This is a genomic window from Amycolatopsis thailandensis, assembly GCF_002234405.1.
Taxonomy (GTDB): domain Bacteria; phylum Actinomycetota; class Actinomycetes; order Mycobacteriales; family Pseudonocardiaceae; genus Amycolatopsis; species Amycolatopsis thailandensis.
Window position 1 is genome coordinate 56321 of sequence record NZ_NMQT01000102.1, and the last position, 86890, is coordinate 143210.

At 67.3% G+C, this 86890-nt stretch carries 86 protein-coding genes (1 of these 86 only partly in view); 48 read left to right on the top strand and 38 right to left on the bottom strand.

Features of this window, described 5'->3' with window-relative positions:
• Nucleotides 1-445, top strand: the 3' portion of a protein-coding gene (locus CFP71_RS28065; protein WP_093936948.1) for a class I SAM-dependent methyltransferase. 209 nt of this gene lie to the left of the window's left edge; 445 of the gene's 654 nt are visible here — the last part of the coding sequence; its start codon lies off the left edge, out of view; its stop codon occupies nucleotides 443-445.
• A gap of 104 nt (nucleotides 446-549) precedes the next feature.
• Here the strand turns inward: CFP71_RS28065 and CFP71_RS28070 are convergent, their stop codons facing one another.
• Both CFP71_RS28070 and CFP71_RS28075 read right to left on the bottom strand, forming a co-directional pair.
• Nucleotides 550-1308, bottom strand: a complete 759-nt coding sequence (locus tag CFP71_RS28070; protein WP_093936949.1) for a hypothetical protein — start codon at nucleotides 1306-1308, stop codon at nucleotides 550-552.
• Nucleotides 1309-1721: 413 nt separating this feature from the next.
• The gene (locus tag CFP71_RS28075; protein WP_093936950.1) at nucleotides 1722-2240 is read right to left on the bottom strand and encodes an NUDIX domain-containing protein; all 519 of its coding nucleotides are present in this window, start codon (nucleotides 2238-2240) and stop codon (nucleotides 1722-1724) included.
• A gap of 149 nt (nucleotides 2241-2389) precedes the next feature.
• Between CFP71_RS28075 and CFP71_RS28080 the strand changes: the two genes are divergently transcribed.
• The 3 genes from CFP71_RS28080 (at nucleotide 2390) to CFP71_RS28090 (ending at nucleotide 7552) form a co-directional block, all read left to right on the top strand.
• Complete coding sequence (locus CFP71_RS28080) at nucleotides 2390-2629, top strand: DUF4259 domain-containing protein (RefSeq protein WP_279629249.1); 240 nt, start codon at nucleotides 2390-2392, stop codon at nucleotides 2627-2629.
• 232 nt (nucleotides 2630-2861) lie between these two features.
• Nucleotides 2862-3299, top strand: a complete 438-nt coding sequence (locus CFP71_RS28085) for a hypothetical protein (RefSeq protein ID WP_093936952.1) — start codon at nucleotides 2862-2864, stop codon at nucleotides 3297-3299.
• A 59-nt stretch (nucleotides 3300-3358) separates the two neighbouring features.
• Nucleotides 3359-7552, top strand: a complete 4194-nt coding sequence (locus CFP71_RS28090) for a tetratricopeptide repeat protein (RefSeq protein WP_143267184.1) — start codon at nucleotides 3359-3361, stop codon at nucleotides 7550-7552.
• 66 nt (nucleotides 7553-7618) lie between these two features.
• Here CFP71_RS28090 and CFP71_RS28095 read toward each other — a convergent pair whose 3' ends face one another.
• From CFP71_RS28095 to CFP71_RS28110, 4 genes are all read right to left on the bottom strand, one after another.
• Entirely contained in the window at nucleotides 7619-7894 is a 276-nt protein-coding gene (locus CFP71_RS28095; RefSeq protein ID WP_167406305.1) for a hypothetical protein, read from the bottom strand.
• A 113-nt stretch (nucleotides 7895-8007) separates the two neighbouring features.
• Nucleotides 8008-8916 (bottom strand): hypothetical protein, encoded by a 909-nt coding sequence (locus tag CFP71_RS28100; protein ID WP_143267186.1) that lies wholly within the window; start codon nucleotides 8914-8916, stop codon nucleotides 8008-8010.
• A 13-nt stretch (nucleotides 8917-8929) separates the two neighbouring features.
• Nucleotides 8930-9808, bottom strand: a complete 879-nt coding sequence (locus tag CFP71_RS28105; RefSeq protein WP_093936956.1) for a phosphotransferase — start codon at nucleotides 9806-9808, stop codon at nucleotides 8930-8932.
• Nucleotides 9801-11108: a hypothetical protein gene (locus CFP71_RS28110; protein WP_093936957.1), complete on the bottom strand. Its 1308-nt coding sequence runs from the start codon at nucleotides 11106-11108 to the stop codon at nucleotides 9801-9803. Before CFP71_RS28110 ends, CFP71_RS28105 begins: the two co-directional genes overlap by 8 nt.
• Nucleotides 11109-11343: 235 nt before the next feature.
• Here CFP71_RS28110 and CFP71_RS28115 point away from each other — a divergent pair, with 235 nt between their 5' ends.
• From CFP71_RS28115 to CFP71_RS28145, 7 genes are all read left to right on the top strand, one after another.
• On the top strand, nucleotides 11344-11784 hold the full coding sequence (locus CFP71_RS28115) for a hypothetical protein (protein ID WP_093936958.1): 441 nt from the start codon (nucleotides 11344-11346) through the stop codon (nucleotides 11782-11784).
• Nucleotides 11785-11974: 190 nt separating this feature from the next.
• The gene (locus CFP71_RS28120) at nucleotides 11975-12175 is read left to right on the top strand and encodes a hypothetical protein (protein WP_093936959.1); all 201 of its coding nucleotides are present in this window, start codon (nucleotides 11975-11977) and stop codon (nucleotides 12173-12175) included.
• 366 nt (nucleotides 12176-12541) lie between these two features.
• Nucleotides 12542-12802, top strand: a complete 261-nt coding sequence (locus tag CFP71_RS28125; protein ID WP_093936960.1) for a hypothetical protein — start codon at nucleotides 12542-12544, stop codon at nucleotides 12800-12802.
• Nucleotides 12799-13179 carry a hypothetical protein gene (locus CFP71_RS28130; RefSeq protein ID WP_093936961.1) on the top strand — a complete coding sequence of 127 codons (381 nt, stop codon included), beginning with the start codon at nucleotides 12799-12801 and terminating at the stop codon, nucleotides 13177-13179. The genes CFP71_RS28125 and CFP71_RS28130 overlap by 4 nt, the downstream gene beginning before the upstream one ends.
• On the top strand, nucleotides 13176-13493 hold the full coding sequence (locus CFP71_RS28135; protein ID WP_093936962.1) for a hypothetical protein: 318 nt from the start codon (nucleotides 13176-13178) through the stop codon (nucleotides 13491-13493). The genes CFP71_RS28130 and CFP71_RS28135 overlap by 4 nt, the downstream gene beginning before the upstream one ends.
• 50 nt (nucleotides 13494-13543) lie before the next feature.
• Entirely contained in the window at nucleotides 13544-14077 is a 534-nt protein-coding gene (locus tag CFP71_RS28140) for a hypothetical protein (RefSeq protein ID WP_093936963.1), read from the top strand.
• Nucleotides 14074-14379: a hypothetical protein gene (locus tag CFP71_RS28145; protein ID WP_143267187.1), complete on the top strand. Its 306-nt coding sequence runs from the start codon at nucleotides 14074-14076 to the stop codon at nucleotides 14377-14379. The genes CFP71_RS28140 and CFP71_RS28145 overlap by 4 nt, the downstream gene beginning before the upstream one ends.
• A gap of 140 nt (nucleotides 14380-14519) precedes the next feature.
• Here the strand turns inward: CFP71_RS28145 and CFP71_RS43760 are convergent, their stop codons facing one another.
• From CFP71_RS43760 to CFP71_RS28180, 7 genes are all read right to left on the bottom strand, one after another.
• Complete coding sequence (locus CFP71_RS43760) at nucleotides 14520-15149, bottom strand: Scr1 family TA system antitoxin-like transcriptional regulator (RefSeq protein WP_143267188.1); 630 nt, start codon at nucleotides 15147-15149, stop codon at nucleotides 14520-14522.
• Between the two features lie 114 nt (nucleotides 15150-15263).
• Entirely contained in the window at nucleotides 15264-15965 is a 702-nt protein-coding gene (locus CFP71_RS28155; protein WP_093936966.1) for a Scr1 family TA system antitoxin-like transcriptional regulator, read from the bottom strand.
• An 88-nt stretch (nucleotides 15966-16053) separates the two neighbouring features.
• Nucleotides 16054-16812, bottom strand: a complete 759-nt coding sequence (locus CFP71_RS28160; protein ID WP_143267189.1) for a hypothetical protein — start codon at nucleotides 16810-16812, stop codon at nucleotides 16054-16056.
• A 101-nt stretch (nucleotides 16813-16913) separates the two neighbouring features.
• The gene (locus CFP71_RS28165; RefSeq protein ID WP_143267190.1) at nucleotides 16914-17558 is read right to left on the bottom strand and encodes a DUF3558 family protein; all 645 of its coding nucleotides are present in this window, start codon (nucleotides 17556-17558) and stop codon (nucleotides 16914-16916) included.
• Nucleotides 17555-18469, bottom strand: a complete 915-nt coding sequence (locus CFP71_RS28170) for a hypothetical protein (protein ID WP_093936969.1) — start codon at nucleotides 18467-18469, stop codon at nucleotides 17555-17557. The genes CFP71_RS28165 and CFP71_RS28170 overlap by 4 nt, the downstream gene beginning before the upstream one ends.
• Nucleotides 18466-18828, bottom strand: a complete 363-nt coding sequence (locus CFP71_RS28175; protein ID WP_143267191.1) for a hypothetical protein — start codon at nucleotides 18826-18828, stop codon at nucleotides 18466-18468. Before CFP71_RS28175 ends, CFP71_RS28170 begins: the two co-directional genes overlap by 4 nt.
• 100 nt (nucleotides 18829-18928) lie before the next feature.
• Nucleotides 18929-19783 (bottom strand): hypothetical protein, encoded by an 855-nt coding sequence (locus CFP71_RS28180; RefSeq protein ID WP_093936971.1) that lies wholly within the window; start codon nucleotides 19781-19783, stop codon nucleotides 18929-18931.
• Nucleotides 19784-21500: 1717 nt separating this feature from the next.
• On the opposite strand from CFP71_RS28180, the gene CFP71_RS43770 reads away from it, so the two are divergent.
• Nucleotides 21501-21953, top strand: a complete 453-nt coding sequence (locus CFP71_RS43770) for a hypothetical protein (RefSeq protein WP_143267192.1) — start codon at nucleotides 21501-21503, stop codon at nucleotides 21951-21953.
• 169 nt (nucleotides 21954-22122) lie between these two features.
• Entirely contained in the window at nucleotides 22123-23439 is a 1317-nt protein-coding gene (locus tag CFP71_RS28190; protein ID WP_143267193.1) for a helix-turn-helix domain-containing protein, read from the top strand.
• Here CFP71_RS28190 and CFP71_RS28195 read toward each other — a convergent pair whose 3' ends face one another.
• Nucleotides 23440-24081, bottom strand: coding sequence for an HAD family hydrolase (locus CFP71_RS28195; protein ID WP_093937028.1), 642 nt, complete (start codon nucleotides 24079-24081; stop codon nucleotides 23440-23442).
• A 177-nt stretch (nucleotides 24082-24258) separates the two neighbouring features.
• Between CFP71_RS28195 and cutA the strand changes: the two genes are divergently transcribed.
• Nucleotides 24259-24729, top strand: a complete 471-nt coding sequence (gene cutA, locus CFP71_RS45070; protein ID WP_244199860.1) for a divalent cation tolerance protein CutA — start codon at nucleotides 24259-24261, stop codon at nucleotides 24727-24729.
• On the opposite strand, the gene CFP71_RS28205 is transcribed toward cutA, so the two are convergent.
• Complete coding sequence (locus CFP71_RS28205; RefSeq protein ID WP_093936974.1) at nucleotides 24719-25942, bottom strand: helix-turn-helix domain-containing protein; 1224 nt, start codon at nucleotides 25940-25942, stop codon at nucleotides 24719-24721. The two genes, cutA and CFP71_RS28205, sit on opposite strands and share 11 nt — an antisense overlap.
• Before the next feature lie 27 nt (nucleotides 25943-25969).
• Nucleotides 25970-26458, bottom strand: a complete 489-nt coding sequence (locus CFP71_RS28210; RefSeq protein WP_093936975.1) for an NUDIX domain-containing protein — start codon at nucleotides 26456-26458, stop codon at nucleotides 25970-25972.
• A 693-nt stretch (nucleotides 26459-27151) separates the two neighbouring features.
• Here CFP71_RS28210 and CFP71_RS28215 point away from each other — a divergent pair.
• From CFP71_RS28215 to CFP71_RS28310, 22 genes are all read left to right on the top strand, one after another.
• On the top strand, nucleotides 27152-28063 hold the full coding sequence (locus CFP71_RS28215; RefSeq protein ID WP_167406306.1) for an SAM-dependent methyltransferase: 912 nt from the start codon (nucleotides 27152-27154) through the stop codon (nucleotides 28061-28063).
• Between the two features lie 92 nt (nucleotides 28064-28155).
• Nucleotides 28156-28767 carry a hypothetical protein gene (locus CFP71_RS28220; RefSeq protein WP_093936977.1) on the top strand — a complete coding sequence of 204 codons (612 nt, stop codon included), beginning with the start codon at nucleotides 28156-28158 and terminating at the stop codon, nucleotides 28765-28767.
• Between the two features lie 84 nt (nucleotides 28768-28851).
• Entirely contained in the window at nucleotides 28852-29856 is a 1005-nt protein-coding gene (locus CFP71_RS28225) for an ABC transporter substrate-binding protein (protein ID WP_093936978.1), read from the top strand.
• 88 nt (nucleotides 29857-29944) lie between these two features.
• Entirely contained in the window at nucleotides 29945-30835 is an 891-nt protein-coding gene (locus CFP71_RS28230) for an SAM-dependent methyltransferase (protein ID WP_093936979.1), read from the top strand.
• Nucleotides 30832-31755, top strand: coding sequence for an SAM-dependent methyltransferase (locus CFP71_RS28235; protein WP_093936980.1), 924 nt, complete (start codon nucleotides 30832-30834; stop codon nucleotides 31753-31755). Before CFP71_RS28230 ends, CFP71_RS28235 begins: the two co-directional genes overlap by 4 nt.
• Nucleotides 31752-32147, top strand: coding sequence for a hypothetical protein (locus CFP71_RS44320; RefSeq protein WP_167406307.1), 396 nt, complete (start codon nucleotides 31752-31754; stop codon nucleotides 32145-32147). The genes CFP71_RS28235 and CFP71_RS44320 overlap by 4 nt, the downstream gene beginning before the upstream one ends.
• 212 nt (nucleotides 32148-32359) lie before the next feature.
• The gene (locus CFP71_RS28240) at nucleotides 32360-33427 is read left to right on the top strand and encodes a S1 family peptidase (protein WP_167406308.1); all 1068 of its coding nucleotides are present in this window, start codon (nucleotides 32360-32362) and stop codon (nucleotides 33425-33427) included.
• A 368-nt stretch (nucleotides 33428-33795) separates the two neighbouring features.
• Nucleotides 33796-34800: an SAM-dependent methyltransferase gene (locus CFP71_RS28245; protein WP_093936982.1), complete on the top strand. Its 1005-nt coding sequence runs from the start codon at nucleotides 33796-33798 to the stop codon at nucleotides 34798-34800.
• A 58-nt stretch (nucleotides 34801-34858) separates the two neighbouring features.
• Nucleotides 34859-35581 (top strand): hypothetical protein, encoded by a 723-nt coding sequence (locus tag CFP71_RS28250; protein ID WP_143267194.1) that lies wholly within the window; start codon nucleotides 34859-34861, stop codon nucleotides 35579-35581.
• 125 nt (nucleotides 35582-35706) lie between these two features.
• The gene (locus CFP71_RS28255) at nucleotides 35707-37629 is read left to right on the top strand and encodes a S9 family peptidase (protein WP_208636054.1); all 1923 of its coding nucleotides are present in this window, start codon (nucleotides 35707-35709) and stop codon (nucleotides 37627-37629) included.
• Nucleotides 37630-38072: 443 nt separating this feature from the next.
• Nucleotides 38073-38636 carry a hypothetical protein gene (locus CFP71_RS28260; protein WP_143267195.1) on the top strand — a complete coding sequence of 188 codons (564 nt, stop codon included), beginning with the start codon at nucleotides 38073-38075 and terminating at the stop codon, nucleotides 38634-38636.
• A 172-nt stretch (nucleotides 38637-38808) separates the two neighbouring features.
• On the top strand, nucleotides 38809-39813 hold the full coding sequence (locus CFP71_RS28265; protein WP_093936986.1) for an SAM-dependent methyltransferase: 1005 nt from the start codon (nucleotides 38809-38811) through the stop codon (nucleotides 39811-39813).
• Nucleotides 39810-39944: a hypothetical protein gene (locus CFP71_RS45415; RefSeq protein ID WP_279629246.1), complete on the top strand. Its 135-nt coding sequence runs from the start codon at nucleotides 39810-39812 to the stop codon at nucleotides 39942-39944. Before CFP71_RS28265 ends, CFP71_RS45415 begins: the two co-directional genes overlap by 4 nt.
• Nucleotides 39945-40195: 251 nt before the next feature.
• A complete protein-coding gene (locus CFP71_RS28270; RefSeq protein ID WP_093936987.1) occupies nucleotides 40196-40753 on the top strand; it encodes a hypothetical protein in 558 nt (185 codons plus the stop codon).
• On the top strand, nucleotides 40754-41347 hold the full coding sequence (locus CFP71_RS28275) for an LppA family lipoprotein (RefSeq protein WP_093936988.1): 594 nt from the start codon (nucleotides 40754-40756) through the stop codon (nucleotides 41345-41347). It abuts the gene before it with no gap.
• A 69-nt stretch (nucleotides 41348-41416) separates the two neighbouring features.
• Nucleotides 41417-42154: a hypothetical protein gene (locus tag CFP71_RS28280; protein ID WP_093936989.1), complete on the top strand. Its 738-nt coding sequence runs from the start codon at nucleotides 41417-41419 to the stop codon at nucleotides 42152-42154.
• Between the two features lie 132 nt (nucleotides 42155-42286).
• Complete coding sequence (locus CFP71_RS28285; RefSeq protein ID WP_093936990.1) at nucleotides 42287-43276, top strand: hypothetical protein; 990 nt, start codon at nucleotides 42287-42289, stop codon at nucleotides 43274-43276.
• Between the two features lie 67 nt (nucleotides 43277-43343).
• On the top strand, nucleotides 43344-43640 hold the full coding sequence (locus CFP71_RS28290; RefSeq protein ID WP_093936991.1) for a hypothetical protein: 297 nt from the start codon (nucleotides 43344-43346) through the stop codon (nucleotides 43638-43640).
• Between the two features lie 74 nt (nucleotides 43641-43714).
• Nucleotides 43715-44455 carry a (d)CMP kinase gene (cmk, locus tag CFP71_RS28295; RefSeq protein ID WP_167406309.1) on the top strand — a complete coding sequence of 247 codons (741 nt, stop codon included), beginning with the start codon at nucleotides 43715-43717 and terminating at the stop codon, nucleotides 44453-44455.
• 14 nt (nucleotides 44456-44469) lie between these two features.
• Nucleotides 44470-45012 (top strand): DUF3558 family protein, encoded by a 543-nt coding sequence (locus tag CFP71_RS28300; RefSeq protein WP_244199865.1) that lies wholly within the window; start codon nucleotides 44470-44472, stop codon nucleotides 45010-45012.
• A gap of 132 nt (nucleotides 45013-45144) precedes the next feature.
• Complete coding sequence (locus CFP71_RS28305) at nucleotides 45145-45687, top strand: (d)CMP kinase (protein ID WP_093936994.1); 543 nt, start codon at nucleotides 45145-45147, stop codon at nucleotides 45685-45687.
• 252 nt (nucleotides 45688-45939) lie between these two features.
• On the top strand, nucleotides 45940-46185 hold the full coding sequence (locus CFP71_RS28310) for an HIT family protein (protein ID WP_244199866.1): 246 nt from the start codon (nucleotides 45940-45942) through the stop codon (nucleotides 46183-46185).
• 1163 nt (nucleotides 46186-47348) lie between these two features.
• Here CFP71_RS28310 and cas2 read toward each other — a convergent pair.
• The 6 genes from cas2 to cas3 form a co-directional block, all read right to left on the bottom strand.
• Nucleotides 47349-47639, bottom strand: coding sequence for a CRISPR-associated endonuclease Cas2 (gene cas2 / locus CFP71_RS28320; RefSeq protein WP_093936997.1), 291 nt, complete (start codon nucleotides 47637-47639; stop codon nucleotides 47349-47351).
• Nucleotide 47640: 1 nt separating this feature from the next.
• The gene (cas1, locus tag CFP71_RS28325) at nucleotides 47641-48621 is read right to left on the bottom strand and encodes a CRISPR-associated endonuclease Cas1 (RefSeq protein WP_093936998.1); all 981 of its coding nucleotides are present in this window, start codon (nucleotides 48619-48621) and stop codon (nucleotides 47641-47643) included.
• A 5-nt stretch (nucleotides 48622-48626) separates the two neighbouring features.
• Complete coding sequence (gene cas7c, locus CFP71_RS28330; protein ID WP_093936999.1) at nucleotides 48627-49517, bottom strand: type I-C CRISPR-associated protein Cas7/Csd2; 891 nt, start codon at nucleotides 49515-49517, stop codon at nucleotides 48627-48629.
• Between the two features lie 49 nt (nucleotides 49518-49566).
• Nucleotides 49567-51348, bottom strand: coding sequence for a type I-C CRISPR-associated protein Cas8c/Csd1 (gene cas8c / locus CFP71_RS28335; RefSeq protein ID WP_093937000.1), 1782 nt, complete (start codon nucleotides 51346-51348; stop codon nucleotides 49567-49569).
• Entirely contained in the window at nucleotides 51349-51969 is a 621-nt protein-coding gene (gene cas5c / locus CFP71_RS28340; RefSeq protein ID WP_208636055.1) for a type I-C CRISPR-associated protein Cas5c, read from the bottom strand.
• A gap of 316 nt (nucleotides 51970-52285) precedes the next feature.
• On the bottom strand, nucleotides 52286-55321 hold the full coding sequence (gene cas3 / locus CFP71_RS28345) for a CRISPR-associated helicase Cas3' (protein WP_425266638.1): 3036 nt from the start codon (nucleotides 55319-55321) through the stop codon (nucleotides 52286-52288).
• Between the two features lie 132 nt (nucleotides 55322-55453).
• On the opposite strand from cas3, the gene CFP71_RS44325 reads away from it, so the two are divergent.
• The 3 genes from CFP71_RS44325 to CFP71_RS28350 all read left to right on the top strand — a co-directional run bounded on the left by CFP71_RS44325 (nucleotide 55454) and on the right by CFP71_RS28350 (nucleotide 57592).
• A complete protein-coding gene (locus tag CFP71_RS44325) occupies nucleotides 55454-55630 on the top strand; it encodes a hypothetical protein (protein ID WP_167406311.1) in 177 nt (58 codons plus the stop codon).
• A 375-nt stretch (nucleotides 55631-56005) separates the two neighbouring features.
• Entirely contained in the window at nucleotides 56006-56194 is a 189-nt protein-coding gene (locus CFP71_RS43775; RefSeq protein ID WP_143267196.1) for a hypothetical protein, read from the top strand.
• Between the two features lie 813 nt (nucleotides 56195-57007).
• Nucleotides 57008-57592 carry a hypothetical protein gene (locus CFP71_RS28350; RefSeq protein WP_208636057.1) on the top strand — a complete coding sequence of 195 codons (585 nt, stop codon included), beginning with the start codon at nucleotides 57008-57010 and terminating at the stop codon, nucleotides 57590-57592.
• A 426-nt stretch (nucleotides 57593-58018) separates the two neighbouring features.
• Here the strand turns inward: CFP71_RS28350 and CFP71_RS28355 are convergent, their stop codons facing one another.
• From CFP71_RS28355 to CFP71_RS28365, 3 genes are all read right to left on the bottom strand, one after another.
• Complete coding sequence (locus tag CFP71_RS28355) at nucleotides 58019-58933, bottom strand: NYN domain-containing protein (RefSeq protein ID WP_244199862.1); 915 nt, start codon at nucleotides 58931-58933, stop codon at nucleotides 58019-58021.
• 164 nt (nucleotides 58934-59097) lie between these two features.
• Complete coding sequence (locus tag CFP71_RS45420) at nucleotides 59098-59223, bottom strand: hypothetical protein (protein WP_279629247.1); 126 nt, start codon at nucleotides 59221-59223, stop codon at nucleotides 59098-59100.
• A gap of 265 nt (nucleotides 59224-59488) precedes the next feature.
• On the bottom strand, nucleotides 59489-62422 hold the full coding sequence (locus CFP71_RS28365) for an nSTAND1 domain-containing NTPase (RefSeq protein WP_093937005.1): 2934 nt from the start codon (nucleotides 62420-62422) through the stop codon (nucleotides 59489-59491).
• Between the two features lie 205 nt (nucleotides 62423-62627).
• On the opposite strand from CFP71_RS28365, the gene CFP71_RS28370 reads away from it, so the two are divergent.
• Complete coding sequence (locus CFP71_RS28370; RefSeq protein ID WP_167406312.1) at nucleotides 62628-63017, top strand: peptidase inhibitor family I36 protein; 390 nt, start codon at nucleotides 62628-62630, stop codon at nucleotides 63015-63017.
• Between the two features lie 173 nt (nucleotides 63018-63190).
• Nucleotides 63191-63394 carry a hypothetical protein gene (locus CFP71_RS28375; protein ID WP_093937007.1) on the top strand — a complete coding sequence of 68 codons (204 nt, stop codon included), beginning with the start codon at nucleotides 63191-63193 and terminating at the stop codon, nucleotides 63392-63394.
• Between the two features lie 80 nt (nucleotides 63395-63474).
• Here the strand turns inward: CFP71_RS28375 and CFP71_RS28380 are convergent, their stop codons facing one another.
• Nucleotides 63475-64071, bottom strand: coding sequence for a GNAT family N-acetyltransferase (locus CFP71_RS28380; RefSeq protein ID WP_093937008.1), 597 nt, complete (start codon nucleotides 64069-64071; stop codon nucleotides 63475-63477).
• Between the two features lie 416 nt (nucleotides 64072-64487).
• Here CFP71_RS28380 and CFP71_RS28385 point away from each other — a divergent pair, with 416 nt between their 5' ends.
• The 3 genes from CFP71_RS28385 (at nucleotide 64488) to CFP71_RS28395 (ending at nucleotide 67768) form a co-directional block, all read left to right on the top strand.
• Nucleotides 64488-65621: a hypothetical protein gene (locus tag CFP71_RS28385; protein ID WP_167406313.1), complete on the top strand. Its 1134-nt coding sequence runs from the start codon at nucleotides 64488-64490 to the stop codon at nucleotides 65619-65621.
• A gap of 459 nt (nucleotides 65622-66080) precedes the next feature.
• Nucleotides 66081-66299, top strand: coding sequence for a hypothetical protein (locus CFP71_RS28390; RefSeq protein WP_093937009.1), 219 nt, complete (start codon nucleotides 66081-66083; stop codon nucleotides 66297-66299).
• Nucleotides 66300-66505: 206 nt separating this feature from the next.
• Complete coding sequence (locus CFP71_RS28395) at nucleotides 66506-67768, top strand: AlbA family DNA-binding domain-containing protein (RefSeq protein WP_093937010.1); 1263 nt, start codon at nucleotides 66506-66508, stop codon at nucleotides 67766-67768.
• Nucleotides 67769-68008: 240 nt separating this feature from the next.
• On the opposite strand, the gene CFP71_RS28400 is transcribed toward CFP71_RS28395, so the two are convergent.
• Nucleotides 68009-68887: an RNA polymerase sigma factor gene (locus CFP71_RS28400; protein ID WP_143267198.1), complete on the bottom strand. Its 879-nt coding sequence runs from the start codon at nucleotides 68885-68887 to the stop codon at nucleotides 68009-68011.
• 157 nt (nucleotides 68888-69044) lie between these two features.
• Here CFP71_RS28400 and CFP71_RS28405 point away from each other — a divergent pair, with 157 nt between their 5' ends.
• On the top strand, nucleotides 69045-69815 hold the full coding sequence (locus CFP71_RS28405; protein ID WP_167406314.1) for a GntR family transcriptional regulator: 771 nt from the start codon (nucleotides 69045-69047) through the stop codon (nucleotides 69813-69815).
• Between the two features lie 85 nt (nucleotides 69816-69900).
• On the opposite strand, the gene CFP71_RS45425 is transcribed toward CFP71_RS28405, so the two are convergent.
• The 3 genes from CFP71_RS45425 to CFP71_RS28415 all read right to left on the bottom strand — a co-directional run bounded on the left by CFP71_RS45425 (nucleotide 69901) and on the right by CFP71_RS28415 (nucleotide 74804).
• The gene (locus CFP71_RS45425) at nucleotides 69901-70035 is read right to left on the bottom strand and encodes a hypothetical protein (protein WP_279629248.1); all 135 of its coding nucleotides are present in this window, start codon (nucleotides 70033-70035) and stop codon (nucleotides 69901-69903) included.
• A 183-nt stretch (nucleotides 70036-70218) separates the two neighbouring features.
• Entirely contained in the window at nucleotides 70219-70797 is a 579-nt protein-coding gene (locus CFP71_RS28410) for a hypothetical protein (RefSeq protein ID WP_093937013.1), read from the bottom strand.
• Nucleotides 70798-71483: 686 nt separating this feature from the next.
• On the bottom strand, nucleotides 71484-74804 hold the full coding sequence (locus CFP71_RS28415; RefSeq protein WP_093937014.1) for an error-prone DNA polymerase: 3321 nt from the start codon (nucleotides 74802-74804) through the stop codon (nucleotides 71484-71486).
• Between the two features lie 321 nt (nucleotides 74805-75125).
• On the opposite strand from CFP71_RS28415, the gene CFP71_RS28420 reads away from it, so the two are divergent.
• From CFP71_RS28420 to CFP71_RS43785, 3 genes are all read left to right on the top strand, one after another.
• Complete coding sequence (locus CFP71_RS28420; protein ID WP_208636058.1) at nucleotides 75126-76238, top strand: tyrosine-type recombinase/integrase; 1113 nt, start codon at nucleotides 75126-75128, stop codon at nucleotides 76236-76238.
• Entirely contained in the window at nucleotides 76235-76552 is a 318-nt protein-coding gene (locus CFP71_RS28425) for a helix-turn-helix domain-containing protein (RefSeq protein WP_093937031.1), read from the top strand. Before CFP71_RS28420 ends, CFP71_RS28425 begins: the two co-directional genes overlap by 4 nt.
• Nucleotides 76553-76626: 74 nt before the next feature.
• On the top strand, nucleotides 76627-78564 hold the full coding sequence (locus CFP71_RS43785; protein WP_143267199.1) for a site-specific integrase: 1938 nt from the start codon (nucleotides 76627-76629) through the stop codon (nucleotides 78562-78564).
• A gap of 82 nt (nucleotides 78565-78646) precedes the next feature.
• Here CFP71_RS43785 and CFP71_RS28435 read toward each other — a convergent pair whose 3' ends face one another.
• From CFP71_RS28435 to CFP71_RS28465, 8 genes are all read right to left on the bottom strand, one after another.
• Nucleotides 78647-79240, bottom strand: a complete 594-nt coding sequence (locus tag CFP71_RS28435) for a CAP family protein (RefSeq protein WP_093937017.1) — start codon at nucleotides 79238-79240, stop codon at nucleotides 78647-78649.
• A 128-nt stretch (nucleotides 79241-79368) separates the two neighbouring features.
• Entirely contained in the window at nucleotides 79369-80157 is a 789-nt protein-coding gene (locus tag CFP71_RS28440; RefSeq protein WP_167406315.1) for a bestrophin-like domain, read from the bottom strand.
• Nucleotides 80158-80355: 198 nt separating this feature from the next.
• Nucleotides 80356-80796 carry a hypothetical protein gene (locus CFP71_RS28445; RefSeq protein WP_093937019.1) on the bottom strand — a complete coding sequence of 147 codons (441 nt, stop codon included), beginning with the start codon at nucleotides 80794-80796 and terminating at the stop codon, nucleotides 80356-80358.
• A 53-nt stretch (nucleotides 80797-80849) separates the two neighbouring features.
• Nucleotides 80850-82307 carry an NAD(P)/FAD-dependent oxidoreductase gene (locus tag CFP71_RS28450; RefSeq protein WP_093937020.1) on the bottom strand — a complete coding sequence of 486 codons (1458 nt, stop codon included), beginning with the start codon at nucleotides 82305-82307 and terminating at the stop codon, nucleotides 80850-80852.
• 18 nt (nucleotides 82308-82325) lie between these two features.
• Entirely contained in the window at nucleotides 82326-83324 is a 999-nt protein-coding gene (locus CFP71_RS28455) for a hypothetical protein (protein WP_143267200.1), read from the bottom strand.
• 477 nt (nucleotides 83325-83801) lie between these two features.
• Nucleotides 83802-84212 (bottom strand): hypothetical protein, encoded by a 411-nt coding sequence (locus CFP71_RS28460; protein WP_093937022.1) that lies wholly within the window; start codon nucleotides 84210-84212, stop codon nucleotides 83802-83804.
• Between the two features lie 1206 nt (nucleotides 84213-85418).
• Nucleotides 85419-85643, bottom strand: coding sequence for a hypothetical protein (locus CFP71_RS43790; RefSeq protein ID WP_143267201.1), 225 nt, complete (start codon nucleotides 85641-85643; stop codon nucleotides 85419-85421).
• Nucleotides 85644-85780: 137 nt separating this feature from the next.
• The coding region (locus CFP71_RS28465; protein WP_143267202.1) for a tetratricopeptide repeat protein at nucleotides 85781-86890 on the bottom strand (1110 nt) is incomplete at its 5' end.

Below are 86890 nucleotides of genomic sequence, written 5' to 3' on the forward strand. Positions count from 1 at the left end.
CGTGGACGTCTCCGCCGTGCACTGCGAGCAAGCACGGCACCGCTACGGCACCATCGCGGGCGCGCGCTTCGAGCACACCGACGTACTGGAGTATCTGGCCGCGGCAGACCGGGCCTGGGACGCGATCTACTCGATCTGGGGCGCGCTCTGGTTTCTCGACCCCGCGGTGCTGCTACCGCTCATCCACGAACACCTGACGCCGGGCGGAAGGCTGGTGTTCTCCCACGCTCCCCCGGTTCCCAGCGCCTACGGACGGCAAGGAATGTACGGCGCCGCGTTCACCGCCGAACCCGTGTGGATCTATCGGTGGTCATACGAGCCCGACATGTGGGCGGAGTTGTTGCGCAGCAACGGCTTCGACCACATCCGTGCGCGGGTCGAGCCCGCTCCGGAACCGGGACACCTGGGAACCCTCATCGTGGAAGCTGGGCACGCACACGGATGAAGCGCTGCCAAGAACGGTGAATTCGCCAATATGGCCGCAGAATGTGGCCGCGACTCGGCAGCACTGCGAAGCCGAATCGGCTAAGCGATGCTTCGCGACCTGGTCTACCCCAGAGCGATCACCGCGACGGTAGCGTCGTCGGCCTGGCCATCCTGCGTGTACCGGGCCGCTGCGGCGACGAGCGCATCGGCGAGCGCAGCCGAATCATGGTGGCTGGCCCGGACGAGCGCGGTCATCTGGTCGTGGGTCAGTGCGTCGTGGACGCCGTCGGTGGTGAGCAGGACCAGCCGGTCGTCGGTGAGCACGGTCGGGGCGGTGCCGACGCTGGATCGGGCGAGGGTGACGCGCTGGAGATGGTCTTGGGCGGCGGCCTGGGCCTCGGTGTGTCCTTGGTGGCGCAGCTGCTGGCCGTGGGTGTGGTCCTCGGTCAGACGGTGTAGAACCGCGCCGTCCCACGTGTAGGCGCGGGCGCGGCCGACGTGCACGACGGTCGTCGGGGCTCCCGGCCGGACCACCGCCACCGCGGCGACACCGTCGACGTCGGCGAACCGTTGTCCCGGGTCGGCGATCATCCTGCCCGCGTCCAGCAAGCCTTGCAGCGCGCCGTACCTGGCGGCGTAGCGGGCGGCGGCCTGCGCGCACACCGCCATCGTGGCCGCGGTCTCCGCGCTGGTGCCCTTGCCGTCGACAACGGCGGCCGAGACGGTCCCGGCGGTGGCGTAGTGGGCGACGGCGGCCGCGTCACAATTCCGTGTCCGGCCACCACCGGCCCGGGTGGCCGTGGCGACCGTCGTGGTGCGGCCTCGCTCAACGCGAGGTGCTAGCAGTTCCCACGTTCGGACGGTCGAGGTCGTGCTCGTCATGGTCCTGTCCCTTCGGTTGGCGGCCCGGATATCTGTCCGGGCCGTTGTGCCACCCACTCTGGGGTCGCGGCGTTGCGGAAACCGTTGCGACAAGCGTGGCAGGACAGTGTGGGAACGCTGTTGGATCCGCGTTGGACTCCTGGACGGGGCAGGGCGACACCCGTTTCGGCGCACTGTCCGTGTCGGCGGGCGGGTCGGCGGGAGTTCAGCGATCGCGGGCAGGGCTGGCGCACGCGTCGCCCACGGCAGGTTTTGGACTGGCCCCTGGCAGCGAGGGGGAGGTACTGCCAGGGAACCAGGTTCTTGGAGATCGTCGACTGGACCGGGCCCGTTACCAATCCGCCGCCGGCGCCGTTCTGGCACGGGCTGCCGGACGCGCGTCCTGCGTGCGGCGAACCCGGCTCTGACCCAGATCAGCAGTGCCCGTCCGCGGCGAGCGGGTCGAAGCCGTCTTCCAGGTAGAACGCCGTTCCCGTGCGCTGGGCCTCGATGCAATATCGGAGGCGACGGGCCAGCGGCGGACGAAGCAGGTCCGTCGCCTCGACGGGAGTGCAGAACCTCAAGCTCTTCACCTCTCGGTCCGCTGGCCGCACAGTGGCGATCTGCTCGGAGGAGAGGACCCCGCCGTCAAACACGTGGTTCGCCAAAGGTGGGCGGCCATCTGGTCGTGGCGGTGCCCAGTCTTCGACGAGCAGCCGGCCGATCCGCAGCGTGATGCCGAGTTCTTCTTCGGCTTCGCGGCGAGCGCACGCCCTCGGTGACTCGCCTCTGTTTAATGCGCCGCCAGGGATTTCGTAGACGTCGTCGGTCTGGTAGTTGGTTTCGACGAGCAACACACGGCCGTGCGCGTCCCGGCACAGGACACCACCGCTGCCGATCAACGCCGGAAGTGTGGCGTAGTACTCCGCCGGCGGCAGCCATCCCTGGTTCATGCCTAGCAACGCTACCGAGCCCACCGCGGTGAGCACCTCGTCACGAGCCAGGGTCTTGTGGTGCCCTCAGCCGCTGGACAGTCACCCGGTCGAGGTCCGCGTGACCTCAAGCAGGCACTGATTAGTGTTCTCGAAGTGCTCCAGAAGCGATAATGCGGTCGGTTGTCGTGATGCGGGCGACTTCGTCGCTGTCGAGGGCGGATCAGGGTCATCAGCTCAGCCAGGACTGTCGGGTCGGCGTCGACGACGACACCGAAAGGGTCATCGAGCAGCGGGTGACCGCTGCCGAGGACCTGCACGCGCTCGCCGAGCAGTTCGTGGACCGCGCACTCGCCGACGACCCGGAACTCAAAAAGCTATGGTGCGACGCTGACGACCGGCAACTCTGACAGGACCAGGTCGGCCCACTACGCCACAAGGTTAACGTGGCCGGGCACGAGCTCTACGTCTAGTTCGTTCACCGAGGCTTTGTACGCCTGAGCTGCCCAGAGGCGAGTTCGCTGCGCAGACCGAGGCGTCGATCTCCAGAGGACCCTCGTGACGGATTGTCGAGTATCTGGAACTATCGGCAACGGGAACGCTGCCGGTCGAAGGCCGGTGCGAAGTGAGGGGAGTCAGTCCATGGGCCTGGAAGTCGCGGTGGGATTTTTGATCGCATGGGCGGCGGGGAAGGTACGCCGGGCGGGAAGCCAACTCGATGGTGTGGCCGACGCGGTTGTGGATGCGTCGGCCGTGCGACTGCGGGACGTGCTTCTACGAAAGCTGGGCGGTGACTCCGCGGTAAAGCGTCTGCAACTGGAGGCGGGCGAGACCGGTGACGTCAGTGACCTCACTCGGCAACGAGTCAACTTGGCGATCGAGGACGCTGTCGAGCAGGACCCGCAGTTCGCCACCGAGTTGAAAGCTGCGATTGCGGAAGCAGCGAAAGATGACGACTTCGTTGCCACATACGGCACCACGACGGTGACCGGCACTGCGCATGCCCACGCCACAGGCAGCATCGCCATCGGCGCGGTCGGACGCGATGCCAACCTGGGGCAGGCCCCGGACCCTCGCTAACCGGGGCCCGCGCGAGCCGACCCGCGCGCAGCCCCGCCGACAGTGCAGACGTCGACACCGTGGCGGTTGTCGACGGAGAAAGCTACGCCGTAGCCGGCGGAATTGCTGTCGGAATCGCCGGAAATGTAACCATCTATCAGACCGCCGCAGCGGCATCCACCGCCGTAGTCACCTCTCTAGGGTCCAACACCCGGGGACTGCGTGATCTCTTTGTCGGGCGCGTCGATCAAGTACAGCTGCTGCTCGAACTGCTCAACCCGGAGCCGGCCGTGACGACGGCGGCTTCAGCGGCAGCGGTGTCTGGCATGGGAGGGATCGGCAAGACCGCCCTGGTCACGCATGTCGCCATCGAGGCACAGGACCGAGACTGGTTCCCCGGCGGCGTGCTCATGGTCAACCTACACGGCTACGACCCCGACCTCGCGCCCATACCTCCGCCCCAGGTGTACGCGTCCATGCTACGCGCCCTGGGCGTTCCAGCCGACCAGGTTCCCGGCACGACAGACGAGCAAGCAATGGTCTACCACAACACACTCGACGAATTAGCGGAAGCTGGTCGCCGAGTACTGATCGTCCTCGACAACGTCGCCGAAGCCGCCCAGGTTAGCGACTTGATCCCCCGCCACAAAGCACACCGGGCACTCATCACCACACGCGATTTCCTGAATCTGCCCTCGGCCCGTCGCGTACCGCTGGATGCCCTCTCCGACGCCGACGCAGTCGCACTCTTGACCAGCCAGCTGCGGAACGCGAACCCTCAAGATCAACGACTGGATGCGGGCTTAGAAGACGTCACCAAGCTGGTCCGGCTCTGCGGGCTGCTGCCGTTGGCGCTAGAGATCGCGGCCGCGATCCTCAGCGACGAGCCCGCTTTGTCCATCACCAGGCTCGCCGGCGATCTCGCCGACGCAGAGACCCGGCTTGGCGGTCTGGCGTATGGAACCCCCGCCGTGGAAATGGTGATCGACTTTTCCTACCGGCGGCTCGCTGACCGCAACCCCGCAGCAGCAGAGCTCCTTCCCCTTCTGCTCGTCAATCCAGGGCCAGACATGGCGAATGAGGCCGCAGCCGCGATCGCCGACACCACCCCAGCAGCGACCGCGTCCCTCTTACGGATCCTGAGAGCCACTTCGCTGATCCAACAGTCCGCTCCGGGACGGTGGCAACTTCACGACCTCGTAGCGCTCTACCTTCGTCGACACCTCCGCCAGGACATCTTCGATCAGGCAGGAAATCGACTATTCACGTACTACATCGAGACCGCTTATGCCGCCAGCGAGCACCTCAACAGTTCGCCTCACACCCCGCCTTCCGCAACTTTCGCCAACCTGGAAAGCGCCTTAAAGTGGCTGGAGGATGAATGTGGCAACCTTGTTGGAGCATTAGTTGAATCCTCCAGAATGGAAAACCATCCATACGTTTTCTACCTCGCCAGCTTTCTTGAAAATTTCTTCTCCCTAAGACGCCACTGGCATGGGACCGATTGGCTTACCGCCACTGAACGTGCGGCGCACTCCGCAACCTTTCTCGAAGGTCCCGACATGCACGCCGAAGCCTTATTCAATTACAGTAGCGCGCTCATGATGGCAAATAGAGACGATGAGGCATTAGATACCTTATGGCAAGCACATGAAATCTGCGCCGAAAATCGGTTTCCACTGAATGCGGCATCCATACTGAACACGATCGGGATCATTCTTGACAAGCAGGAGAAATCGACTGATGCCGTCGTTGTACATAAGCGAGCGCTGACCATTGGTCGCAACAAACATTCTCGGTCCTTGGAGTCGAGAACACTCACTTACCTAAGCTTAAGCCTTGCGAAATTGCAATCGTTTGACGAAGCGATATCTTCGCTTGAGCGTGCGATTATTATTCAACTAGAAGACGGCGATCATTCGGGAGAACTAGAATCTTGGGAGAATCTTGGCCTAGTCCTCGAAGGCGCCGAGCGGCCCTCAGATGCGATCGATGTCTATCGCCATGCACTTGATTGCAGCAGCTTGCACGATGATCACATTGTCAGTAGTAGAATCCTGATACGCCTCGAACGCCTAGAAGATGCACACCGCTATGATGAATCCGCCAATGTCCACAGAGAGGCTATCAACCTTTGTGCACTACGGGGAGACATTGGCGGCGAGACGGTAGCGCGCATGAGTCTCGGCAACGCATTGGAGAAATCCGGCAAGATTGACGAGGCGATTGAGCTTTACCGAGAATCCGTCACCATATTTCATGGCCACACCTACCCGGAAGGCGAAGTATTAATTCTGCGAAGTCTTGGCGACTTACTCATGAGAGTGAACCGCATTGAGGAGTCGGAGGCGTCGTATCGACAGTGCCTGAATATCTTAACAGAAGCTAACGCGTCGTCAGCAATAGGTGACATATGGGACAGTATCGGGGCCCTGTTTCATTCTTGTTGTCGGTACGATGAGGCGATTGCCGCCTATCGTCACGCAGTCGAAGCATATCGAAGCGTCGGCAACGAGAAGGACGCCGCACGCGCGACATGGCGGATCGCTGTCAGCCTAGAAGGGGCGAGCCGATTCGAGGACGCCGTCGGCGTCTACAAGAAGGCTCTTGACATGATGGCAGTGACTTCCGATCGGAGGTATCAGATTTCCGTACGTGGCGGACTAGGTTACTCGCTGCGCAAGCTCGGACGCTACGAGGAAGCTATCGCCGTTCTGCAGGACGCTGTCACAGACCTACAGCAAATCGATGATACAGGCCTAGGCGTAATGATCTTGAACATTCAGGGGCGCACTTTACTGGAGGACAGGAAGGCGCACGAGGCAGTAATGGCACATTCACGCGCCCTTGACCTCAGTCGACAGGGGAATCTGCGTGCCGAGGAGGGCAAATCTATCGATGCTCTCGGACTCGCTCTGCGGGAAGCAGGCCACGTCGAGGACGCGATACGAGCCCATACGAGCGGTATTGCAATTCACCAGGAGGTCCACGACGTACAGGGCGAAGGCATAGCTCGCCTCAATTTGGGGCTCGCCCTACGTAAGGCTGGGAGGCTCGATGAAGCAGTCGCGGCATATCGCCAGGCATTGACGATACATCGAAGTATCGGCAATCGCGAAGATGAAGCATTGACGTGTACCAGTCTCGGCATCGCACTGATGAAAACAGGTCAGGCACTGGAGGCAGTTGAACTTCACCGTGAAGCTCTTGTGATCTATAACGAGCTTGGTGATCTGCGGGCAGAATGTCATTGCTGGAGGGACATCGCAGAGGCGCTACGCAGCATTGAAAGCTTCGATGAGATGGTCGCCGCCCGGGAAAATGAGCTTGCGGTTGCCCGGAGGATCGGCGACAGCCGCTGGGAACTTCCGGCGATCGGGAATCTCGGGAGAGCCCTAGAGAAGGCCGACCGTCTCGATGACGCCGTCCCGGTGCTTCGGCAAGCACTCGCGCTCGCGGAGGTCACTGGTGATGTCGATTCCCAGCAGAAGGCGCTGGATGATCTCGCGCTTGCACTGACTCGACTTGGACATACCGGCGAGGCGGCGGATTCATTACGGCAGGGCATCGTCCTGTGTCGAAAAAATCAAGATCTTCTTGCCGAGGCGCAAGGGTGGCACAACCTCGGCGTTACACTGGGTAAGGCGAAACGGTATGATGAGGCCGCGGACGCGACCCGAGAAGAGCTCGCCATCGCCACGAAGATCGGCGACCCGCACATCGCAGCAAGGGCCCACAATCGCCTTGGAGACCTCCTGCAGGACGCGGGGAAAGCGGTCGATGCGGTCGCGGAGCACCAACAGGCGATCGACCTGTATCAGACCCTCGACGACCGGCAAGGCGAATATTCAGCCCGATACAATCTCGCGCGAGCCCTAAACACAACACGTAAATTTCATCGAGCCGCCGCAGCTTTCAATGACCTCGCCGCGCTCTGCCGCGGCTACGGTGACCGACGGGCCGAAGGCAGAGCACTGGCAGCGTGCGCCCTGGCGCTCGCAACAGCTGCGGACCTCGACGATGCCAAACTGATCATGCAGACGGCCATCGATATCTTCCGGGAACTGAACGACAGCCATTCAGAGGGAGTCGCGTTGGCACACTTCGCCGAGCTCCTCGAGTTCGTCGGCGAACCCGCCGCGAAGACGTGGGAGACCGCTGCACACGCGTTCGAGAAATCAGGCGACCATGAAGCTGCCGCGACCATTCGGCAGAACCCAGATCTTGCCGTGCGGAGAGATCGTCCAGAACGCCCAGGACCAACTTCCAGCTAGCGCCAGCGGCGGCTGCACCGGGCCGGAAGGCAACGCTCCGGCCATCGTCAGCGGGGGCGAGGCACGTCACCTGTCGAGACGCTGTGCACGATTGACGAGGTTGGAGATCGCGTTCGCGACGGCGTGCGGGGCGTCGTGGTTCATGTGGTGCCCGGTGCCGTCGAGCACGGCATGGCGGGAACAGGTGGACATAGCCAGGAACGATCGGTGCAGGTCCACCCAGGCCGGGTAGGCCGGACCCCAAATGTTGCCGTCGCCGACGGTGAGGACCGTTGTCGGCAGGTCACCCAGCCGCCTGGCCCACTCCGGGGTAGTGCGTGGAGCGAGAGCAAGTCCCAGCATCTCTCCCACGACCGCGCGGCGGCGCGCGGTCCGCAGCGAGCGAGCAACCACCGCCGGCGCCAACCGTACCCCTACCTCGTCGGTGGCTTCCCGCAGCAATGCCCGCCGCCAAGTCAGGTCCTGCCACGCGCGATACACGCCGAGCGGTCGCGCCTGCCACCGTGCGGCCTGGCGCCACATTTCGCTCGCAGGGATCTTCGGGTCATACGCGGCAAGGTACCGGGCCTGATGTTCATGGGACGAGTCCACCAGCAGAAGACCAGCGACGCGATCTGGCTGACGAGCTGCGAGAACCCGCGCCGCGATCCCACCGCGTGGCACTGCTTCAGTATCCCGTCCAGGTCGGCGGCGGAGGCGGAGCTGATGGTGGGCCAGTCGGTGATTCCGAGATGCCGCATGGGTTTGTAGGCGCCGTCGGTGGCCAGGACCGCCCGGGGAACGTCGTCGGCGCGGATGCGGTGGACGATGGCGTGTTGTGTGGCGGTGGGGTCCGCCTCGGCGATCCAGTAGCCGCCGGGGCGGTTGCGCCGGGCGGCTTGCTGTGTCTGGAGCTCATGCAGGAAAGCGCGGTGCGTCTGGTCGAATCCGGTTCCCTGTGCGAGGCGGTGACGGTAGAGGCAGCTCGGTTCGAGGTCGAGGCGGCTCAGTCTCGGGTCGGTGATGGTCAGGCCCGGGAGGACGGCGAGGTTGTCGCCGAGCATGAGGATGTCGGTCCAGCCGTCGTGGGCCCGCAGGATCGTGACGGTGCTCGAGGGCGAGTGGCCGGGCCGGAGGTCGAGGTGGACGGCGACATCGTGGATTGTGTCGGCGAGAACTCCGGTCAGGTCCGCTGCGGGGTCGTTGTCCAGGTGCCGGCGGAGGCCTGTGCCGAGCGCGTCGGCGTAGACGCCGGGCGGGACGGGCCCAGGCACGAACGCCGAGGCCCCGTCCAGCATGATCACGCCGTTGCCGAGGGCGATGACCTTGTCGTCGCTGTCGTGGAACGGCGGGGCCTGGGCGACGCTGGTGTGGATGGCCTTCATCGCTTCAGCCAGGTCAGGCGGCACGCCAGGAGGAGCTGTCTCGTCTGCGCAAGGACGCGATCCGGGTGCCGAGTTCGTTCACGGCGTCGGTGTCGCCGTGCTGGGCGCGGCGGATGAAGGAGCCGAGGGTGTGCAAGTCCCGCAGGCCGGTCAGCGTGGCCATGCCGGGCCAGTCGCGGGGATCGTAGCCGTAGGCGGTGGTAAAGGCATCGAGTTCGGCGGTACTGCGCCCGAACCTGATCCCGCCCTGCAGGGTGGGCGCGAGGTCGAGTTCGCGGGGGCCGAAGGCCGGTTCATCCCAGTCGCCGAGTAGTGCGGTGCTCCCGTCCCAGAGGGTGTTGCCGGGGTAGGCGTCTCCGTGCAGCATCCCGACGCCGAGGGGGAAGTCGAGGTCGGCGTACTCGGCGAGCAGGCGACCACGCTCGGCCACCAACCACGCTTTGTCGTCGCTGGACAAGACGGCCGAGGAGGTCACGAGGTCCGCGAAGTGCCACAGCGGCGCGGCCGCGGGCAGGTCGACCGGTGGAACGGGCAGAGCGTGGAGCTGCCGCAGGATACGGCCGAGGTGCCGGGCGTCCGGCACTGCCTTCTGGCGCTGGTCGTAGTGGATCCAGAAGGTGACGACGAAGTCGCCGGCGTCGATCGGCTGCACGATCTCGGCCGGTTCCACGCAGGGGAAGTCGTGGGCGCGGAGCCAGCGGGTCAGGTGGACGGCGCGTTCCGCGCGGCCCTGTGCGGCGTGTGGGGCGACCTTCGCGATCAGGTCCCGGCCTGGGCTGGGGATGCGGTAGACGCTGGTGGCGTGCCGCCGCAGCGGGACCGCGTCGCCGGGGTCGAGGCCTGCTTCGCGGCAGGCGAGGACCAGGGCGGCGGTGTCCGGGAGTTCAGCCACTGGCTGATGGTAATGCTCGGGGCGCTGTCCGGGCCGCGGTCAGGTAGCCGGTGAGGCGGTCGGTGAGCTGGCCGGCGTCGGGGTGGCGGCGTCCCGCGAGGGCCACGGCGTCCGCGCGTACCAGGCTGATCGCGTTGTCGATCTGCCGGATCCGCAGTTGCGTGTCCAGGGTGAGGACCGGTTCGGCGGCCGTGAGAGCTCCGGTGACGTCGCCCTGGCCGAGCCGGGCGCGGGTCACGTCCAGCCGGGCGAGGGCCTCGTCGCCGTAGGAGCGGTCTTCGTCCGGGCCGGTCTCGTAGCGCTCGATCGCGCGCGACGAGTGGATCTCGGCCTGCGTGTGGTCACCGAGCAGGGTCAGGGTGCCGCCCTGGTAGTAGGTCAGCTTCGCCTCGGGGAAGCTCAGCAGCCCGCCGAAGCCGACCACTTCATCGCCGCGGGTGGCGTCGTGCGGGTTGAGGTCGGCGAGGCGGGCGAGCGCGTCGCGTGCCGCCGGGGCGTCCCCAGCGCGGGCGGCCGACCGGGCGATGATCGCGAGCAGCCGCTGGTGCGATTGCGTGCTCACCGGGTACTGGAGACCGTTCCGGGCGCGGTCGGCGGCCTCGCCGGGGCGGGCCGACCATTCGAGCATCAAGGCCGCCGAGCCCAGTGTCCAGGTCCGCAGGGCGTCGCTGTCGGCGACGTTCGCGAAGGTGGTCGCCGAGCGCAGCTGTTGCAGCGCTGACTTCTGATCGCCCGCGTTTTGGCTGGCGTGTGCGAACAGCAGGCATAGCACTCCGGACAGGACCGTGGCCTCCCGCGCGCTGCGGGGCCGGTGCCGGGTCTGGGCGATGGCCGCCAGGGTCTTCTGCGCGTCCCGGAGGTCGTCGATCACGTCGGACAGTGGCGTGTGGACATACGCGACAGCGATCCGGCACAGCTCGTCACGCAGATACGCCAGCTGTTCGTCGCTGGTGGCGAGCTGCGACGCCTCGTCGGCCATCGTCATCGACTGGGCCGCGCCGTCGCGGATCTGACCGCCGAGATCACGCGGGTCCCTGTCGGGGGCCGCAGTGCCAGTGCTGGCGCCGGCCGCCATCTCGGCCCAGAACCGGTTCTTCACCTCTCCCGAGGCTTTGTCCAGCGCCACAGTCAGCAACTCCTGCGCTTCCCTGCCCGGGGTGACTGAGGAACCGGGTGCGCTCCAGTGGTTGACCGTGCTGGGGCTCAGCCCCAGGTGCTCGGCGAACGGAACCAGGTTCAGGTTCAACGCGGATTTCAGTGCCATCGCCGAGTGCGCCGTCCAGCGGACATGCATCGTCATCGCCCTCCCCTCGTCGGGTCCACTGTGCCGGTCCCGCATCGGGAATGGCAACAGGGCTGCAACACGAATTGCAGTCCGCTGCAATCGGCTGCAACACGACAGGGTTCCCCAGCCACGGTTCGCGAGGCACGCTCAGACCACAGCAACACCACCACCCGCAACTCTTTTCCCACAGCACCAACGGTTCCGGCGCTTCCGCCGCCGTTTTCTTTTCTGCAGGACCCGAGGAAATGACGTGACCGCAGACAACCCTGACGCCTGCCTCATCCTGGCCATTGTTCACCAGGATGACGTCCTCCAATGCACGACGACACCGCCATTCCAGGAACCGGTGTGGCAATTGCCCTCCGTTCCTCACGTGCCCGCGGGGTCGATCGAGAACGCGGCTACCTGGCTGTTGTCGGACTGGGGTTTCACCCGCACACCGCTGCGGTGTCTCGGCGTCACCAGCCAGACAGCGAACCAGGGCCGGGTCCAGTCCGGGACGCTGGTGATGGCGGCCGTCACCAGCCGCACCGGCCTGCGCCTGCGGGCACCAGACGTGCGCGGAGTCCGCTGGCGTCACCTGCACGACCACACCCTCGATTCCCCCAGCCCCGTCGACCGTCTTCTCGCGGCGATCACACCGCACCACCCGGACAGACCGCGGCCGCCCGGCCTGGCAGTAAGCGGCTGAGCTCGACCACCGCGACCCTGTCGTGCCGTGCCCCTTTCCAGGTGCTCCGCGCCGCTCGCGCCGCGACCACGACGCTGACCGTGAGACCCCCGGCTCCGGGCAGCGCAGGCGGCCGCCACCGTCCGGCGCGTCCCGCCCCGGCGCGGAGCACCCACCCCATCGCCTACCTCTCCTTCAGGAGCTGATCGTGATGTCTCATCCCACCGCTGCCCTGCCCGCGCCTACCGTCCTCGTCGTCCAGCGGGGAATGCGTTTCGCCGTCGGTGGCCACAGCTGCGACACGTGGAACCCGGATGTCGGCGGATACCAGTGCGACCACGGCTTCGTCATGTGGCGGACCCAGGTCCACGAGTCGTTCCAGGCCGCGTCCGGCCAGGACGTTCCCCGATGACCACGGCACGCCCTCTCCGGCCTGTGCCCACGGCGGAGCGGAGTCCGGACTGGCCGGACCGTCCGCCGAATCCGGACCGGCCGGTGCGCGCCTTATGACCCGGTGTCCGCGCTAGGTCGCACGTGCCGTGGCCCTCGACCCCGCCCCGTGTGCCGACTGTGTCCGCGGCCGGCACACCTGGGGCCCCGCGACCACCGAACCCGAACGCGAACTCACCACCTGCGCATGACCCGACGGCCCTGCACATGTCCGCGCTGTTCGTGCCCCCGCGAGGAAGTCACCCTCACCGCGCGGGCCCGCCGTCCTGAACCGCCGACCGCGTACCTGCCGCACCTGGGGTCGCTGATCAGCAAGGAGACCCCCGCGATGACGCAGACCCCCACGATTCCCCGCCACCGGCTGCCCCAGACCGCGCTCCTTCCCGCCGACCGGTGCCGATACCCGGCCCGGCCGCTGCCGCTCGCGCGGCGCGTGGCCTCGTTCGCCGAGGCGCGAGCGACACAGGACCCGCTACCCATTCCCGACGACGTTGTCCTGGCGCGTGTGCTGCTGAAGCTTCGGCAGCTGCCCACGACCGGCCCCAAGGACGTGCCACCGGCCCCACAGGAACCGGAGACACCGTCGTGAACACCGGCTCGACACCGCCGGTCCTTCCCTGGATCGGCACGCTCGTCACCGCGGTCATCGACGGATACACCGTCGTCGGCGAGGTCATGGACTACCAGCACGCCAGGCTCTCCCAAAACACGTTCCCCGTCGCGTTCGGACCGCTGTGGCGCACCATGAGCCCGGCCACCATCACCGAGCTCCCCGAGCAGCCCCCGGGACGCCGCGAGCCCGAGCGTGTGGGCGAATGCGCCACCGCCTCGTCCGCTCTGCTCGACCTGGTCGCTACGACACCGGATCAACCGTGCGACGGGAACACCATTCCCGCGCAACGCTCCACCACAAACGTTCCGCGCCCGTTTGCCGGGGCATGCACTGGCTTTGAGGGGAATCCGTGAACCACGTCCTCGCGCAGGCCTTCATCGACACGGTGACCGCCCGCCTCGACCACTACGACCACACCGCCCAGCACGGCACCATCACCGCCCTGGAACAGACCGCCCGATCAGGGATACCGGTCCTGACCGCCGCGCTGCGCACCCTGCTGGCCCAGCACGAGATCGACAGCCACGGACAGTGCGACGCGTGTCCCCGCCCGTGGTGGCGCCGCCGGACCCCTTGCCGGATCCTGCACCATCTCCACCTTCTCCCCACCGACCCGACAGTCCTTGCACCAGCCACCGGCCGGCACGCGCTACGCCCGCGTACCTGAGCGCCGGACCGGCGGAGTCCGGTGCCGAACGCCCCTTCCGGAGGCACCACGTGTGCCCCGTCCTTCACCTGGCCCGCGCCGAGGCCACCCGGGTCGAAGACGACACCGACGACACGATCACCGCGGCGCCCGCACGCGCACAACGCCAGCGGGACAGGGCGATCACCGACCAGATCGTCCTGATCGACGACGTGCTGTTCGGGCGCCGGTGCCTGCCCCGGCACCAGCATCCGAATCCACCCGGGAAGGCCCGACCCATGAACGACAACGCCGACACACCCGCCACGCCGAGGCCACCGGCCGAGGTCGCGGTGTGGGTGTCCCGATCAAGCCAGGTCGGCCAGTCCGACGACCCGATCAGCACCGTCACACGGCATCTGCCGACCAGCGACGATCCGTTCCAGTGCTCGATCTGCCGGCAGTACCGCGACTGGCCCTGCACACCGACCGACACCGCGTTGCACCAGATCGACAACGCCGGTCTCCGTCGCGCCGATTTCGTCCCGGCCTACCTGCACAGCCGCCTCCCCCTGCCCTCACCCCAACCGCCCGCACCGTCCAGCCACCCGGGGGCGAACCCGTGAATCACGTGCTCGCAGGCGCCTTCACCGACGACCTGTTGACCCGCCTCGACGGCTACGACACCCTCGCACGAACAGGCTCCCCGATACCCGAGCGCGAAGCCCGGGACGCCATCCAGGCTCTCACCGGTCTCGTGCGGAACGCGCTCGCCGGACACTCGGTCGACCCGCACGGCCACTGCGCGAGATGCCCCCGCAGCCGGTGGCGGCGACCGCGCGGATGCCGCCTCCTGCGCGACCTCACCCGGGACCTCGACCGCCACACCGGAACCGGCACGTCCGGCCGTCACGCGTATCGGCCCTGACCCCACGCCGCGGGCGGCGTTGATCCCGTCTTCCGCGCGGGCCGCGCCTCCCCTGGATCTGAGCAGAGATCGGCAGGGGCAGTGCCCGGGGAGGGACCGTCGTGTCTTCTCGCGGGTGCGGGGGCACGGCCGCCCGATCGTCATCGGCGGGCCGGGGCCAGAAGTTCCTGGCACCGCCGGATCGCGCTCGTGATCCGGGCCCGGCTACGAGCCTGGTCGAAACAGTGGTCACACATTTCGGTGAACAGCCGGGCGGCGTCGCTGATCCGGTGGCTGTCGCGTACGGGCAGGAAATCGTTCGGGGACAACGAGTTCACGAACAGCGTCTCGCGCCCGCCGCGGTCGGTCACGATCGTGAACGCGGGTCCCGGCTCCGTCGGCAGCCGTGTTCCCCAATGCAGGATCCGCACACTGCAGGGCAGGTCGTCGATCAGGGCCAGCAGGTGCCGCAGTTGATCGATCGCGACGTCCAGGTCTCGTTCCTTGTTCTCCAGAGCCATGATCGCGCCTTCGCGGACCACAAAGGACCTGCGTGCCCGCGGCGTGCGGTGCAGCGCGGACTGGCGTCGTGGCAGCAGTTTCTCAGCCGCGTCGGCGGATGGCTGCCAGATACTGTGCTGCCTCGCCCACGCCCACCGTTGCCTGGCGTACCCGTCGGCCCGCAACACGTGGGGAATGTCGGTGCCGCCGTAACAACGGATCGCGACGGCCGCCTCCTCGGCCTCACACAACGCCAGCGCGTCAGCGCGAACCCTCTCGACAGTCCACAACAGACTCTTGATCCCCTCTTCTCCCGCCCTGGCTGTGAATTCAGCACGCCACCACCACTGTCATCGGCCACGAGGGCCGGCGGGGAGGGGCGCTGTCGTGCGGTGGCGAGCCGTCTACGGCTCCGATCGGCCGTCCGCTACGGCGGCCAGCTCTTCACAGCGCCGGATCGCGTCACCGATCCGCGCCCGGCTGCTGTCGTGGTCGAGGCTGGCGTCGCTCAAATCGCTGAAACGCCGCGTGTGGAAGCCGACCGCGCGGTCGTCACCGAGGTGGTCGCTGACGATCCGCAGACCGCTAGGTGTCGGCGCGTCCGCGAACACTGTCACCCGCCCGTCGGCACCGGTCACGATCGTGAACGCGGGCCCCGGCGTGACGTCGGGCACCATGACGAATCCGGGTTCCAAGGTGACCTCGGGATCCGGAGGCAGCACCAACCCCACGTCGATGGGCAGGACCCGCAGCGGGCGGGTGCGCTCGTCAGTGTGGTCAAGCAAATATTGCAGCTGAACGGCCGCGGTAGCGGGGTCGCCCCGCCCGTGCTCCAGCACCGTGAGCGCGTGTTCGTTGACCACGAACGACATCTCGATCGGCGAATCGCGTCGCAGCATGGCCACCCGCCGCGACTGCAGCATCGCTCCCGCGATAGCGTGCAACGGCCTGACGACCCTCCGCATCGACCACAGCTGATCGGCATAGACGCCGTCTAGCAACAGATCAGGAAGCTCCATCCCGCCGAAGCAGCGGATCGACACCGCGGTCTCCACGGCCCGGCACAGCGCGACCGCACCGGCACGAACCTCGTCGAGAATGTCCATCGTGGTCCAGGCACCTTTCCTCATGTACAGCGTGATTCCGGCTCCAGCGGGTCGCCGTCGCGCCTGCGCGTGCCCGCGAGGCAGGTACTCATGGCACGCGCCTGGTGTGCCAGGCGCCGGCGGCGAGGACCAGCGTGGTCCAGGCGGATCGTTCGATGCCGGTCATCGCCTGCCAGCGGGCACCGAAATGCTCCGCGCTCCGCGGCCAGGGGGTCGTGGGATCCAGCGCGTGAACGTGCTGCTTGACCAGGAAATCGCTGGTCGCGAGGGCACGGAAGTCGCCGGACAGGTCGGCGATCGCGGCGCCGCCGATCAGTGATCTGATCCTCGGAACATGCGCGAGGAGCGTGGCGAGCCCGTCCCACGGCACCGCCCGCCACCGGCTCTCCAGCTCCCGGGCGACCCATGCCACGGTGCGCAGCCGATCCCGGACCTGCCTCAGCCCGTCGACGTCGAACACCTCCGGCGGCAGCTCGAGAACCAGCGCGGGCCCGGGAAACACCCACTCCCGGCCGAGTGACGTGTCATGACCGGTCCCGAAGTTCACCGCGGTAGCCCGGTACACCGCGCGGGCCCGGTAACACGGCATGGCGTCCCGGAACACCGCGCCGACCAGCGCGTCCCACAAATCACCCGTCCGAACCCTGACCACCGGACCCGCCGCGAGCAGCACCTCCCCCAGCCGGGAACCGGTACCGGTGAGCACGGCCGGGTCGACCACATCGACCCGCGGTTCGGTGCCGGAACGCCCGGCGACCCGCTCCAGGCCGATCTCGTGCCCGCCGTCCGGCGACGGGGAGGCGACCACCAGCCACACCGCGTCCGGAGACCACACCAGCCTCCGCAACCGCCCATCGTCATCGAGCCGCCACCCGGGATGGTCGGCCATCACCCGCGGCAGCCACCCCGCCCCATCCCGCCAATCACCGGCCGATGTCGTCCAGGCGGTCACCGGCGGGCCCGCTTCACCAGCGTCGCGACAACCAGACCCGCCGCCCGCTCGGCCGCCAGACACACGTCCTGACTGTCCTCAGGCCACCCGACCCTCGACACCTCCACCGCGACGTCGTCGGCCAGGCCGACGATCACCGTGCACTGCCACGCGGGATCCCGCGTGGCCGCCACCGCCGGGAACCCCCCGACCTCCAACTCCCGCCACACCCACCCCCGGCCCGGGGCCGGTGACGGGTACGCCGCGCTCACGCCCCACCGGTCCTTGGTCCCGAACGCCACCCGGATCATCCGCGCGGTCACCGGGTTCCCCCACCAGCACGTCGGCCCCGGTGTCTCCTCGGGCCCGAGCCTCCCCCGGACCTCGACACCCAGCATCTGCCTGACCTGCCCCGGAGTGAGGGCCGTCGTACAGGGATCCCCGGCCACCACCGTGACCGGCAACGGGGCGCGCACCACGGGGGCGCCCGCGTACGGCGGCGCCTGGGTCGTCGCCCCGATCGTCCGGGTCACCGTCGGAGACGGCAGGATGTCCGTTGCGGAGGACTGGGCGTCTGTTGTGGATGGTCCGCATCCGGCCGCGGCGAGGGCCGCCAGCACTGCCGCGCTCGACCGTGCCGCCGGCGCGGAAAACCGGGTCATGCCGCCGCCCTCACAAGGACGCCCACGCTGACCATCCTGTGGTCGTTCCGCACACCGCCGACACTCAACGGCGGATCCTGATGCACCCGGTACAGCTCGGGGGCGAAGCAGGCCGGGGAGCGCCGAGACAGCATGATGCGGTCGATCCGCAACGCCGTCCTCGGATCGGTCGTGGTTTCTGTGAAGTCATTGGCGACTTGGCCCGCGTCCCACCAGCCATGCTCGAGGAACCGGTCGATCGACCCGGTGTTCGTGCCCCAGGTGCCGTCCGGGCGGCGTCTACCTTTCTGGCTGCGCATCCACGGCCGCCCGACCTCATCACACAGCGCACCCCAGTTCTCGTAGACGGTCTCGCCTGTCGCGGAACTGGTCGCGTTGAAATCACCGGCGTAGAGCGCGTTCTCCGACGCCATCTGACCGTCCTGATCGGCCTGCTGATCCAGGCCGGTCTCACCCCGGGAACCGTTCCAGTGCACACACTTGAGCCGCCACTTGTGACCGTTGATCGTGGCGGTGACCGTGTTCGCCAACTGTGCGCGACTGCCGACCAGCGGATACCGGCGGCGCGGCACGACGGTGCGGGGATCGATGAACAAACCGGGGACGTTCACCGAGCCCGGAACCTCGGAAATGTAGGCCCGGTACGGGACTTCACCGAACTTCCGGCCATCAGGACCCCGCCGCGCCCACAGCGAGCCGAGCAACCGCAAGACCTCTTCGAGCGGATCCGGCTCGTAGTGCGTGCCGCTGTAGTGGGTGCATTCAGAGAGGTACAGGGCATGCGGGTGTTCCGGGAGCGGGGACAGCATCGCCGCGAGCTTGTCGTGCTCATGCCGCCGCGTCGCGCGGTTGTAGCCCGCGCGCTTCTGATTCGCTGTCGCGACCCGCACCAGCAGATCCGTGTCCGTCACGTGTTCTCTCCCCTGTCCGCCGGTCGCCGCATCGCGGCCGTTTCCTGTTCTTTCCTTGCCTCGACGGTGTTTCTGCGCAGCCACGACCACACCCTCGCCTCCGGCACACCAACCAGAACCGCGGCATCCCCGACCGGGATCCCGTGCGCCCGCCACTCCAGCACCGTCCACAACCGATCCGGCGACCGCTCGAACCGGGGAACCCACCGCACGAACACCCCGCTGCCCTCCCCCGGCCCGGACCAGTCCGGATCCGCCGGACCGTCGCCGGCCGCCAGCAGGACCTGTTCACCGACCGTCAACCACAGCGCGGACCGGGCGCTCAAGCTGCTGCGCCGCCACGGCATCCGCTCTGGCACACCATCACCCCGCGATCGCGGCCCCCGGCCCGGCGGCTCGGGACCGGGCTGCGGCCCGACCGGAACCGGGGGCCGGGCACGTCGCACGTCCGCGGCACCGCTACCCACCGGCGCGCTCCCAGGCTCCTGTGGCGATCGCGGCCGGGGCATACCGAACCAGCACCGGCAGATGATCGGACGCTTTCCTCGTCAAATCAGTGGCGAGGACCTCGCACGACACCAGCGCGGACACCACCTCGACGATGGTGCGGACGATGTCGATCCGCCGCGGCCCGCACACCTGATCGCCGGGCCAGTGCCCGACCGTCGCCGCCCACGGCACATCCAACGCCGCGGCCGCGTCGACCAGACCACCATCACGCAGAATCCGGCCCGCCGTGCGGTCCGCCTCCCACCCCAGGGACCCGTCGGCGTTCATCCAGGTCCTGCACTGATAAATGAACTCCGGATGCCACTCCACCGTCGTGCACGGCTGGCCGTGCCGCAGGTGATACGGGTCATGGTCGTACTCCCGCCACGACCCCACCGGGCCCCGGGCACGGGGCGGCCAGCCAGGCAGATCTGCCGACACACCATTCCAGTCCCCGCCGATCAGCGTCGGCCGCAGGTGGGGCGGCCGGAACACCCGCTTCAGCACGACCTCGGCATCGTCCGCACGCTGACACAGGCCGTGCGGCCGGGCGTGATACGACGCGTGCCCCACCGGCCCCTTCGCACCGACATCGAGATCCAGCTGCAGGTAGGCATGCCACAGCGCATCCCCCGATACCACCGTGAACCCACCAGCGGGCTCGATCTCCTCCGACCACAACAGGCCCTGCTGATACCGCTGATCACCGACCGCGACAGCCGGCCGGTTCCTCTCGTACTCACACCGCAAACCGGTCGCCTCGCCCAGCTCACGCAACCGCCGCGCCGCCAAGCCAGCTTTACTCCGCAGCGTGCGCCCGGCCACCGCCTGGCGCCGTCCCTCGGGCCGTCCGCGATCAGCTCCTGCACCGCGACCACCAGAGCCTCACCCGCCGCAGCCGCGACCACGCGCTCCCGACTGATCACCTCGTGAACCAACTCAGCCCGCTCGGGGGCGTCGCCGTAGCCGAACGCGTTGAAAGTCAGGAACCGGACGTGACCGGACCGCACAACGGTTTTACTCAAGCTGGATCCCCCTACACGTGTCTAAGGCCTGCCATCACACGGCGGAGAACCGCGGTGACGTCTTCTCTCCCAGATCCGGACCCGAACAGGACTCCGCTGTGCGACAGCACATCGCCCCTGGCATCTATTACCGATGTGACCGGCGATCGAGCGATCGCAGCCTCCACACGCCTTGCCGCGGTCCGCTCGGAACGAGCCCGCTCGTACCCCTTCGGATCCCGCTGAAAATCCAACAACGGCCGGTCCCCTCGCACCGACGACCACCAGATCCGGGAGACGGGAAGCGTGGTGCTTTCCGGTGAGACCGTCGGAAACCACGTCGTAGCAGAGTCAGAAACCCTCTCCCAGCAACCCTGACAGTCCACAGGCGACGGTCGAGCGCGAAATCCTGGTACACCTCGACGTCCTTCGCTGACATGGTTGGCGCGCGACGAGGCCGATAGGCACAGCGGTACAAGGACCTTGCTCTGGCTCCACACATCGAGATCGAGCGCATGGACAATGTCCGAGTGAGCTGCCGACACGCCCGAGAAGCGGCAGGTCTCTCCCACTGACGAAGGCGGCACCCACCGCAACCATGCAAGGGCATTCAACGGTGGAGACCGCTGTTGCGGCATCAACGGTCATACGCCACGTGTTTTCTCCTCACTGGCGCGACAAGTGCAATGCGGCGGGCAACTCTCACGATTCTTCCTTCACAAGACGGCTTAGCCACGTTCGGCTGGAGGACGCTGAACCCGCAACGGTCAGGCTCGGCTGCGGTTCAACAGAATCCGGCTCCTTCGGGCACATGATCTTGCGCTGCATCAACTGCCCTGACCAGGGCGCCCGCCCACGCGTCACCGGGCGTGAACCGGGCGTTTGGCAGTCTTGACCAGCGACGATTCGCGCAGCGGGTTAGCTGAGGGGACTTTGAGAAGATTCCACGCCGCGGACTGGTCACTGATCGTAAGCAAGCAGGCCATACGCAGGAGAGCCTGGCCGCGGCGCTCGGCGTTGACCTGAAAACGGTGCGCAACTGGGAGAACGGCACCTACAAGCCCCGCACTCTCGATCTTCAGTGGCGTCTCGCCGAGGAACTCCGCATCACCCGTCGGCAACTCGCTCAACGCTTTCTCGCTACGGATGACGCGCTTGCCTGCTCGATCACCCCGAACAGGCACAGGTCGCACCCACTTCGTTTGGACACCGTCTTCGAGCAAGCACTGCAGAGTGAAGAGTCGGATCGCTTAACCTGGGCAATGCATTCGCCGAACTCCGTCGACCAGGCCACTCTTGGGTTCTTGTCTAGGGCGCTGACTTTTGTGCGACGACTCGAAGACGACACAAGTTCTGCAATGGTGGTCTCATCAGTTCGTGAGCTTCATAGTGTCGCTGACGCTTTTGCGAGAGAGGCTCGATTAAATGTGCGCCGCCAGGCCGCTGGACTATTGTCCGAGATGGAGCAGTATCGTGGATGGCTTGCGATACCTAGCCGGGATTGGGTAACAGCCAGGCGTCACCTCGATCGTGCGGCCGTGGTCGCTTTGGAGTCCGACGATCCGCTCCGGTTGTCTGCCGCCCTTTCCTTCGCGGCCTACTCGGCGATCCGACGATTCGATTTCAGTTCCGCGGACGCGCTATCGGAGGCCGCGCAGCGGGACGGTCGGGTAGATCCAGGACTGCGCACCTACGAAATATTCGAGCGCGCCGAAATTCTCGCACGGTTGGGCTTGAGAAATAAAAGTGTTCGACAGCTTCTCACCACTGATCATCTTGTCGAAAACCTGCCGGACGAAGAAGATCTTCCAGCATCAGGATACTGGTATACGCCACCGTTCTTCCTTGGCCAAAAAGCATTCGTGTTGCACGCGCTCGGGAACCCTTCGGGTTCTCGGCAGGCCGCACTCGACTGCCTTGCCGAAATGTCGCCCGGCTGGGCCGGGTCAGAGTGGGCGGCACGACGCCGCGAGTTGGCACACGCGGACTGACTCCCTCGGGGCGGTTTAGCCGGGCATTCGGCCCAGGCTGATCCCGCCAGCTAACCGGAAGGGAACCGGGCGTTTGGTAGCCTTGACCAGCGACGATGCTGGTCATGGGCTTGCCGAGAGGACTTTGGTGAAGATTCCACGTCTAGGGCTGGTTGCAGATCGTAAGAGAGTGGGTCACACGCAGGAGAGCCTGGCGGCGGCCCTCGGCCTCGATGTGAAGACGGTCCGCCAGTGGGAGAACGGTACCTACAGACCCAGCACACATTTCCTCGAGCAGCGCCTCGCCGAGGAACTCCGCATCACCCGTCGGCAACTCGCCTTACGGCTTGATCCGCCCGCCGAGAACACGCCTGCACCCTTCGCTGACCACGAGGTAGACTCAGAACCGACGGGCTGTGACGTCCCTTCTGTATCGGATCGATCCCGTCCCGTCCCTGAGTTGTGCAGCGCTGGCAGGAACGTCATCGACTGGCGAGAGGTGTCGTCGCGACCGGGAAGCCCGGCGCCCAGCGTGGTGCATTCGGACATACCGCAGCTTCGTCGTGTCCTGGACACTCGGGATTTGCCTGAGGACGGGCCTGTTCGCTCACTATCCGAGCTGATGGTGGCTGTTGACACGGTCGTGGCGCGGCGGCTGCAATCTGACTATGCGGTGCTGGCGGCCGACGTCAACGAACTGTTGCCTGAACTGCACCGAGCGGTCCTCTCCGCACCGTCGGCGCTGGAGCCTCAGTATGCCGGGCTGCTCGCTCGTACTTATCGGGCAGCTGATGCGATCGCGGACAAATTCGGGTACTACGACCTCTCGGCGCGGATCATCGACCTGATGCGAACCTCCGCGACGCAGTCCGGAGACGAGTTGCTCGTGGGCAGCGCCGCGTATGTCCGGGGCGAGATCTACTTCGCATCCCATGACCTGGAGGCCGGCTGCCGAATGCTGACCGCGGCGGCCGACAAGATTCGAGTCAGTGCGTCCGAGACCGCGGCGGCCACGTACGGCACCTTGCACATGCGGGCGGCCGTCATGGCCGCGCGAGCGGGGAGCGCACTACGAGCGCGGGACCACATCGAGGAAGCGAGACAGGCAGCGCGGCAGGTGAATGAGGGCGTCCACCTGGGAACGGTGTTCGGGTTGCCGTCCGCGCGTATCCATCAGCTGTCTCTTGACGTGGAACTCGGCGACGTCGGCGGCGCCTTGCGACTCGCCACCGGTTGGGCACCACCGATAACGATGCCCGCGGAGCGCCGCTCGCACTTCTACATCGACCTGGGGCGCGCGTTCCACCTCGCCGATCAGCCCGAACGTGTGCTGAGCGCGTTCTGGGAGGCCAAGCGCATCGCCCCCGAGCATGTGCGTGAACATTCGCAGGTCATCGACGTGGTCGACCACCTCGAGCTCACCACACGCGGACAATTGCGTGATGCCTTCGCAGGTTTCGCCGCCGGCCTGGTGAAGCCACAGGGCCGAAGCGCCTTTGGACCGTAGTCAGGAAGCGAGCAGACCAGGAAGTTCGACGAGCGAGTCGATCACCCAGTCAGCGTTCTCGCGGACGACCGGATCCTCGGCCCACAAGTATCCCCACGGGCCGCGGCGGATCAGGGCCGATCGCAAGCCGGCGGTGCGGGCAGGCACGACGTCGTTGTCTCGATGGTCGCCGACGTAGAGGATCTGGTGCGGCTCTCCCTGCGCGACCTTGATAACTTTCTGGAAGAACTCGCTGTCCGGTTTCGCGACTCCCCACTCGCCGGACGTGGCGATGGCGTCAACGGGCAAGGTGAGTCGCCGGAGCAGCTCGGCGGCACGGTCGGTTTGGTTGCCCGCGATCCCGATCCAGTAGCCGGCTGCCTTTAGGGCTTCGAGTGCCTGCCGTACGTCGGGATAGAGATCAGACTCCTCTATCCGCTCGCCAACACCGGCCTGTTCCCGTAGCTGGCGCTCGGCAGCAAGATCGAAGCCTGGCCGAATGAGCTGGAACGCCTCAGCGTTGTTACGGCCAGCCGCCGTAACCGCGCCGACCAAACCGGACAAGGTGTTCAGCGGCACGCCGAGCCAATCGGCCCACGCTCCCCACTCCCTGTCGTCTTTGATCAACGTTTCGCCGACGTCGAACACCACGGAGCGAATCACGCTGGCCATGCCCCTTCTCTGATCGTCGCTTGCAGGCGTCCTGACCCGGTTTCTGCCGCGACGCTCGGACCTGTACAAAGGCACGGTTGTCGACACGGCCGTTCCCGACCTTAGCGAACCTCGGCAGTGTGCGGCCGGTTCGGAAGGCTCTACCTCGTACGCACCCGATTCGGCACGATGGACGATGGGTGGCTTGCTAGCGGGCTTTCGGAGTTAAGTGTGGCCCTTCGCTGCCGGAATGACAGATCACCTTGTCGTGACCACAACTACCCCAGGCCGCGAGTCAGGCAGGTCGTCGGGCCGGTCTCGTCGCTCTTCTGGCACTTTGGCAAGTCTTGCCAGGGCGAAGACTTCAACGTGACGCTCAAGACGACCGATGGAAGGTACGCCGAGTTGGAAGCGCACATCATCGCGAATCAACCGTGGGACAAGCCTGAGGTGACCACCGTCGAGCTCGTCAGGGATCCACCGGCTATCTTGACTGGGTCGAGGACGCGCCCGCGCCCCGGCCCCGCTAGAGCCGCAGGCGCGCGAGCATGCGCCACTGGTTGTATTTCTCCGCGCGTTCGTGCGCGCAGGCTGCGGGAACTCGACTCACAGCCTGACCGTGCAGAAGGACGGCATCTGACCGCTACACCTAGGCGATGACGTCGTAGTGAGCGGCAAGCTCGGCGAACTCCGGGCCGCCGCGTCGCGTGGCCCGATCAACAATCGTCGTCATCGTGGCTTTGCCGAGTGGTTGGTAGCGCACCCAGTCGGCGGCGAGGTCTTTCGCTTCGGCGAGCCATGCCAGGGCCGCTCGATCGCGGCGCAGTTCCGCGGCGGCGGCCGCGAGGTACAGCCGATGGCCTGCCTCCCAAAACGCAGGAACGTCGCCACCGTCGACCTCGGGAACCGTGTCAGCTAGGCGGAGCGCTCGCTCTGGGTCTCCGGAGCGGACGGAGAGGTCGACGCGCTGGAGCGCTGCCACGCGGGGTCCGAAGATCGCGGCTTCCGTCGCGGTGTCGCCGCGTGAGCGGATCGCGGCCGCGTGCGCCGCTGCCAGGAGGTCTTCGGCTCGGTCCGCGCTGCCGGAGAAGAGCGCGGCGGTGGCGGCGTTGAACAGCAGATTGCCGAAGACACCGGCACGGACGGGGTCTCGGTCGAGCATCCGCGGCTCGATGACGGCGGCCGCTTCTGTGGCGACGCGCTCGGCTTCTTCGGCGCGGCCTTGGCGGAGGAGGGTCCAGGCGAGGTAGCGCAGCGAGATCGCGGCTTCGACTTCGGGGGAATCGGACTCGGTGGCGGCGTCGAGCGCGCGAGTCGCTGCGGTGAAGGCGAGGTCGTCGAGTCCGAGACGTCCGGCAATTCCAGCGCCGAGCCGGTAGGCGGTGGACAGGACTCGGTGCGCGCCCGCGCGCTCTTCGTCGTGGGCGTCGCGGACGATGCGGCGGGCGTCGGTGAGGACGGCGGGCAGTGCGTGGAGAAGCTCGGCGTGGTGACCGTCGACGTAGGCGCGCCAGGTGCTGTGTGCGCTGGTCGTCAGTTCAGAGAGCGGCAGAAGCTCGCGGGACTCGGCGAAGTCGTCCAGGCCAGGGATCCGGGCGTCGGCGGTGATCGCTCTCCGGAGGGGCATGAAGTCGACGTCGCGGGAGTGCTGTTCCGGGGCGGCGCCGAGTAGCGTGTCGACGGTTACGCCGAGGGCGTTCGCGAGGCTGCGCAAAGTCTTCGGGCGGCAGGTGGTGCGGGTGCCCTGCTCGATCCGTGCGACGGTGTCGATGCCGACGGCGGCTGCTTCGGCGAGTTGCTCCTGGGAGAGGTCTCGTCCTTTGCGGATTCGCGCGAGGTTCTCCGCGAACGGGGTCCGCGTGTCTCCGGTCATGGTGCCTCCGGTTTCCGGCCGTTCAGGTTAGCCCGCGACGGGGCGTCCGTCTTCGCAGGTCACGAGCTTGGCGGAACGAGCGGCATCCAGAGCAGCGGCGACCCTCCGGGCCAGGATCGGCTTCAGCTTCGGTGCGGCGTCGTCGAGCGTCATGAGGCGGGCCGAGACGATCTCGGGGTCGGTGATGTTGAGCTGTGCCACGTCCTCGTCGCTGATCAGGCCGCCGTCGAAGATGAATGCGAGACCTTCAGGCATCCGGTCGTCGGCGGGGATGTAGTCGATGATGATCAGCTGGCCGAGCGGCTGGTCGATGCCAAGTTCTTCCAGGACTTCGCGGACGGCGGTTTTCCACGGTGGCTCGTCCTTCTCACAGGCGCCGCCGGGGATGTCCCAGCGCTCTTTGTAGGACGGCTCAACAATCAGCACCCGGTCGTTCTGGTCGCGGTAGAGGACGCCGGCGGACATTCGTTTCCGGTTGAGCGAGCGCACGTAGTCGTCGAACGGCAAGAGATCCACGTCGCGGAGGCTAGCGTCTCGGCGCCGATCCGGCTGAACTATGCCTTTCAGGCCTAGTTCGCGTCGGTCTTACCACCCAACTGGTCGTCACGGGCTGTGTTGCAGTCGATCACTCTGCGACAAAGTCCTGGTATGGGATCTCGGTGGTGGCGACAAGTGCATCGCTTTCTCGTCGCCGCTACGCACGGCCAGGGGATCAAAGTGATCGCCGGACTCGTGCGCAGCAACCACAACGGCAGATGGCGATCCAGGATTGCGATCGGCAACGGACCAGGCACGGCGTTCACTGTCCGCGAGACAAGCGACCTGATCAAAGCCCGCGAGCAATCGCCAGGACCTACCTCGCGTCGAGGGCCGCCGGGTGACGACGGTAAATGCGATGGTCGACGAGGACCTCTATCGCTCTTCGCATCGAAACCATGCCTGACGGGAAACGGCACCTCGCGCAGAACGTAAGCGCGATAGGGCATGCCGCCAATGAACTGTGTCACGTCATTGCAACGAGGTGCCCGTCCGTCGCGGAGCGTCTGCCCACGTGAAGCCTCGAAGACTTTGCCGACCACAGAGAGTTGTTTCTGCTGGTCAAGCACCCCGACCGCCCGGTTGCTTCCGGCGACCGCCCGGTCGACCTTCCTGGTCGTTCGCCCATTGGCACCTGAAGATCACCCCAACAAAATCGAGAGGACGTTGAACGTGAGTTCCAGTGTCGCCGAACCGCGGTTGCTGCCATCAGAGCAGCTGGCGGGCCAGGAGCGGCGTAGTCGTGTGCGGGTGATCGACGCGCTGGTTGGCGGCAAGGACAACTACGCCGAGGACCGGAGGGTCGCCGACAAGATCGCTCAAGTGCTGCCAGGCGGCTTCGAGGGCGCGAAGCGCCTGTTCACCGAGGATTTCTGGTTCCGGGTTCGGGTATGCCGCATGTTGCTCGCCCGGACCGAGGTCTCTCAGTTTGTGCTGTTTGGCGTTGATCAGTGTGAAACAAGTGCCGCGCCGCTGCACAAGGTCGTTCACCGCGATGCCCCTGATGCGGTCGTCGTGTACGTGGAGCCGGAACTGGACAGCGCGACCCATGCGCTCGAGTTCGACACGAGGACGAATGAGCGTGGGCCAGTCGTTCATGTGGTCCACGACAACATGTACGACCCGGCCCTGCTGACCCGGCTGTTCGAAAGCTCGAGTGTTCCACTGGACGACTCCGAACCGGTCGCGTTGCTTCACTGCGCCACACTGCCGTTTCTCCCGTCCGACAGCGGCACGACCCCGGCGGAGATCACTGCGGGTCAGATCGACACGCTTCCCGAGGGATCATTCGTCGCCGTGAGCCACCTGTCTATCCCCGACGGCGCCGCCGACCGCGCGGCAGCCGTCAGGGCGGCGAATGTCCTCGACGAGACCGTCGGTACCCGGCTTTGCCGCCCGGAAACGGAGATCGCCACGTTCTTCGGGGGCCTCCCGCTTGTCGTTCCCAGCCCTCTGACAACTGCGCCAGCGCTGGTTCCGTGTTCGAAGTGGTACCCGGCCGGTCCGCTTCTGGAGCAGGCCGCCGTCGACAACTTCAACCTGGGAGCCGTGGCGCACAAAGGGAAACCCTGGCCTTCTGTCTAGCCACCCGTTATTTCTGAGAAGGCCGCCCCGACTCGGCCCTCTCGTCCCCATGGGAGGACGCATTGCTTGAATCACCGCATTCCACGAGGACCGTGGATGACCGGAGACCGACGTTCCTTCCGGCGCTGGTGCTCTCGGCGGCCGTGGAAGACCATCGCGATCACGTGGTCCCGCGTCAGTCCCATCGAGGCAGAGCCGCGGTGGCGCACGGTCTTGCCGCCGAGCTCGTCTTGGCCGGCGCGGTAAGCGTCCGTGACGGTCGTGTCGAGGTTCTCGACGGTAAGACGGTCGAGTCACTAGCTGCGCCGTGCGGCCGCGCGATCCTCGCGACCCTGTCCCGAAATCTCGATGTCGAGGACATGCTCGCCGCGATCGTGGGGCCCGCGTACACGGTCGCGTGGACGGCGGTGCAGCGGGGACGCGGCGCACGCAAGGGTCTGTTCGGTGGCTGGGTCCTGACGGATCCGCAGTTCACGTTCTTGTGGCATCGCGTGCTCACCCATGCTCATCAGACCGGTGTCCCGGAGGACGGCCGGGCCGAGGCGCTCTGGACGATCCTGGCCGAGGCGGGTCTGCATCGCGATCAGCTCAACATGCCGGCGTTGCAGCCGCGCGGCGCCTGCCCGGACTCGCTGACCGGCCTGCTCCTGCGCGGCGACGCGCCCCATTACCGGCCTTCGTCCCGACGGCGCCTGCGCCGCTGACACGACGCCGCATTCGTCATCCCCTGGTCCCCGCCTGGCCGTGTCCGGCCCGGCATTCCTTCGTCGATCCCGGAGAACTCCCCGATGAGATCTTCTCTCCTGCGTCACAGGCTCGTCCACATCGGCGGTCGCGTTACTGCCGGTGCCGCTCTGCTCGCCGTCACCGCGGGTTGCGGGCTCCTCGGCGGTGACGAGCCCGCTCCTGGCCCGGGTATTCCGGTCAAGGTCGCCGCGCTGGCGCTGGCGGACGTGGCGCCGCTGCACATCGCGATCGACCACGGCCTGTTCGCCCAGCGGGGCATCGCGGTCACGCTGATCCCGGCTTCCAGCGGCCAGGACGCGATCACCAAACTCGCCAGCGGTGACGCCGATATCGCCTACGCGGGCGACATCGCGGCCGTCAACGCCGTCGACGGCGGTCTCCCGCTGAAGATCGTCGCCGAGGCCGCCGTCGCGGGTGAGCGGACCATGCGGGTCCTCGCCCGCCAGGACGGGCCGGCGCAGTCGGTCCCGGACCTGGCAGGGAAGAAGCTCGGCCGCAACGCCCCAGGCGGCGTGAGTGACACGCTGACCAAGTCGCTGATGGCCGACCACGGCGCCGACCCGAATTCGGTGACCTGGGCGAACCTGGAATTCGGGGCCATGGCGGCCGCGGTGAAGGCCGGCGACATCGAGGCCGCGTTGTTCCCCGAGCCATTCGCGACCAAGGCAGAGAAAGAACACGGTCTGCGCCCCATCGCGGATCCGGCGACCGGTTCCGCGAAAAACTTCCCGATCGGGCTGTACGGCGCCACCGATGCCTTCGCCACCGCCAACCCCGGGGCGATCGCCGGTTTCCAGCGGGCCATGCGCGACGCGGCGGCAGCGGCGATGGCGAACCGGAAGCTGGTCGAGGACACCGCGGTCAAACACCTGAAAGGGATCGACGCCGACACCGCCGCCCTGATGGAACTCCCGGTGTACCGCAGCGACCCGATCATCACCGAGCTGCAGCGTGTCCCGGACCTGATGCGCCGCTACGGCGCGAAATTCCGCCGGCCCATCCAGATGTCCGAGCTGATCATCCCTCCCCCGCCACCCGGCACCTAGCCGCACTTGCTCCACGCCCCGCAATCGGCCACGCACCGAACGTCCGTCACGAATTCCCCGGATCCCGCAACCGCGAAAGCCCGTCACCATGCCTGACCACACCAGTCACCCCGACGCCCCCGCCATACCCGACAGCGGCCACGCCTGGCCGATCGTGTCGCTGGCCGAGCTCCGGGTGGCCTTGGCCGGGGTCTGTCAGCACGCCGAGCCTGCCGCCGTGGCGTCAGCGATCCGCGGGTGCCGGCCTGGGTTCGACAGGACGATCGAGGCTGAGTATCGCGCCCGTAACCGGGTCATCGACTGGGCAGCCGGGGCAGGCATCCGCCAGTTCGTCGCGCTCAGGCCCGATCTCCCGCCGCTGCGGATGGTGCACGAGGTCCTGCCCCCGGGACAGGGCTACCGCGTGTCCTATCTGCTCGACGACAACGAACCCGCGGTCCGCACCCGGATCGTCACCACCTACAGACTCACCTCCGGCGTCGACTGGCTCTCCTCCACCCCCGGGATCGAACAGTGCCTGCGCATGGCCCACGGCATCCGCGCGATCACCCTGACCAGGCCGGTCTGTGTGCTGGCCTCAACCGCGCTGCAACACACCCACGACCCCCACACCCTGCTGAACGGGCTGTGGAACGTCCTGCCTCCCGGAAGCTGGGTCGCGGTTAACCAGGTACTCCCACTCGCCTCGGACACGCCGCTGGAACCCGGCGATCCGCCCGCCTGCCCGGTGTTCGAGCGCCACACACGGACACCTCTGATCCTGCGCACCGCCACCGAACTCGACGCCCTCTTCGGGCATCCCCACCACTGGGACCTCACGACAGCCGGGCCCGCCCAGCTCCTCGACACGCGACATCACCCGCCTCCACTGTCCACAACGGACTCACCGTCGGCGCTGATCACGCGGATAGCCGTCCGCCCACCCCGCACCCGGTCACACGAACTGATGCCCGGCACCCAGGAGCACACCACCTCATGACCACATCGCCCGGCCCGCATTTCCTGACACCGCACGGGGCCCTGCCCGCCATGGCCATCGAACTGGCCCACCCGACCGTCACCCGGGTCAATGCCGTCGTCCTCGACAAGGCAGCACAGACCGTGACCGAGATGGGCATCTACGCGACCGATCGTGACCTGGCCAAGAAGATCGACAACGATGTTCCCGGCTACGGGAGGGCCCTGCTCGCACAGCAACAGTTCCTGGCGAAGGCCGTCAAAGACGCGGCCGGGAAGAAGATCACCCAGTTCGTGTTCCTGCGCGCGCCGCTGCCGCTCGGTCCGGACGAGACCACGCCACACACCCTGGCGACGGCCCACGTCGCGTCCCCGTCCACGGTGATGGTGTCCCGCGAAGAGATCCCCGCCGCGCATCTGCGGAACGCCCTGATGACCCGCCGGCACCTCCACGGGGACACCACACAGGCGGCGGCCGTCGCGGCAGCGGTCCACGACGTGCACCGACCGCTGCACGACCTGCATGAGCCCCAGGGCTGGTCTCTCGACCTCGGCGAGCCGGTGAGCCTCACGATGATCGGCGACCCGTCGCACTGGCCTGGCGACATGACCGCCCTGATCCGCGCCTACCACCGTGAGCTCGCCGTCGGCAGCGTGGTGGCGGTCAGTGCCCTCGGCCCCGCACCCGCGGGCACACAGGAAGCCTCCGCGCTTGAGCACCTGGCCCGGTACCTGAGGAAGACCACCGAGCCGCAGCTCACGCTCCGGGACCCAGCGGAGATCCAGAGCTGGTTCGACAACGACCACTGGAACCTCGAGTACCCCGGGGTCGCTCCGGCGTCGCACTGGGCCGAACAGCCAGCAGGCGTCCAGTCACCCGAGGAATTCGCGGGAGCGGAGCTGCCGGTGTGGTGCGCGATCGTGACCAAGGTGGCGGCGTGACGCCGTCGACCGCGGTCCCGCGAGCCGCCGCTCGCCACACGCCGGAAGACGACGCCCCGATCGCGGATCTCGTCGACCACGCCGCGATCGACGTGGCCACACGCGGTCTGATCAGGGTCACCGACGCCGGTGCCCTGGATCGCGAGGACGCCGGAACATGGTTCTCCGGTCTGCTCCGCCGCCGGATCGAGCATCACTGCTCCCGGTCGGAGCACCTGCTCGTCGACGTGACCACCCACCGCGCGGTCCGGCTCGTCCTTATCCGGCACGACACCCGCGAGCCGATGATCTACATGGCGCAATCCCCCGGCACCGGCACCGGCTCAAAGACGGACTTCTACCAGGAGCTCGTCGACGCCGCCCGGCCCGGCGCGGGCCCCGTCGACAGTTGACGTCCCCGCCCGGCACGGCAGTCCACCACCCGGTGAGCCGGGTGCCAGCGCGTCCCAACAGGACTGTCCAGCTGCACCGCGCCAGATTCGGCGAGCGCCGCGCCCGGCGGCCGACGTCGCCGCGGCCCCACCACCAGCAGTTCCGGTGGCCCCACAGTCGCGTTCACGTGCCCCGCGTGAACGTCAGGAAGCACGATCAGAGAAGGGAAACAGTGAAGAACACGACAAGACCCCGCCGCCGTGGCGGGTTGCGTGTCGCCGTAGCGGCCCTGGCGGCGTTGATCGCCGCCGGGTTCGGTGGCGCGCCGGTCGCTGCCGCCGACGGCGGGTACCACGGCGCGGCCCCGGCCGTAGCCGCCAGCACCACCAGCCCGGCCGCTGTCGAGGGCGGAGGCGACGATGTGTCGCCGATGATCGTCCGTGGCGAACGCGCGCCGGAGGCGTACGCCGGTGCCGGGTCGATCCAGCTGAAAAGGAACGGCGTCGATGATTGGCACACCTGCAACGGTGCGCTGATCCACCCGTCGTTCGTCGTCACGGCAGGTCATTGCCTGTCCGTGCAACCGCCCGCGCCGCAGCGCGCGGACCGGGCGGGCGAGCTGGCGTGGCGGGCGTTCAAGCAGGCCCCGCCTCCGCAACAGGCCGGAGTGGGTACGCAGGCGGTTCCGCAGGATCCGTCGCAGTACACGCTGCGGATCGGGTCGGTCAACCGGCACTACGGTGGCGCCGTCCGTAAGGTCACGTCGATCTCGCTTCCGCAGTACTGGGAGTGGGGCATGCCGGATGGCGACGGCTACATCTGGGACCTCACCGTGATCCAGCTGGACCACCCGGTCCCCGGTTGGCAGGTCAAGCCCGCGAAACTCGCCTACCCCAAGGCGGGCAAGCAAACCCGGATCATCGGGTGGGGTGTGACCGACCCGGATCCGGCTCACTGGGGTGCCCCGGCACCGGCGTGGCTGCGGCAGCTCGACGTCCCGATCTCCCCGAAGGACGACTGTTCCCAGGCGGGGATCGGGCGTGGCGAGGTCTGTCTCGGCACCGCCCCCAACGGTGGCGCCGCGTGCGCCGGGGACTCCGGCGGTGGGGCATTGCAGCGGCACGGGCGGGACTGGGTCCTGGTCGGACTCGGGTCGCGCTCGATGACGCAAGCGTGCGTCAGCTCGACGATCTACACGCAGGTCGCGGAACCGCGCTTCCTGTGGTGGATCATCCGCACCATGCACGAGCGTGATGCGCGGACACAGGTCACGCAGGCGGATCTGACGCTCGCGGGCTGACCGGTGGGCGGGTCGGTGACCGTCCACCTCGGACGGTCGCCGATCCGTCTTCTCCGCTCCCGGCACCGAGACCGCCCACAGCGGTCAGCTGAGACCGCACCCCTAGTCAGTGCTGTGGCGCACGGTATCCGTTCCTCGGCACGACTCCTACAGCCAATGTCGCTCGAACACCCGAGAAAGTGATCCACTGTGTCGCGCGCAGCACCCCGCCACACCGCAGGAAAACCCACAACTACCCCGGCGTTGACGGTCCCGGGCCAGCTCGCCCCGTACCGGCAGATGATCTCCCGGCTCGCGATCGCTGCCCTGTCCGCGATCGAGTCAGCGGACAGGGTTCCCGCCCCGGGAGTGTTCGGTGGTGAACCAGCATGCTGATCGTGCGCGCTGCCGACCAGGGCATGACTCACACGGCAGAGACGTGGCGGGACGGACGCGGGCCGTACTGGGGTGGCCCCTGCCCCGCGTCGCGCGGGTGCTGCCAGCACAACCATACCCTCGCCAAACGCGCCGAGTATCAGGCACTGTGGACGGCCCTGCCGACCCGCTGCAGCACGCGCCCGCACCCAGCGCTGGTCGACACCGTGCTCCGCAACGGTGACCACGCCACCCCGCATGACCGGCGCCTGGCCGACGAGCTCGCGCACATCTCGCTGGCCGCGCCGGCCGCGGTGCGCGAACGCGACCAGTTCACCGTTCGCGTCGTCGAGCATGCCCTCGACAGCGGCATCACCCAGTTTCTCGACCTCGGCTCCGGCCTCGTCCACACCAGCGCCGCCTACACCGCCCTCAGCCACGCGTCGTCCAACACCGATGCCGCGCCGAGCATCGTGTTCGTGGACAACGACATCCGGGTCGACGAGCTCAATCGGGCATGGCTGCGCCAGAACGCGCACCAAGGCCCGCGGGCCACCGCGATCCGCGGGAACTGCTTCGCCGTCCCCAGGATGCTCGGACGACTTCGCGAGAGAAAGCTCCTCGACCGCCGACGGCCCGTGGGCGTCTTGATGGTCGACATCCTGCCCTTCTTCGAACGCCGCGCGCCGCGTGCCGTCCTGCGGTCTCTCGTCAGATGGCTGCCACCGGGCAGCATCATCGCGGTCACGCACCTGACCGACGAACCGTTGGTGCGCCAGCTCCCGCTCTCCACGCGCCGAGCATTGCGTGAGGACACGGCCCGCTGGTGCCGCGCCTACCAGCGTTGTGTTCCCCCACATCCCAGGACATTCACACCGGCCCGGTTCGCCACGGTGACGTCCGACCTGGAACTGCTGCCGCCAGGGATCACCAGCACCTCCTGCTGGCCGGATCCCGACACCACCCGCAACCCTCGCCCACCGTTCACCCTTGCCGCCGTCGGACGGGTCCCAGCATGACCACACCCCGGGCCCGACCCGCCGCCGCTGACGAGCACGGACCCGAAGGAGATACCGCGTGAACGAGCCCAACCAGCCCAGCGCTACCCCGCCCCGAGCCCGGCGGCACCGCGGGTCCCGGCTGCGGCCTCCCGCGTCCGGGGCCAGACGCGCGCTGGCGCCTCGCCGAGCCATGCGCCTCGTCCGCCGCCGCGGTACACGAACGGTCGTGTACCGCTCCACCCTCGCCACACACCGGGATCTCTCCGGCGGCCAGAAGGGACCGAGTTTCATCGCGGACATGGCGTGGTGGGGTGGCACGATCGCCATCGGTACCGGCCTCGCGATCTGGAGCGGCAGGTCCTACCAGCCGATACCGGTGTTGGTCGGGATGGTCGCGTCAGCAGGAGTCGCCGGGGCCGTCCTGGGGCGGCTGGTGGGCTCGACGTTCCACCGCCGCCCGTGGATCCGAGGAAGCGCCCTCGTGATCCCGCTGGTAGTCGCAGTCGTGTTGTTCGATGTCGGCACGCCCGCGGACACCGGTTTCGTCCCGGACACCTCGGCCGGGATCCGCGACTACCGCGGCGGGTGCCTGTCCGGAACCGAATACACCGCCCCAGGTTCCGCGCTCAGCATCACCACCGACACCGTGACCCTTACCGGTGTCCAGGGCGGGCAGTTGCGGTTCACCAGGACCGAGCAGCGCTGGCCGTCCCTGGCCCGTGCGGAGATCTGGGGGCTCGGTGTCGTCCCGCGCGACCGTGCGACACGTGAAGCCCTGGCAGACGTCGGTTGTGACTAGCCGCCACGACGCTGCGGCCGGGGCCTGGCGTGCCCGGTCCGAGCCGATCACCACACCCGACACGCTCGCCGGGCCGGCCAGATCCCCTCCCGAGATGGCCTTGGCGGCCAACCGCAACCGCGAGCTTGTATCACCCGCCGACACAGACCCACGTTTCCAACCAAGATAGGAGAACTCGTAGCGTGACCAGTACAGCCCAGCACCCGAAGTTGAGTGCAGGAAGCGTCATTCCGCGTGCCGAGCTGTTCGGCAACCCAGAGCGCATGACGCCGTCGATCTCGCCGGATGGGCGGTGGCTGGCATGGATCGCCCCACACGAGGGCGTGCTCAACCTGTGGGTGAGGCCAGTCGACGCCGGCGATGATGCCCGGCCAGTTACCGCCGATCGCGACCGAGGCATCCTCGAGTACGTGTGGGCGCCGGACGGCGATCACCTCCTCTACCCCCAGGATCAGGGCGGCGACGAAAACTCGCACCTCTACGCGGTATCGGTGCGTAGCGGCGATGTCCGGGACCTGACACCGGTCGACGGTGTCAAAGCGGTACTGATTGCCCGCGACCTGCAGATCACCGACCGGGTGCTGGTCGGACTCAACAAGACCAATCCCCAGCTGCACGACGTCTACGACCTGAACGTGGCGACCGGCGAACTGGTCAAGGTCCTCGACAACCCGGGCTTGCTCGGGTTCGTGGCCGACAGCCAGCTGGACGTGCGGGCCGCCGTCCGGTCGAACGAGGACGGGGGCCGGACGATCATGGTGCGCGAGGCCGACGGCGAGTGGCGCCCCGTGCTGACGGTTGACCCGATCGACGCGCTGAGCACCATGGCGCTCGGGTTCGACCGAGACGGTCGCCGGCTGCTCGTGAAGACGTCAGCGGATGTCAACGCCACACGGTTGATCTGGATCGACGTCGACTCCGGCAAGCACGAGGTCGTCGTCGAAGACCCGATCTACGACGTGGCTTCGGTCCACACCGACGCCGCAACGAAACTGCCGGTCATGGTGTCGGTCCAGCGTGAACGCTTGCACACGCACGCCCTGGTCGACGAGATCAAACACGACCTGGACACGCTGGCCGCAGTCGATGACGGAGACCTGCACATCGTCTCCACCGACCGCGCGAACACCACCTGGGTCGTGTCCTACGTCCACGCCGACGGACCGACCGCCAGCTACGTGTACGACCGGGCCACCAGCCGAGCACGGTTTCTGTTCCATGACCGCCCCGGTCTCGCCACCAGGCTGAAGGAGGTCAAGCCATTCTCCTTCACCGCTCGCGATGGCCTGGAGATCCACGGATACCTGACGTTCCCGGCCGGGCCCAGCGAGAAGCTCCCGACCGTGCTCCTGGTGCACGGTGGGCCGAGTTGGCGGGACACGTGGCGGCTGAACCCGGAAGCCCAATGGCTGGCCAACCGAGGCTACCTCTGCATTCAGGTCAACTTCCGCGGCTCCACCGGCTACGGCAAGGCATTCAGCGCCGCCGGAAACCGCGAATGGGGCGGCAAAATGCACAACGACCTCCTGGACGCCATCACCTTCGCAGTCAAGGCCGGGTATGCGGACCCGGACAGGATCGGAATCTACGGCGCCTCCTACGGCGGATACGCGGCCCTGGCCGGCGCGGCGTTCACCCCCAACGTATTCCGGTGCGCCATCTCCCTGTGCGGGCCGAGCAACCTCGAGACGCTCCTGCGCTCGATACCGGCCTACTGGACCCTGATGATCGCCGAGATGTACAAGGCGGTGGGCAACCCGGACACCGAATCCGAACTCCTGCGGAAGCGATCGCCACACTTGCACGCCGGCAACATCACGATCCCGATGTTGATCGCGCAGGGAGCCAACGACCCCAGGGTTCCGAAAGCCGAGAGCGACCAGATCGTCGCCGCGCTGCGGGACAACGGCGTACCTTCCGAGTACCTGCTGTTCGACGACGAAGGCCATGGGCTGGTGAAACCCGAAAACAGGCTGAAGTTCTATGCCTGGGCGGAACGGTTCCTGGCCGAGCACCTCGACGGCCGGCACGAACCCGAAACCGCTTAGCCCCTGCGGGAACTCGAGCATCGTGTGCGGTCCCACGGACCGCCTGCGGCACCACGGCAGGTCCAGACCCTGCCGTGGTGCCGCGCGGTTGCCGGGAACCAGCCCCTGCCGGGCCCGGCAAGGACTGGTGCCCCGCCGCCCGGTAGTCGACCGCACCGAGAAGGCCGCCCACACGCGCTCTCTGATTCATTGGCCCCGTTGTCCCTGAGCACCGCAGAAAGTGATCCCCGTGTCCAACTCGCCCCGCCCCGCCAGAACCTTCAGCCCGGCCACAGGATCCTCGGCACAGAGCCGTGAACTCGGTGCCGGGCTGCGCGGCGTCCTGCTGCGATCGGGCCGCACGCGAACGATGATCGCGGACAGCATCGGCTGGAACGTCGGGAAACCAGGCCGGATGATCAACGGGCGCGAGCAGGCGCACCCATGCCCTGCCACCCCGCCGGATGCGTCGTTCCGGCGGCACCGTCCGCCGTCGCGGCACACGGTCCGTAAGCCGCGACGGCGGACGGCGGACGCCGCCGCCTGTCGTGGACGCGCTGTGGTGGGGCGGCACGATCGCCCTCGGCACGTGGCTGGCCATCCCGAGCATCAGAGTCCCTCTGCCGACACCGCTGTGGCTCGGGCTGGTCGTGACAGCCGGCGTCTCCGGAGCCGCCCTGGGATGCCTTGCCAGGTCGCTCTTCCTCCACCGCCCCTGGCTCCGGTTCAGCACCACCACACTCCCGGTAGCCGTGGCGGTCGTGCTGATCATCATCGGCACACCCTCCACACCGGACACCTGGCCCGGGGTGCCCGACAGCCGCCGCGCCTGCGTGGCCGGTACCGAATACGCCGACCCTGCCGTGGTCGCGATCACCGCCGACACCGTGACCATAACCGGGTCCCAGGGCAGACGGCTGCGATTCACCCGGACCGGCCACCCGTCACAGACTCCGGCCCACGCCGAACTCCTGCCCGCCGACCTCGAAACGCGCCTCGCGCTGGCCGCCTTCGGCTGCGACCAATAACGAACAGAACAACGCACGCCGCTCAACGATCTGCCCGTACCGCCTTGTCTGCCGACGACCCTCCTGGCCGGGAGCGCACCGACCTCGAACTCCACTGTGGACGCCACTTGGCGAGGACCCCCGACAACTGCCCGCTCGACACGATCGCCATCATCATGACGGGAACCCTCCGATGAACCCAGCACCCCGGAATCCTTCACCCGTCAAGGGACCTGACGTCGCCGACGTTCCCCCGTGCACCTGCGACTGCGCCGTGCTGCACACAGTGAGCGGGCGACTAGCGGCGCAACGGCGATGGACCCAGCAGCCGCAATCCTGTAACTGTCATCCGCGGACCGCGCAGATCGAGAACGCCCTCCGCGGTGGCCACTTCGCTGCGCCCGGTGCCCGGCGGATCGCCGACGAGCTGACCCGCATCGCCCCCTACACCGCCCAGGCGTTGCGGACCCGGGACGCCTTCACCACGCGGGTCGTCGACGAGGCGCTGGCGCACGGGATCGACCAGTTCCTCGACCTGGGCTCCGGCTACCTCGCCACCAACGCGGCCCACGCGGTGGTCACCAGCACGGACCACGTTCCCGCACCGAGGATCGTGCTGGTCGACAACGACGACCACGTCCACACCCAGAACAGCACCGACCTCCGGCACGCCACCAGCGACGTGCGGAACCGTACCCACCTGCTGCACCGGAACGCGTTCGCCGCCGGGCACCTGCTCCGCTACCTCGGCGCCAACGAGATCCTCGACCTGACACGACCGGTCTGCGTGCTGCTGGTCGACCTGCTGCACTACCTCGAACCCGACATCGACCCCAGCACCGTCGTCCGACGGTTCTCGAACCGTCTCGCGCCTGGAAGCTGGCTGGCGATCTCCGTGCTGTGCGGCTACCCCCTGTATTCCTACTTCGGCAACGCCGAAGCACACGCCGAACTGCGGGAGACCACGTACAACTGGTGCCGAGTGCAGAATCAGGTGCTTCCCCCGTGTCCTCGGCCGTTGCCCTTCGCCGCGCTCAAACGGATCTTCACACGCCTGGACCTGATCGCTCCTCGCTGTCTCACCACGCCGCGACGCTGGCCCCTACGCGAAGACCACTGGATACCGCAGGCACCTTTCTCCATCACCGCCGTGGGACGAGTTCCGGGCACCCTCAGCCCAGTACAGGAGGCGACGTGACACACCCCGGCATGACCTGGGCGCGCCGCCCCGGCCACATGCTGATCCTCGCCGGCGCCGCGCTCGCGGCCACCGTCTACGCCCTCGCGGGACGACCCCGCGTCAAGAAACGCGAGAGGCGCCATGTCTAGCAGGAAGGTCGCACCCGCGATCGCCATGCACATGGCAACAGACCGTGCAGAAAGCTCGATGAGCTACAGCCGCGCCGGCGGCCGGACACCGATGGCGCCGCTACCAAGGTCGGCGAACGGGCGGAGGCGGGCGCGGCGGAACACCCCCTTTCCGGTACGGCTACGAGAATCACCACATGCGTCGTCGAGAACTTCCGCGCCCGGCGCCCCGTTTCACACAGCAATCCCACTCCATCGCGAAGGCCGAATCCATGTTCCGCACCATGTTCACCCGGCTCCAGACCGCCACCAACACCGGTCTCGCCACCCGCCGCCTACCGCCCCCGGACGTGGGTGCCGTCGACCCTCTGGTCGCCTACCTCCTGCGGCGCGGCTGGCGGATCGTCGACCGCGATTCCCACACCACCGCGATTCTCGACTATCCCGCAAGCTTCCACAGTGGACTCAACGGCGACGATCGTCGCGTCCCGGCACTGGACAACGACTTGCAGGAACTCGAAGTGACACTCGCCCGCTGCCACGGATACTGGTTCGCCTGCTTCACCTCCTGCGGGACCGTCATCGGCTGCGACCGCCACCGCAGCGTCCCGCTCCACATCGGCGTGCACGCTCCGATCTTCACCACGGTGCTGCGCGATCTGGAAGTCCAGGCCCGCTTGGTCTCCCCGCACGAGGTCTCCCACTGCCTGCTCTTCGGCACGTGCGGCCACGAGAACACACCAAACCAGCCCTGCCAGCTTGCCCCGCTGGTCCCGGACGAACCGGCCAGCCTGCACGTGGTCCCCTGTCACAGCGAGGAAGCGGAATAGATGCGCAACCCATACCCGGCGCGTGTCGCGGCCGTGATCGCGGGCTGTCTGCTGCCCACGGCGGCGGCACTCGTCACGGCCTGCTCCTCACCGCACGTCGTCCCCGTGAATACGCCGGACACCGCCACAGTCGAGGAACGGGAACTGGCGATCCTGCGCCAGCGCCCGGACATCGCCACCGCCGTCGCCCGCTACGAACGCCTTCTCACCGCTCTGCGGGACACGCTGTCCGCGCGGCTGCACTGGGGCCAGTGGGACCGCGGCGCCGAGATGCGGGAGAACTCCCTACCCCGCAGCTGCGCCCCGGAATTCTCCGCCATCGACGGCAACCGCGTGCCCCTGCCGCTCTGGTACACAGCCTCCCCCGACATCACCAGTCCACAATGGACTGTGGCGCGTGACCTGGTCACGGACATCGCCGCCAGGCAAGGCTTCCGACGCGGGCGGGTGGCCTCGGACGAGCCAGGCAAATACACGATCAGCCTCATCGACGACGACGGCGCGCTCCTGAGCCTCAACGCCTTCCGCAACGCCGTGCTCGCCCTGACCACCGGATGCCATCTCAGCAACCAGCACGCCCCGTTCTCGCGCTGACAACCCACGACGACCCCAGTACGACACCCACCGCACCGACCATTCACCGGACGAAGGAGCACGATCCCCTTGCTGCGCGACGCATTCCGACCGGGCCAGCGATGGCCCGAGCACTACCGGCAACTCACCATCATCGCCACACCCCGCCTCGACCGCCCCGAGCTACGACAGCACGGCGACGCCTTGGCCGAGCTCGTCGACACGGTCCGCTGGACCGCGCAACCCTTCCTCTCACACAGCGTGCCCGTGCCCGACAAGTGGCTGCACCAGCCAATCCACGTGATCAACCCCAGGGACTCCGACTGCCCACCCCCGGATGACACCACCCTGGCCGAACTCGTCAGCGCACTGACGTTCCAGCTCGGCCGGTGGAGCGCCTTCCCGGTCCGGTCCGGTTCACCACTCGTCGGGGTCGACACGATCACGCTCGACAACGACTTCGACGAGCCCCTCGGCTACCTCACGCGCGACATCCGGCAGGTCGTCTCCAACGTATGCGGGCCGGCCTCGGTCCAGGACCCACCCCGGCCGGGACACCTGACCTTGTTCCATGCCTACGGGAACGAACCCCGCTTCACCCACGCCGACCACGCCCGGTTCCTCACCGACCTCGCCGCCATCCGCCCCAGCCATGCCACCTGGCCCCTGGACACTCTCCTGCTCGCCTGGGTCCGGCACAACCACCGCGAGAGCGTCTACGACTGGGAACTCGTCCACTCGTTCACCCTGCCCACACTCTTGCCCGGACATGGACACGGACACGGACATGGACCTCGGCTCGCATCCTCGACGACCGCCACGCACTAGCAGATACGAGTTCCCTTCACACACCTCCAGACGACCATCCACCGCATCAACACCCTCACCCTGCGCCCCTGCACTGGCTCGTTTCGCTGATGCGGCCGTATCCATGACCCGACAAGGACAACACCGGACCTCATGACGATTCTGGACTTCACCTACCTCAACTACGACCACGGCGGCGCCGCCCACGACCAGTCCACCGTCTACGACATGGACACCCTCGTGGAACTCCTGGGCGCCGACGACCGCACACCCGACGCGGGCATCATCGGCGAGGGCAACTTCTGGCGCTACTTCGGCGAGCGGGGAATCGGCGAAGCCGAAGTCGCGCTCAACACCACCTACCGGCACCGCAGCTACGTGATCCGCCCTGGCAGCCTGCCGGGCGACTGGGGCGAGATCGGCCCCGCGCTGATCTATGACGCCGGCAAGGTCCACAAACACGACTGGCACGGCGACCCGCGTAACGCCGGGTTCCTCGCACGCAACCGCAACCGTGCCCGTCTGTCCCCACGGGACAACCCAGACCAGAAACTGATCCTGTTCGGCTTTCACGGGCATCCCGACGGCGACCAGCGCCTGCACGACGTGAAACACTTCCGCCCCTACGGCACGCGGTCCGCGACGCCGACCGTCGTCCTCGGTGACTGGTTCGGCCATCCCTCCGGCCCAGAGTTCGAACCCGACAGCTACGCCGAGCACTTCGAGGAGCTCGCCCACTACGCGCCCCGCATGCTGTATCCGGACGGGATCCCCATGCCCGGCGACTATCCCTTCGAAACCCGCGCCCTGGACTACCTGTGCGGCCGCTGGCAGCACGGCCGCCGCGACTGGCGGACCGCGTGGCGCAGGAGAAAACCCGGCCGCCGCGGCGGGGGTGTCGGGTTCAGCCACCTCGGCGAACTCTGCGGCGACTACACGCCCACCAACTTCCCCGCCCCGAACGGACGCCCGGCCACCCAGATCGACTCCGCCGTGCTCAACCCCCGCGCCACGGCCATGCTCGTCCCGGGCAGCATGCTCGTCCACGAGCCCAAGACACGGGTCAACGACCACAAACGTGTCTCGTTCAAGCTCCAGTTCCCGGAACCGGCCGCCGAGCACCCATGGGTCCCTCCGACATGAACGAGTGCCACCTCCCCCGCCAGACCCGCAGGCCGTGGCCCAAGGCCCGCGACACCGGACGGCACCGATGGTCGCCCTCGGCGTGATCGTCACCGTCGCGGTGATCCTCCTGGCTACCGGCGTGACCGTGATCCTCGTCCTCGGCGGGATTCTCGCCTGGTACATCCGGGACGCCGAACGCCGGTCAGAGCGCACGTTCACCCGGATCCATGACCCGGTTCGGATACCCGGGTCGTGGCAACTCGTCACCGACCCTGATGGACCAGCCGGGCGGCCTTTCCGGCCGGTCGTACGACCTGCGCCCGCCAGAACCGCACCCTCCGTGTCCCGCCACAGCAATAACTCCGTATCCGCATCGATCTGACGTAGTCCACAGCCAACGTCGACACAAGAAATCCCCGCGACGCGCGTACTGGCAACCACCCGAAGGAGCACATGATGGCAGCAGGACACCCCACCACCACAGAGACGATCGTGGCCGTCGACGGACCGGCAGCGGCGGGAAAGACCACCACCAGCCGCGTCCTGATGGCGATCTTCGGCCTGCGCTACCTCGAGAGCGGCAGGATCTACCGGATCATCGCGGCCGAAGCCCTGCGCCGGAACCTTCCTCCCGACGACATCGCCGCGATCGAGGCGCTCTGCGAAGAACTCCTCTCCGAGACTGGACCCAACACTGCCCTGGCCTCGCCCCGTCACACACCCGACTCGCTACGGTCCCCCGCGGTGACAGGCCTCGTCCCGGGCGTGGCCCGGATCCCGGGCGTCCGCACCCACGCCACCGCACTGATCCGGCAGTGGGCCGCCGACCAGGCTGCGCCCTGCATCATCGAAGGCCGCGACATCGGCACAGCCGTGTTCCCCGCGGCACCGGTCAAGTTCTACCTCAACGCAACCCCAGAGGTCCGGGCGGAACGCCGCGTAGGGCAAGAATCCGGGCTGTCCTACCCCGCGGTCCTGCAAGACATCCTCCGCCGTGACTACCAGGACACGACCCGGGCGAGCGCGCCGCTCATCCCCGCCCGCGACGCCATCGAGATCGACACCACCGACCTCACCATCCAGCAGGTCATCCACCGCATGGCAACGGCCTACCGGGCCCGCCGAGGCAAGGACAAGCCGATCAGGCCGGCGCGGGCGTCCGACGCTGAGCTCGGCAACCGCGGGGCCGTCGGATGACCCGCCGTCTCGTCATGCCCCTCTGTGCGATCGTCGCGGCCACGGGCCTGGTGTCCGCGTGCGCGCGACAGGATCCCTGGAACGGGGGCACGCCTCCGCCGGGAGGTTCATCGACCCAGCCTTCGTCGCCAGCGTCAGGGTTGCCGTATGCCGGTGCGCCGAAGGTCGCCAACCCGCTGTCGGCGACTGTGCTGTCGGGTGATCCTTGCGTGGACGCGTTGACGCCTGAGCAGGTGCGCCCGATTCTCGGCGCGCCTCTGAAGCAAAGCCGGGATGACCTGGCAGCGGTGGGGCCTGCGTGCACCTGGGCCAACCTGGACAGGGGCTCTCAGCTCAACGTCGGATACGCCACTGTGGCGAAGACCGGTTTGAGCGGGGTGTACCAGAACACCAAACCGCAGTCGGGCGTGTGGAGGCCGATCGCCGACGTCCAAGGTTTTCCGGCGGTGGCACACGCGGGCAGTCCAGGTCAGACAACGAAGGATCTGTGTGTCGTGACGGTCGGACTCGCCGACGAGTTCGCCGTCGATGTCGCTGTAGTCCTCGGATCCGCGTAGCAGGGCATCGTGGATCCGTGCGGCATCGCCGCAGACGCCGCGGGTGCGGTGACCGCGACGCTGAAGGCCAAGGCGGGTGCGTGAGCATGTTTCCCTGTGATCAACTGGAGCGTACCCCGTGAACCCTGACGTATGAGGCGAAGTAGGGCTTCAGCGCGCTCGTACGCACCGCCGAAGAAGCTGCCGAGAAGGCGGGGTGATGTCCTGAGCGGGACCGAGACCGGGCCGAACAGCGCCCTAACCTCACCCCGCCACACACCGGAATCTCTACGTTCCCCCGCAGTGACGGGCCTCGTGCCGGCCGTGGCCCGGATCCCGGGCGCCCATACCCACGCCACCACCCTGATCCGGCAATGGACCGCCGACCACACGCCCCGGATCATCGAGGGCCGCGACATCGGCACAGCCGTCATCCCCACCGCGCGGGTGGAGCTCTACCGCACAACGACGCCCGAAATCCCGGCACAACGGCGCACGCTGCAGAACGGCACCGCCGGTGACGAACAGGGCCTCGCGAGCATCCACAGCCGACACGAGGCGGACACATCCCGATCGACGGCGCCTCTCAAGCCCGCCCACGACGCCGTCATCACCGACACCTCCACGCTGACCATCGATGAGGTCGTCCGCCGCGTGGTCGCGACCTGCCGCGAACGCGGCCATGCGGCCACCTGACCGCCGGCTACGGCACCCACACCAGAGCAGACATCGCAACCATCAGCGAGCAGGAGCACCCGCCATGCACCCCTCCCCGGAACCGGACAACACCGCCGCGACCACCGCCAGCAACTGCCCCTTCTGCCGGTACCAGGACCCCACGATCAGCACCGTGCTGATCGACGGACCGGCCGCCTACGTCCGCTGGGACAACTACCCCGCGGCCCCGGCCACCTCAACATCGTCCCGAAACGGCACGTCGAGTCCTACATCGACCTCACCACCCACGAGAACACCGAACTCCACACCTTGTCCATCCAGGCCAGCCGCGTCCTCGCCGACCGGTTCCACCCTGACGGCTACACCATCGGAATCAACGAAGGACGAGCAGCGGGCCGCACGATCGACCACCTCCACTTGCACCTCATCCCCCGCCACCAGGGCGACGTCCCCGACCCCCGCGGCGGGATCCGGCACGTCCTGCCCGGTCCCAGCCCCGACAAATGGCTCTCCTAGGGGGCCGGCCGGTCGATGCTGCAGTCCCATCCCTGCTGCCGAAATGATGATCTTGCGATCCTCATCGGCTGAGAGGGCCGATGCCACCAGCCGGTCGCCGGGTTCGGCGATATGCTCGCCGCGCTGTTGCACTCTTCATCGGCCCCGGAGGGCCGATGCCACCGGTAGCTCCTCGACTGGTGCCCCGAGGCCACCCAGTTGCGATCCTCATCTGCCCCGGAGGGCCGATGCCACACGTTGGCTGACGAGGCCAAGGGGCTGGAAAAGCGGTTGCGATCCTCATCGGCCCCGGAGGGCCGATGCCACGCTTGTCCGCTTCGGCGTAGCGGTCCATCGCTTCGTTGTTGCGATCCTCATCCGCCCCGGAGGCCCGATGCCACCTCGCCGCGGACGCCGTCGAGATCTGCCGCGACCTCGTTGCGATCCTCATCTGCCCCGAAGGGCCGATGCCACCGTCACCCGCGCGGTGATCTGGGACCAGAAGACCAAGTTGCGATCCTCATCCGCCCCGAAGGGCCGATGCCACACCTGAACCTGCTGTCGACCGGGATCAACAACCTCTCGTTGCGATCCTCATCGGCCCCGGAGAGCCGATGCCACCGCCGACCATCTCGGCCTGGGCGGGGGCGAGGCCGATGTTGCGACCCTCATCGGCCCTAGAGGGCCGATGCCACTCCTTGCCGAACTGCATACGCGCCGTGCAGCCGAGGTTGCGACCCTCATCGGCCCTGGAGGGCCGATGCCACCTGATCGCTACCATCATCGGCGGCACCCGCTGGTGGTTGCGATCCTCATCGGCCCCGGAGGGCCGATGCCACCGCGTCGAGCAGACCGAGACCGCGTTCGCGATCCTGTTGCGATCCTCATCGGCCCCGGAGGGCCGACGCCACCACCTTTAAGGAGGTCCATCGTGGCCAACACGTACCTGTTGCGATCCTCATCGGCCCCGGAGGGCCGATGCCACCGCGCGAATCTAGTGCGCGCTTTCTGGCAGTGCCGGAGTTGCGATCCTCATCGGCCCCGGAGGGCCGATGCCACCCCTGCCTATACAGGGGAAACTACTGTTTCAGAGGTTCATAGTGACCTTTCTGTAATCGACACGCGCGGGTTTCGCTTCGGAACCTGATGGCGTGTCTGTCTACGCTCCCGGCTCTCACCTTCCCTCAGAAGATGAGCGGGGTGCCGTGACCCGCTGGCGGTGAGTGCCCGATGTGCGAGGCATTGGCGAAGGATCCGGTAGTGAGGCGGTAGACACGGATGCTGTCGAGATCAGGGTGGATGATGTCGAGGAGGCGATGGCGCAGGAGCAGCAGCTCGGCCTCGCTCATCACGATCTCGAACACCGACTTCTGCACCCGGATTCCGTACGCTTCGCAGGATCGGGCAACTTGGCGGAGTCGCCCGCGGCCAGCGGGCGTGGTCGTGTCCACGTCGTAGGTGACCAGGAGTTCCATGTCAGCTCGCGATCCAGGGTTGATAGGCGGGTTGATCGGCTCGGAGATGCCTCGCGAGTAGCCGTGCTTGCACGTTGGGCAGCAGAGCGGCGGGTATGTCACGTTCAAGCACGGAGTGTCGCCAGACCCGTTCACGTGCTTTCGACCATCGGTCGAGCACGAATGCTCTGCCGTCATCGGTGAGTGTCACACCACCCGCGGGATCCTGAGTCGTGTGTTTGGCGGTGATCTCCTTGCGGTTGAACAGGGTCAGGACGAAACGGTCAACGAGCAGGGGCCGGAACTCCTCCATCACATCGAGTGCGAGCGACGGCTTTCCGGGGCGGACCGCGTGCAGGTAGCCGATGTAGGGATCCAGCCCGACCTGTTCAAGGGCTCCGACCACCGCCACACGAAGCATGCCGTAACAGAAGGACAGAAGGCAGTTGAACTGGTCTTCGGGCGGACGTCGGCTGCGGCCCCGCGGGACTCCTCTCGCCAGCAGTGGCATGCTCTGGAAGTACGGCCGGGCGGCCGCGCCTTCGACACCGAGCAGTTCGGTCATCGAGCCCGCGCGTGCTGCCGCCGCAAGCGAATCGGCGTGTGACGCGGCAACCGCCCGGATCTCACCCTGCCTCGCGGGTTCCGCGTCGCGTGCGATGCGCAGCAGTAGCTGACGGTAGTTGTGCAGCTTTCCCGCGACGAGGGACCTCGCGATGTCGAGCCGGCGGCCGGGATCGTCGTGCGCGCGGGCTTGCTGGAGCCGTAGGAGCGGGTTACCGATCAGGTTCCCGCCGACGCGTCCGAGGAACCGACCGTTGCGCGACAACCATGTCACCGCACGGTTGTCCGCGGCGCATCGCAGAAGCAGGTCGTTGGCATTGTCGGTGAAGTCGCGGTCCAGATGGATCAGCGCGGCCTGCCGGGGACAGTAGGCGTAGTGCTCGAGGGCCGAGATCGGGACACTGGCCCACGGCACCCCGGCAGGTCGTGCGTCGTCCATGCCTGTCAGGCCAGCAGCTTGGCGAGCGTCACACCGGCGGGCAGATCGTCGTCCGCGGCGTTGACCACATAGTCGCTGAAAGAGCGGGGCGGGCCGGTGACGTGGTCGGCGAGGCCGGCGGTGACGCGTTCGGTGAGTTTGTGCGCCGGGGCGTTGCCGAAGGCGTTGTCGTGGCTGAAGACGTACAGGCCGCGGGTGGTCATCGTTCCCCGGGCGGCGGAGCGGTCGTGGTCGAACATCATCTCCAGGGTGCGGTAGAGCAGTTCCAGGTCACGGCTGTCGACCGCGGTCTGCTTACCGCGGGAGGCGGAGTAGTAGATCTCGGCCTTGTAGAGCCCGTAGGGGACAGTCCACTTGGAACCCATCTCGGTGCTCTCACCCCTGTCGATGTGGTCCTGTTTGGTCTGGGTGACCCGGGTGATCGTGTGCTGCTGCGGCGCGACGGGGTGGTAGCTGCGGGCGTTGGTGACCTGAAGCGGCCCGTAGATCTGGCCCAAGGATTTGGTGTCGCCTGTGGACAGAACCGCGCCGAACAGCCGGATGTCGGCGTACTTCTCGGTCAGCCAGGCACGGGCCGTTTCCCGTTGCTCGGCCGTGGGTTTCTTCTTTTTGTCGGTGATGTTTCCGGCCTCGAGAGACTCGGCCAGGCGGGTGTTCAGGGCGTGGCCGGCTTCGACGAAGATCCCGTACCGCGGGTCACCGTCCGCGGCGAGGGACAGGGTGTTGCGGATCTTGCGTTTGATCGCGACATCGGTGATCAACCCGTGCCCGGTCTCCTCGTCCATGCGCGGCCGATTACCGAAATCCGGGTCGCCGTTGGGGTTGCCGTCGGCGACGTCGAACAGCAAGACCATGTCGTGACGGACGGCGGGGTCGAGGTGCGGTGCGATACTCACTGGTAAACCTTTCGCTGCTGTGATGGGAAGGTGGGTTGGCGGACGGAGGTCAGTCCACGCTTCCGCCAGTTTCGGCGTCAGTGTTCTGTTGGTGGGCGCGGGCTTGGCGGCTGTCGGCGGCGCGCTGCTGGTGGTAGCCGAGGACGAACTGTGCCTGGCGCTGCGGTGGCAGGAAGCCGGGAAGCGGCTCCGCTGAGTCGATCTTGTCCATCAGCGCGTCGAGTGTGGTGTGTAGCGCCTCGGCGGCGGCTCGGGTTTCCGGCTTGCGGCGGATTTTGGCGAGCCAGGCCTTGGCCAGTTTGGTGCCGGTCATCACCGCCGGGATGGGGTTGCTCTGCGCGGAGCCCCGGAACTTGTCGCCGAACGTCGCGTTGACGTCGGGTCCGTGGGCTTTGCGCTGGATCTTCTCCAGGTGCGCGAACACACGGCCGTAGAGGTAGGCGGTGTCAGTGTTGTTCTCGTCGAGACCGGCGGACACGCGGGACTCCTTCTCTTGGGGATCGCACAGCGCCAGCCGCAGCAGCGCCGCGCGTGGGGCGTCGATGCGGCCGTCGGCGGCGATGCGGTGCAGGACGTGGTGCAGGACCGAAGCGGGCAGCGGCAGGCCGCGCAGCGCGCGGGCGAGCAGGTCGCGCTGGACGTGGTCGCGCCGCCGTCCGCTCTTGCTGCCAAGCTCGGTGTAGCGGCCGGACTCTCCGGGTCGCGCTTCCCAGCGTCCGGTAGCCAGCACGAGCTGCCACAGTCCGAACGCGACAGGCTCATCGAGGCCATAGGTGACCATGAGCGTGTCGCGGTACCAGCGCGCCACGGACAGGAGCGCGGTCGGCAACGGCAGGTCGATCCAGTCCCGGACCATGATCCGGGAGGCGTTGCCGCCGACGGTCAGCGAGCAGAACCGCTCGTCGCTGCCGATCCGCTCCGCCGTGTCCTTCGCCCGCGCCAGGTCCCCGGACCACAGCCGCTTCAGCAGAGCGTTGACCTGGTCAGGGTCGGGGCCGGTCGCGAAACCGCTGAGCACATCGGGTTCCTCGGCGCCCAGGACCCACCACACCATGCGGCTGTCCTGTCCGGGCAGGTTGATCGCGTGCCGGGAGCCGAGCAGCTGAGTCATACCGCTCCCGACGGCGTTGCCGCAGGTGAAACAGATCGGCGTGTGGGTCAGGTCGTCGGTCAGGCCGTAGCCGAAGACCGAGGCGTTCACGCTCACCAGCGCCGCGTCGTTACCGGCTCCGGGGACCAGGCGCTTGGGAACCGTGCCTGGCATCGAGTTCACCAGCTGCCCGGTCTGGCCGCACACCAGGCACAGCCCCTGGCGAGGTGCCGTGCCGCCTTTCCGGCGGGTGACCTCCGCAGTCCAGAACCGCACCAGCGAGGGCCGGTGGATGGCAAGCTCGTCGTCCACCGCGATCAGGACGCCGTCCTTCGCCGCCACGCCCTCCGGGCGCGCCAGCATGGCTTCGTCCCGGTAGAACCCGGCCAGCCGCGCGGCGGCCGCGTCCCGCGGGTCGTTTTCGGCCCAGCGGCGAATCAGGTCGGCGAACCGCCTGTGGCATTCGGCGACACGTTCGGGTTTCGTGGTGTCGTCGCCCCAGCCGAAGACGTACTGGACATCGTCGGCGCCGAGCTGCGGTGCCACACCGACCGTCCGCGTGACCGCCGGAGCGACCCGGTACTGCCCGCGTCGTTTCCCGTCCGGCTCACGCAGCCCGGTCAGCCGGGTCTCGCGGCCGTCGGTGAACAGGTCCAGCCGCCACAGGAACTCCCGCTCCCGATGGAACGGCGGCGTGGTCACATGGTCCTCGGAGTAGCCGACCAGGCGTTGCAGCAGCATTCACGCCTCCGCCAGTGCAGCGGTTTGGCCGGTGCGCGGGATCATCATCCGCCCGGCGTGCAGCCAGGCGTCGAACCAGGAGAACCGCACGCCCGCCGGGTCGTGGTGGACGCTGTGCAGCATCGTCCCGAGAGCCATGGTCAGCGGAACCGGTTCCCGCTCGTCCACGGGACCGAAATAGGCGCTGAACTCCCGTGTCCCCAGATACGGCTGGTGGAAGCACTGCCCGCGCTCCACCCGCCGCCGGAACTGATCCCGGTACGCCGCGGCCGGCTTGGTCGCGTGCGCACGCAGCTCAACCTGGGCGTGGATGCGGTAGCAGACGTCCTTCAAGCACACCGCGTTCCGCTGTGTCCGGTGCTCGGCCGTGTCCACAGTGCGGCCCGCCAGCGCCGCGTCCACCGACGCGATGTCGGTGGTCTCGTTACGGCGCTGCGTGAACTGCGTGATCGGTGCGAGCACGTCGATCGCGACCGGAACCCAGCTGAACTCCGGCTTCCAGAAAATCGACTCCAGGACACCGATCGCCGCCGTCGGCGTCATGACCGGATACGACACCCGCTCCACTTTCAATTCCGGTCTCGTGAACAACGCGCCCGGACCCCACACCTGCACACCCACCGGAACAGCACCCTCCGGTGACAGCGGTAACCCCTCGCCCACAACGGTCCCTTCCCTCGCATCTGACTTGCCGAGGAGTAGCTACCAGGCCGGACCGACAGTTCTTGGAGGATTATTCGCGCCCCCACCTTGCGCCCTTGTCGAACAGGATCGAAATACGCAGGTACCAGAGCCATGAACACAGAAAACCTGATTCCTGTTCACATTCACGTGCGAATCGGATTCAATCGATCGAGTGAACCCGATCTCCCAGGGCCCACTGATCCGATGCCGTCGTTCACGCCTGATGCTGCCCGACCAGGGCGGCGCGGGCGGGTCACCACACTTCGCGTTCGGACCCACTGGTGGTGTCGATGCCGTAGTCGGTGTCGTAGGGGCCGGTCCACTCGTAGAGGTCACCGAACACCGGCTCGCACAGCGCCGCGATCGCCGGGTCCTGCAACAGCCGCTTCGGCAGCGCCACCAGATACGGCTGCAACTGCCGCAGCACCGTCCCTGCCTGCTCCGGTTCACGACGCAGGCGGGCGATCAGGGCGGCCGCCGGGGTCGGGCCGTCGTGGTCGGTGACCGCGACCGGCACGGTGTCGTCATCGAGCATCCGGAACGCCAGCGCCGGGTCGCGGCCATTGACCTCCCCCATCGCGCGTTCCGGCCCTTCGGCCACCGACTGGAAATCGAGCCGCTTCCGGTTGCGCTGGATCTCGGCCGCGCGGGTGCCGTACTCGGCGTTCGCCCGCCGATACAGCGTCCGGTAATAGCGGTCCAGCGCGTCCACATCATCAGGCCGGACCATGCCGTCACCCCGTGGCCCGAAGAACTCAGCCGTCACCGCGGACCCGAGGACGTATCCGGCGGGACTGGACATGTCCCGGGCGGCGAAGACCACCACCAGGCCGTCCGTGCCGAGCGTGCCTTCCCGGTTCGCGCGCCCCGCGGCCTGCTGCACCGCCTCGGCCGGAGCGAACGCCCGGAACACGACCGGGAAGTCGATATCCACTCCAGCCTCGACCAGCTGCGTGGACACCAGCCGGACCGGCCGCCCGTCGGACAGACGCTCACGCACCTCGTCGAGCACCGTCCGCCGGTGCGCGGGCATCATCCGCGTCGACAGATGGAAGATCCCTTCCGCGCCGGACTCCTTCCACCCCTGGAAGACCGATCGGGCGTCCGCGGTCGTGTTGACCACCATCAGGACCTGCTCGTGCGAGCACGCCCGCTCCCCCACCTCGGCCAGCGTCGGCCGGGGATTCAGCCACCACTCGTACCGCACCCGCCGCATCGCCGCGAACAACTCGCGCGGATTCTCGACGATGTCCCGCACCCGCAGACCCCGCCACACGTCGAACTCCGGAAACGAGGGCTGGGTCGCCGACGCCAGCAGCACCGTCACACCGAAGTATTCAGTCAGGACCCGCAGCGCGTCCAGGATCGGGGTCAGCACCCGCAACGGCAGCGCCTGCACCTCGTCCAGCACGATCACCGCGTTCGCCAGCCGGTGCAGCTTCCGCATCCGCGACGGCGTGCGCGCGAACAACGAATCGAACAGCTGCACCGTCGTGGTTACCACGAACGGGCTGTCCCAATTCTCCGCAGCCGCGCGCGCGGCCCACCGCGCCGCACCCGACTCGGGCACGTGCACCGCCGAGTGATGCTCCAGGACCGCGTCCGCGCCGAGCATCGCCCGGTACTCGGCGGCGTTCTGCTCGGTCACCGTGATGAACGGGACCGCGACGATCACCCGCCGCTTCCCATACCGGGCGGCATGATGCAACGCGAACCCCGCCGACGCCCACGTCTTGCCCGACCCGGTCGGCGCCGGCAACCGGAACACCCCAGGAGCATCCCCCGCGCACCGCACCGCCTGCCCGTACACACGCTCGCGGACCGCGTCGACCGGAGAACCGGTCCGGCCCGCGAGTCGGTCCCGGCGGGCAGCCTCGAAACGATCCCGCAACACCGCCATGTCCACGTCGTCCCGCACCCGCGGCCCCGACCGCCCCTTGGCATGCGCGGCGGTATCCAGATGATCGGCATCCACCAGCGCCGAAAACGCCAGCCGCACCCCCATCTCCGCGACCGTGTTCCCCCGCCGCCAGCCCGCCGGCAGCAACGACGTCGGCGCCCCTGTCAAAACCTTCTCCGCCTCCGGCAGCACACCGAGGAACGCCTCGACCTCGTCCCGGCCACGCACCGCGTCCCCAGGGTCCAGCGCACGCAACTCCCCCGGACTGGTCAGACCGCCATGATGACCGTGGACCGCCATCGCCGCCGCACCCGCCACCCCGCGAAGAAGATTCGCCCCCAGTTCCTTATGTGGGACACCGACACGCCCGCCGTGGACCTCGGCACGCAACAAACCCTCCTGCCACAACCTGCACGCCTTACCCGCGTCATGGAACAACCCCAACGCGAAACCCAGCTCGCCAGCGCCGAACTCCCCCGCGAAACGCGCCGCCAACACCGCCGTCGACCGCGCATGATCCGACAGCAACTGACGCCGCCCCAACACATTCGCACTATGCGCCCACATACATCCCCCGCCAGACCGGCCAGCTTGAAACGCCACACCATACGGGCACCACAACATTCCAGACCTGGCCGCCACACGCACAACGACAAGACCCCCGAACTTCTGTACCATCACTTCGGAGTGAGAAGCGTGGAGCGACACGCCACCAGGTTCTCCAGCGATTCCCGGGCGTGTCGGCAACAAACAGGCCACAATGGCCCCACGTCGAAGACAAAAGCCCAGCTCAAACAGAGTGGCATCGGCCCTCCGGGGCCGATGAGGATCGCAACGGTGCCTTGGGGTAGTCGGGCATGGTGTCGGCGGCGTGGCGTCGGCCCTCCGGGGCCGATGAGGATCGCAACGCGACCGAGGGCACCCATATGTTGTCGGGGTTCGGTGGCATCGGCCCTCCGGGGCCGATGAGGATCGCAACGGCGGCGGGTCCTCGCGTTTTCGGCTGACGGATGAGTGGCATCGGCCCTCCGGGGCCGATGAGGATCGCAACATCGACACGAAGCGGGCTTTGCCCTTGGGGGCAGTGTGGCATCGGCCCTCCGGGGCCGATGAGGATCGCAACTCGCTCACGCCCACGGTGAAGTCGCGCAGCTCGACCTGTGGCGTCGGCCCTCCGGGGCCGATGAGGATCGCAACCAGGACACCGGGACCTGGGCGCACCGTCGCGTCGCCGGTGGCGTCGGCCCTCCGGGGCCGATGAGGATCGCAACGACCAGCCAGCCGACCGCGTAGGACGCGGCGAGCGCGTGGCGTCGGCCCTCCGGGGCCGATGAGGATCGCAACCGCGTCCCCAGCGCCTTGGCCTCGTCGGCCAACATGTTGTGGCATCGGCCCTTCCGGGCCGATGAGGATCACGAACCCATGACAACACCTTGTGCGGGCCCCGCGGCAGGTCTGGCGTCCGGCATTGTGGTGCGTTCGCGATGACGCGGCGGTACCCCGGGTTGATACGTTGCGCTGATGCCTTCCCTACATCGACAACGCTGTACCGTCGATGTCAATCCAGGTCTGTTCTATCTCACCGCCGTCAACCCGGTCGGCGAGCACGATCCCAGCGACCTCGTTCCCGAACTCCTCGACACCGACGCTGTCTGCATGGCCGGCGACAACGGCATCACGTTCAACAGCCGGTTTTAGTCCCACACGACCGTTGTCACGATCGAGTTCCTGGACATCGCCCCCGACCGGGCAGAGGCGGCACCTGGCTCCGCTGTGGACATGTCCGGAAGGACCGGTGAAGGCACCCTCGTGCTGCGTGCGAGGGGCCTGGTGTTCTCCAACCCCGACCACGTCATGCCGGCTGCCACGGTGCAACCTCCCTACCTTGGGCTCTGCCACGCACGCGTAGCGCGGTGCCTGCTGGCAGATCGGGAAACCTACGTTTCTCCAGATGACGACGCGAACCCTCACGGCCTTGAGGAATGGTCCGTGGACTTCTGGCCCGCAACCCCCGGCATCGATAAGGACCAGAACCTAGGACCAGCAGCCGACCTCAGGTCATAGCGATCAGCGATGGTCCTCAACCTTGACGGTGGCAAGACGAGCCAGATCGAGCCGAATAGGTCCGGGCTCACCGTCGGGCAGGCGCCGGCGGCGGGTCCCGCGGATGCCTGCCCCTCCTGGCGACTCGGCGCTGCAAGCAGGCCGAGCAAACCGGAAGTCGCCAACGCCCAGGGCAGCCCGGAGGTCTCGCCGACATGACCCGGATCGACGCCACCGACCCCACCATCCAGTGTGTCATCGACCTCAGGGCACCGACATACCGCGACCGATGCCGCGAAGACTCTCCGCCACGCGGCCGCAGAGCTGAGACCGCGACTTTAGTCCACAGTAGACACGTGACAGCGGGGACCCGTTCGGCGGGTGTCAGCCGAGGAGCCGATCGAGGTCGGCATTGAGTCGATTCTCCCGATCGCGATCGCCGAGGGCCATGGGGAAGCGGTAGCACGCGAGACGAACGTGCCCTCGGCGTGCCGGGTGGGTACGCAGGCACCAGTTCGCTGAGGGGAGACCGAGGACGACCTCGAACGTCTGCTCCGGCACGCGCGGTGCCGGGTGACGACCTCACGGACGATGGTCGCCGTCGCGGGCCTGAAGCTCCGGGAACTCTGGCGCGGGCATCTCGACAACCGTCTCGGCGTACCGACCCGTCCTGGCGCGGCGTGTCACGGAAGCCACCGTCGAAGGTGACGAAAGGACCGCAGGCCTCGCAGCCGAGCGACCTCGGACGGCGAGTACGACAACGTCGTGCCGTCGGCGACTGCCGATTACGTAAGGTCGGCCAGGATCAGTGCCAGGCTGCCCAGGGGGATCACGGTGCCGTCCCGGCGGGTGATCGTCGCGGCCAGCCGGCGGATCTCGAGGGCCCTGCCCGCGTCGACTGGCTGTGTCGGGTGGGCGGCCGCACCGGGGGTGCCCGGTCCTCTCCGCGCAGGAAGCGTCAGCCAGCCGACGGCAGAGCGTGTCCCGTTCCCCGGCTAGCGTTGTCCTGCGTGCGCGTTTCGGTAGCCGTCAGTGAACAATCATGGCGTGTCCGACGCCGCCCTGACCGCTCCCGACGAGCACAGTCGGGCGCTGACCCGCCTGATGACCTCGCTGGCCGACATCAGCCCGTCGGCGCCGCTTCCGGTGCTGCGCGCAGCGTGGGACGGTCTTGGCCTGGCACGTGCGTGCGGGCTGGCCGCCGCGACCGCCGTCCCGGCAGAGTGGGACAGCAGGCAGCGCAACGCCGAGACCGTCGAATATCTCCTCGCGCGGGAGCTGACCCGCACCGACGCCGCCAACAGCCTGACGCTCGTGCTCCAGCCGGCCACCAGGCTCTCCGAGACCCGCGGCACCGTCTGGGCCGCGACGATGATCCAGTCGATTCTCGACTTCACACGCACGGCAGAGACCGTGGCGGGAGCCACCGCCGACGCCGCCACGGAGTGGGACGACCAGCGCAGCTTCCGCGCGTGCGCGAGCCTGTTCGACGAGCTCGGCGCCTGCTGGCGCGGTGAACGCCCGTCCTACCAGCTCCGCATCACCGGCACGTCCGCCTCGCCCTGGTGGGAAGTCCACCCATCGCGCGGTTCTGAGCAGCCGCGTCGTAGACGTTAGGGTCGAGCAGGATTCCCGCTCATCGCGGGCGTCACCGCCGTGTCGAATGTGGAGCTGAGATCCCTGCGTCCATTCCGGCCGCGATCACCCCTCGCCGCCGCGACCAACTGGTAGTAAGCCTTCTACAGCAAGGAAAAGGCGACTGCGTCGTGATCGGGTCCGTCCCCGGGGTGGCCGGGTCCGCGACATCGAACTCGGTGCCGCCAGCCCGATCCTCACGTTCGGCACCGCCGAATGGGCTGCCTTCGTCTGTGGTGTCAACGAAGGCGGGTTCGACGAGCTGCAGGCGCGAAGCCGCGAATTGGTTTACGCCTGACCATTGTTGCCGGCCAGGGACGCACCCTGTGCTGACTCCGGCCGTGCTCCCCCACCCGATCAAGCGCGCCCACCATCTCGCGGCACACCTCCCGCGGCAGCACCCACACCTCAACCGATGGCCGAGCTCTCCAGCGGTTGAGCGGCCGGGGCGACGAGGGCCAGGGTGATGTCGCCTCCGCGCCGGCCGACGATGTGGACGCGATGTCCCAGGCGGGCAAGGAACTCGCGGAAGCTCGCGCAGCCGTAGTCGGCCTCGTCGAACGCAGGGTCCAGCGTCACCATCTTCGACTTCACCGCCGACGCGGTCAGGACCGCGGAGTCATCCTTTCCCATGGCGGTCACCAGCAACTCTTCGGCATCGGCGAGCCGCTGCCCCGTCTGCCCGGCCAGGACGGGGCTGCCCGGCCGCGGGTCGGTGCGCGCCACGATCGAGCCCCACAGCTTGTATTCCGAGCACACCGACACCAGCCGGGCACTGGCCGAGGTCTCCGCGCCGACCCCGATCACGTGCTTGCCGAACTCCCGCAGCTTCGACACCAACGGCGAGAAGTCACTGTCACCGCTGGCCAGCACGAACGCGTCGACCGACGGATGCACGATCAACGTCTCCATCGCGTCCACGGTCATCCGGATATCGGCGCCGTTCTTGCGGGACGGGCCGTGCCCGAGCTGCACCAGGTCGATCCCGTTGCGCTCCAGCGCCTGTTGGTAGCGGCCGAAGCGCGGGTCGGCCCAGTCGGCGTAGGCACGGCGGATCGTGGTCGGCCCATACGCCCGGCATAGCCAGGTCACCGCGTTCGCCGGAACCGGCTCGTCCCGATCCGGCAGCGTCGCGCCCGCACCGAGCACCACGTTCTCGAAATCGAGCAGAAGGGCTAGTTGCTGCCCGCGCGGACGCAGCTCATGCGCGTCCCAGTCGCCGAAGATGTTCTCTCGGCGGCGCTCGGCCTCCCGGACCAGGCGCACCGCCTCCCGATGCTCGTGCGGCCCGGTGTCACCTGCGTCGTTCCCGCTGTGCGTCACAGTGACCGACTGTAGGTGCCCGTGCCCGCGCACCGGATGCCATCGCGGCTGTTTCACCTGGTCGAGCGGACCTCGACCTCGACACCGGCTCGGAGCGTCAGGTGGACCGATCCCGCCGCAAGGTAGGTCCCCGCTGCCGGTGGCCGGCGCATAGCCGTCACGGCTCAGAGGGGCGGGACCGGCATGATCTGGGCCTCGTAGTGCCGCATGATCGCGAACAGGTACCAGGAAGTGCTCCCCAAGTGCACCCGGTCGGCCCGCATGGCCATGGCCAGGGTCCTGAGGCTCACGGGGATGGCATCCGCTTCGGCGGCCCGCCCCGTGGGATCGCGCTCGGCTTGAGGGTCGCGCTCATCATCGTGACCGTGCTGCTCCAACCGGCTGCGGCCGGCTCTCTGCCGAGCACACTCTCGCGGTGCGCGTCCTCGTCCCGTCGGAACTCGACACCCTGCCGGCCCGGAGCGATCGCCTGCAAAACCGCGCGTTGCTGACGATCCTTCGCTCATTTGTCGGAGGGGGCGGGGAGCCCCTCGCCGAGGCTGATCGGATGCGAGTTCATGGACAAGGCTCTGTGTATCTGATGCCTGGAAAATACGTGTTCCACCGAGCCGCAGCGATGGGCGGATGAGGACGAGCGCAGACCGCCTTAGCCGCTGCTTCCGGGTCGAGGGTCCAGCGCCACGCGACTGTGACGTCACCGATGCTGGAGCCTATCAGGGTTTTCCCGTCCGGTTCGAATGCGAGAGAGTGCACGAAGCCGATCCGGCCTGGAAGCGCAATCGCATGTAGCACAGCGCCGAGTTCTCGTAAGTCTCTGATAGTTATACTTCCGTCGTCGTCCGCTATGGCGACGAGATTTGCGTTGGACGAGATCGCGCCCGCATTCAAGGACTCCTTCAGCGCGATCGGCGTCGGCTCTTCCTGCGGTTGACTGAGATTCTCTATATTCCACAGAGTCAGGCCGCGTGCTTCCCTGGTCAGGCCGACTCTGTCGTCGACGATCACAGCGCTGCCCCATGGGTCGGCCCGGGTGACTCCCAGCTGTCCTGTTCGCGTGGGCTTGCCCAGTTCATTGATATCCCATAAAGGCACCGATCTCGCTGGAGGTGTGGCGTTGCCCGAATCTATGAGGCAGTGGAGCAGGATCGCCTCATTTCCCAGGAATCTGGTGCCGAAGATGAAGCTCTGCCCCAGGTCCGGTCGCTCGTCGCAGGAGAGCGGACCCAGCAAGCGGGGCCGGCGCGGCTCGTCCAGATTCCAGAGTTTGGCCGACGCGGTTCGCCCCACGCCATCAGGACCCGAGGGGACGTCGAGCGTGACGAGGAGCCGCCCGTCGGCACTGAGTGCGCCAACCCGGGCTGGGATCGGGATAGCAGCGGATTCCTCCGGCATCTGAGGCCGTTCAACGTTCCAGACCCTGACTTTGGGCGCTCTGGTCGGCTCGTTGTCGCTGGTGGCCGCTACGTTGCCGCCCGCGCTTGCGCTCCAACCACCGCGAAGAGTTCCGTGCTGTGTCCATTGATTGTTCGAGACACGGTAGAGGCGCGTCGTGTTGTCGTCGGTGGAGGGTTTCAGGACGGTTTGCCCGTCGGCGGCCGCCTGCGCTGTCAGTGGGCTGCCGTCGTCGTTGTCCACAACTGCTTGGTCGGCCGCAGCGGCGATGAGGCTGTCTCGGGTCGGCGCCGACGGTGCCAATCGGTATGCAGCGAGGCTCAGGAGCGCAGCCTCTCCGGGTGCACTCCTGGCCAAACTATTGATGTCATCAAGTGCTTTGAGCGCTATCGCGGTGTTGCGTTCGTGCGCGACTTGCTGCTGGGCGTGCAGCGCGTACACGGTGATGGAGATCGCGAGCACAAGCAGCACGGTGAGCAGCGCGAGAAGTCTGTGCTGCCGTCGAGTTGCTCGCCTTTTCCCGTCGCGCTCACGGGCGTCCGCAGCGATGCTCGCGTCGAAGAATTCTTGTTCTTTTGCGCTGGGCCGTCCCCCATGGCCAACCCAGTCACCCACCACGGCGAGGCGGGTACCGCGGAGCAGCACACTGGGATCGCGGCCGTGCCGGCGCCACGCCGCGGCTGCATCGGTGAGTTCGCGGTGCACGCGCTGCCCCTCGCGATCATCGGCCAGCCACGCGGCCAGGCGCGGCCAAGCCTTGATCAACGCTTCGTGAGCGAGCTCGACAGTGTCCTCGCCCCGGGTAAGCAGGCGGCTCTGGGTGAACCGGTCCACGACCTGCACCAGGGTGGGATCCTCGTCGAGTTCACCGGTGCTGATTCTGCGTCTGGTGTGCTCGGTTCCTGCGCCGAGAGCGGTCAGCCGCCGGAACAGATCCCGGGCCTGGTCCTGCTGGGGTTCGTCGAGGGTGGCGAAGACGGCCTCAGCGGTCTTCGCCAGCGCACCGTCGAATTCTCCGGAAGCCTGAAACCCGGCCAGGGTGAGCGTGTTGCCTTTGCGACGTCGCCACGTCTCGAGCAGCGCGTGGGACAGCAGCGGCAACACCCCGGTCCGGCCATGCGTCTGCGCGACAAGAGTGGTCAGCAGAGCGCTCTCCACGGCGCAGTGAGCTCGTCGTGCCGGTTCAGTGATCGCCAGCCGCAGCTCGTCGACGCTCATCGGGCCCACGGTGACCTGGGCGTCCTGAAGCGCTGCGGCCAACTCCGAGTGCAGGGCGCACTGCGGGTAGAAGTCGGCGCGCACACCGATCACGATGCGACAACGACTGTCCGCAGCGGACGCGGCGGTGAGCAGCATCGTGATGAACGCAGACCGTTCACGGTCGTCCTGGCACACCGTGAACAGCTCTTCGAACTGGTCCACGACGATCACGATCTCCGCCTCGGACGGCTCGGACACGAGCGCCTGGCGGACCAGCCTGTGCAAGCCGCGGGGCTCGCTCGTCAGCTCATCATGCACAGCACCCGGCCTGCCGCCGATCGCCGCCGCGATCTGGATCGCGCACTCCTCCATCGGATGGCCGCCCGGGGTGAACACAACGACGACCGTGGACGCCAGCCGTGGCACCAGGCCAGCCCGAAGAACGGACGACTTCCCGGATCCCGAAGGACCGAACACAGCGACAAACCGCTGACCCGCGACCCGGCGGAGCACATCCTCGGTGAGCCTCTCCCGCCCGAAGAAGCGGTCGGCGTCGCCGCCGCCGTAGGGACGCAGACCCACATACGGAGCCGACCCGTCATCCGCTGCCGGTGGCCTGGTCGTCGGCGCCGTCAACTCCGTGGCGACCAACCGCCAACGCCGCTCCCACTGCTCGACGTCGCCGCCACAGGCCCGCACATATGCCAGCGTGACCTCGAGACTCGGCAGCCGACGACCACCGGCCGCGTCCGACAGCGTGGTCGACGAGTAGTGCGCCCGCCGGGCCAGCTCCCGATACGACGGACCACCGGCATTGTCCCGCACTGTCCGCAGGTCAGCGGCGAACTCAGTAAGAGCTGACCCATCCGCTTCCAGTGGCCGTTCCGCACGCGGCATAGTCCGGCACCCCCTCCCCAGGCCGATGACCGATTGTCCGGGCGTTGATGTCCGGCGTCCAGGCCCCCGGCGCCGGACAACCCATCCGACCTACACAGAGGTCGCGACCCGCTCTCGACGGGACCGGGCCGCCGCCGGACATCCCGGCGCCGACCACATCAGAAGGGACGACATCGACATGCGTAAGTATCAGAGGACAGGAGTCGTGCTGGGGCTCGCGGCGCTCGTCGCCGCCGGCGGTACCAGCACGGTCCAGGCAGCACCGGCAACGGGTAACGGCGGCGCGTCGATCACCAACTACGACGACTGCCCGGTCGGCGCATTCTGCGGCTGGGACTACCTCAACGGCAACGGCTCCATCAAAATCTGGACCGGCCCCGACTCCGACCTGCGCTCCCCCGCGCCCAGCTGGAACGACAGGATCCGCTCCGTCTGGAACCGCACCGGCGCCGTCTGGTGCACCTTCCCCGACATCAACTACGCCGACGTCACCACCGGCCCGCCCAACCCCTGGCCAGTCGGGAACTGGCGAGGCAACACAGCCCTCTACAACATGGATATGAACATCAGCTCCCTCCGCCCCGGACGCTGCTGAACACACCACAACTCTCCCTGAGCGGTCGGCGAGTGCCGAGAACACCCCGCACTCGCCGACCGGCAGTCCACAAGCGTTCGGAGCCGTGCCGCACCGTGTGCTTCGACGGACACCGCCTCCACAACATTCGACACTGATGTTGCGTTTCGCGGCATTCCAGCGATACATCCGGTATGACCAGGCCCGCAGAACACAACGCCACACCGGACACGGTGTGGTCGATGCTGCACGCCTGGGCCGAGGAGATCACCAGCACCGACTACTCCAACACGGTGACTCTGGAAACGCTGACCACGGCGTGGCGGCACCGTCGACGCTCGCTGGAAGCGGCGATCGTCGACTGGCACGGTGGGTCGCCTCCGTCCAGCGCCGCCTGACTTCGCCGATGCGCGCCACCGTCTCCGCGTAGCGGAGCGGTGCCACGAAAGGCTGCCTGCTTCGGCACGCAGTGGAGCTGTCAGATGGCGTACTCGTCGGCACCGAGCATGTCCGGGCACCGTTGCGGTTCGCCGAGGACCGTGTCCGGGGGAAGGTGCTGGGTGGCCCAGAAAGCCCTCGCGGGCACGGTGTCGGCGATCGTGGTGGTCGACCACCAGTAGCCGCGGCCGCGGGCCAGCGCCGCGTCCAGCAGAACGGTGCCGATCCCCCTCCGCAGGTAGGCCGCGTCGACCCGGACCTGCTCAAGGACGCCGACGCGGCATGTGTCGCACGTCTGGACGTCGAGATCCGCGATAGCGGTGCCCCACAGCTGCAGGATGATCTGCTCGACGCCGCCGTACACGACCGGCGGCCGTCGGGACAGCAGCAACGCGGCTGACGACGCGGGTGTTTCGCCCCGGAACCGGAGATCGACTTCCAGCCACTGCGCCCGAGGGAGCCGCATCTCGACGCACAGCTCGCAGTGTCCGGTCGGTAGATCCAGGATCTGGTTCCAGCCGCCGCCGCGTCCGGCGATGTCGAGGTCGTGTCCGTTCAAGCATCGCTTGTGCCGCACGCCGGACCGCACGACGTAGTCGCCGCCCGCGAACGGGTCCTGTGATGGCGCAGCGGACATGACCGGAGTATGCGCTCCGCTCCCACCACGATCCGACCGGGGGCAGCCTATGTTCTGTCCGGTACCGGACACTTGGTGACCATAGCTGGCCCGCCTTCTGTCACCTCTGAAGCTCGCGTGCGGTGGCCGACCGGTCGGGGGGCGTGCCGCCCGGCCACCGCAACAACCATCGAGAGGCCGAACTCCCGCCGGCATGACGTTCCAGGTTCGAGTTCACCGGGTTAGGTGACAGCAGTGTCTCCCCAGGAGGCTGATCGACGGAGGCGGCCGGATCGCCGCTCTGGGGCTCGGTCGGTGTGCGGCGATGGCGAAGGTGGCGTGTGGTTGCCCAGGGTGTCGGACCGGCGTGATAGACGGTTGAGCATGAACGGTGATTTGGCGCAGCTGTCTCGGCGACAGTCGGGGGTGGTGGCGCCGTGTCCTTGACCAGTGAGCTCGCGAGCCGCCGGAGCCCGCTCGCCGCGTGGTGCGAGCGAACCTTCGCCGGCACCGCGTCGGTGGTCGAGCAGATCGCGACCGCGGTGCGCGACGTCCGTCCCGTCCGCCCGGCGGGCGAGGTCCCGGCACGCTGGTGGGCGGAGACCGGCGGCGCGTTCGGGCAGAGGCTCGCCGACCTGGTGCAGCCCGCGCCGCCGTACTACGCGCTGCTTGGCATGATCCACGCCAAGTGGGTGTCCCCGGCATGGGCGCACCATCAGGCCGCGCAGTATCCGAGCCATCGCGACCTCACCGGCGACTACCGCGCCCGTGCCCTGCATCTCCGGCCCGCCGCGGCCTCCTGGCTCGACCTCAGCGGAGGCAGCGAACCGCACCTGCCCGGAAACCCGGCCGCCGAGGCGGCCTGGGCGGACTTCCTCGAGCGCGGCCGCGGCTACCTCGCCCGTCACGCCCCGGCAGGGGCGCTCGGCTTGCCCGGCGCCGAGGCCGGACTGGCGCGCCTGTGCTGGCTACTGACCGTGTGCGAGGACGTGTACCGCAGCGGGTTCGTCGACGACCGGCTGGCCCGGCTGTTCGATGCCGGGCGCCCGACCGTGGACCAGCTGCGCGGCTTGGTCGAGCAGCGCCAGGTCGACGAACTGGCCGCGCTGACGCGGCGGCTGCACGAGCGCGGAACCCTGTGGGAGCTCCGGAAACTCGCCGGCAACCCCGGACCCGGCGTGCCGCTCGGGATCGCCGGGCCGACGATCGTGCCGCACTGGGCCGACGCCGACCTGCTCCTCGGCGCGATCGACCCCGACCACGGCATCGACGCCCGCGGCGGGACACTGCTCGACGTCAAAACCGTCGTCAGCGTGCGCGACACCTCCAAAGTCGGCCGCTGGCTCTGGCAAGTACTGCTCTACGCGTGGCTGGACACGGCCGACCGGTACCGGATCCGACGGGTCGGCCTCCTACTCGGCCGCCACGGCCAGCTGATCACGTGGCCCGTCGACGAACTCGCCGAGCACCTCCTCGGCCGCCGTGTCACCGGCGACCACGCCCGCGACGCCTTCCACGACCTCGCCGGCCAGATCATCACCGGCCACGGTCTTCCCTGGCCTGTGGCCTGACCGCCCTCCGGCTAATACCTGACGTCCGTCGATCGTCGGCCAGAGCTATCCGTGATAGGCCCTGACCTTGGGCCGAATCCTGGGAGCCTCGGCGCAGCGTAATCGTAAGGTCGTGGCGTCCAGCTGTCCCGATCTGTGGCTCTTATGTCGCCGTCGTTGCCGGTTGTCCCGCTGGAAGGACTGCCCGATTCGGCCCTGCTGGTCAGGGCTACCTCAACTCACCTCGCCGATCCGACCGACTGTCGCCTGCCAGTGGTCCTGGCACAGCCAGTCCTTCTAACGTCTTTGACGAGCGCCACCGATCGCGAACCGGGGCGGCCTCTCTGGCACGAGAGGCCGCCCCTTACAGGTTCCGTCGAGGGTGTCTTGCCTCCGCAGCAGGAACACGAGAACGGAACACACATGACGATAGGTGGTGCGCGAGACGAGTTGCCATCGCGCAACGACAGAACGTCGCCTGTGCGCGACGACGAACAGGGGGCGGAATCATCCGCGCCGAACGCCACGACCGTTGACCGCAGCGACGAACGGCGATCCCTGGTCCGGCTCGCCAGCCGGATCCTCGGCTCCTGGGGAGCCACAGTCCGGCTGGTGATGATCCTGACCGTCATCATCGGTGGACTGTGGCTGCTCAACGCTGTTGTCGACCTGGGCCCGATCCGCCTCGGCAAGCCCTGAGCAGCAACCGGAGACACCCGGCGCCACACGACGCCGGGCCCCTCCCACCACGTTCGGCACGGACGGAGATCAGCGACACCTGTCCCGCAACGACAGCCCACCACCCATGCCACCTCCCCCGGATATGACAGAGCCTGGGCGTCAGCCACCCGGCACTGATCCGAGTGGCAGCCCAGCCAGTCACCGAACCTGAGGACGATGAAGCGATGAGCCAGCCACCACACCTGTACCTCGGACCAGCCATCCAACGATGGCGCCCGAACACCCCCGCCGATATCCAGCACGCCATCGACAACGGCGCGCTGGAGGAACGGCACTGGCTCGACATCAAACGCAAGCTCAACCACGACAAACACGACAAGGTCGAACTCGCCCGAGACGCGGCCTCATTCGCCAACGACGGCGGAGTGCTCCTGATCGGCGTGGACGAGGACAGGCCGACCGGGAAGCTCACCCTGGCGCCGACACGACTGTCAGGGCTGGCGGAAACCGTCGAGCAGATCCTGCACCAGCGCTGTGACCCGCCGCTGTTCGTGCAATGCCATCCGATCCCCGTGTCTCCGGAAGACATGGAGAACGGCTACCTGGTGATCGAGATACCGCCGAGTCCGCTGGCACCGCACATGGTCGACGGCCAGTATCACGGCCGAGGCGACAAGACCAAGCACCGGCTGAACGATGCGGCCGTGGAGCGCCTCTTCGCGATCCGGGCTGCCCGCCAGATCACCGCCGAGCAGCTGATCGCCGCCGAGATCGCCCGCGATCCCATCGAGGACGACCGCGACCAGGACGTCCGTCTGTACGCGGTCGCCCACCCGGTCGCCAGCCCTCCCGAGCTACTCACCCCGCACCTGATGGGCGAGGAACTGCGAACCCTCGTCGCCGGAGCCGCGATCACTCCCCATACGGACAGCTGGCTGCAACCGCTGACCGCGTACAACGAACCACGGGCGGTCGGTCGCGGCTGGCACACCTACGACCTGCACTCCCGCATCCTCGCCCCGGACGCCGTCGGTAAAGACCGCGCCCAGGCCGACCTGGAGATCTCCGATGACGGCTCCATCGCGCTGTTCGCCTCAGCGCTGGTCGGTACCAAACCGATCGGTTACGCCCGACCCGTCAGACAGCGCTTCGTCTACACCGAAGGAGCTGTCGGACTGGTCCTCGCCCTGGTCACCCTCGCCGGCGAGGTCGGAGCCACGTTCGGCTATCGAGGGCAGTGGGAGATCGCTGTCGGATTGACCAACCTCAACGGGCTAGTCCACAGCAGCACACCGTCTCTGGGTGAGCCCGACCAGCTTCTGCGATACAGCGCAAGCCGATACGTGCAAGGAACGTCAGCCGGGACAGGTGAGCTGCAGGACGCCCCAGGGCCTGTGGTGAGCAGGCTGATGTACAAGTTCGTGCGAGCGTTGGGAGCAGAGCAATTCTTCGCCGACGTCTTCGCACGCCACGGGAAGTCCGCCTGATCCGGCGGCCTCCCGACTGTCAAGCTGATGCTTTCCAAGTCGTTCACGCAGTGACGCCACGGCCAAGCGCGCTGGGGTGGCTCCTGCTCGCGAGCGTCTCCGAAGCGGGTTGTCGATAGCCGTCGCCCTCGTCCCCGCCCGGCGCGAGCGATACAGCGCCGACGCTGAACTGCCGCTCGCCATGCCAAACACCCTCCCCACACTGGCAAGGACGCCGGGGGCACCGTGGTTCAGCCTGGCTCAGGCTGGAATCTCCTGGCGCAGCTCGGCGACAACGGCGCCGCAGGCCACGCACTCCCTCACGTGATGACCGACCCGCATACCCTCCCGCCTCCCCAGCCCGTCCCGGACCCATGCCCCCAGTTTCCCCACTGTCGTACGACAGCCCCGTGAACACTCGTCCGGCTCGGGCACGTGCATCTGCAGGTAAGCCTGTCGCAGGCGTTCACGCGCCCGGCAAGCCAGGGCGGACACCGCGTTCGGGGTCAGTCCCATCACCGGGGCGACCTGCAGGGGTGTCAGCTGCTCGACGTCGAGGTGCCACAGCACGTCCTGGTGCCGTTGGGTGAGCCGGACAAACGCGCGCGCGGCAAGCAGGCGCTCCAAGCCGGCCAGAGCGGTGTCCCGGAACGGCTGGGTGATCGTGCCCGGGTTGCCCGAGCCGATCGCGGTGGTCTCGACGTCCTCGGTGACGGTGATTCGGCGTTCCCGGCGTGTCTTGTCGTAGGCGATGTGCCGCAGGGTCGTGAGCAGGTACGCGCGGAACTTCGCGTTCTCGGGACCGCGATCCCCGCCCTTGAGGATGTCGAGAACCCGGAGGAATGCCTCGGCGACCAGGTCGTGGGCATCGTGCTCCGAGCTGGCCAGCTGCTCGGCCAGATGATGCGCCGAGGCCCGATGCCGCGCGTACAGGACGCCGAAGGCGGCCGCGCTCGTGGCGGTGTTCCCGTGGCGCACGGCCCGCAGCAATTCGGGTTCGTTCCATTCCGCGGTCGGTGCCCCGGCCGCGACGGCGGCCGCGGTGGCCCGCCGATTCCGAGGGCTGCTGCGCCGGTCACCGGTTCGGTGGCAGAGGACGACGGTGGACGGCCGCTCACTGGGCAACACGATGGTGGACACGACTGACTCCCCGGTGGACGTGATTACGACGTGGGTGCGGGGCACCGGCCGGCTACCACCGCAAACCGAAAGTCCTAGGACTTTGAGAATTGCATGGTGGGCCTCGATGCGCAATAGTCCTAGGACTTTCGTTCTCCGGCGACAGGGAAGGGCTGGCGTGGTGGCCAAGAAGCCGACCTACGAGGTGATCGCAGCGACCCTGCGCGACTCGATCATCGACGGCACACACCCACCAGGCGACACGCTGCCGCCACTCAGCCAGCTCACCCGCCAGTTCGGCGCGTCGAAAGAAACGGTCCAGAAAGCGGTGCGGCTGCTGATCGGAGAAGGCCTGGTCGAGACGAAGCGAGGGGTCGGCGGCGGCACGGTGGTGACGGCCGCGCCCGCGCGAGAAGTCATCGTGCGGCAGCGCAAGATCTTCCGGGACGAGCGGGGTTACTTCTTCGACCTGGCGGCACAGCCCTGGGTCGCGCTCCGGGAGCCGCAGGTCCGGACAGCACCGCCCCCTGCCGATATCGCCGTTCTGCTGGAGACCGCCCCGGGGCAACCTGTAGTCATCCGCGATCGCGTGATGGGCGACCCCAACACGCGCGAAGTGCGCCATGCCTCCCTCAGCTACCTGCCACCGTGGCTGGTCGACGAGGTTCCCGTGATCGCGCAATCCGATACCGGACCTGGCGGAATCTACGATCGGATGGAGGAACACCTGCAGGCGCAACTGAGAATGGAGGAACGTATCGGCACCCGCCAGCCGTCCGCACAGGAACGCGAACTCTTGCACTTGCCCCCTGGCACGCCGATGCTGCGGCTACGGCGGATCGCCCGCGCCCCGGACGAACGGATCTGCGAGGTCAACGAAACCGTGTTGCCGGGCCACCTCTTCGAGATCGGCTACACGCTCGAGCGCTCGAGCACACCGGACCGATGAAACCGCCAGAAACGGCAAGCGCTCAACAAGGGCGGAATCCGGCATGCCCGGCATGGGCAGCGGCACGAGCGGACGTCCGAATTGCTCAGACTTGTGAGCAGGTCAGGCGGACGACGCCGTTGCCGAGTGCCGTGCAGGTCTTGAGTGCGAGCGGGAAGTCCGAGCCTTCCACAGGGAACAGACGATTCCCGGTGCCGACCATGACCTGGTGCAGCTGCAATCGCAGCTCCGTCGACCAAGTCTGCGGACGGCAGGCACCTGACGGCGGTGCCGCTGCCGCCTGATTCCGCCTTGAAGTTCGCGGATGGCCACCGCGGGATCACTGGACAGTACCGAGTTGCCCAACGCGACCTCGGACAGCGTCGTCGGGACGACGTGTTTGCGGACGCAGCCATCACCGATTCTAGGCGCCCCACCTGCGTCTGCGGAGTCTCGGGCTCCGAAGACGGCGGGGTCGGCCACGACTGGCCGGCGGTCGCTTCTTGCGCCTGAACCAGAAGGCCGTCCCTCCAGCGGACCCGATCGCGATCGCCCCCACGACAATGGTCTGGGTGTTGGTGACAGCTTCTTTCAACCACTGGCCAGCCTTGGACAACCGGTACGCCCAGGTGGCGTTCACGCGGACCTGAAGCTCGCTGTTCGAGTCCTGGAAGAAAATCGCGGAGTCGTCCAAGGCGGTCGCGACGAGGCTCAACCGATAGTCACCGGGCACGTCCCCTTTGACTGACCACTTCCAGACCGCCTCGAACCGGTCCGCGTCCAGGGGAAGTTCAGCAGCGGTGATGGCATCGACCGTTCCATTGAAACCCCTGTTCGACAGCTCGACGCGAACCTTCGGGGTGACGCGGATCAACCGGCCCGCAGCGTCGGTGGTCGCTTTGGCACAGCTCCTTTGGTCGAGCCTGATCACTACTGTGGCCGTCGTCGGCTGGTTCACGTCTACCGTGACCGGCTGCGGCGTCAGGTAGCAGGCCGTCGTCACCGGAGGCCTCGGACCTACTCCTGACTTTGTCGGAACGAAAATGAACAGGACCAATGCGGAGGCGACGAAACCAATCAGAGCAACGACTGCGGCCAGCACCTGTCGCCGGTTGCTTGTCGGTCGGTCTGGATCGCGAGGGAATCTCACCACGAGCACCGCCATGCTGACTGCGGAAGCACGATCAGGCCGCCGAACATAGCCAGCTCGACCACGCTGAGCCCACCAAACACGTGTGCCTCCCCTAAACGACCTCCCACGCTAGGTCTCCACAAGCTTGCCGGACGTTACCCGGCGCGGTGAACTGCGAGTCTGGCTCGCGCCCTATCAAGATCGGACAGCAGGAGATGGGCGGACGCGTGCGCCCCGAGGCCGAGGGTGGCTGAGCCGCTCGTTCAACACCCGTGCCCGACGTCCTCCCGGGACCGACGACGACAAGCCGTTCGAATCAGCTGTCATGTTGCCCTCTGCCGCAGGTGAGCTGCTCGACGACCTTCAGAGCTACACCTCAGCGCCAACTCGCCGCTTGCTCATCGACGGCGCGTCGTGGACTCCCACTCGAACGGCCCAGCGGGCGTGAAAGAATGATCAATCCCAGTGTTCGTGGCACTAGTGCCATTTCAGTGCCAAGATCTTCGGGAAAATGTCATCGATTCTGGGACCCTGCAGAGGCCTACACTTGGTTGTTCCTACCGAAAATCTCGCGATTTTCCGGCAAGCCCACTCAGGTCGAGTGATTCGAAATGATCAGCCGACAAGCTGGTGACGCCGTGGTGAGATTGGACGACTCCGTGGACCAGCAGTGCGGGTGAGCTGCGCACGATCTTCTGCTCCCTGTCCCAAAGCCGTTGTGTCACGACAATGTTCAGCATTCCGGTTTCGTCTTCGAGGTTGAGGAAGGTGATGCCGCCGGCGGTGGCGGGGCGTTGGCGGTGGGTGACGGCTCCGGCGACCCAGATCGTCGCGCCGTTGCCCGCTCGGCTGACGGCGGCGGTGGTGAGCGCGCCGCGGCCGTCGAGGTGGTCGCGCAGGTACCGCATCGGGTGCTCGTCTGGTGAGATTCCAGTGGCCCAGAGGTCAGCGGCGGTGATCTCGATGGCGGTCATGCCGGGCAGGGCGGGCGCGTCGAGGCCGGAGGCGATGCCGGGCAGGTGAGTGTCGCGGCTGGTGGCGGCAGGTCCGGCGGCCCACAACGCTTGGCGCCGGTCCGGCCCGAGCGATTCCAGCGCGCCGGCGGTAGCGAGCGCCTCGAGCGCGGGTGTGGAGAGGTCCGTACGGTAGCCGAGATCGCCAAGGCTGGTGAAGGAGCCGTGCTGGGCCCGTTCGGTGATCAGGCGATCGACGGCGTCGTCGCCGAGCTGGCGGATCCCGCCGAGGCCGAGCCGAATCGCGACGCCGCCGGTGCTGTCCGGGTCGGGTTCGAGGGTGGGGTGGGCGTGGCTGCGGTTGATGTCGGCGCGCCGGACCTTCACGCCGTGGCGGCGGGCATCGGCGACCAGGGACTGCGGGGAGTAGAAACCCATGGGCTGCGCGCGCAGCAGCCCGGCGGTGAACGCCGCCGAGTAGTAACACTTGAAATAGGCGGAGGCGTAAACCAGCAACGCGAAACTCATCGAATGGGCCTCAGGAAACCCAAAACCGCTGAACGCCTTGATCTGCTCGTAGATCGTGTCGGCCAGCTCACCGGTGACACCGTTGGCCGCGGCGCCGGCGTAGAAGCGGTCCCGGAGCCGTTCCATCTTCGCCGCCGACCGTTTCGCGCCCATCGCGCGGCGCAGCTGATCGGCCTCGGCCGCGCTAAACGACCCGACAGCGACGGCCAGCTGCATCACCTGCTCCTGGAACAACGGAACGCCGAGCGTGCGGTCCAACGGTCCCGCGAGCAGCGGGTGTGCGTGTGACCACTGTTCTTCGCCGCGGCGGCGCCGCAGATACGGGTGCACCGAGCCGCCCTGGATCGGGCCCGGCCGGATCAGCGCAACCTCCACGACCAGGTCGTAGAACACACGCGGCCGCAGGCGGGGCAGCGTGCCGAGCTGTGCGCGGCTCTCCACCTGGAACACGCCGATCGCGTCGGCGGCGCAGAGCATGTCGTACACGGCCGGGTCGGCGAGGTCGAGCTGCCCGAGGTCGATGACGGTGTCGTGGTGCTCGGCGATCAGGTCGAGCATGTAGTGCAGCGCCGAGAGCATCCCCAGCCCGAGCAGGTCGATCTTCACCAAACCAGCAGCCGCGCAGTCGTCCTTGTCCCACTGCAGGATCGACCGGCCCCGCATGCGGGCCCACTCGACCGGTACCACCTCCGACACCGGTGTCCGTGACAGCACCATGCCGCCGGAGTGGATCCCGAGATGCCGCGGGAATCCCTCGATCCGCGCGGCAAGCCCAAGCACATCCCGCGGGATCCCATGGCCGTCCTGACCGGCGGTCGCCGCGACCCCGCCCCACCGATCGGCGGCCTTGGCGAACGCGTCCTGCTGCCCGGGGCTGTAGCCCAGGGCACGGGCGGAATCCCGGATCGCCGATGGCGCCCGATAGGTGATCACGTTCGCGACCTGCGCGGCGTTCCGCCGCCCGTGCGTGTCGTACACGTACTGGATGACCTCGTCGCGACGATCCGATTCGATGTCCACATCGATGTCCGGGTAGCCGTCACGCTCAGGAGCGAGGAACCGCTCGAACAGCAGGCCGTAGCGCACGGCGTCGACGCTGGTGATCCGCAACGCGAAACACACCGCGCTGTTCGCCGCCGACCCACGGCCCTGGCACAGAATCCCGGCCTCGCGCGCGAACCGCACGATGTCCCACACGATCAGGAAATACCCCGGAAACCCCAGCTCCGTAATCACTCCGAGCTCGTAGTCCAGCTGCGCGTACGCCCGCGGCGCATCCTCCCGTGTCCCGTACCGCTCAAGCGCGCCCGCATATGTCAGTTCGCGCAGGTAGGAGGCTTCGTCGTGGCCGGCCGGGACTGGGAATGGCGGCAGCTCCGGCGCGACCAAAGTGAGGTCGACCGCGCACTCCACTCCCAGCAGCGCCGCGCGCGCTACCGCGCCGGGGTAGCGGGCGAAGATCTCCGCCATCTCCTCTCCCGAGCGCAGGAACTGCATCCCCGCCGCCGGGAGCCAGCCCTGCATGTCCTCCATGCTCCGCCGCGCCCGGATCGCCGCGACCGCGTCCGCGTACACCGCGTCCTGCGGCGCCGCGTAGTGCGCGGCCGTGGTCGCCACCGTCGCCAGCCCCAGCTCCGCGGCCATCCCCGCCAGCACATCGTTGTACGTCGAGTCCATCGGCAGACTGTGATCGATCAGCTCGACCGCGACCAGGTCCCGCCCGAACCGGTCCACCAGCACCCGCAACTCCTCCAAGGCCGCCGCCGGACCGGACTCGACCAGCGCGCGCCGCACCGCACCCTTACGGCACCCGGTCAGAACCTGCACATGCCCGCGCAAGTCCTCCACCACCTGATCCAGCTCATACCGAGGGGCACCCTTCTCCCCCGCCAACTGGCCGGTCGAGATCGTCCGGCACAACCGCTGATAACCCTCCAGACCCCGCGCGATCACCAGCAAATGCGTACCCGCCGGATCGGGAACCCCGTTCTGCGGCTCCGTCAACCCGAGCGACAACTCAGCACCGAACCCCGTCCGGACCCCGAGCTCCTTCGCCGCCTCAGCAAACCGCACCGCCCCATACAGGCCGTCGTGATCGGTCAGCGTGATCGCATCCAGCCCCAGCCGCGCCGCCTCCTCCACCAGCTCCTCCGGATGACTCACCCCGTCGAGGAAGCTGAAGTTCGAATGACAATGCAGCTCGGCGTACGGCGTCCGAGCAAGCGCGCCACCAGCGTCGTCAGACCGCGGAGTCATCAAGTCGGGCGGCGCACCCGCGTATCCTTCACGCTTGCGCGACCACGCCGGCGCGTCGTTCCCGTCACCCCGCGACGGCAAACGCCCCGACGCGATCCGCTCAAGCTCAGACCAGCTCGCCGGACCACCACTCCACGCCATCGACCACTCCACGACACACCAGAGGAGCCGTGGGGAGACAGCACCAGACCTCGAACATCCGTGCGATCATGCGTTCCAACCTGGGACTTTGTCAAATTGCAGAATGAGCCGAGTTGCATCTATCACAACAGGCCGCCAGTGCAACCTTTATGCAGATCACAAGCCTGCCGACGCGACCGCAGGGAGTCAAGGCGAGCCTCCGAAGTCGAGTCGCAGACGCCGCTACCGCCCAGGTCGACAGACCCTTTGAGTATTAACCCGAACGAGTAGAACTCCACTCCATTTAACGCCACATCGTTGTGTTTGATGCAACATACTGGGGTGGACGACGGTCTTGCCGGGGCGGCTCGCATGATGCTTGTCGAGGGCGTGTCGTTTCTCGATCCGGAGACGGCGGTCTTCGAGGCGATGCTCGAGGGGTGGGCGCGGCAGCAGCGAGTCCGGTTCCTGAAACCGAGGACCATCCATGCACGGTTGCACCTGGTTCGGCGGTTCGCCGCGGCGTCGAACCAATACCCGTGGCAATGGACAGCGGGTGAAGTGGAAGCGTTCCTGTCGCAGCTACGCTCCGGCGACAGGCCAGTGCGGATGTCGACGCTGCGCGCGCACGAGTGCGTGTTGCGCTTGTTCATGCAGTACGTCACCGACCCGCGATACCAATGGCCTGACGTGTGCCTGCAGCGATTCGGCGCGGCGCCGATGATGGTCTTGCACGAGTTCAACAGCGTCCGGCACGTCGCCGACGTCGAGAGCCGCCCTGAACGGCGCGCGTTGAGTTACGACGAGGTGCAGGCGTTGTTCGACGCTGCCGACGGCTTGGCGGATCAGGCGCGGGCTCGTGGCCGCAAGGGCGGCATCACCGCGTTGCGGGACTCGATCGCGCTCAAGACCGTGTATGCGTTCGGCCTCCGGCGCAGGGAAGCCTGGGGCCTGGATCTGCCGGACCTGCGGCACAATCCTCGTATCCGCCACTTTCAACGGTGCGGTGCGCTGTTCGTGCGCTGGGGCAAGGGCTCGCGCGGTAGTCCGCCGAAGCGGCGGACTGTTCTGCTCGTGCCCGAGATGGACTGGGTGGTCGAGCCGTTCGAGGAGTGGCTCGAGGAGATCCGGCCGCTGCTGAACACCGCCGGGCTACAGGCAGTGTTCCTCACTGAGCGGGGTAGCAGGCTGGCGCCGCGGGGTCTCAATGCGGCGTTCCAGCGGGCCCGTGACGCCGCGGGCCTGGATACGGAGCTGGACCTGCATTGTTTGCGGCACTCCTATGTGACGCACCTGGTCGAGTTCGGATACCCGCCGCGGTTCATTCAGGAGCAGGTCGGGCACGCGTATCCCAGTACGAGCTCGATCTACACCGACGTGTCGGACGAGTTCCGGAACCGGTTGATGCACCAGGCACTCGGCGCCTTCGCGCCGTTCATGTGGGAGGCGCCGTGACGAAGAAGATGACCTTCGAGTGGCATCTGCGTATGCGGATGGCCGAACGCGGGATGTTTCAGACCTCGGATCTGGTCAAGCCCTTGGCAGAACGCGGAATCGTGCTGTCCCGTGAGCAGATCTATCGGCTCGTGACGACGCCACCTCAGCGGCTGTCGATGGATGTGTTCGCCGCGCTGTGCGACATCCTCGCCTGCGCACCGAACGACCTGATCGAGATCAAGGTCGCCGGTACGGCGACAACGAAAGCAGCTGGAGCAACCCGGCTCCCGCAGGTCCGTCGCAGCACCATCCGCCGCCCGGACCTGTCATGACACAACCGAACCCGACGAACGCGGCTGGAGAGCCGGCCACGCTCTTGAACTCCTTGGCCAGGCATCTGCCCCAGATGAGCGGCACGGAATTGCGTCTGCTGCTGCACTCGACGCGGATCGCCCCCGAGGAGATCCCTGACCTCGTGGCCTTCTTGGACGGACACGACGACGCGCTGACGGTGGCGAGGTCGTCCGTACCAGCGGCATACTTTCCCTTGGCGCACCTGCTTTCCGTCCATTCCGGAGTGGACGTCGCGCAGCCCGAGTGCTCCGCCTGCGGGCACGCGACGTTCTTTCTGCCGCATATCGCGGCGGACGGTCGCTGGTGCGCGCGATGTGTCGGCCGCCTGACCCGATGCTGGCGCTGCGGCACGTCCGGCGGACGTCAGACCATCACCCCCGAGGGGCCGATCTGCTCGCCCTGCCGACGTGGCCTTCGCTCCCCTCCGCGAGCGCGAGCGAAGCCCAAGAAGGCCGAGGCACGGCGGCGACGCTGCACCTACCTGCCGTGCGCATTGTGCGGCAAAGTCTCGCGCGTCGCCGCACTCTGGCCGCTTGGCGCCGTCGGTGGCTGCTGCCGTGGGAAGGTGATTTCGGCCAAGACTCCCTGTGCGGTCTGCCGCACCGTTCTGCCGCTTATCGGCTCCGGCGCCGACGGCGCCAGGATTTGCGGCCCTTGTGCGGGCAGCCCGCTCACCTTCGCCTGCCGCACCTGCGGCGCCACCGGCGACAACTACAGCGCCCGATCCTGCCGTCGATGCGCCCTGACGGACCGGGTAACCAAGTTGCTGATGGGGCCGGACGGGACAATCTCTGCCCGGTGGGCTGCTCTCCATGCGAAGCTTGCTGCCAGCGATACACCGTCGGCCACGATCCACTGGATCCAAGCGACGAAAGGCAGCCGGCTGCTCCGCCAGCTCGTCATCGACGACATCCCCGTCACCCACGAACACCTCGACACCCTCGCCCCCTCCCGAACAGTCAACAGCGTCCGGGACCTTCTCGTCCGATGCGCTGTCCTGCCCGAACGAGACGCCGAGTACATCGACCGGATCGACCCGTGGCTACGCAACCTGATGGCCGACGCGCCACCACACCACCTGCACGTCCTGGGACCGTTCGCCCGCTGGTACCTCCTGCCGAAAGCACGCCGCGCCGCGCACCGGCGTGGAGTCGGCCAGAGCGCCCCCACCACCATTCCTTCCACCGTCCTGGCCGCCTCCCGCTTCCTGCACTGGCTCGACAGCCAGCACCTCGCGCTCGCCGAACTTTCCCAGTCGCATGTGGACGAATGGCTCGACAGCGGCCGCGGGCACTACAGGTACCTGTATCCCTTCATCACCTGGACCCGGACCCACGGCTTGATTCCCACCGGCATCCGGGCACCATTCCCGCAGTACCCGCAACGGCTGCCACTGCTCGACGATGACGAACGCCTGCACCAGCTCCGCCGATGTCTCGACGACGAAGACCTCCCGCTCACGCTTCGCGTCGCAGGCGCCCTCACCCTCCTCTATGGACTTCCCGTCACCACCATCGTGCGACTGCGCCACGACCAGGTGGCCACGACAACCACCGGCACCTCCTTGAAGCTCGCCGAGCATCGACTCGCGCTCCCACCTCGGCTCGCCACGCTCCTGGAACGCCTCGCCGCTGAGCCACCCGCTCCCCACGAAGTGCCTGGCCTGAGAAAGCAAACCTCGCCACTGCTGTTCCCCGGGGCAGCGGGTACACGGCCGATCGCGGCCAACACACTGTCCCACCGCCTGGCCGGCCACGGACTCGCCGGACTCACGGCGCGCAACAGCGCGCGCCTCGCTCTCGCCGCCCGGCTACCCGCCTCGGTCCTCGCCCAGCTCACCGGTATCGAGGTAGACACCGCTGCCGAGTGGAATCACCGCGCGGGCCACGACTGGACCTCATATGTCGCAGCACGGCCGTCGCTGCCGGACGACGTCCAGACATCAGGTGAGATCAGCCTGAGGCGGACGGCGTCCCGCGGAGCACCGTAGGCCGCACCATCCCGGTGTCGCGGACTCCGGCAGCGACGGGCTCCCTCACCGATTCACTCTGAGACGCAATCGCGACCATGAGTCACGAGATCGGGCGCGTCACATTCTCTCGAAAAAATTTCATACTGTCCTCGCCGCCATAATAGATATTTCCCCGCGGATCCCACAGTGCGACTACAGTACACGCGTAGAACCGTTGCTTTTTTCCGCATGCTTTGCCGATGCCGACACTCTTGCTGGATTTCCAGACCATTTGGGTAAAATCGCTAACGCGTCCCGGACTATTAGCGGGGTCGTCATAGTTGTAGTTCCGGGACTCCGCGTACCATCGGGAGGGCACGTTCTTCATGCCGGGATATCCGTTCGTGCTCTTATCAGAGGCCAAGGTCCTCCCGTATCGGGCCGCTGGCGAGTACTCCCCCTTGATGCCGTTTTCCAGTGCCCACACGGCATAGTCCTGAGCTAGGGCGTCGAGGTCCGGGTTCACGGTGACGGGGTCGCTCGAGTGCCGGGCCCGGTACTTGTTGATCTCACTGAGGAAGGGCTTGTCGAAGGCAGGGTCGCCGGACTTCACCTGCGGGGCAGGTGCCTGAGCTGCCGCAGCGAGGCCGGGCGTGAGGCCGAGAACGAGGACGGCCGCGATAGCCGCCGACGCCATCCGGTTCGCGCGAGTCATGTGATCCTCCTTGTGGGTGTCCGGTCGACGGTGCCGGCGACCGCGTTCTTCAGGGACGGTTCAGTTCATTTCATTTCCGATGTGCGATCGACGCGTCCGCTGGGCCTGAGATGGGCTTGCGTGCGTCGCTATCTGCGTAGTACTTGGTCGCGCAGGGCTTCGAAGGCGTCGGGTCCGACGCTGTAGTCGCCGAGGAACGGATTGTCCATGGCGGCGATCAGGAAGATCATCATACCGACGAAGACGGCGAAGAGACCTGAGACGGCCAGGTGCCCGAGGACCCGGTCGATGTCGATCATCGCGATCAGGACGAGGTTGATGGCGGCCCCGGCGATGAGTACCCACCACAGGGCGGGCGGGAGTCCGCCGGTGACGGCGCTCAGGCGTTCCCGGCGGGCTTCCAGGAAGTGGTTGAACTGGCTGAAGGCCTCGGCGTGCACGGCTTCCTGTCCCGGGGTCGCCGGCTCGAAGGAGGCCATCGTCTTCAGCAGCGCGTCCGCCTTGCCGATGCCGTCGGTCGGGACGATACCGAGTCGCTGCTGCGGCCAGGCCTCGTTGATGACGTAGTCGACGTAGGTTTCCAGCTCGGCCCGCATGGTGCCGCGGATGGGCTCCGGGTAGGCGGAGACGTCCCGGTAGAGCGCCGCGACCACTCCGGCCTCGGTGTCCGCGGCGGCCTGGGCGTCGGAGAACGTGGTGTAGGTGGCCGCGGAGATCAGCCCCAGGAGCAGGCCGTAGAACAGACCGGTACCGGTGAGCACCAGCTCGACCATGGAGTTCCGCTCGTCCTTGTCACCGAACAGCCTGGCCGCCACCGGCCGGAGCGCGAACACGCCACTCCACGCCACCACCAGCGACCCGACGACGATGAGAGTGAACAGGAGCCACGTCGGAAGGTCGTAGACCCACAAGAACATGAATGATCGATACCCGTCTTGATTATGAGTGTTGTGTCTGCCCGAAACAGCCACCGCGGTCACGCCGCCGTGACCGCGGTGGCAACAAAGGTCGTGCGCCGTCCAACTAATCATCGGCCGCGCGTTCTATTAGTCCCGGCGCGCCACAGAGAACAGCAGGAGAGCTTCCCGATCCGCCTTCGTTGTCATCTCATCTTGTCACGGCAGCGTCGATATATTCTCCTGCGGCAGCGAATCGAACCTCAGCCTGGCGAGGTTCACCGGCCCATCCCTCAGGAGGATGTAGGCGTCCCTGGGGCGCAATGGACCATTCGTGAACTTGTTCTTGCGCAGATTCGGCAGCTCTTTGGAGATCGTGTGCACATAACCAGGACGGATACAATCGACGTCCCTCCCCTCGAAGACAGCCGCCAATCCCGTCGGCGTTTCCTGCACGGCGCGGAAGACCAGCAGCTTTTTCGTAGCGATGTCAGCGCACGCGAATGATCCTTCGAACTTGATGCCGCCGGTGTCCGTGATGTAGATCCTGTCCATCTTGATGTACTCGCCGGCACGGGTTTTCGTGGCGGCAGCAGGACCTGTAGTGACGACGGCGGCAGCAAGCATCACGACGACAAGGGTTACGATTTTCTCTCTCATGTGAGCATTCCTTGCTCAGGTTTGTTTGTGCTGTCGACCTAGCTCGCCAGGTTCTACGCGCGCTGCTTCGCGACCTCCTTACTGGTGGATAAGCCAAGTCGGGGTGAGGTGGTGAGCCGGTACCGCTCGCCCGCCGCAGCGCGCGGGTCCCAGAAGCCGGGTGCGGTGCTGAGGTCGCGGGCGGGGCTCATGTCGACGCCGGGGATTCCGCTGGCACGGGAACCTGCGGCGAGTTCCTGTGCACGGTGGCCTTCGCGGAGCAGGTGTTCGGTGAGGACGCGGGTGTCCGGGTCGAACGCCTCGCGCAGGTCGGTGTTGCCCGCGGTGATGTCGACGAACGCCTCGAGCAGATGTCCACCATGGACTTCTTGTGGGGGTTTGCGTAGTCGTTGGGCGTGCCAGAAGAAGGTTTGTTTGCCTTCGTAGCGTTCGTACATGTGCGAGACGAGGGTGAGCAGGCGGGTGTAGGCGCGCCGGTAGGAGGTTTCGAAGAACTCCCACGCCTCCGTCTCGCCGGTGTCGCCGCGCAGGGTGGAGGCCAGGCAGGCGGCGGCGGTGGTGGCGCTGAACAGGGCCAGGTGCACGCCGGTGGACAGCAGCGGGTCCAGGAAGCAGGCCGCGTCACCGGTCATGAGGTAGGCGGGTCCGGAGAACCGGGTCGCGGTGTAGGAGTAGTCCTGCTCGGCCCGGACCGCCTCGACCCTGCGGGCGCCGCGGGTCATCCAGCGGATGGTGTCGTGCCTGGCGAGGCTGGACAGGTAGTAGTCCTCGAGTGAACCGGAGGCGGCGAGCCGGTCCCGGAACTGGTCGCGGTGGGCGACGTAGCCCAGGCTGAGGCGGTCGCCGCCGAGCGGGATGGCCCACCACCAGCCGTGTTCGGCCGCGAGGGAATGCACGGCACCTTCGGGTGCTTCAGGCAGCAGTTCCGCACCGTGCCAGTAGGACCAGGCCGCGACGTTACGGAACACCGCGTGCGGGAGCCGGTTGCCCAGGTGCCGGGTGGCGAGGACCCCGGAACGCCCGGTCGCGTCGATCAGGTAGTCGCAGCTGATCGTCCGCCGCGCGTCCGGGTGGCGTTTCGGTGACCAGGTCACCGCAACGGGACGGCCGCCGGCGAAGGACACCTCCCGCACCTCGGCGTCCTGCACCACCCGGGCTCCCTGGGCGGCGGCGTTGCCGAGCAGGATCTCGTCGAAGCGGGCCCGATCGACCTGCCAGGAGGAGGCGCCAGCGCCGACGGTGGCCGTCCAGTCGATGACCCAGTCGTCGCTGCCCCAGTGGATCACCGCGCCGCGTTTGGTCTGGAAGCCAGCCGCCCGTACCGCGTCGGCGGCCCCGGACAGTTCCAGGATCGGCACGCACGACAGCAGCAGCGACTCGCCGATGTGGTAGCGGGGGAACACCTCGCGTTCCAGCACCGTCACGTCGATGCCTTCTCGTGCGAGCAGGGCGGCCGCGGTGGCGCCGGCCGGGCCGCCGCCCATCACCACGACCGTGCTGTGCTCACTCATCCCGAAGCCCCTTCCCAGCTACTTGCCGCGGCTGGGGACCATGACGCCGGCGACGTCGAGGTTGTCGGTCTGGTCGGTGTCGACGTCCGACGACGAGGCCGGGGAGATGATCGTCGGACCGAGAACGATGCCCTTCGGGCCGCCGTCGACCGCCTTGAGCGGCACGTCCAGCGTGCGCTGCTGCTCCACCTTCAGTGCCGGGACCTCGCAGGTGACGATCTCCGGAATACCCGGCGAGGGGTCCTCCAGCTGGAACGCGCAGCCCTCCGGCAGGGGCTTGGCCCGGTCGACGTTGGTGTAGAACGGCGTCGCCACGGTCACCCGCACCGCCCCCGCCGTGTCGGCGGGCCCGACGTTGCCGTAGGTGATCGTCAGCGTCGACGTCCCGTCCTTGGCCTGCGCGGGCATCGCGTGCGTCAAATACAGGCCGACTTTGTTCCCCTCCGGCAACGCCGGTGTCGGCTGCGTGGCGGTCAGATACGCCAGCGTCCAGTTGTCCGCCGGATCCGCCTCCACATCCGCGGAACCCGGGACCGGCAACGCGCTGACCCGGCCACGGATCACCCCGGTCACCCGGGCCCGTGTCGTGACCGCCACCGGCACGTCGATCGTCACCGGCGCCGCTGGCGCCAGCCCCGCGGGAAGCACACAGGTCAGTACCTCGGGAACCGTCGGATCCTGATCCTCGAACCGCAGCTCACACCCAGCGGGCAGCGGCTTCGCACGATCGATGTTCACATACGCCGGAGTCAGATAGGTGACCCGGGTGCCGCCCGTGGTCGCCGCCGAGCCGTTGTTCACCACGGTCACCGTCTGCGTGCCCGTCGTGCCCGGGGCCAGCGCCACCTGCCCGGCCGTCACCGCCAGATCCACCGCCCCCGACCTTGTTTCCGCCCCTTGGCCCGGCGCCGCCGGACCCGCCAGCGCCGGGACCACACCAGCGGCGACCGCGGCCACCGCCACCGCACCCGCGGCCAGCAGAACAGGCTTACGGCCCATCACAGAACGAACCTTCACAGCACAAACACCCTTCACGAGATCGCGGATAGCCACCGTGGCGGCGACGGCCCGCCGGGCAGCAGTCAATTTTCTTTGTCACAGACCGATCGCTTGGGCCACACAGGCCCTCTCAAAGCTCCGTCATGAGGGGCGTGCGGCCTGCCCGTGAGGCACTCGTCGCGCCGGGCCGCAATACCGGGTGGGAGTGCAGGAGCAGCCTGCTCGACCCGGACCTGCCAGCCAGTGAACATTGCGGACTATCGAGCGTGTCGAGTCGTGCCCGCAGAGATGGGGCAGGCAGTGGCTCTCCGGGGATGCCCGCGGCGGCGAGTCGGTCGCGGTAGGCAACGTAGCCGAGGGTGAGCTGGTCACCGGTCGAGCGGCTCACCGACCGTCGGCAGGGCTCGACCCCGGCCGACGGCCGGCCGCTAGCGAGTTGCACCTCTCCTAAAGCAAGACGACTACAAAGAGTCGCTACCTCTCCGCCGAGGAATGTCAGCCTGCAGCGGTCAGCTCGCGGAGAACGACCTTGTCGAGAACGACAGGGCCTTCTTTAAGAGAAAGTGAGCTCCTTTCCAGCTTGCCCACGATGAACGGATCAGACCCCGATATCGGCGCCAGACTGAACACGAAAGACTTGGCTTCACCCTCGCGAAGGCAACTCTGGTCGAACAGATACCCTTGCGCATGCGACGCGCGCTTCTTCTCCCGGTCCACCTGCCATATAAACGCATAGATCTGTTTTTTCAGTGCAGTTTCCTTGCATGTGAAGCTTCCCGCGAACGTGAGAAATCCGTTCTTTTCCAGTGCGACTTTGTCCACCGTCAGGACCGAATCAGCGTAAGCCGGACTGGCCGTCACCACCAAGGATGGCAGTAGCAGCGCCGCCATCAGCGTCAAAGTCATTTTCCTGAGCATCTCACCACTCCGATCAATATTGCCGTCCTGCCAAATTCAACCTACAGCCAGTCCCGAACTGAAGCGGAAACTTCAGTCAGTACCGAATACATCTTCCCTGCCGCTCACCGTGGAGGTACTCATAGGCGACAAGAGTTGCATACAAACCGGAAACCCTTCGCCGCTCATTCAAAGGAGCCATCCCAGTGCAACGCAAAACAGTGAATCCATCCTCGCCGGAAAGTCTCATAACGCTTGCAATGCCACTTCACTCTCGGGACATGACGTTAACGCCACTATGTACCCGTGCGCGAATGAGCGGCCGCACTGCACTCGAAAGTGTCTGTCGCCGCCCCGGTAATCACCCGTAACCCCGATATTTATTCCTTAAACCCAGTGGGATGCCCGTTCTTACTCTGAGATCACTTTCCGTGAATCATCCTTCGAATCAGAGGCCCGAGCGGCTTGTCACCCTTTCGGGCGAACTCACCCTGACCGAACTCGCGGAACGTCGATAGCGGCACCACGAACAGGGGCGCCGGACTCTGTGCACCGGGTCGACGGAAGAACGGCCCCGCCTGTGAGCCGCCGCCGACCGGGTCCACCCACCCCGACGTCGCGACGAAGACCGATAACGCGACGAATTCTCCGAGACCAGCTGCCTACACGGCAGGCAAAGGCCACGCATGCATCCTGAGCCGCCCAGCGCTGGAGCAAGCAGAAGAGTCATGCGGCAGCGCCCTGAAGGCACTGGCACGAAACTTCCTCACAACAGTCGCTGACGCTGCTTAAAGATTCTGCTCGGAGCCATCCTCGGCGGCAGCGGTAAACCTTCCTGCGGCGAGCCACCTACACCGGCCGGACTGCCGTGACGCAGCCACTGGGGTTCTTACTCCGTTATAAGTAGGTGCAACGAACTCCCCGACAAGTCGGGTTCCTATGCGGGCCGCGAAACTGCGTGAACCACCCTCAGACACAGCCCCAGGCCGTCGTCCCCCTATCGCAGTCTCCTGACGACGCCCTGTCGTGGCCGCCTGAGTACGTGTTCGAGAACCCGAGCACGCGCGGTCGAATACTGCACGTTCGAATATGTGCACTGCACCAGCAGAACGAGTGTGACGACAGGCGTTAGTTGGCAACTCACAGCGCTAGTTGGCATGGCGGTGGTCGAGGTCACCGTGACTGATGTACCGGACCGCGCTATCTGTCACATGATTACACTATCTGTCGCTGCGGCGGCTTGAAGGTTCCGTGGTCGATGGTGTGTTCGAGTTGGGCTCGGTAAGAGGTGAACGCGTCGAGCAGTCCGAAGACATGCTCGACCACCACCGCGACATCCAAGCGCCCGCACCGAAACCACGAAACGCGCCACGCCGTCAGCCATGCCACCTTTCGCCAGCGATCGAAATAGACACCGCCCACGGCGGGGCGAAAGCCCATGCTGGAGCGGATAGCTGCACAGCTACCCGCTCCGTACCGGCCAGGGAAGCAACAGCCCGCGGGCTGAGTGGCCTTGTTCGGCCTGATCGCTATCGGCGTCCGAGGTGCAGCAGAGATCCGCGCACGGACAGCTGACTTTAGGCGTTGTTGGTGCGGCAAGTGGGTGAGTCCGGCGGATGGAGACCGAGAGTTACTGCTTCATCGTGGCGGCCGAGGAGGGTCAGCTGCTGACTCAAACGCGCCACTTCGGTTCGGTAACGTGCTTCGTACCCTTGCGGATCGTTTTCACTGCAGGCTTTCCATACTGCCAGCGCTTCACGTCGGGCAACGAGCGCGCCCTCGATGTCATGCGCCTTCTCTAGACAGTTCCCGAGGCTGGTCAGCGAGTTGGCGAGGTCGGGGTTGTGTCGATCAGGCTCGATATCGGCCAGCCCACGATAGATCGCGACGGCCTCCTCCGTGGCCTCCAGGGCTTCCCGATACCGGCCCACCGCATCGAGGCGGATCCCGAGGTTGTTCAGCGAGTCGGCGAGGTCAGGGCGGTGTCGATCAGGCTCGATATCGGCCAGCCCACGATAGATCGCGACGGCCTCCTCCGCGGCCTCCAGGGCTTCCCGATACCGGCCCACCGCATCGAGGCGGATCCCGACGTTGTTCAGCGAGTCGGCGAGGTCAGGGCGGTGCCGATCAGGCTCGATATCGGCCAGCCCACGGCGGATCGTGGCGGCCTCCACCGTGGTCTCCAGGGCTTCCCGATACCGCCCCACCCGCTGCAGGTCGACCCCGAGGTTGTCCAGCGAGCTGGCGAGGTCGGGGCGGTACCGACCAGGCTCGATATCGGCCAGCCCACGGCGGATCGTGGCGGCCTCCACCGTGGTCTCCAGGGCTTCCCGATACCGCCCCACCGACCGAAGGTAGGTCCCGAGGTTGTTCAGCGAGGCGGCGAACTTGGTGTTATACCGATCAGGCTCAATATCGGCCAGCCCACGATAGATCGCGACGGCCTCCTCCGTGGCCTTCAGGGCTTCTCGATACCGCCCCACCGACCACAGGTAGGCCCCGAGGTTGTTCAGCGAGGCGGCGAACTTGGTGTTATACCGATCAGGCTCAATATCGGCCAGCCCACGATAGATCGCGACGGCCTCCTCCGTGGCCTCCAGGGCTTCCCGATACCGGCCCACCGCATCGAGGCGGATCCCGACGTTGTTCAGCGAGTCGGCGAACTTGGTGTTATACCGATCAAGATA

Excerpts from the sequence above, each read along its gene's own strand:
- cas3 (WP_425266638.1), bottom strand. The coding sequence starts at position 55,321 with ATGCCACAACATGTTGGCCGACGAGGCCAAGGCGCTGGGGACGCGGTT.
- CFP71_RS28260 (WP_143267195.1), top strand. The coding sequence starts at position 38,073 with ATGCGTCGTTCCGGCGGCACCGTCCGCCGTCGCGGCACACGGTCCGTA.
- cas2 (WP_093936997.1), bottom strand. The coding sequence starts at position 47,639 with ATGGAACTCCTGGTCACCTACGACGTGGACACGACCACGCCCGCTGGC.
- CFP71_RS28120 (WP_093936959.1), top strand. The coding sequence starts at position 11,975 with ATGTCTCATCCCACCGCTGCCCTGCCCGCGCCTACCGTCCTCGTCGTC.
- CFP71_RS28205 (WP_093936974.1), bottom strand. The coding sequence starts at position 25,942 with ATGACCGGAGACACGCGGACCCCGTTCGCGGAGAACCTCGCGCGAATC.
- CFP71_RS28290 (WP_093936991.1), top strand. The coding sequence starts at position 43,344 with ATGGTCGCCCTCGGCGTGATCGTCACCGTCGCGGTGATCCTCCTGGCT.
- CFP71_RS28085 (WP_093936952.1), top strand. The coding sequence starts at position 2,862 with ATGGGCCTGGAAGTCGCGGTGGGATTTTTGATCGCATGGGCGGCGGGG.
- CFP71_RS28415 (WP_093937014.1), bottom strand. The coding sequence starts at position 74,804 with ATGGCGTGGAGTGGTGGTCCGGCGAGCTGGTCTGAGCTTGAGCGGATC.
- cas8c (WP_093937000.1), bottom strand. The coding sequence starts at position 51,348 with ATGCTGCTGCAACGCCTGGTCGGCTACTCCGAGGACCATGTGACCACG.
- CFP71_RS28265 (WP_093936986.1), top strand. The coding sequence starts at position 38,809 with ATGAACCCAGCACCCCGGAATCCTTCACCCGTCAAGGGACCTGACGTC.
- CFP71_RS28225 (WP_093936978.1), top strand. The coding sequence starts at position 28,852 with ATGAGATCTTCTCTCCTGCGTCACAGGCTCGTCCACATCGGCGGTCGC.
- CFP71_RS28395 (WP_093937010.1), top strand. The coding sequence starts at position 66,506 with ATGAGCCAGCCACCACACCTGTACCTCGGACCAGCCATCCAACGATGG.
- CFP71_RS28125 (WP_093936960.1), top strand. The coding sequence starts at position 12,542 with ATGACGCAGACCCCCACGATTCCCCGCCACCGGCTGCCCCAGACCGCG.
- CFP71_RS28460 (WP_093937022.1), bottom strand. The coding sequence starts at position 84,212 with ATGACTTTGACGCTGATGGCGGCGCTGCTACTGCCATCCTTGGTGGTG.
- CFP71_RS28285 (WP_093936990.1), top strand. The coding sequence starts at position 42,287 with ATGACGATTCTGGACTTCACCTACCTCAACTACGACCACGGCGGCGCC.
- CFP71_RS28305 (WP_093936994.1), top strand. The coding sequence starts at position 45,145 with ATGAGGCGAAGTAGGGCTTCAGCGCGCTCGTACGCACCGCCGAAGAAG.
- CFP71_RS43775 (WP_143267196.1), top strand. The coding sequence starts at position 56,006 with ATGGTCCTCAACCTTGACGGTGGCAAGACGAGCCAGATCGAGCCGAAT.
- CFP71_RS28375 (WP_093937007.1), top strand. The coding sequence starts at position 63,191 with ATGACCAGGCCCGCAGAACACAACGCCACACCGGACACGGTGTGGTCG.
- CFP71_RS28110 (WP_093936957.1), bottom strand. The coding sequence starts at position 11,108 with ATGACGATGCATGTCCGCTGGACGGCGCACTCGGCGATGGCACTGAAA.
- CFP71_RS28165 (WP_143267190.1), bottom strand. The coding sequence starts at position 17,558 with ATGACCCGGTTTTCCGCGCCGGCGGCACGGTCGAGCGCGGCAGTGCTG.
- CFP71_RS28450 (WP_093937020.1), bottom strand. The coding sequence starts at position 82,307 with ATGAGTGAGCACAGCACGGTCGTGGTGATGGGCGGCGGCCCGGCCGGC.
- CFP71_RS28445 (WP_093937019.1), bottom strand. The coding sequence starts at position 80,796 with ATGAGAGAGAAAATCGTAACCCTTGTCGTCGTGATGCTTGCTGCCGCC.
- CFP71_RS28300 (WP_244199865.1), top strand. The coding sequence starts at position 44,470 with ATGCCCCTCTGTGCGATCGTCGCGGCCACGGGCCTGGTGTCCGCGTGC.
- CFP71_RS43790 (WP_143267201.1), bottom strand. The coding sequence starts at position 85,643 with ATGGGCTTTCGCCCCGCCGTGGGCGGTGTCTATTTCGATCGCTGGCGA.
- CFP71_RS28070 (WP_093936949.1), bottom strand. The coding sequence starts at position 1,308 with ATGACGAGCACGACCTCGACCGTCCGAACGTGGGAACTGCTAGCACCT.
- cutA (WP_244199860.1), top strand. The coding sequence starts at position 24,259 with ATGGACGATGGGTGGCTTGCTAGCGGGCTTTCGGAGTTAAGTGTGGCC.
- CFP71_RS28435 (WP_093937017.1), bottom strand. The coding sequence starts at position 79,240 with ATGACTCGCGCGAACCGGATGGCGTCGGCGGCTATCGCGGCCGTCCTC.
- CFP71_RS28100 (WP_143267186.1), bottom strand. The coding sequence starts at position 8,916 with ATGAAGGCCATCCACACCAGCGTCGCCCAGGCCCCGCCGTTCCACGAC.
- CFP71_RS28230 (WP_093936979.1), top strand. The coding sequence starts at position 29,945 with ATGCCTGACCACACCAGTCACCCCGACGCCCCCGCCATACCCGACAGC.
- cas1 (WP_093936998.1), bottom strand. The coding sequence starts at position 48,621 with ATGGACGACGCACGACCTGCCGGGGTGCCGTGGGCCAGTGTCCCGATC.
- CFP71_RS28155 (WP_093936966.1), bottom strand. The coding sequence starts at position 15,965 with ATGGACATTCTCGACGAGGTTCGTGCCGGTGCGGTCGCGCTGTGCCGG.
- CFP71_RS28275 (WP_093936988.1), top strand. The coding sequence starts at position 40,754 with ATGCGCAACCCATACCCGGCGCGTGTCGCGGCCGTGATCGCGGGCTGT.
- CFP71_RS28245 (WP_093936982.1), top strand. The coding sequence starts at position 33,796 with ATGCTGATCGTGCGCGCTGCCGACCAGGGCATGACTCACACGGCAGAG.
- cmk (WP_167406309.1), top strand. The coding sequence starts at position 43,715 with ATGGCAGCAGGACACCCCACCACCACAGAGACGATCGTGGCCGTCGAC.
- CFP71_RS43785 (WP_143267199.1), top strand. The coding sequence starts at position 76,627 with ATGAGCGGCACGGAATTGCGTCTGCTGCTGCACTCGACGCGGATCGCC.
- CFP71_RS28235 (WP_093936980.1), top strand. The coding sequence starts at position 30,832 with ATGACCACATCGCCCGGCCCGCATTTCCTGACACCGCACGGGGCCCTG.
- CFP71_RS28075 (WP_093936950.1), bottom strand. The coding sequence starts at position 2,240 with ATGAACCAGGGATGGCTGCCGCCGGCGGAGTACTACGCCACACTTCCG.
- CFP71_RS28440 (WP_167406315.1), bottom strand. The coding sequence starts at position 80,157 with ATGTTCTTGTGGGTCTACGACCTTCCGACGTGGCTCCTGTTCACTCTC.
- CFP71_RS28270 (WP_093936987.1), top strand. The coding sequence starts at position 40,196 with ATGTTCCGCACCATGTTCACCCGGCTCCAGACCGCCACCAACACCGGT.
- CFP71_RS28095 (WP_167406305.1), bottom strand. The coding sequence starts at position 7,894 with ATGCTGGGACTTGCTCTCGCTCCACGCACTACCCCGGAGTGGGCCAGG.
- CFP71_RS28365 (WP_093937005.1), bottom strand. The coding sequence starts at position 62,422 with ATGCCGCGTGCGGAACGGCCACTGGAAGCGGATGGGTCAGCTCTTACT.
- CFP71_RS28380 (WP_093937008.1), bottom strand. The coding sequence starts at position 64,071 with ATGTCCGCTGCGCCATCACAGGACCCGTTCGCGGGCGGCGACTACGTC.
- CFP71_RS44325 (WP_167406311.1), top strand. The coding sequence starts at position 55,454 with ATGCCTTCCCTACATCGACAACGCTGTACCGTCGATGTCAATCCAGGT.